The following is a 115,343-nucleotide window of genomic DNA, read 5'->3' as shown; positions in this document are numbered from 1 at the left end:
AAAGTGCTACATTATGCCTTAGCTTTAGCATGGCAGCAACAGTGCTATAAAGTGATGCTTCTAAGTGGCTCAAAAAACGAGGAGACGTTGCACTTCTATGAAAAAGCAGGATTCAAGCGTGGGCTAAAAACCGGATTTGTTGCCCTACCTCCAGAGGAGTTGTGAGCAAAATTGATACAGATTAGCCAGCTTCCAAAAATCCTAGTTTATCTTTGGGTTCGCTTTTATAAAATAGTCTTTTGTAAAAAAATAATTCCTAGCCAAAAATCTTGGCGCAATCAGGCTCGAAATTTTTGATTGCGATCGCTAATTTTCAGTCTAGTATTTGAAAATTTACCATCAAGGACAACTATCTAAAGAGTGAAAGTTTTTCCTCAAAATCCAGCCCTGAGTTAGTTGTATAATTTCGATCAAAGATTAATAATACATCATATCGCCAAGAGACATTTTATTTATTAAATCTTGCTAAAGATCATGATACATTTAGTTTGACGGCATGAACCCTCGTCGGCAATTATAAAGAGATGGCTATTAAAGGCCAATTATTTTACTGCTTGACTGGAATTTTAAAACTGATAAAATCGCCTACCTGCATTAATTATCTTTATTGTTGCAACAGAAGAGATGACCACAGTATGCCTGCTTCTCTTTAGTGCGATCTGCGGTTCTTTAAAAAACACACAAATAGGAATCCGATACTACATGTGGTAAACATTTGGATAAATGTTATGAAATATCAGAGCAGCTATTCATAATGTCCCACATTTGAACTTTCCAGAGTTAACGGGTTTCATTTTTGGTTTCCATATTAAGGCGAACCAAATAATTATCTGGATATTTGTATTCACTTAACCTTGCATCCAGTATTTTCCAATAGTCAACCCAAGAAATTGAAAAGAGGATATTTCCATGTCTAGTTTGTTTCGTTGGTCATCAACAAAGGTTACTTTGCTAGTTCTGGGAATTACAGCTGCGACAATAACCCCCATCGTAATTTCTGCCCCAGCTTCATCTCAAACTCCTGTTCCATCTGCGACACCATCACCTGCGACACCATCGCCTACTTCAACAGTTAACCTGTCTGATGTTTCCTCAGATTATTGGGCGCGTCCCTTCATTCAAGCCCTAGCTGAGAATAACGTAATTAGTGGCTTTCCTGATGGTACTTATAGACCAAATCAGCCTGTGACTCGTGCAGAATTTGCTGCTTTGATTCAAAAAGCTTTCAGTACCCAAAACCGAGTCCGGCAATTAAGCGCGGGTGGATTTAGTGATGTTCCTGCTAACTACTGGGCAGCTGCGGCAATTCAAAACGCCTACGAAACTGGATTTTTGGCAGGCTATCCTGGGAACGTGTTTAGACCAAATCAAGAAATTCCCAGAGTGCAGGGGATCGTTGCTTTAAGTAGTGGTTTAGGTTTAACTGGTGGCGATACAAGTACTCTCACTACTTACTACAACGATGCCTCAGCTATCCCAGAATATGCTGTTGGCAGTGTGGCAGCAGCGACAGTAGGTAATCTTGTTGTCAACTACCCGGATGTAAAACAACTCAATCCACAACAGTCTTTGACTCGTGCTGAAGCAGCAGCACTTTTATATCAAGCTTTAGTTAAACAAGGACGGGTGCAACCGATTGCTAGCAATCTTCCAGCTAGTCAGTACGTTGTAGCTGGAACTCCTGTAAGTACTGATATCGTTTCTCTGGCAGCATCCAGTAGTTCTTTTACAACTCTGACTTCTTTATTAAAGACAGCCGGTCTAGTAGATATTCTTCAACAGCCAGGCCCTTATACAGTCTTCGCTCCCACCAATGATGCCTTTGCTGCTTTGCCTGCCGCTACCTTAGAACAGTTACAGCAACCAGAGAACAGAGAAGCGTTAGTTAAGATTTTGAGATATCATGTGGTTCCCGGTGCAGTAACTGCTAGTCAACTCTCGGCAGGGGAATTGACAACCGATGAAGGAAGACCAGTAAATATTAAAATCGATTCCGCTAACAGTCAAGTCTCGGTGAATAATGCCAGAGTTCTCCAGGCAGACGTGAAAGCTAGCAATGGTGTTATCCATGCAATTAACCAAGTCCTGATTCCGCCTGATGTTAACATCAGTCAGTTAAATCAGCCATCAACAGGAAGTACAACGCCTGATGTTAACGTAGGCAGAAGTACTCGTGGTGGCAGAAGCTATATCGGAGGTGGTGGTAATATTGGTTTGAGCGGCAACGATTCAGCTTTGAGCGATAGTAACTTTGCAGTAATCAGCAAACTTGGTCTGACAAACAATCTATCAGTTAGACCATCGGTGATCTTTGGGGACGATACAATATTTTTGGTTCCCGTAACTTTAGATTTTTCTCCACGGACAGCAGGTAACGTGGGTGAACGAAGCTTTGCTATATCTCCTTTTATAGGTGCTGGCGTAGCAATTGAAGCTAATCTGGATACTGATATTGGATTACTGCTAACTGGTGGTGTAGACCTTCCTGTAGGTTCTCGATTTACGGTGACAGGTTCCGTAAATGCTTCTTTTCTGGATGATACTGATGTAGGGCTACTATTGGGAGTTGGCTATAACTTCTAAGTAAATAGAAGCAGAACACGCAATAAGGGCGCACAGTTAGTTGTGCGCCCTTGCTGTATTAAGGTCGCTTGATTGCTAAAGTAAGTCCATCAGCGATGGGGACAAGAGAGAGGGTAATGCGTTCGTCATGATGTAACTTCTCGTTCAGCGCCCTGATTGCTTGAGTGCTTTCATCTTGATTTTGCTCATCAGCTACTTGTCCAGACCATAAAACATTATCGATCGCAATCAATCCACCTGGACGCACTAATTGCAGCGATCGCTCATAATATCCATCATAATTTTCTTTATCAGCATCAATAAAGGCAAAATCAAAAGTCTCGGCTTGCCCAGTTGCTAATAGCCGATCTAAAGTTTCCAAAGCTGGAGCCAATCGGAGATCAATTTTATCAGCAACCCCAGCTTCTTGCCAATATCGCCGAGCGATCGCAGTAAATTCTTCACTCACATCACAAGCGATAATCTTGCCATCAGGCGGTAGCGCCAAAGCTACAGAAAGTGAGCTATAACCCGTAAACACTCCAACTTCTAGGGTTTTCTTCGCTCCAATTAACTGTACCAGAAGGCTCATAAACTGCCCTTGTTCTGGTGAAATCTGCATTCCACTCCGGGGATGATTGGCGGTTTCTTGGCGCAACTTTTCAAGAATTTCTGGTTCTCGCAGCGAAACGGATAAAAGATAATTGTAGAGTTGTTTATCAAGACCTATAGACTGTTTTGGCATGGTAGATGAGAGAATTGAGAGAATCTACAGTTATACTATCGCTGATAAGTGGAATCTCAGGAATAACATGGTGCGGTTAGTTTTGACAGCAATATTGCTGGTGCTAGTAACAGCTTGTGGCAGTATTGGACTGCTACCGACTAGCGAGTTAGTGCAAAAAGCGATCACACTTGGGCTAGAACAAACTCAACAAAAACTTAGCCAACAGTTGGATTTAGATTTTCAAGGATTTGAAATCAAGCGGCTATCAATTACCCAAGAACAACCCCTGACGATTGAAAATTTACCAGCTTTCCACGTCCGGGGAACCTACGATTTGATTGTTAAGCTACCAAAACGACGCTTAACGCAACCACAACAAGCATTTGACGTTTACTTGCAAATTCAGCAAGAAGGTAAAACTTGGCGATCGCTAATTCCAGAAAAAGGTAGCAAAGATACTCAATCAATTTGGCGTAGTTATCTCATCCAATAGCGATCGGAAAAGGTTTGAATTGTCTCATTCTTTGCCCAAACTACAGGTTAAATTTTGTGTATCCTGTACCGTCGTCTTCTGCAATAATTACAAAATCGAAGGATTCAACTAACGCGTGTATTGCACCAGTTCCGCCATAGGGATAGCTAAAGGGTTCAAATTCAAGTTTAGCTCTGTCGGCAGAAACCATCCTACAAGCAATTAATTGATATTCACCATTTTGAAAAGCATCAAACATAGAATAAAAGTCCCAAGGAGTTTCGAGGCTAGGATCTGTCCACCTCTGTTCCACAGGTGTTGCAAACCAGCGACGGTAATATTCAGTCTCTTCCTCTTCACTAGGCCACCAAAAATGTGATAATGCTTTGCGAGCAAAAAAAATTAGCCAATCTTCTTCATTACGCCAAGAATTATTGTCTTTATCTTTTTTAATTTCGTTGAAAACTTCACAAAGAGCATTGAATCTTTTGGAATCATCTACTTGAAACTCTACAAAGAAGTATTCCATTATTTCTCCCTTCTTTTATTATGTGCAACTAGAAAAACCATCACAAATATATTTGTATAATTGAGAACCACTAGCCATAATCGAGGTGATAGTTTCACCGGAGACAGGGCAAGATGTATATTAATTTTTTCATCAGTTCTATTGCAGGAATTGTGGTTGTGGTGCTGGCAGCTTTTGGCTTACTGCAATGGTTGCACATCCCTGCTGGTAACTTTCTTGACTGGGTGATTGGTGGTGCTAGTTTTTGGTGGCTGTTGGTAATTGTTACCGTACCGTGGAATGTGCATTTTCAAGCCAAAGAAGTCTTAGCAGAAGCAGCACAATCAACTGAGAAAGGAATTCCAGTCGATGAGAAACAAGTGAAGTATGTCACAGTGTTGGCAAAGCGATCGCTCTGGGTTGCCATAGCTTTACACTTATTCTCAGCCATTGGTCTTTATACTCTTGCTGTCACTGGTATTAGTACAGTTGGATATATAAGTTCTGGTGCAGCCTTGTTATTAACAATTCTGCGTCCCGCGATTCGCGCTTATGAGTATTTATATGCGCGGTTAGCGATGATTCGCCAAGAATGGAAGTATCCACGCGAAGATATTTTTGAACTGCGCGATCGCTTCTCTATATTGGAACAAAAAATCCAGTCATTGGAAGATCAACTCAATCCTGAACAACCCTATTCCTTATCGGCAACTCAACAACGTTTTGCCGAAGAAACTCGCAGAGATTTAGCTCGAATTGCGGCCAATTTAGAAGAATTACGGGCGACAAATCAAACGGAACATGAGCGTTTGGGGAGAGAAGCCAGAAATGCGATCGCGCAACTTTCCACCGACGGGCAATTTCTCGATCATGTCCGCGAAATTATTCGATTTTTTAAGACCGCTTAATAATTGCTTTAAGAGGTTGTTTGAAAAGTGTTTCGCTGTGACTTTAGGCACTTGATGAAAATTCTAGATCGCAAAGATGCGATAAATCATCACAAAGACGCGATAAATCGCCGTCTCTACAAAAAACTGATTATTGTAGAGACGGCGATTCATCGCGTCTCTAAAATTTTTGATACCGACAAGAGGACTTTTCAAACATCCTCTAATAGCTATGGCGGTTCTCATTTATATGAAGTACATTTTTCAACCTCACCCCGTGTTTGCGTCAGGAAAGATCGGGTGAGATTCTGATTGTATATGTTATAACTTTGTACGGATGATGTTTGGTGAAGCTCACATAACTTCAGGAGTACTCACGGTGAATCAGATACAACTGACTTTAACTATTGGCTACTTATTAATGACATTCTATTTTTTAACTAATTGGTTAATATTTTCCTTACGTCATACTGCTTCCAATCCCGAAGATAAATTTTTATCGGTTGTGATGTTTGTGGTGACAACTATCTTCTGGCCTCTGATGATTCCGATGTCTTGTTTAGAAATGGTTCAACAAAAGCGAATAGACTTTAGTAAAATGATTCCTGTTCTCTTAGCAATATTTGTATTTAGTATTTCATATTATTTAACCGAATAATTAATAATTCCTCCTCGTAAACTGCATAGATATAAAGAGAAGCCGGAGGTTTGACTTGTTACCCTCCGGCTTCTTTATGCACAACTACCTTTACTTGTTAGGCAGTCTATTTATTCAACTTGGAATTGATTAACGGCGTCTGCTGCCAAAACCACTTGAGCGGCGGGGTGCTGTACTACGCCCACTACCAAAACCACTGCCAGAATTGCGTCTAGGTGAGGTGGCTCTGCCAGAAGGTTGCAATGTGCTACCACCAAAACCAGAACCAGAAGGACGGTTATTACCTGTAGTGCTACGCGGGGTATTGCGTATATTTGAATTTCCAGGATATGACCTTCTAATTGTCCCTGTATTGCGGAACGCAGTGCGATTTGTTACGGCTGCTGGTGGCGCATTATAGCGAGTTTGGTAGTTTTGAACTGCTTGGCCATAGCTTCCGCCATATCCACCAAAGCCACTTAATCCTTGTCCTGATTGATAGACAGGGGGTACATAATATTGGGGTCTAAACAACATACTACCAATTGCCTGTCCCGCCAAGCTACCAGCTACAGACCCAGCAAATGGTGCCCAGAAGTTATTTTCTCGACGCACTACAGTCGTTTCTTGTTGTCCTGTTTGGGGATTGGTTTTATTCTCGGTAACGTTGTGGACGTACTCGATTTTAAAGTCTTCCGTCAGATATAAAATCGGTTGTCCTTTTTCTACCTTTAGATAGGTTTTCTTACCCTGCTTGATTTCATCATCAGTTAACCGTGCCATTTGCAAATTTTCGGTTGCAAAGGTTGGGGGATTATTGTTAAGTAAAAACAGGCTATACTCACCAGTTGCATCGTCATAAGTAGCTTGTTGTATTTGATACTGCCCATCACTCAGTTTCGTGTTAGTAGAGGTTTGGCTAACGTTCTTAGCTGGAGGGGTAGTGGTATTTTGCTCTCCTCCCCCACAGGCTACAGTTGTCAGGCACAAACTCATAGCTAAAAAAACGGCTGTAAATTTACGCACTATGGTCATGATCATTGGATTATTGTCCTATCTCCAAGCTTAACAATTTCTCGATGTGAGTAGTAAGTACGGACTACCCAACAGATTACAAAGGAATCAATTCTGGGTAATATTGCAACAGTTGATCGCTAGTGAGTTCATCGCCTAACTGTGCTGGTGAAAAATGTACTTGGATTGCCTTTAATCTATGTTTATAATGCAAATTTATCAATGCTTTCAATCCTTCCTTGAGCGCCTGAACGTTAGAAAGATCGGTTTCTAATTCTGGCACTTCTCCTTCATAAGCGACTGTAATCATCACAATAATGTTGTGGGTTACAGGTATAGATAAAGGTTCATTCAATCCAGAGTCAGAACTGTAATTTGGTTCGCTGAGATATCTTTCGGCAGAGTCAGTAAATAATTCATTCACGTAATCCCCCGCTTCGCCCTCATTAAAAAATACGTCACCTTCGTTAGCAGCAGAAAGCCAATATTCATCATATTGCAGCAGGGTTTGGCTGATTTCTACCAATCCTTCTCCTAAAACTTCTAAATCGCCATCGACATCGATCGCATCCCGTCCAGCACTATTTAATACTCCCAAAATTGGCGCTACTTCACCTCCCCCTAAGTGCAGAAATAGGCGAAACACTACATAGCGAGTTCGACCGATCATTTTATTAAAAATATTGCTCATTTTTTCCTCCAAAATTTTTGTTTTTTGTCATTTGTCATTTGTCATTTGTCATTAGTTCAATGCCCCATGCCCACTTGCCCTGAGCGTACCTTGGAAGGAAGCAAGCTACGCGTAGCGTCTCACAGAGAAGCCGTTCGCGTAGAGTCTCGCAGAGAAGGGATGCTCCATCCCCCATAACTAATGACTAATATAATGAAATCCTTTGACAAAATCTATAATTATATCTAATGAAGGTAATATATTTTTTGTTGAATCACTGGATATATCATAAGCTGAAGCATTGAGAGCAGAACGATTAATAAATCTTTTACCAAAGTTGGGATGGTCATAAACAATCAAGGTGTGGGCGCTGGAATTCGTTAAAACTATTTGGGTTGGGGCTTTACAAAAATTTAACTTTGCGGCTACTTCGATATTTTTTTTCATCTGTTTAATTGTTGTAGCCTGATTTATAGCTTGTTCTAAAAGAGTATTTAATTGTTTCACTATATGAGGCGATTTTAGCGGTTTTAAGTTTTGATTTGCAACAACTTCACTGTTAATCATTTCCACAATCCTAGAAATATTCTTTTGCGTAGATGCTGCATCTAGAAAGGGAAGAATGACGATGTAAGCAGTGAGAAATAATGCTTCGTCGCTATCTACATGAAAGGTGAAAATAGTTCGGCGACGGCCACTTTCAATGCTTGGAGGTTGTTTCAGCCCCCGATATTCTTGAGCAATTTGGTAGTAAGCGCCAGCGATCGCAAAATTGGCTTCGTGTTCTAAGGCTGCATCAACAATAATCCGAATTGTTGGCGGTGTTTCGTTAAAAAAATCTCGTGACTCTTCAGAATGGAAGTTTTGGACAATGGAGCGATCGCCATTTGGGCTAAGATCGACCCATTCACAAATCATGCCTTCAGTTTTTAAACCAAATCTGGAAGTGGCATAAAGCTTGGCTCCCGTTAAGGTTGCTCCTGTTAAGTCAGCACCGATCCATTCTGCCCTAATTAATTTTGCCTGAGTTAAATTGGCGTGGATTAAACTTGTATTTGTTAAATTGGCATTGCTTAAATCTGCGCCAATTAAATCAGCCCCGCTCAATTTTGCACCGCTCAAATCTGCCCATCGGAGATTTGCGCCGCTCAAATCTGCCCATCGAAGATTTGCACCACTCAAATCTGCCCCGCTCAAGTTAGCATGGCTGAAATTTGCTTGTCTGAGTTCGGCATCTCGCAAATTTGCACCGCTCAAGTCAGAACGACTGAGATCGCTGGCGTTTAAGTTAGCCATCTCAAAGTTTGCTCCAGTTAAAGAAGCACCTCTCAAGATAGTCTCGCTTAAGTTAGCGTGACGGAGATTCGCTTGGCGGAGTGTCGCCTCTCGCAAATCAGCACCGGTGAGGTCAGCTTCCAATAAATCAGCGCGACTGAGATCAGCGCGAATTAACTCGGCGCGGATTAATGACGCTCCTCTGAGTTGAGCGCGACTTAAATCCGCTCGAATCAAATTAGCAACGTTGAGACTGGCGTTATTGAGGATGGCGCTGCATAGATTCGCGCCACTCAGTCTAGCTACATTTAGCTTGGCATTGCTCAAGTTAGCTTCATTCAGATTCGCGCCACTCAGGTTGACTATACTCAAATTAGCATCGCTCAAATTTACACCACTAAGTTTTACTCCACTCAGATTGGCTTCTGGGAGATCAACACCACTAAAGTTTAAGACTCCTGCTGCGTATTGTTCCAGTAATTCCTCTACAGTCATCGATGCTACCCCTTGGATGCCAACTTTAATAGTTGGTAAAGTCATAAAAAACGGAATGTCAAAATCAAAAATGAATATTGGAATTTTAGGATTGGGACTAATAGGCGGATCTTTGGGTTTTGATTTGCGCTCGCAAGGACATCATATCTTAGGAGTTAGTCGCCGTGAAGCAACCTGTCAAAAGGCAGTTACCCTCGGCAGTGTTGATGAAGCATCAGTCGATCTGAGCCTATTAGCAGCCGCAGAAGTTGTATTTATTTGTACACCTCTAGCCCTTATTGTGCCCCAATTTGAACAGTTAATCGCTCATTTGTCTACTGCTACAGTTGTGACTGATGTAGGTTCGGCGAAAGCACAGATAGTCAAGGATATTACTCCCCTTTGGGATAATTTTATCGGTGGTCATCCAATGGCGGGCAGAACAGACAGTGGGATAGAAGCTGCACAGCGAGATTTATTTGTTGATAAACCTTATGTATTAACACCGATAACGACAACCCCAACTAGTGCAATTACAGTTGTGGAAGAAATTGTGCGATCGCTCAAAGCTAACATCTATTATTGTCAACCAGAGCAACACGATCGCGCTGTGAGTTGGATTTCTCATTTACCGGTGATGGTCAGTTCCTCGTTGATTGCCGCTTGTTTGAGCGAAACTGACCCCGATGTTTTGCAATTAGCCCAAAAGTTAGCTAGTTCAGGTTTTCGGGATACTAGTCGTGTGGGTGGCGGAAATCCAGAGTTGGGCGTGATGATGGCGCGGTATAATCGTCAAGCATTGCTGCGATCGCTGCAACAATATCGTCAAAACCTCGATGAGTTGACTAACTTAATTGAGCAAGAAAATTGGGTAGTTTTAGAGGAAAAGTTCAAATTAAGGCAACAGGCACGACCTGATTTTGTTTAATAGTTGTCAGGTGCGTTTAGCTATGGATAACGCACCCATTTTTTAATTTAGTGAGTTAATTAACAAACTTTGTTGGCTGCTTTTTTGTCAAAACAACTCTCCACAGCTACTCAGAAATTCCAACAATAGACCTCTTGCATAAATCAAAAATAAGAAAGAACCCCACCCCGCCAAAGCTACGCTTTTTCTCCCCTCCCCGCTTGCGGGGAGGGGTTGGGGGTGGGGTGTTAGGGACTTTTGCAAGGAAAAAGTTAACCCAGGATAGTATTTATTAGAGAGGGGTTGGGGGTGGGGTGTTAGGGACTTTTGCAAGAGGTCTAATAAAATCTTTAAAAATGCTACTCAACAGTCTGACAGTCACCAAACCGATGTACCATACAGATAAATTTACAAAAATCAACAATGGTAGAACGTCCAATTAAGAAATCGGAACGTCAGTCTCAAGGAAGCACTGACAGCAATTCCGAAAATTCGGATTCTGTAACCCCTATTGAATCCAACCCCAAAAGCTCAAAACCGAGCCGCGATCGCTCGTCTGACAAAGGGAAAAAAGGATCATCATATAGGGATGAAGGCAGACAACCGGTGAATCCTGCACTAGCGCGTGGCCCAAAACCCGTTAAACCTCCAGCCCCCAAAGTTCAAACAGAAGAACTTGAAACCGAATCAGAATCTATCTCTGAGGAGCCTCAAGACTAACATTACAAGTGTTGTTGTGTGTGATGTGGGAGGCTATAAGCATATTAAAGACTGGGATTTCTGGCTCCGAAGGCAGCGATCGCGCCCCCCATCACCATTAGATTATTTTTAGCGATCGCATCTCTCACAGAATTTCTGTATGTCAAATGCGCGAATGGGTAGGTGTACAAATTCCACAGCCACAAAAAAGTGCTTCTATCTCAATACCAGTAAGCATTTCACCCCACTCACCACCCAATTATCATCCGCGCAATCTCTGAAATGCTTACAAAAACTAGGGTGTCAGCCTTTAACTTTTATCGGCACTCTTCCCAAAGGAATTCTCTAATGCTATGATTGCTCCAGAATCGCGCAACCGCACCTTGAAAACTAAATACAGCTTGGCTTTCACGCTCCCGCTATTGCAATTCATCAAAATCCCTATTAGGGATTGAAACGCAGGAACTCCAACAGTTCATCCCAGCGCTTGCATTGCAATTCATCAAAATCCCTATTAGGGATTGAAACCGCTACTCAAGTGTCATTGCAGTATTACTCGCTAATTGCAATTCATCAAAATCCCTATTAGGGATTGAAACCGAGCAAAACAAGTGCATTATACATAATCGTGATTCCATTGCAATTCATCAAAATCCCTATTAGGGATTGAAACTACTCGAAGCACTCATTGCACAAATCCGTTGGGGGCATTGCAATTCATCAAAATCCCTATTAGGGATTGAAACTTCACAATCTCGATTCCACTGGAAAAAGCTTACAAAATATTGCAATTCATCAAAATCCCTATTAGGGATTGAAACATAACCACAACACCGGGAAGAATTCTAATCATCAAATTGCAATTCATCAAAATCCCTATTAGGGATTGAAACTGTAGGATTGTTTTTTGTGATTTAGTCATGGGTAAGATTGCAATTCATCAAAATCCCTATTAGGGATTGAAACGGATTTGAGAAGGATTAGGATTATGCAAAAACAACAGATTGCAATTCATCAAAATCCCTATTAGGGATTGAAACTTTTCTTTAGAACAAAGCCATTTTTATTGATGGTAATTGCAATTCATCAAAATCCCTATTAGGGATTGAAACAAACCTGTTCCCGATGCGGACACATTCACCCTGTCAAGATTGCAATTCATCAAAATCCCTATTAGGGATTGAAACATTACCTGCGACTGAAGTAAATTGATGTTGGTCTACGATTGCAATTCATCAAAATCCCTATTAGGGATTGAAACTCAAAAGGCTGGAGTGCAGAGCAACTATCATCATATTGCAATTCATCAAAATCCCTATTAGGGATTGAAACCGCCACGGGGCATTTTGGGATATCACACCACCATATTGCAATTCATCAAAATCCCTATTAGGGATTGAAACAAGCCATGAATCTGAAGCAATTTGCAGAACTGCAATTGCAATTCATCTTTAGTCCAATTCATATTTGGTATTTATTGTCAATACATAAAACCTAAAATATATATTGCAGAAATCAATTTGCTTAATTTACAACATCTCAGTACAGTAAATTTAAAAGCAGTTTGAAGGTCATAAAAGTTTCACAGCAAGTAAATCGATACTTGCCCTCCGAAAATCAAGCTACGTGAAAAAATCTAAAATCCAAAATTGATTGGCATAAATAATGGAGATAGAACAAAACGATCAATTTGTAACCGTGGTCATTACACAACTTGTCAAACCGGGATGTGAAACTGCCTACGAAGCTTGGTTGAAAGAGATTACCAGGGTTTCCAGAACTTACGTGGGTCACATGGGAACAAATGTGATTTGCCCCCAACTTGGGGTGCGAAATGAATATGTGATTATCTTCCGATTTGACAGTTATGAAAATTTAGAAGTGTGGATGACATCGCGCGATCGCGAACATTTGCTCAATCAAGGTAAGCATTTGGTTGAATCCGATCCTTATGTTCAAAAAATTAGTGGATTAGAAGCTTGGTTTTCTCTTCCCGGTCAACCCTTAAAAACTCCACCGCGCTATAAAACAGCCTTGCTAACTTGGGGAGCTGTATATGTGTTGATTAATTTATTGAATACGTTCTTAGTACCCCTAATTCGTGCTTTACCACCCTTGATTATTTCGTTGATTATAACGATTACTATGGTTTTGCTCTTAACCTATGTTGTCATGCCGAGAGTTAGCCGCTTGTTTAGCTTCTGGCTATATCCTAAATCACGAAAAATTTAGGAATAAAGTCGAACTAACCCTATTTCAGATCCGAAGACAACCATCACAGCGATCGCGCCATCACAATATATTACCGAAGAAAGGCAGAGGGCAGGAGGCAGAGGGCAGGAGGCAGAAAATATATGTTTTTGCCTTCTGCCACAGGGTTTAAGAGCAACTAAATTTATTTATGCAAAACAAAAAATATGTATTTTGAGACGCGCAGCGCAAAAAATACGGTTTCCTTGTTAAATCCCCTAAATTTATTTATGGGGATTTCCTCCTGCCTCCTGCCTTCGTCCTCCTGCCTCCTTAATGTTCTTCGCCTTTTTTCTGAAGGAGCGATCGCCAATCTTCAATCGCCTTCTCCGTCCACAGCCAATTTTTAGCTAATTTATCTACCTGAAAATTTTCTCGATCGGACTTGAGAACCGTTTGCCGCAACTTAATCGCTTCATTCAAATATTGCGTCTGCTTACCATTAGGTTGACTAAGTGCAGATTTATACAATCCAAGAGCTAAACCAGCATAAGAAGTTAAAGCATCTTGAGGAACTGCTGTATTTCTGGATGTTGATTTTGTGTTCTGTTCTTTGAGAGCTAAATTCAAAGCCTTAAACCAAGAATCATTGGCTCGATTCAGATTGCCTTCTGTGTAGTAAGCAAATCCCAAAGCGTTATTATATAAAAGCGATTCGGGTTTAGCTTTGGCAGCAGTTTCCCAATAACGGCGGGCATCATCGACGCTATAGTTATTGTCTCCAGTTTGGATAGACTGCCACGCCAATCGTCCCTTGTAAAAGTTTACAGATGGATCGTCAGCTTGTTTACTGGGAATTAGTTTTAAGGAAGTTTCAGCCGCAGCCAGTGCGCCCCGATTGAGTAGTTCTTCTACAGCCAATAGCCCACCTTGCAAGTCACCCTGGCTCAATTTTTCCGTAGCAGTAGCGGTGACAATTCCAGTTGCTTCTATTCCTAAATCGATATTTCCCTGCTTTTGAATCGGTCGAGAATCAGGTAGAGACTGGGTAGGAATTTCTGGTATTTTAGGCAGTGCTTGGGGGCGATTTTGCCACCACCAATTTAAACCGATGGCAGCAGCGATCGCACCGATCCCCACAACGCCGACAATCGGCCACAGCTTGCGGCGACGGGTACGATTTCTTGGCGGGGGTGGTTGCGATTGCGAAAAATTAGAATTTTGCCTATTTTCTTCAAGGTTTCCAGGAGTTGCAGGTGTCGGTGGTGGAACTTCTCCCCACAAATCTGCTGACTCTTCTGAAGAAGTCATTTCCTCTGAAATCTGGCTTTGGTGAAGACTATTTTCGCGAATTTGGTGATCCGGTTCAGTTGCAGGTTTTTGGTTATCTAACTGACGAAACAAATCCGAAACTATCGCAGAATCTTCTTCATAGCTTGGGTCATCATACTCAATTTCATCAACCAGATCCCCCCAAGTATCTTCACCCAGCCAATCCAACCCAGAAGAGTCCCGCGTCAAACCACTAGGAATCATGTCTTCCATTCCTAAAGGCATCTCGCTATCATCAGGTATACCATGGTACATCGTGGAAGTTGCCCCTAAAGGCGAACTATACTGATTCAACGACTCCCTACTTGCAGATACCTCAGTTTCCTGACTTAAAAAACCGTCAAATTCTGGCTGGAGATATAAAATCGGTAATGCCCAGTACATCTGGTGAGAACCATAAGCAGAAATTAATCCTTGGCGCACCCGACTTACACACAAATCTACTGGATATCCGTGACTTAAATTGCGGTAAAACAATTGTGTGAGCGTCAACGCCACTTCATCAGGAATCCGTTCTGACATCGCCAAAACGCTTCTAATTCCGCGCTTCACGAGACTTTCCGCTAAGTTTCGTTCGCCAGTATCTCCAGAGGGATTGGACGCTGCTGTGTATGCGCCCAAGCAGGAATTAAACACTGCCATTTGGATATTATTGTTGACGAGCAAACCTGCCAAATCGTCCCCAGTCAAGATTTCCGTTAAGCCAGTTCTGCGACTAACAAGATAAATTTCTCCGCCATTTGCGCCTAAGTTACTATGACCAGAGTAGTGGAGAACGTGGTATCTGCCTTGTTCTAAGGCTTGCGTCAGTTCTTCCCGTCCTGGTTGGTCTAGTACAGTGAGTTCAATTTCGGGGAAACGATTGCGACTTTCACCAAGTCGTGACGTTTGACGGTGAAGTTCCGCTTGCAGTTTAATTGCTTCTTGTTTCTGTAAGTCAAGACGGACTTGATCTGAGGGAGAAGCAATTATCATCAAGACTCTGACACCACCTTGTTCTTGTGGTGTGGGCATATTTTGGGTAGGCGTAGCCCCCCGCAGGGATCGCAAAGGAGAAGCCCCCGAAATTCCACTTTGGAAGCGAGAAAAAGCCACATAAGGCCCAGTAGCCAGAGGGCGATCGCCTGCGTGCATCACTTCCCAAGGCAAACGAGCTAATCTAGTGTCTTTTAGCCCCAAGCGTAACCGTAGTACTTGTTGATGGTTCTGGGCAATACCTTGGGCAGTAATCCAACTATCTCTGAGAGTGCCTTGAAATAGGGCGTTATAAAATTGTTGACCCAACGCCACCAAATTCACAGAATTTCTGGCGATATCGCTTTCATGCCCTCCAGAGGTAAATGGATCTCCTTGCAACACCGAATTCAACGGGTCATTCATCAAATGCCCAGCAGCCATCAACCAATCACCTATAGGCCAAGTCACCAATTCTTCTGCCAATGGTACCCCAGGCGCGACTTGTTCCGTCCGCACCAAGTAGTCATTTTGCCCTACTGGGGTTACGGAAATATGGAATTCCTGGGTCACAACTTCTCCTGTCCGCCTCCTAAATCTGGTTTGAAACGCGAAAGTTTCAAGTCGATTTTTCGCTCTCTCTGATAATTTAGATGCATCCTGCCCCTGAATGTTTCTGATTCCGCGCTGTTTTGGTTTTTCCTGCCTTTACAACTTTATCCGGATCGGATTACTTGGGTCTAGAACACTTAATTGGTAGATGCACCTTGATCTTCAACTCCCCTAGCTGGCTAACACCCACTGGGGGTTTTTTTTATTTTTGGCAAACAACAGCAACTTCTGACGCAGATATTCTCTACCAGAAAATAGTGCTTAATCCTAGAATACTTGATTAATAGATGGATGTCCCTCGATCTTTAACTTCCCTAATTGAGTTAATATCCACTTTTGTTTTTTCGATACACGACAACAATCAATTTTCTAATAAATTTATCCGGAGCATGGTGGTTAAACCTAGAACATTTAAATGGTAGATGCACCCTGATAACTAGCTCCCCTGGTTGGCTAACGCCCACTGGGGGTTTTTTTATGAAAATTGAGTCCTATTGATTAACCCTGACACACCCATTTTGTAAAGCAGCGCACCGATCGTTTAATTGGTAGGTCTGTCCTGATAACTAACCCCTCTGAGGTTTTTCTTCGATCGACAAACAGTAACAACTTCAACCTCTGCTAATTTATCCGGTAGCGACCCATTTATTTTAGAAAAGATTATTGATAGATGCACCCTGATAACTCACTCCCCTAGTAGGCTAACACCCACTGGGGGGTTTTTCTAGTTGCGTCACCAATAGCGATCGCGAATGCGTCTAGTTAAGAAATGTTAGCGAGTCTTTTCCTCTCAGAGACGCTATAGGTAGCTTGCTTCTCCATAAGACTACGAGCTTTACAGCCCATCGTAGACATCGCCTCTCATTTAATTCATTTTTCCCGGAAGATGCTGGCTACCCCTAGAAAAGATTATTGGTAGATGCACCCTGATAACTCACTTCCCTAGTAGGCTAACACCCACTGGGGGTTTTTTTATTTAAAAAATAACTGACCCTGATAACTCACTCCCCTGATAGGTTAACACCCACTGGGAATTTTTTCTACTAGTTGCCTTACCAATAGCGATCGCGAATGCGTCTGGTAGAGAAATCTTGGCGAGTCTTTTTCTCTCAGAGATGCTACGCGTAGCTTGCTTCTCCATAGAGGTACGAGCTTCACAGAACATCGTAGACATTACCATCAACCCTAATTTAGTTCATTTTTCCCGGAAGATACTGGCTGCCCCTAGAAAAGATTATTGGTAGATGCACCCTGATAATTCACTCTCCTAGTAGGTTAACACCCACTGGGGGTTTTTTTATTTAAAAAATAACTGACCTTTGTACAAATTTATCCGGAGTATGGTCTTCAACCTGAGAACATTTAATTGGTAGATGCACCCTGATAACTAACTCCCCTGGTTGGCTAACGCTCACTGGGGGTTTTTTTTGCCGTAGACGCGTAGCGGTGAGCTAGATAACTGGAGTACATCACTAATCTTGTTGCTACTGCTGGTAGACCTTGAGTATCCTCCTGTTGCCAGGATAGAGCATAACTTACTCACTCAATCCCTGAATCGCTTTCTTTTTATTTTGAGCTAGAGATGCCACTCCAAAATGATTGCTATGATATTTAATCACATTCTTAATTTTTTTTATATATTTTGACGAGTTCCCTTTTAACTTTCACTATTTGTCTGCCTGTCTGCTTCAGCAAACCTTACCTTCTTACTCAGCACAGACTAACAGACTAAATGTTACGCTACCGCTAACAACACTTCTCAAGCAATTGAAAACTGCTAGAAGTTCCAATTTTTTAGCTGGCTGGGATTAGAAGGTATTTGTGTGGTAAACAGGCGGTCTAAAATTTCTGATTTCTGTTCTGAACTGAAGTTGTCATAAAAATTTTCAAGCTTTTCAACTATTCCGAAATTTCTGAAAGCCTCTAAATTAGAATCTGGTTTTTCAGTTAGAGATTTTTGTCTATTCTGGGAATAAGTAAGTATGTCTACTGTATGATTATTCCTGCGATGCCCAAGCTGCATCAATAAATCCATTGCAACAGTTGGCAGAACGCGGTAGGTAGAAGTCACAAAAAAATCAAAAGTCATATTTCCTAGACGGATGCGATCGCCATCTTTGAGCTTAATCGGCCTAACACTGCGATTACCATTCACAAACGAGCCATTGGTACTGTTGAAATCAATTAAGTAAAAGCCTTGCTCGTCAATATGCTGAATAGCAGCGTGGCGACGAGACAGATGATTGTCAGCAATGCAAATACCACTGGTGCGATTACGACCTATCGTCCAGATTTGTTGTGGCTGTCGTAAACTCTGAGTCTGATTGTCGCCCAAGTTAGTCATCAAATAAACAGCAGTACTATCCACTACACCATGTACGTAACCCGTCGTCTTGACTCTCCTCAACGACGGTTGAGATAGGTTTTCTAGCTGAAGAATTTCATCTAGAAGGCTGCTGTGGTGTTCATACAACTTGAGAAATACTTGATATAAAGTTAATCGCCGTTCTATTTCCGTTTGTGCAAAGTCAGTCATTATACGTAAACCTTATACTACCTGATTTCGGTTGTAATATATATCTCCAGCCGACAATCAGGAATAATTGATTTTTTGCTGCCACCTAAAAAATTTAGTGGTTTAGGATCGTTCTATTTTACAAATTTTAGGTGTGATATTCCCTGTTACTTATAGCCATGAAAAGCATGTAAATACTTTAAAAAATTATTATGATGCTTTATTGTTTATTGTAAATAATCATTTGTTATTTGTAACAGATAAAAATCATAAAGATTTCATTAAGAATTAACAAACATCTACGTATTTTTGCTAGATATTTGGATATTTCTTAATCTTCATGAGAGTGATGGCTATGGCTCAACCTAAACATTATACATATTTCAATACAGTTCAGTTAAGCATTTATTTCTTCTCTCAGTGCCCTCTGCGCCTCTGTGGTTCGTTAAAAAAATTGACTTTGACAAAGAGTTTTAGCCTTAACTGAACCGTATTGATACATATTTGGTCAATTCTGAATGAATCTAAGTTTTTATCGAGAAGAATCAGGGCTAATTTTCCTAGATACGAGAAAAGTTTAGCTTTGTGATTCTGAGAAAATAAGTGTTTTAAAATTGTTAATAAAAATGGAGAGATTAAAAGCAGGGAGTTGAGGCTATTCTGCTAATCTCAAATAATTGACTTCAATAAAAAATATTCATCCGTCAGGATAATCTAGAATCTAATATAGGAGAATATTCGCATATAACTATGGGTACAAAAGAGGCTATTCCCGATGAATTAGGAAACTCCATCCGTCTCATCCGTCTATAGATTGCGGTAGTTCACACTTTAAAATTACAACAAGCCTCGTTTCCCATTGGGGCGCACGGTCATCCAATTTGTTTTTGCTAGTGCTAGCTGCTCATCCGAAATTTTGGCACTGGTAAGATTAGCACCACACAGATTAGCTCCTCGGAGGTTAGCATTGCTGAGATAAGCATTGCTAAGGTCTGCGCCTCGCAGGTCTGCTCCTTCTAAATCAGCATGGTTAAAGTATGCTTTGCTCAAATTAGCATCCTTAAGATTTGCTCGAGTAAGACTGGCTCTGCCAAAGTCACTATTGTGAAGATTAGCTCCCTGAAGATTGGTTTTTTGCAATTGAGCAGAATGGAAATTTGTTTGAGATAAATCAGCACCTTGCAGATTTAGCAAATTTAAATTGTGTAAGGCAAAATCTCGTCTTCCCTTCAGATAAGCTGTTAATAAACCTTGGGTATCTAACTTCCGCCCAACTTTAGAATTTTGAACTTGTGAACCATTGCTGTTGCTACTGAAAGTCGTTGATTTGCCCATCCCAGAACCCTGGTGCGATCCCGCAGCTTCCGCTGCCTTGGCTCGTCTAGCACGAATCGCTGCCGCTACCTGTGCCACTCCAGTGTTGGTAGCAGCAGGGTTGTTACATAAAACAGCAGAATTTTCCAGGTGATTATGTGTTCGCTCTTTAGATCCATGATCAGATTTAATCAGCAAACCCTTTGCTAAACTATCTAAGTATGGTTCTATTTCCAATGCTCTGAGAACTTCTGCCGCTGACTGATAGCGATTACGTACAGACACCTCTAACATTTTTCGTAACACATTGCCCAAGTGATCGCTCACTTGCACAAGCTGCTCCCACATCATCTCACCAGTGTTGGGATTGTAATCTAAATCTTTAGGAGTTTTGGTAGTCAGTAAATAAATGCATGTTACCCCCAATGCATAAATATCACTGGCGTAGACTGGACGCATAGCCATTTGCTCTGGAGGTGCAAAACCAGGAGTACCAATTGCATACGCAGTTAATGCTGTCTGTCCTGATGGGCCTGTCGCACCTTGGCTGATTTGGTTTTTGACGGCACCAAAGTCGATCAGTACCATTCTGGCATCTTGAGTGCGGCGGATTAAGTTGGCTGGCTTGATATCACGGTGAATCACCTTTTGATCGTGGATGTATTGCAACAGTGGCAAAGTCTCGCTCAAAAATTGCTTGACTCCGGTTTCGCTCAAGATGCCGTTAAGTTTGACCTCCTCTTGCAAGGTGTCACCACTAATATATTCTTGAACTAAGTAGAATTGCTCGTGATCTTCAAAATAGTCTAACAATCTTGGTACTTGGGGATGATTGCCAATCTTACCTAGAGTTTTGGCTTCTCGCTCAAAGAGTTCTCTAGCCATCTGTAAAACGTGTGGGGCGCTTCCTGATGGACGTAATTGTTTGATTACGCAACTCGGTTCTCCTGGTAAGCCTTGATCGTTGGCTAGGAAGGTCGCTCCAAAGCCGCCCTGACCTAATGGTTTGATCACCTGATAGCGATCGCGCAACAGTAGTTGCGAGCCACAAGACTCACACCTTTGGCTATACACCAAATTTTCTGGATTGGAACAGGTAGGATTTAAGCAGTAGCTCATGCACTCTCAACTCGCTGCACGAATAATCACGGGGAGTGTTATACTCCCTTTCAATTATTTAGACATTAATCAACTCTTGCAAGGTAATTTCTGCTGGAAATCCTTTGAAGAGTTCCTAAAGTTTAACTGAGATTACCTAAAGCGATCGCTAAACAAGATTATTTATTATACTTACATTGGCAAATACTGTTTATGCTGCTTTCTACCAATTCCTAATCACGCTCTCTCAAGGCTTGTGGCGTTCATCGCGCTATTATACCATTCAGAAAATCAACTTTAATCTGGTTTTTGCATGGCAGAATTGGTATTAAAAGGTATTGGAGGGCAGTGCCCAACGCCAGTTACTAATTTGGGGAAACCCCAGACGCTCGCGGACTCCCTCTAAGCATTGGCGCAGCCTCTCTAAGAGTTGCCATGCCGTTGGCGTTCGCGAGTACGTGTCGCAGACAAGCCTCTCGTACCACTTTGTGGAAGCAAGCTACGCGTAGCGTCTCCCTTTGGGAGAAGAGAAGGCTTTACGCTGCACTATCGCTTTTAGCGTCTCCCCTTCTCCCCAANGCTATGCATTAGTCACATGTTTCTTAACATTGCTGTAAGTAAGTCAGGAAAAGGATTATGGAACAATGCAACATGTAGATAGTTGACAAAAGGAGGAGAATGTGAATAAGGTTAATTTGATCGGCGATCGCTAAATACATATTTGACAATTCTGGTAGAGTAGTTTCCAGGTTGCAGCGATATCGTGTAATCGCTGTAATCCCCGCCAAATAGTCTTAACACCAGGTTCTCCATCACCCTTTCGACCTAAAAAGCCACCTAATATTGCAATCATTCGTACTGCTTCGCGTAAAGAAGGCGGCTTTTTGGGTGGGATTGGATTTTTGTTGATAGTGGCACACAAAGACTGCCATTCATCGATTTCTAGAACAGAATCACATGGCATATCAGGGTTAAATCTGGCTTCATAAGTTAGCCATAACAAACGCCACGCCACAATTGAATATGTTGCCAGTGCCATATCGATTCGCCTTGCGGTTTCAAGCTGTAATTTTTCAATTCCACAACCACTTTTTAATGTGTAGTGGTAACGTTCTATCAACCAACGATATGTGTACCAGCGAACGCAACGGGCAGCCTCTTCAAAACTGTTAGCTTTAAGGGTAGTAAGCAACAACCAGCTAATCGGTTTGATTCCATCTGGCGGGTTTTCTTCAAGTGCCAGAATTACCTGCAATTTTACAGGCTTCAACTGTAAACGTCGGATATGGTGTAAGGGTACTTGTATCTCAAAAGTGGCTTGAAAGAGTGTTAGTTTTGCTGTCCTTGCATCACGCTCTGGGTTTTGCTTGTATGTTTCCACAGGCTTGAGGTACGCTGCTGCTTGGTTGTGCTGCCAAGTCTTCTACGATCCTTACCAGACGCTTGTTTCGTCTTGCGTCTCCTAAATCTGCCTGTTTTAATTCGGATGCTGCCCATTTTTCCATGATGCACCATTACCCTCAAATATTCTCTTCTCTCAAAAACTATACCTATCAATGCTTTTGGCATATTTTAAGTAAGTTGTATTTTTGTTGAGAAAGATGCGGGTAATGGATAGCTCCCCAAGGGAGAGGCTAATATAATGTCCGCTTGATTGCTTACTAAACCCGAAGAACCCCACCCCCGCCAAAGCTACGCTTTGTCTCCCCTCCCCGCAAGCGGGGAGGGGATTAAGGGGTGGGGTGCAATGACTGTGGTTAGCATAACTAATTATGCGGACATGATATAACGCCTTTCCTTCGTAACGCTACGCGAACGCGGAGCGTCTCGTAGAGAAGAGAGAAGACCGCACTGGCTACCCTACAGAAAGTCGCTGTAGGATTTTGGCTACCCAAATTTGGAGGCAATTTAGAATCATCTCCATTATTCGTTAAGAGATTTTTAGCTAGCTTTCATGTTCACACTAGTCAGCTGTTCGATAAGTGCAAAAACATCACTGCGGCTGAGTTTCTCTTTACCATTAGCAAGGGCGTCAAGAGTGCCGTTTGCCAAGGTGAAGGGGATTTGACAAAAATCTAAGGCTGGCCCGGTAGGAAGGTCTTTGATATAAGCTTCGGCCAGCCCGATATTGCGTCGGGCATACTCTTGCATATTTTCTGCACTCCAACCTTCTGGGAAGAATTCTACTCCACGCCCCAAATCTTCAGTGTGGTTACGCAGGATATTGACTGCTTGTAAACCCCGACCAAAACCAATCGCCTGGGTACGGTTCGTTTGTGTTCCATCATACCAAGTCCATAAATCAGAAAGTAACAGTCCCACTGCACCTGCAACTCCAAAGGTATAACGATCTAAATCAGATTCTGTATAAATTTTCCAGTTTTTTTCTGCCCAATAAGCCATCCGGTCTGCCATTGCAGCAGTGGCATCCCAAATTCGAGGTGCAATAGTGTCTGGTGCTAGTAGTAACCATTCTCTAATCCTCAAAGTGACTTCTTCTAATGAATTCTCATACCCACTAAATCCTGCAAAGAAAGCATCTACCGCAAAGCCATCAACTCCTGCCTGTAATGTCAGGCTAATGGTTCTTAACAGCTTTGCTTTAGTAGCGTTATCTAGTTCGGGATGATCTTCAATTTCATCAATGGCACGCATACACAAATATGCTGATGCTACTGCTTCTTGCAATCCTGGCGGTAAAACACTAATTGGGATATAAAAAGTTCGGCTAGTTTCTTTGAGGATTTGCAATGCATCTCTACGTAAATTCATGTTTTCACTCCCCACTTGATTTTTGCACCACATGAAGTTTGCAGTTTTTTGATGATACTGGATATAGTTTTGACTAAACCTTAAAAACTATAGACTATAAGATACGCTAGTATTTCATCTAAAAATTGATAGTTTTTGGTATTGCAATTAACAAAACTCTCAAATTGATCAAAGTCTAGTCTAGTATAGAGGTTTTTGGGTGCAAAAGTGTTTGAAGTGTCGTTTGATATAGCTTTCATAAACTTTTAGTACAGATATAAAGAATTATGGTAATATTTGGTTAGATATTATGAAATTTTTCCATAAGCAAACATCCATTTTAGAGATTTGAAAGTGCTTTAAGTCTGCGTTAATCTGACTAACAAAGTGTAATTATTGTATATATAAAGACAATTCAGGAAAAGCTGACAACGGATAACAGCATTTGTACATACCTTTGGATGGGTACAGTGGCTTACCGAAGATTTAGGGTCAGTTAAATTGGACGACATATAAGGCTGCAATGCGTGAGTTGGACTATACCTAATCTATTGGAGTCAGAATCGCCTTGCTGTTCAAAGTGACATAAAGTGACCAAAACTTAGAACAAGAAGTTCCCGTATATTTACGACATTGACAATAAAAAAGTTGGCTACTTACCCACTCAACACAATATTTGTGAATATTTGACCTCTTATATCATGTCCGCTTGATTGCTTATTAAACCCCAGTAACCCCAAAGAGCTTAAGCTACACTTCGTCTCCACTCCCCGCTTGTCTACAGTCCACACAAGCCCTAAAAACCTAAGCTTGATGAGGTCTTTCTCATTCCCATGCAGAGTATGGAATGAGAGGACAATAAGAAATCGAGCTTTTTTCGACTTGTGTACACACTAGCCCCGATGCGGAGAGGGGATTAACCCGGATTTCTCACTTGTGAGAAATCCAGGATAAGGGTAAGCATCAAGAAATTAATAATTTTTTAGATTGACCCCTCCCAATCTGCTCTTACCAAGGGGAGGTGCCGCAGGCAGTGGGGTTCTTTCTATGCGTATTCGTGAAGAATTGATATTATAGTCCAGATTATGTTTACACAAAAACAAACCGAACAGTCTGTAAAAGTTAAAAAAATATCGAAGTATTCCTAATTATTAAATTTTCTGAATCCCTTGTTGATACTGTAAATATTTTTTCTGTAATTCCTCTGGAATGGGAATAAGACGATTATTTTGCAGACTGACAAAACCACCCTTCTGGCTAGCCACTGCTGCTAACTCATTGTTAGATAAAATTTCAGCTTGCACAGTCCACTTTAAGCGTCCTAAACCACTCAGCCATAAACGTCCAATCACTTGATCAATAATTTTTATTGGACGTTTATATTCAATCTCTGTTCCAGCTAGAATTGGTGTATATCCTTGTTCAATTTGTTGATTGAGTTGCCAATGTTCATCTAAAAACTTTAGACGTAAATCCTCTAGCCATCTGATATACACGATATTGCTCACAATTCCCATAAAATCAATGTCGTATGTTTTGACAGGAATTGCTAATACTACTTCTAATGGTCTGTGTAAGTTGTTATTTACTAGCATTATTTCTTTTGATATTTTTTAATACTGCTCGGTCTGTTCAATTAAAGAGAAATTTTCAAGTATTGATTCAGGTGATTAATTACCCTATGGATATGAATTGAATCTCCATAAAGCTTGCTCATCATTATGCCTCCTTCCAGCGTTGCAATGATGATGCTAGCGATTTCATCAGCACTCACTTCCGGGCTAATTTCACCCTTTTCAATTCCTTTTTCAATAATTCGACAAATTAGATGCAGCCAAGAGTTCATCGCTTGTTGAGCACGTTCTCGCAACGCCGGATGAGCATCATCACTTTCCACAGCAGTATTCAGCAGTGGACACCCTCCCTTGATGGGTGGATTTTCTGCGAAGCTACTAAATACCCCAATGATTGCTTGCAGACGTTCTACTGCGTGGTGTTTGCTTCGTAATGCAAATCTAGTATGCTGCTTAATGCGAGCGATCGCAAAATCAAAAGCCTGTAGTGCAAGATCATCTTTGCTTTGGAAGTGATTGTAAATTCCTCCTTTCTGCAATCCAGTTACACGCATAATGTCTGACATCGATGAACCTGCATACCCCTGTTGATTAAACAGTTCGGCTGCTTGCTCTAGAATTCTGGTTTTTGTTTCTTCGCCTTTGGACATTACAGCGATTTTGATAGTAAGGAGTTTATTGAATTGAAAATTGCTGTAAATAAAATATTACCGACCGAATGGTTTGATTTAAACTATCATGACAGTTGCTTGTAAGTCAATATTTTTTCCACACTGAGTAAAGAACTAGGCATTGGCTATAGCCAAAGTTTGCCAATGCAGACTTCACCTGGTTATAGACGCCGTTAGTTTTGATGCTACCCCACCATAATTAATCAGGATTTTGGCATTATCAGGAATTTCAGCAGCAATGTTGGCGATTTGACCTTTGCCAAACAGGATTTTGACTGGATTGCAAAAAACAAAGTTTTCCATGAGTCATTAAGCTAGGGAATCGGAATTGACCTTGAGTATTGTAATCACTTTCAGGATGTTGTCTAATTGCAGCATAATGCGATATATCGCGTCTCTACAAAGTTTGGTATTATCCCTATGCTTACTAACTTGTAGGTAAATTTTTGAGCAACCAGTCCGTAGGGAGTTTGACTGACTGCGGTGTATTATCCAGATAATTGAACAATATACAACGCGAATACGCTAGACGTTTAATCATACTTACGAGTAAAATACGGTAAGTGCATCGCCTTACGTGGTTTTATATGTAAAACTGTAGAAAAACCTAGTTAGAAGTTGAGTTTAGCAGAGCGACTGACTAATAAGCAGTTATCAAAGTCTATTTGAGCTAAATGCCAGTTGTCATGCTTACAAAAACTTCCAGACAGGTTTTAAGTTGTCCAGGAATCCTTGAGAAACGCAATAACTTGTCATAACTAGCCCTGTCTACCACTGGGCTATAGTTTGGCTGAGTTGCTGTTCTCTAACTGCTCGTAGTTAAGTCAGTGAACAGTTATCAAGGCTTCGTTTGGGGAATCAACCCTTACCGACGCTGCTCACTTATAGAAGTGGGAGACTCAACAGGACTTTGATAAGTGATAACTAATTGTTGAAACCCCCGAAGAGTATGCACTATCTATTACTACCGTTCCTAAGCTTTTTTGTTGGTATCATCGTTGGTTTGACGGGAATTGGTGGAGCGTCTCTCATCACCCCAATGTTGATTTTTATTTTTCAGGTTCCGCCTTCTATCGCTGTGAGTTCTGATGTTGTGGCTGCCACATTGATGAAAATTGTTGGTAGCGTCAAGCATTGGGAACAGAAAACCCTTGACACAGAAGTTGTCAAATGGCTGGCCTTTGGAAGTGTTCCAGGCTCATTGTTCGGAGTGGGGATTTTGCACTTCATTAAACATACAGGTGAGTATAGCCTGGATAATATCTTGCTCCGTTTGCTTGGCGGGATAATTTTGCTAGTCACAGTGTTAGCACTAGTGCAATTGTTGTTATTGACTTTTTTCCCCAAATTTAATTTACCCGAACTGCCAAAGTTAGACTTAGAAACTAACTTTGGTCGATTTATAACAATTACTTTGGGAGCAATTTTAGGCTGTTTTGTCGGTCTAACTAGCGTCTCTTCAGGTTCAATGTTTGCCCTACTGCTGATTGGGTTTTTCCGTCTTGATGCACGGAAGTTAGTGGGTACTGATATTTCACACGCAGCGATTTTACTGCTGTTTACAGCCCTTGGTCATCTCAGCTTGGGAACAGTTGATTGGAGTTTGGTAGTGCCTATATGGCTAGGCTCTGTGCCAGGGGTGTTACTAGGCGCTAAAATCTGTCAGGTAGCTCCGCAACGCCCACTACGTTTTATTATTTATGCCATTTTGATGATGGTAAGTTGGAAATTAGTTCATCAGGTTTAACCAATTTGAAATTTTCAATTCCAAATCCAGCATTCAAAATCCAATATTGATTAACTTCTGATCCAAGGTAGTAGAGTGAATGTACCTCGCTCATACATAATGAATAGACCCAAGCCAATTAACACAAAAGGTACAACAGCGTTACCGTAGCGACTTAAAATATTAGCAATGGTAGGTTGACGGCTTAAAAAATAAGCGATCGCACACCAAACCCCTACCATAATAAAAAATATACTTAAAATTACTCCCAAGCTGGCAAGGTCATGACCAGCGAACAAAGGGATATATATACTGATATTGTCACCACCATTTGCGATCGTTACTGCTGCCACTTTATAGGTTTGGGGATGCAAAATACTCAAAATAAAAGACAATACCGGGTTAGTAGATGTTGGCTGGTTAAAATCACTACTGACTGTCTGAACTGTTATAGTATCTTCTTCTTTATATACTAAGTGGTGAATCCCAATACCAATTGGTAGCAATCCTAGCAATCCTATCCATTCTCGCTGTATGACCAATCCACCAAAAAATCCTGGTAAGCTAGCGATGATAATGGCTGAAAAACCCAGATATTGACCAAGTAAGATATGCCGCCGCCGAAAATTAGCATCTATTTGCGAAAAAAATATTAACAAGATAATGATGTCATCTATGTTAGTGGCGATGAAGGCAATTATCCCTTCACTGAAGGCTGTTCCTAGCTGACTCATGCTGGATTTTTAGAATCTACGATTTACCACCATACCAAATTAATCTTTCAAGTAATTGAACTACACAACTCCCGTTCGGCTACGCTCACGGCAAGCCTACTCCCTATTCCCCATCTCAGTCGTAGTCTAAATACCTGAAAACTGCTGTCAAATATGAGCGAGTTAGTTACTGAAATTACTACAGGGGCAATTGCGTTCATTGCCACTAACATCGATGATATTGTCATTCTATTGTTGTTTTTTTCTCAAATAAATGCTAACTTTCGCCCCCGGCATATAGTTGCTGGTCAGTTTCTCGGTTTTACAGTTTTGTTAATCCTTAGTCTTCCGGGTTTATTTGGGGGATTAGTTTTATCAAAAAGCTGGATTGGATTACTTGGTTTACTACCAATTTCCATAGGTATCAGTAGCTTAGTGAATCGGGAAGAAGATTCATCAAAAGAAATTGTAGCTGCCACAGAAGAAGCTGAAGCATCAACAATTACTAGCTTTTTATCTCCCCAAGCTTATAGTGTGGCAGCCGTTACCATTGCCAATGGTAGCGATAATATTAGTGTCTATGTGCCTTTATTTGCTAGCAGCAACTTAGAGAGTTTTTTGGTAATTATCGGATTATTTTTTATCTTATTAGGAGTTTGGTGCTATGTTGCATACAAATTAATTAACAATAGAGTCATAGCTGATGTATTGACTCACTACATTAATTATCTTGTGCCTTTTGTTCTGATTGGATTAGGCGTTTTTATTGTATTAAAAAGTGAAGCTTTAAGTCCAATAAAGCTAGCTGCTAGTGGTGTCTGTTTGATGATTTTGGTGAAAAACAATGAAAGTAACGATAAAATTGGCGAAAATTCTAGTAAATGAATGTAACTAGTACGACGGACATGGCGGAAATTTCCGAAAGGATTGATGTTTGAAAAAATTTCTGTTTCTGTATCAGCTAACGGCTGTGCGTACACAGTAGAACAGCAGGAGAGTGTGCCGAAGCAATCGCAATATTCCAAAAGAATAGAAGATTAGGCGATCGCTATTGTTAATCAGATGCTCCAGCGTGTATTAATAAACATTGCCTTTGTTCTTGATTAACTATCAAAAATGTAAATCCCCAGAAAATAAAATCCCACAGTTCGTCATCGACATCAAAGGCTGGATTATATTGAAAAACTCTCGCATTCTGGTAATCAATACACTCATTTACATTCCGCCAAAAGCTTGTAATCAGATTGCGCTTTTTGGATTTTTCAACGTTTTTGAATCCGTCAGATGGGTTGATGCGTGCAATAAAACTATTAATTCTGGTAGTCAATACTGTGGAAGCATGATAACACTCACACATGGTAGCCAGTTCTGGCTTTGCTCCTGGATAAGCCAATTGGATTAATCTTTGCATTTCTAAATCTGGCGTTGCTTCTTGAGAATTTTTTTGAATGGCTAGTTTGTCCAATGTTTCAGGCTCTAAATCACCATCCTCAAGCTTTATTCCCTTCGCACTGAACCAGATGACATAGTTGGAACCTTGTAGGCAACAACTCATAGCTTCCATGTATCCATTTAACCTACCCAGTTCTGGTGTATTCTGTATTATCATACTGTTATTGGTTTTGAACGGCTCGAACTTCTCTGTGCCTCCAACCCAGTATAGTTGCCTTCTTGTACTAAGGAATCAGGATTAAATAACTCCCCAAACTGTAAGCAAGGGCGGCTTTGACGATCTAATTAACAGTTCACAATCATATCAAGGAAACCCGCCCCTACCTAATCCTGGAACTTAGTTTAATTCACGATTCTTAAGTTGCCTCATTAAGAGTCTTATCCTGAGAATGCTTACTATGAGAAATCAAACTTTACTCAACCACTCATTCTCTTCTGGGTCTTTGAAGAGTGAGGTGCTGAGGTAGCGTTCGCCGAAGCTAGGCTGGATCATGACGATGAGGCGACCTGCATTTTCTGGTCGTTGTGCCACTTGAATAGCCGCGTATAAAGCAGCGCCAGTCGAAATCCCCGATAGTAATCCTTCTTCTTTTGCTAGGCGACGGCTGTAAGCGATCGCTTGCTCATCTGCTACCTGAATCACTTCATCTACCAGTTCTGAACGGTAAATTGCTGGGACAAATCCCGCGCCGATACCTTGAATTTTGTGAGGCCCTGATTTACCGCCTGCTAATACCGGACTGTTGCTGGGTTCAACTGCGATCGCTTGAAAACTCGGCTTCCGTTTTTTAATAACTTCTGAAACTCCCGTAATCGTCCCACCAGTACCCACTCCCGCCACGAGAATATCTACCTCTCCATCGGTATCATTCCAAATTTCTTCGGCTGTGGTTTCGGCATGAACTTTCGGGTTTGCGGGGTTTTTGAACTGCTGCAACATATAAGCATTGGGCGTTTTAGCTACAATCTGCTCTGCATGAGCGATCGCTCCTCGCATCCCTTCTACTCCTGGCGTTAACTCTAGTTGAGCGCCATAAGCTTTGAGCATGGATCGTCTTTCGTGGCTCATTGTGTCAGGCATCGTTAGAATGAGATGGTAGCCCTTGGCGGCTGCCACCATCGCTAGCGCAATTCCTGTATTTCCAGAAGTCGGCTCTACTAAAACAGTTTTTCCGGGGTGAATCAAGCCTGCTTCTTCCGCCGCTTCCACCATACTCGCGCCAATCCGGTCTTTCACAGAAGATGCTGGATTCATGCTTTCTAGCTTCACCACAATCCGAGCAACCGCTCCTGAAGCTTGGGGAATCTTGTTTAATTGAACTAAAGGAGTTCGGCCGATTAACTCTGTGATATCTTTCGCTATCCGCATGGGGGTACTCCGTCGTGTCTAAATATAATACATTGGACTCTGCTGGGCGCGAGTTTCTCTTTCCTCGCACAAGTCTTGGAGTGTGTAACGACCCAAAACTTCTATTGAGGCAGCGTTAGCTTGCTCCCAAACTTCATAAACCAGAGTCTTTTCCAGAGTCGGAGAGTTAGAGGTATCTTTCTCTTTCCGCTCGCCTTCAACCAAAATGACAATTTCAAGTATTGTAATCTGCCAAGGTTCCCGAACTAAAACGAAACCTCCTTTAGAGCCGCGTTGACTCTGCACCACACCAGCACGCCGGAGGTTGGTCAAAATTTGTTCCAGATAGCGCTCAGGTATGGGTTGCTTGGCAACGATCTCGCTCATAGTTAAAGGAAGTTTTTGTCCGTGGTGGCTTGCCAGTTCTAATAGTGCCAGCAATGCGTATTCCACTTTGGAAGATAGATCCAAGAGAGCGTAGTTTTGGCTATTCAACACTGTACTCAACATACTACGGTGAATTGAGGGACATATCGCAGTTTATGCGAAATTAATTTTTTTCAACTGTGGAATGTGATAGCATCCCACTTATTACCCACAAAAACACTATACTCTATCGACTTACCGTAGATTGTGCTTTTACACAATTCTCATAAAGGACTCGATCTTTTTCTGGGAATTATCCTGAGTTTCTGTTTTCAGAGCCTCACCTACCAACAAAAATCTCAACAGAGTATGCTACTAACTGATTTGCGAACCATTTTTGAGCGTGACCCAGCAGCCCGTAACTGGCTAGAAGTATTGTTCTGTTACCCTGGACTGCAAGCTCTAGTGTTTCATCGATTGGCGCACTGGCTGTATAAAATTGGAATTCCCTTCATACCAAGATTCATCTCTCATACTAGTAGGTTTTTAACCGGAATTGAAATTCATCCTGGGGCATTAATTGGCCAGGGAGTGTTTATTGACCACGGGATGGGAGTAGTGATTGGCGAGACTGCGATCGTGGGAGATTATGCTCTGATTTATCAAGGTGTCACCCTTGGCGGGACTGGGAAAGAAAGCGGCAAACGCCATCCAACTTTAGGTTCTCATGTGGTTGTGGGAGCGGGTGCGAAAGTATTGGGAAATATTCAAATTGGCGATCGCGTCCGTATCGGAGCCGGTTCTGTGGTGCTACGAGATGTCCCCAGTAACACTACTGTAGTTGGGATTCCAGGGCGCGTAACTCGTCAGAACAACTCGTCTAGCAATGTTCTGGATCACGATAAAGTACGCGACGTAGAAGCTGAAGTCATCCGCGCTTTATTTGAACGCGTCAAGTCTCTAGAGAAACAGTTCGAGCAGTTGGAACAATCTAGTTTGTCTCCAACTGAACTTGGCGACGAATTAACCGACAACCCTAAGAGTAATAATTCTGATGGGATGATAGAAGATTTTCTTGATGGTGCGGGAATTTAATTTAAGGCATTGGGCATTGACGAAGAGGCAGAGGGGAAACAGGTAATTTTTTATTTTCCCCTTGCCCCCTGCTTCTTCCCCACTCCCTTTTTTAAAATACCCATAGGTTCTTATAACCTGATATAAATGTAATACTACGGTTAATTTATCGGAGAATAGTTTTATATAGTATGGTGTCTTTGTACACAAGCTTATCTACTTCAAGCAGTAACAATACTAAGCAACTTTTTGCCCGTAGGTCATTTCTGCCGGAGCATCATAACGACCTTTGGAAGATTGAAACGGGTTTCGTCAGGACTTTTAGCTATCTGGAAGATGGTACAACTGTCGCTTTAGGATTGTGGGGCCCTGGAGATGTCGTTGGTAAGAGGTTGTCAAAATTAGAACCTTATCAGATGGAATGCTTAACTAAAGTGGAGGCGACAGTCTTACCTCTAGAGGAGTGGACTGAACTAACAGAAACTCTACTTGCCCATATCCAACAGGCTCAAGAATTGATGATCATTCGTAGCCATAAAAAAGTGGATACTATGCTCATCAAGCTGTTGGCATGGTTATCCAAAAAGTTTGGTTCGGAAGTTGAGAAGGGACGTTTAATAGATATGCGTCTGACTCATGAAGATTTAGCGGAAATGCTTGGTTCAACTCGTGTTACCATCACTCGTGTTCTTGGGCAGTTTGAACAAGAGGGCTTGATCGATCGTCTCTCCTTACATCGAATTGTCCTAAAAGAAGAAGAAATTTGGTACTACGAAATTTAGATTATTTCAGTAAAACCAGCTATCGCCGTCAGCATTCGGCTTACCCACAATTCTAAGATTCAGGGATTCTAGGTAAGCTAAACCGCGAGAAATTTGTGGTACTGTTCCCCGCAGTTCAATGTCAAAGCATCCTTCTCGATCTGTATTTGGTTGTAGCATAGCCTTAGTAATATTAACTACCAAGCCGTAAGTAGAAATTAACTGCGAAATCACGGGCGCTTGCAGATAGCATTTGGGAATATGTATCCGCAGACGAATCTGAGTGACTTGGCTTTTTTCAGAAACTGAAGAAACCAGTGATAATCTGTTTTGGGAATTGGTTTTTTGGTGATTTAGTGCTGCCATTGGATAGTGGTAATTTTATTAATTAGCGTAGGCGTAGCCCGTCGTAGACATCACTACCGAGACAAATCCAGCCAAATTGTCCTTGAATTACGAATTACGTTAGCGCAGCGTTAGCGTTAGCGTTAGCGAAGCGGTAGCGAGTACTCGAGCGTCCGCAGGAGCGTCATTACGAATTACGAATTATTAACTTAGCGATCGCTATAAATGCTAGACAAATCCAGCCAAATCGGTAGTCCCAGTTTTTCTAAATAACTCAAGCTAGAGTAGAGTTGCTTTGTTCTCCCCCACAAATCCAAGTCAAACCAGCCGTCATCTTGCGTATCGGGTTGAAGTATAGCACTGGTAATATTGACCGTTAGTCCATAACGAGAGACTAATTCGGAAATCACTGGTTCTTCGTAATAGGATTTTAAGACGCACAGTTGCAAGCGCAATCGATTGGTTTGACCCAGAGAAATCCATTGCTGGAATTGTTCTTGCCATTTATTTGTCAGCCATGCAGAGTCTTTGGGACTCAGTTTGCTAGCTGGATTTGGGAAAGGTAGAGTGTGCTGGTTGGATTGAATTTGGTTAGCGATCGCTAATTCCAGCAAATTCACTCCCAATCCTTGCAAGTAAGATAGGCTATTTGTCAGTTTTTGGGGATTTCCTGAAAGTTCCAAATCAAACCAGCCATCGCTGTCATTGTCGGATGTCAGGGATGCAGCTTTGATATTGACAGTTAAACCATAACGAGACACCAGCCGAGAAATTACAGGTTGCCTGTTATACCGTTGAGGCACAAGAATTCGACTGTGGACTGAAGCAGGTTCTACAGATTTACTCTCAGACATCAGATTAATTCCCAATAGCGATGCCTACGACGGGCTGCACCTGCGCAATTTTTAGGTTCGGCAGAGAATCTTGCTAATGCTGTGCCCCTATAATTCAACTGTGTGTGGTTGAATATCAGCCTCATAGAAATTTTCATATTTCTGGCTTTTTATTTAACTACGGTAACTCTATCGATTTAATGAATTTACTTGTTATGTAAAGGAAAATATCACAAAGTACGCAAAAAAGCAATCAGCAAATTAACGTAAGTTCGGAGCAATTTATGTAGAGTAATAGACGCTAAACGAATTGAGAATTTATTCCATCTGTCCCTGCGCTGATATCGTCATTATCTTGGAATTAAAATTGAACGTATCCTTTTTACCCGACCTCACCAAATCGCGTTGCTCCCGTTCGATGTTCTTGGGAGAGAATAAGTTACACGTTGCTTTTAGGGACTTACATGAATAAACCCTAAAATATCATCACCTGACCCTTCAACTGTGGAATATCGTTTACAAGATTTAAGTTTTAATAAGCACTGTATTTCTTCACAAGTTCCTCACATTAATTTGATAATATCAAGCATCAAGATCGAGGCGCTCAAGTATTGCATTAATTATCTTGAGAATTCACCGCCTTAAACAACTTTAACAACATGAGTACAATCTATATGAACTTTAAAAAATTTGGTGTATTACTGTCTATATCTACAATTTTTGGAATGAACGTTATTACGACCAAGACTTTGGCTGAAGATTTGCCTAGTATTACTTTTGGAGCAATAACAACGGTTGGATGTAGTGTTACAAATCCGCTTCCTGGCTCTGCTCCTATAACCTTACCGATCGCCTTGGATCAAATCAGTGCAAGCGAGGGTCAGCGTCAAAGGTGTATTTTACGTGCTCAGACTTTTATTCCTAGTGGTTTCTTCGTCAAAGATATACAGATACTGTACCAAGGAAGTGCTACAGTTAGTCCAATGAGTGAAGGTGCTAGTTTAAGCAGAACCTATAGCTTTAATGGTGGTGCTCTTGGTCAAGACATATCTCCCATTAAAACTACCAACTTTACATCTAACGGTTCTAATGGATTTGCGGAGCAAGATAGTATTACTGTTCTATCTAATTCATGTGGTGGACAAGGACAATTAGGTATTAATATAATTGCACAATCATCACCAGGAAGCTCTATAGACATCTCCAAAATAGTAATATTGTCTGGTAATCTGTCACCTTGCTAAATTTAAGAAACTGCATCACTTTTATTTTTAATTTTTCGCTCCCATTTAATAAGACCACCTTCATTAAGCAATTTATTCGACTTATTTGCCAGATATTTACCGATTGATGTTGGCGAATCGCCTCATATAATACTGCCCCCTTGTTATCAACCGAATATCTCCAAATGCCTTTTATGGTATCTTCTTAGCGTGAATTAAGATGAGATTGTCCAAAGTTTTTACCTCTTGGAAATCTCTTCATTGCCAATTACCGCAGCTTTACGAACCGATACCACTACCTTCACAAAGATTAAAACATTTTAATACTTAGTTAAATTAAATACATCGGCAAGGACGAGAGCAAACCTCTCGAATGACATGAGCGATTCACACGCAACTACGTGGAACTTAGCTGGTACTTGAGCTAATTATTAATAAACTGACAGGTCAGTGCTGGCGCGATCGCGAAAACTTTAAACTTTAAGTTCATATCCTAAAATTACCTTGTTCTTTACCCTGTTAGGATATTAATCAGCATAAAATAGTCGGTTAATTTCTGATTATAAAGTTTGATGATTAATATTACTAAATTAAATAAAATTGACTTTCTCGTTTTGATTGGGATTGTGATTATTGGTCTTATACATTTACCTTTTCCATTTGACGGAGATCAAGCATTTTTTCGGCTTGGTGCTTTGGAGATGCAACAAGGAAAGTTACTCTATCGCGATTTTTGGGATGTGAAGCAACCGGGGATTTTTTGCTTTTACTTTTTAGCGGGAACTTTATTTGGTTTTAATGAGATTGGCATCCATCTCTTTGAACTTATTTATATGGTGTTTCTGTCTATAGTATTGTTGCTGAGTCTCAAAAGCTATTTTCGGCATCCGATAATCGCAAGTCTAGTACCTTTGTTAACGGTTGGCGTTTACTATACTGTTTCACAGCCTTGGCATCTTACTCAAGTGGAAGCACTGGTTAATTTGCCTTTATTTACTTGTGTTTGGTTGACTTATGAATCTTTTAAATATGAAGGTAGAAAAAGATTTTTTATACTTTTACTGTCAGGCTTTATTGGTGGGATTGTCATCACATTTAAATTAATACTTTTGCTAATATTACTTTCCTTTTGGCTAACTATTTTGATATATTCTTTGCTTATCAAACGGCAGCCAATTCCAAAAGTATTTATAGAAATTTTTATCCCCATTTTTATGGGGATTATATTTCCTATTTTATTTATTGTTAGCTATTTTGCTTGGTTTAATAGTTTACCAATTTTGTATCAGACATTTTTTTTATATCCACCTCGGATTGTTGCTAATTCCCAATTTAACCCAAGTGGGCTTTTTGCAGGAATCAAATGGTTCTTAAATAATTTTTACCCTTTACTTTTAGCCGCTACTGTTGCAGTAGATGTATCATTGCGTAAGTCTAAGAATATATTGACTTTGCTACTTGTGATTTGGTGTATTTTTGCTTTAGGTGTGATTGCTCTACAACGTGGGGCATTTTGGGAATATCATTATTTACTATTGTTTGTACCTTTAGGAATTTTAGCAACTAAAGGATTAGATGTTTTATGGGAGTCTTTAAAAAAATTGAGTTCCCCATTTACTACAATCCTGCTGATATTTTTGTTTTTCTTTCCTTTATCGCACACTCTTCTAAAAAAGAGTGTTGTTCTGGTTAATAATAACTTTGCTTTAACTGAAGATACACGATTTAAATATCAGACTGTTTTTAGAGAAAAATATCCATCTCTTCGTTCAGAGGCTGAATTTATCTCCCAACCAGGAAGTCTTCCTGGTAAGATTTATGTAGCTGGCGATCCATCTATTTATTACTTCTCCAATCGGACTCAGGCAACATCACTACGTGGTTGGGCACTTGAATATTTTCTGCCTGAGCAATGGACAAAACTTCTAGAAGAGTTAGATTCATCTAAGCCTCCTTATATCTTTATTGATTATATTCAGCAGCCTACTATCAACAAAAATTTCCCAAAAATGCTAGAATTCCTTGAGGGAAGATACCGTATTTTACGTCAAAATGATAACGGTATTTGGTATGCGCTTTTGTAGGAAAAGCACTACAGCAATTCTGAATCATTCATGATAAACAAGATCCCCGACAACTTTTACGAAGTCGGGGATCTGCGGGTTGCGATTCTCTTAAAACCAGATAAATAAACTGTTTGTGTTGCTATAACCCTTACCAATCGGTTGCTTTAGTATCATCCCAGACTTCCAATTCCAAATCGCGGAGATAAGTTAACCCGCTTTGAATTTGTGCATCTGTTCCTTGTAGTTCAAGGTCAAACCAACCATCTCCGACAGCATTGGCTCCCAAAATCGCTGCCGTAATATTCACAATCAGTCCGTAGTCAGACACCAGGCGAGAAATAACAGGTTCCTGGTGATAATCTTTAGGAATTCTGAGTCGAATCCGTTTATTGGTAAGTGTATTGTCAGTAGCCATATCTGAATTATTTCAATCCCTAATCGGGATTGGTACAGAACTACTCTTAACCCTAACGGTAATTTCCTGATAGGTACTAAGTAGCTCGTACCATGTCCCATGATTTGCTTGTATCCTATTCAAAAGATAACTATAATCGCTTGATTTTTCTATTCAACATCTTTAATGCGGGTTTTCCGTTCTAGAATCTCCTTCAGCACCAAGGTTACTACTGCTAGCAACGCTAACAGTACAGCCGCAGAGAAAGCCGCTTCAGTTTCGTATTGTTTGTAAGCGTCTTCTACAAACAGTGGTAGGCTCTGTGTTTGGTCAGCAATGTTGCCAGATACCACTGAAACCGCTCCGAATTCACCCATTGCTCTGGCATTGGTCAAAATTAAACCATAGAGTAAGCCCCAACGGATACTAGGTAGAGTGACGCGCAAAAATATTTGCCAATCTTTCGCACCTAGTGTTCTAGCAGCTTCTTCTTGATCCTTACCAAACTCTTCTAAAACCGGAATCACTTCCCGCGCCACAAAGGGCATACTCACGAAGGCTGTAGCCAATACCATGCCTGGAAAGGCAAAGATAATCTTGATATCATGGGCTTGGAGCCAAGGGCCAAACCAGCCATTGCGTCCGTAAAGTAGCACAATCATTAATCCTGCAACTACGGGCGAAATTGAAAAGGGCAGGTCAATAATGCTCAAAACTATGGCGCGTCCAGGAAATTTATGACGAGCGATCGCCCAAGCTGCACATAAACCAAATACCGTATTTAAAGGTAGAGAAATCACAGCTAACAACAGTGTCAGCCAAGCTGCATGAAGAAAAGCTGGTCGCGTCAGGTTGGATAGAAACGGCCCAATACCCTTACTAAAGGCTTGGATAAAAACGTTAATTGCCGGGATATATTCAACTAGGGCTAAATAGGCGATCGCTATCCCAATTAAAACTATTGGCACCCAACTCTTCTGCTCTTGAGGCTTGGCCGTATGTGTATCAGATGCAGATGAGTGAAAACTTGGCTTATCTACTGTCATATCGCCTTGCCCATGCTTGTAAGAAATTAATTGCCAATAGCAGTACCAACGAAATTGATAGTAAAACTATGCCAATTACTGTTGCACCAGAATAGTCATACTGCTCTAGGCGCTGGAAAATCAGCACAGGTGCGATTAAATCTTGATAGGGCGTATTGGAAGAAATAATCACAGTTGAACCATACTCTCCAACTGCACGGGAAAAACCCAAGGCAACACCAGTCAAAATCGTGGGAAATAAAGGTGGCAAAATCACTTTCCAGAAGGTCTGCCATTGAGAAGCACCCAGACACCAGGCAGCTTCTTCAATTTCATGTTCCATTTCTTGAAGTACGGGTTGCACAGTTCTCACAATAAAAGGTAGTGAGATAAATATCATTGCCACCGCTACTCCCGTGCGGGTAAAAGACACCTTTATTCCCAGTGGTGCTAGTAGCGAACCTAGCCAGCCGTTATCGCTGTAAACTGTTGCCAAGGTTAGCCCTGCTACGGAAGTTGGTAGTGCAAAGGGTAAATCTACTGTGGCGTCAATCAAGCGCTTGAAGGGAAAGTCGTATCGAACCAGAACCCAAGCAATCAGAGTTCCAAATACGCCATTGAGTAAGGCGGCAAATATTGCTGTAAAAAAAGTTACGTTGTATGTTGCTAGTGCGATATCACTGGTTGCGATCGCCCAAAACCTAGATGGAGGTTCTGTAGCTGCTTTCAGAAACATAGCAACTATAGGGATAAACAACATCACCGTCAGGTATGCAATGGTGATTCGCCAAGTCCAAGGAACTCGCCCCAATCTCTTCCAGAATGGCGTTTTGCGTTCAACTTCCACAGAAGGAGATACAGATGTCATAGTGAAAAATTCAAAATTTAAAATTCACAAGGAGCTTTTTGCCAGTGTTCGTAATTGCTAATTCGTAATTCAAGCACGACCAACTACTTTTAATTCTGGAGAAAAGAAAGTTGTGGGGTCATAATTACGAATTACGAATTACGTTAGCGAAGCGGTAGCGAGTACTCGAGCGTCCGCAGGAGCGTCATTACGAATTATTTTTTGGCTTGAATCTTGTCAAACACGCCCCCATCTGCGAAGAACTTCTTATCAATTGCTTCCCAACCGCCTAAGTCTGCAACTGTACCTAAAGTTTTCAGCTTGGGAAATTTGTCTGTGACTTCCTTGGTTTGAGCTAAAGTCTCATCCACAGGACGGAATCCCAATTTGACAAACTCTTGCTGTGCTTCTGGGCTATAGAGGTATTTCACAAAACCTTCAGCAACTTCGCGGGTTCCATGCTTATCAACGTTTTTATCTACCACAGCGATCGGATTGTCGATGGATATATTCACATCAGGAACGACATACTCAACCTTTTCGCCCTTTTGCTGTGCCAAAATAACTTCGTTTTCGTAGTTGATTAAGACATCACCCTGCCCTTGCTTGGCGAATGTATCAGTAGCTTCCCGCGCATCTTTAGGCAAGATTGGCACATTTTTGTAAACTTTAGTCACAAATTCAGTAGCTTTAGCCTCATCGCCACCTGTTTTAATCACAGAATCCCATAGTGCTAAGAAATTCCACTTAGCACCACCAGAAGTTTTGGGGTTAGCAGTAATCAATTTCACACCGTCTTTGGCTAAATCTGCCCAGTTCTTGATGCCTTTAGGATTGCCTTGACGAGTGACTATTGCTGCAACAGATTTCGAGACAATACCATTGTTGGGAACTTCTTTCTCCCATCCTGGCTGAATCAATCCAGCCTTCTCAATCTTTGAGGTGTCTCCAGCTAGTGCCAAGTGAACAACATCTGCTTCCAAACCATCAATAACAGCGCGAGTTTGGGAACCAGAACCGCCATAGCTTTGCTTGAAAACGACGGTTTGATTATGATCTTTTTTCCACTGTTCTACAAACTTAGGAATAATTGCTTCATGAGCTGCTTTAGTAACTGCAAAGGAAACTAGAGTTAATTCAACATTATCTTTACTTGCAGCCACAGGAGTAGCATTAGCAGCAGGGGTTTCAGAGGAAGAAGTACTCCCAGTTTCACCACCAGAGCAGGCGGCAAGGGCTACACTCAATACAGTACCTACCAAAAAGAGTGATACAAAGCCTTTGAGCGAATTTAGTCTGAACCGATAGGTTGTATATTCAGCGTAGATGCGTTCGCGAAGCGTCTCGCAGAGAAGCAGCTTGTCGTAAGACATCGCTTGTAATCTTTTCAGTGGGCGTTGCCATAAACTCATTCCATTTCCTCCACTAAATCTACAGATAATTGATGGGAATACAGTTATATACTGTTTATAATACTGGATGATTCCATGTATCTAGTTGCAAACACCAAAAAACCTCACATTCTTTATCAAGAATATGGTGATTTTACCAGTTCTGTGAAAAATTAAAAATGCTTTTACTTTCAACTATCAAATTGCGTAGGCGCAGCCCAACCTAGGCATCGCAATCACCTATCTAGCACATCAAGCAACTTGCTAGGGAATAGCTAATTTTTCAGGACAGTCTGTTCTAGTGACCGGCTTCGCTCAACGCAGTACAACAAAATCAAGTAATGTCTTAAGTGCAAGAGCAATTACTGTAGTGAGAAATATACGGCGCAACCAGATATTACTAAGTTTCAGGGCAACTCGCGATCCCACAACTCCACCAATAAACATAGTAATACTCAGAATAATACCTAGTTGGTAATCAACTATTCCCTGTGTAAAGAAAATAATGGTGGCAATCAGCGAAGAAAAAATATTGATAAACTTTGTGTTTGCGATCGCCTGTACAAATGTCATCCGAAATAGGCTGACATAAGCTGCTGTGAGCATAGTGACATAGCCACCACTAAAGAAACCACCATAAACACCAAGCACAAAAGTTGCCACATATCCACCAATTTCTTCTATTGGTGATGGTTTTCCTATTCTTGAAACTATTCCAGCTTTCCGATTGGTGATTGAAAACACGGCAACCACAATCATCAAAATCGAGATAATCAGAGGCATCGATTTTGAAGGTACAACTAAAACGCCACACCACTAAAAATTACTTAATATGAACACCATGAAAAATAAAACCCATCTAGAAAATATCTAAATGGGCAAAATTGAACAACTACTTATTATTAACTGAATGTATATTTCAGGGGCAAACCGTCTTGAAAAACTAGTAATTCTCCCGGTTGAATTTGTGTCCAAACTTCATTGTCTGTGAGGGGTGTGGTAGCAATGACAGCGACGCGATCGCGTTCAGTAGTCACTTCCCGAAAATCTACAGTCATATCTTGGTCAATTAAATGGGCAGCGGCAAAGGGCGCTTGGCGAACAATGTAGCTGAGTTTAGTTGAGCAATAAGCAAAAAAGTGTTCTCCATCTGATAATAAGTAATTAAATATACCCAATTTTGCAATTGCACCAGTAATTTCTTGCAGTACAGGGTATAGTTCCTTTATGTCAGGCTTACCTTTAGGAAAGCGCGATCGCAATGTTTCTAGCATCATACAGAATGCTTTTTCACTATCGGTATCACCTACGGCTTGATAAAAGCCTAAATTTTCTGGATCAAAATCTGGCAAATTACCGTTGTGAGCAAACACCCAATACTGACCCCACAATTCCCTGCGGAAAGGATGGCAGTTGTGTAGGGCAATTTCACCCTGAGTAGCTTTGCGGATGTGGGCTATGACATGGGTTGAGTGGATCGGATAACTCCGTACAAACTCCGCTACCGGAGAAGCAACAGAAGGTTGGGCATCTAAAAACATTCGACATCCCTTTCCTTCAAAGAAAGCAATGCCCCAACCATCGCTATGGTCATCCGTTTTTCCTCCCCGTGCAGAAAACCCTTCAAAAGAAAAGCAAATATCCGTTGGGACATTGCAATTCATTCCGAGCAGTTGGCACATGGATGTTGCAGCTCTCAATTTTTGACTAAGGCCTCAGGATCAAGATACTTCAGAATGCTGCATGATTCTGGAGCGATCGCTTCAATCTTAGAATTTAAGGCTGAGATATGCCAAACGATCCCCAAAAATAAAGAGTCTGCTTCTAGTTAGCAAGATGACACTATGCCAAAAGATGGTAGCGGCGGATATCTGGTGCAGCAGTTACTAAACCTTCGAGTTTAGCTGCTGCCCTGCTGCTCTGGTGTTAAAACTTATTAAAACATCTGTTGTAAATATTGCTCATAGCCTAATTGTTCGAGTTTTGCTTGCTTTGCAATTACTGATTCACATAGGGTTTGACGATATTGTTGCACTTTTTCTAGCAATTCTGGTTGATGAGTTGCGAGGATTTGTATTGCTAAAAGACCGGCATTTTTGGCATTACCGATCGCTACTGTTGCCACAGGAATGCCAGCAGGCATCTGTAAAATAGAATACAAAGAATCTACACCTTGTAAGTTCCGAGTGGGTACAGGAACACCGATTACAGGAAGTGGAGTTAAAGACGCTACCATTCCTGGTAAATGGGCAGCACCACCGGCACCTGCAATAATTACCTTAATACCGCGTTGGTGTGCAAGTTGAGCATATTGCACCATACGTTCTGGGGTACGGTGAGCCGAAACGATCGCAACTTCGCTCTCAACGCCAAATTCTTCACAAACTGCGATCGCATCTTTCATAGTGGGCAAATCGGAATCGCTGCCCATGATAATACCAACTAGGGGAGTCATAGAATTTTGGATTTTGGATTTTGGATTTTGGATTAATGGCTGATTGTTTCATCTAAAATCGGATGAGATTTAGCTCTTTTCTCGCCAGTGTGATGACCCAAGCAACACAAAATCCTGTAGATATTATCAATGCTAGAGTACCTGGTTACAAAGATTTGCAGATGCTCTTGGTTAATCAAGAGGGGATAATTGAGCAAATCTTGCCAATGGGTACAGTAGGGAAGGACATCTGTGCATCCGTGATAGATGTTGTCGGTGACTGGATTTCATTGGGTGGCGTTGATTTGCAAATTAACGGTGCGTTGGGATTGGCATTTCCTGATTTGACTGCTGAAAATGCTCATGTACTCCAGAAAATAACGAAATTTTTGTGGGATGTCGGGGTAGATGGATTTTTACCGACACTTGTGACAACTTCAGTAGAAAAGATTCAGCGATCGCTTGCAGTCTTTGCTAATTTTACTCCCCTCTCCGTTGACGGAGAGGGGTTGGGGGTGAGGTCATCTGCCAAGATTCTCGGAGTCCATTTAGAAGGGCCATTTTTGAATTACCAAAAACGCGGCGCACACCCGGCAGAGTACTTGTTACCCTTAACAATTGACGAGGTAAAACGGGTTTTGGGTGATTATGCCCACATTGTAAAAGTCATCACTTTAGCGCCGGAGTTAGATCCCACTGGCGAAGTAATTCCATATTTGCGTTCTTTGGGGATTACCGTTAGCTTAGGACATTCTCAGGCAACATCAGCCCAAGCGCAACTTGCTTTTGAACTCGGTGCAACGATGGTAACTCATGCTTTCAATGCCATGCCACCATTGCATCACCGCGAACCAGGATTATTAGGGGCAGCAATTACTCATCCTGATGTGATGTGTGGTTTTATTGCTGATGGTGAACACGTTTCGCCCACGATGCTGCAAATATTACTTCGCGCTAGCTATCAAGAGAAAGGGCTGTTCCTTGTGAGTGATGCTCTTTCACCTCTGGGGCTACCCGATGGCGTGTATCCTTGGGACAGTCGGCAAATTGAAGTTAAAAACGGTACAGCACGACTGGCTGATGGCACTTTATCGGGGACGACTTTACCCTTATTAGTGGGAGTGCAGAATTTGGTGAAGTGGGGGATTTGTGATGTAGAGACTGCCATTTTATTAGCTACAGATGCACCCAGACAAGCAATTGGTTTGCCTGGAATTACCAAGAGTCAAACTGCTAATTTATTACGCTGGTATCGGGATGAAGCGACAAAAGAACTAACTTGGCAGCGATTATTGAGCTAAATTTCGCCTCAAGGTGACGCGGGAAGAAGCGTTAATTATACTCAGTAAAAATGTACATTTGTGAGATAGACATCATCAGGACTTACGCAACTGTCACAAGCGATGGTGCGGCGCAGCCGCACGCCCGCGCCAAACAACTAGACAATAAACATGGGAACATCCGGACGTTTTAGTTGCTGAACTAAATAATTTGATAACAATCCATGCTTAATTTGATAGATTGTTTGACCAGTTTTATAAGCTAAATCTTTAAGTCTAAGCCAGACTAAAATAGCACAGGCAATATGATTTCTTTGAATACGACCCTTACGGCATTGACATGATTCAATGCCAGTCAATTGTTTTAATTCTCGGTGAAACTCCTCAACTTTCCATCGAACCTTACACACTTGTTGTACAACGTCCGTAGAATCTTGAGATAAATCGTTCGTAGCGATAAAATCCGTTCTGTCGGTGGAGACAGTTACCCGGAACAGTTTCACTTTTTTGGCGGCTGGAAACTTCTTAATCTTAACTATTTTACCTAATTTTAACTCCTCATTATCCCAAGATAATAATTCAATTCTTTTATAATCTTCTTGGTTTCCCGTATCATCAACAAGTCGATTACGTTTCAGAGGGCAATAATAATATTTCCCTAACCCATCAATATATAACATCAATTTATTTGTCGCATACCAAGTGTCCATCAAGACTGCTTGGAAGGGCAAAACCTTATGATAAACAAGGTTTTGCAGCATCTCCGTTACATGGACTATTTTTGTTTTTCCATCTGTGTCTGGGTCATAAATACGATAATCAATTACCCAAAACTTTCCGAGTTCATGATTGACATATATACAATTTATTAGCCCAATTCCTTGGATGACTCTATGCTCGTTACCGCTATATTGCCGTTTAGTCGTTTCTATTTTTATGGCATATCGTTTATCAATTACTGTGTCATCAAAAACTAGATATGCCTGATCACTCACTTGAATGATATCTTTAACGTTATCCCAAAGTAACCGTGGTGTTAATTTTTCATTCTTGAGATAGCGTTTAATTTTATCATGACTAATCTGTTCTAAATGCTCTGCCAAATTTGTGAGAGTATAATTAATCTGACTACTTAACAAGTACTGGCAATAGTTAACTTTAGTAAATTTCATAAAATACAGGATTTCTATTATGTATCCTCAACTGATTTTCTCATGATTTGAAGAATACTTAACGCAGTCGATTACTGTTACTAATTTCAGCAATCCCCTTTGGGTACGCCACTTCTATATAGTACAAAAATACTATAAATATGCGTAGGCGTAGCCCGCCGCAGGCATCGCACTATGCCAGTTCCGTAAGTCCTGATCATAAACCAGTAGTCTTTGGATATCGCTAGGGAAATTGGCGATCGCAATTCTGAAGCGATCGCATGGTTTAATTTAGGTGAAGCATTAGAAAACCTCAATCGTGAATTAGACACGCTAGGTGCTTATCGCAATGCTCGTAAACTTACTTTTTCAGGAGATGGGACTCAATGCCGAATTACTGCTTTGCAACAGTTATTGAATGAGTTATTGAATGATAATCGATTCAAAAAATAACTGGGGAGAACATGAGATGAAAACTAAAAGTATAAATAAAGCAGAATCCTTCTATATTGCTATAATTCTCTACAAATCATCTTCAGATAAACCTGATTATCAACCTTTGTACCAAGAAAGCTTTGTTTTAATTAAAGCCGCTTCTTTAGAGGAAGCAAAAACAAAGGCTTTAAATTATGGTAAAGATGAAAGTGTCAGCTATACAAATGAAAATGGAGAAACTATTACTTGGTCTTTGAAGCAAGTGGTAGATGTGAATTCAGTTTTGTATGATGAGTTTGATTCATCTGAGGATATTGTTGATTTATATGCTCGACATTTTCGGAACTATGAGGCTTACCACTCATTTGAACCGTTATTATCTAAAGAGCAATTTGGAGAATAGTTATCAAACCACGCGATCGCTCTTGTCGATTCCCATCACAGAGACAAAAGCGATCGCAATTGTTTTTACTTGCATTGACTCCAATGAAACCTAAGTTAAATTAAGTATTTTGCCTGTTATTGAGTTTTGCACGTCTGGACTGGAATTCGACACCCTGAGTTCCTCTATGTACGTAAGTATCCTTGCTTATCGGCGAACTATCATCTGGAAAAATCTGGAAGACCGCTCTTATGGGTTCCTATCAATGATAATTTTAAGCATTGGGAACCCCTAAAAATCGAAGTTTATGAACGCAGCCGACGACAAAACGATTGTTCGCGAGTATTTCAATTCCACAGGGTTTGACCGTTGGAAGCGAATCTACGGCGATGGCGAAGTCAACAAAGTCCAATTAGACATCCGCAATGGACACCAGCAAACTGTGGATACAGTTCTCGGTTGGCTGAAGGCTGATAACAATTTACCAGAGCTATCAATCTGTGATGCTGGGTGTGGTGTCGGTAGTCTCAGCATTCCCCTGGCGGTAGATGGTGCCAAAGTCTATGCCACCGATATTTCGGAAAAAATGGTAGAAGAAGGCAGAGATAGAGCAAAGCAAACTTTGGGAAATAGTGAAAATCCTACTTTTGCTGTGCAGGATTTGGAATCATTGAATGGTAGTTACCATACCGTTATTTGCCTAGATGTTCTCATCCATTACCCTCAAGAAAAAGCCGATGAGATGATATCTCACCTCTGTTCTTTGGCACAGTCGCGGATAATTCTCAGTTTTGCGCCGAAGACCTGCGCCCTGAGTATACTCAAGAAAATTGGCAGTTTCTTTCCTGGGCCAAGTAAAGCTACTCGTGCATATTTGCATCGTGAGGCTGATGTGGTGAAAATCTTGGAAAGTAATGGCTTTTCATTGCAACGACGGGCAATGACGAAGACTCGCTTCTATTTTTCTCGCCTACTGGAAGCTACACGCAATTAAGGTTAAAATCGCAGCAAAGGTATCATAAACCTCTTGCTGCGATTTGACAATCTCAAACCTGAGATATGGTAAATATTGCCGTTGGCATCAAGCTTTGTTTTTCTCTAAGATGGTCGCCCAATCCCATTGAAAAATTGAGTGCTTTGCTTTCAAATTCCCTTAAATCCCATACCAATTTCTACCTCTTTTTCTGCACACTTAAGCCAGCAAAATTATTCTCATCCGATTAAATGAAGAGTGCTGAGTATTGTAAATCCACAACGCAGCTAGCAAACGTCTACAATTTCAATTTCTCACCGCGAATCGAATAATCTAACAACTCCATCGGGTGAATAACTGAAATCTTCTTACCTTGCAACTGCAAATGTTTAGTAATTTGCAAAGTACACCCAGGATTAGCAGAAGCAATTAACTCAGCACCAGTATTCAACAAATTCTCTACTTTTTGCCGACCCAATTCTTCAGATACTTCTGGTTGCAGCATATTATAAACCCCGGCACTGCCACAACACAAAGCTGCATCTATTGGTTCTCTCAACTTCACCCCTGGAATTTGTCGCAACACCTGACGCGGTTGGACGCTAATCTTTTGCCCATGCAATAAATGACAAGCATCTTGATAAACTAAATTCAATGGTTTATCAGTCAACGGTGAAAGTTTCGCTGTTAACCCAACAGTTGCCAAAAATTCTTGAGCATCTTTAACCTTAGCCGCAAAATCCTTGGCCTTTTCCCGATATTCTAGGTCGTCTTCTAAAATATGACCGTACTCTTTCAAAGTATGACCGCAACCAGCAGCATTGATAATCACGAAATCGACATCTGTCTTGGCAAAACTATCAATCATCTGTCTTGCTAAAGCTTTCGCCTGTTCTGTTTGTCCTTGGTGTTCAGGAAGCGCCGCACAACAACCTTGAGATTTGGGAATCACAACTTCACAACCATTCGCCGTTAAAACGCGCACTGTTGCTTCATTCACGGGTGAGAAAAACAGCCGTTGGACGCAACCCAAAATTACCCCGACTCGATATCGCTTTTCACCTTTAGCAGGAATCACACTAGGCAAATTATCTTGAAAAGATTTGAGAGTAATTTCTGGCAGAATTGATTCCATTGCTGCCAAACGAGGCGATATTTTATTCAGTAAACCCGTAGCCCGAAATAACTTAGCAAATCCTAACTTTTGATAAACTAACAACGGAACTAATAAAACCCGTAAAAGATTGGGATAAGGAAACAGAGAAAATATCAATTGACGAAAAAATTGATCTGGTAAACTGCGGGGATAATTTCGTTCAATTTGATGACGAGTTGCAGAAATTAATTTGTCATACTGCACACCAGAAGGACAAGTACTTACACAAGCAAGACATCCCAAACAAGAATCAAAATGTTCTACTGTTGCCGTATTGAGGGCAATTTCACCCTCATTAATTGCATCCATTAAATAGATGCGCCCTCTAGGAGAATCCATCTCCTTACCTAGCACCCGATAACTGGGACAAGTCGAGAGACAAAATCCGCAATGGACACAACTATCAATTAACTTCGGGTCAGGCGGATGACTCTCATCAAAGCCTTTCAAATTCTTTAAACTAGCCGTATTATTAACAGAATTTTTTGAAACTTGCATATTTCTCTTTTTCCCCTCTCTATCTCAGCGTCCTCTGTGTCTCTGCGGTACGTTTTCTTAAAACTAAATTCCACCCACAAAGCGACCAGGACTTAAAATACTTTTACTATCAAACTGTTCCTTAATACGGCGCATCAACGGCAAAGCATTCCCCGTATAACCCCAAACATCTATTTGTTCTTTAACCGCAACTGGTGCTGACAAAATTGTTAAAAAACCTTTACTCGCTTGAGTGCGTAGGCGCAGCCCGCCGTAGGCATCGCTTCCAGCAGAGCATAACTCATCGCGAATTTTCAAAACTTGATTTTTACTCTCTAATTGTAACAAACCTAAACCACTACTAATGTGAATTAAACCCAACTCCACTTGAGTCAAAATCTCCACAGCAGCAGTAGGTAACACTCCTATTTTGCAGCTAATTACCGATTCTGTAGCAGTAGTATGGATTCGTTCTTGCAATCTCTGCCATAGATTAGCTTCATCACCATCGGCAAAAATTGCCCCATTTAAACCCAACTTTTGCCCTACTTCCAAAACTCGGTTTGACTGTTCCTTAACACTCTCACTAATACTTTGAAACCGAGCAATTAATCCCAGCCCTTCACCCAATCCTAAACTAGACACCAATTTAGTTGATAGCAAATCAGCCTGAACTGGTGTTAACGCCGAACCTCGAAGGATATCAGCCGCTTGAGATACAGCCTCAGCTTTACCAGTTAGTACCACCGTCCCCGATGCCTCGGCTAACGGATACAGGCGAAAAGTTAGTTGACTAATAAAGCCTAATGTGCCATAAGACCCCGTAAGTAACTTCATCAAGTCATATCCGGCGACATTTTTAACTACTCTTCCCCCAGCTTTGGCGATTTGTCCATCAGCACGGACAAAGGTAATACCTAATAACTGGTCGCGCACACTACCATAGCGTTGCCGCAGAGAACCTGTATCACCCGTGGCGACAATACCGCCAATGGTTGCCGACTCTGGTGCTGTGGGGTCAAGGGCGAGAAATTGCCGCGATTTTGCCAAAAGTGCTTGCAAATCGGAGAACTTCATCCCAGCTTCTACTGTGACAGTCAAATCGCCAACAGCGTGTTCAATCAGTTGGTTGATGCGTTCTGTACTAACTACAACATCAATGCTTTTTGCTAAACCACCCCAGCTAAGTTTACTGCCACTACCACAGGGAAGGACGCGCCAGTTATTTGCGTGAGCTGTGGTAATGACTGCGGCTAGCTGTTCTTGGCTGCGGGGATAGACAATACAACTGGGTGAATTTCCAGAAGCGTAGACGCCTTGCGGCTTCTCGTTAGAGATCGCCTGTTGGATACGTTTTTGCTGACTGAGTTCGATATTTTCCCAAAGGCAAATAGCATTTTCTTCACCGACGATAGATGCAAGTTCAGAAGCGCAGACGCCTTGCGGCTTGTCGTTAGACATCGCTTTCATTGAGTTTATTTTTTTACGCCCTACTTCTAATTTACTGGCTAACCTGACCAAAAAAGCGCATTGCCATTAATCGGGGGCTTTAGATTCCTACGGCTGGTTGCACCAACGACAGCTTGTAATTAGCGCCAAATAAAAGAAAGTTTGTTTTTCAAGCGATCGCTACTCATTTACAATAAACTTTTTACCGCAGTCTGCAACTTTAACGTTTATGACTCATAATCTAAGGATGTTAAAACTGATAAATTATTAAAATTTTATTAAATGCTTCCTTAACTGCCTTAACTGTCTTAACTGTCCTTGCATTTCTATTCAAAGAGTAAGACTATATATCTGAATCCCAAGGAATTTTCCTTAACCCTTAAGTTGATCTAAATACATAAGTATTTTCATAATCTACTGAAGGGTTAGGTGAACTTTTTTCTCATGGATGCAACAAAGCTGAACAGAAAGGTTAAGCAATGGATTCTAAAACTAGAATTTCAGGTTAAATAAAACCATGAACATATTTAAGTACATCAAAAAGGCGATCGTTTTTGCGCTGGTCGTGTTTAGTTTGAGTTTGGCGCTTCAAAGCCCTAGTTACGCAGCAGGTTTAGAAGGAAAGTGGAAACTTACCTCGTTAAACGATTCTCCTGTTCCCGAACAGTTTAATATTACAGTCGCATTTGATCCTAATGAAGGTAGAATCACAGGCAATGTAAACACAGGCTTTGCACCAATCTCATACTTTGGCTCTTATAAATCGACAGAGAATAAAATCGAACTTCCAAATGGTGTAGTAAAACCACTTATATATTTTGGACCAGAGGGGGAAGAATATTTTTCTACACTCAATTCAGCTGAGTCTTATGATGTAAAAGATCAAAAGCTAACAATTACCAACTATCGTGATAGAAAGTTGAGCTTTGTTAAAGCTGAATAACGTGAGTTCAACGAGTCATATAGTGTCCATTTAATTAGCTGTAAAAAAAGACCTCTCCCTGGTTTTACTATGCAAAACCGTCCCTCTCCGACTCGGAGAGGGATAGGTTTAAACTTTAGTTCAAGGCAGGGAGAGGTTTATCGAACTCAGGTTGAATAAAGTTATGATGCTCTTGTATTAAGAGCGATCGCACTTTGGTTGAGTAAGGTATTAGCCTTATCCAACCTATAATTTTGGGAAACTTTACAACCACGGATGACGCGGTGGGTTGATGTTGTTTAAGAAGTAATTACCCTTTCCAAGAAAGTAGTAGATGAGTTAAATTTACTCATCTACTATAGGTAGAGTTAGGAGACAATTTACATATATATAATAAAATCTTCTCTGGGAAAAATCATAAATTACAGTAGTATTAGTTAAATAGACTACATCAAGTTTGCAGAGAAGTTTGGGCGTAGTCTATTAATTTGAACATTGCTATAAAAGTACAATTTTTGAGAATAAACTTATATGATTCTGATTAACTTTTAGAGAAAGGTAGCAGATGGGTAGAAATTACCCCTCTGCTACGAGCAAACGGAGGTATAAAGTTGATTATTTAATTGGCATGAACCAATTCTTGAGGCGCTGCGGCATCATATTCTACAGCTGTAACAAATTCCTTGAGAACGTCTTTGAGTCTTTGCTCGATTTCCTCATCTAACAGGACGCTGTTATCAGCTTGTCGTTGAACTTGTTTGTCTACTGCATAAATAGTAGCTAGGATATGCCGCGCTCCTAATTCAGATAACACAGGTTTTAGAGCATATTCAATTGCCAATAAATGAGCGATGGTTCCACCCAGAGCAATTGGTAACACGGGTTTACCTGTTAATGATTTTTGTGGCAGCAAATCTAGAAATGTTTTTAGCACTCCTGTGTAAGCAGCTTTGTAAATTGGTGTGGCAATAATTACACCATCTGCCTTTGCTAATAAAGCTTTTGGCTGTTCTAAAGCAGGGCTGTCGTATCGTCCAAAAACTAAATCTTCAGCAGGTAAATCCCGAACTGAAATAATGTCTACATGCAAGCCTTCTTGTTGTAAAAGCTTGGCAGTGTATTCGACAACACCATAGGTTCTAGATGGATGGGTTGGACTACCTGCGATCGCTAAAATATTTGTCATTCAATTAAACTCCCAATTTCTAAAACGGGTTCAGTATGTTTTGTGGTTTTGGTATCCATAGCTGATGCTGTGTTGACTTTCTCACTCAGACGTTTGTAAGGATGGCGCAAACTCATACTCTCTACTTCCCAAATGTAACCATGAATAACTACATCTTGGGGAATTAAAGGAGAATTACGCAGTAATTGCACCTGCTCTGTGCAGATTTCATCTACATCGGTAAAGGTTTTGATCCATTTGGAAAAAACGCCTTTTGGTAGCTTCAACTCTGGCAAAGCAGGATCGAGATTAACGCGATCCACGTCAATACCTTGATTTCGCAATACCTCACTGAGAAAGTCTCCTGATGCTGTCATCATGCCACATTCGGTATGATTAATGACGATGATTTCTTTTGTGCCAAAAAACTGTGTAGTTAACATCGCTGATCGAATTGCATCATCTGTAACTAACCCCCCAGCATTACGGAAAATATGAGCGTCTCCTTCACCAATTCCTAATGCTTTCTCCACTGGTAAACGTTCATCCATGCAAGCTAGCACCCACAAGCGTTTATTGTTAGGTATTCCCAACTGACGACGCAATACCCACGCTTCTTTTTCTGAGATTTTTTGGTCGATTTGTTGGTGCAGCATTGCTGTTAATCTCCTAGTTCTTAATTACTAGGATATGGACGTTGCTCTTTCTTGAGGCTTTTGCTTAGGGAAATCTTCATTTGCCACAATCTCGCCGAATGGACTTAAGACGTGTTGCTTCTCTACTGCGGGTAAATTATCTAAGGGCAAATGGGGAAATAGAAGTTCTGCAACTCGATAAGCTTCCTCTAGGTGAGGATAGCCAGAGAGAATAAAGGACTCAACACCTAAATCTGCATATTCTAATATCCTGGCAGCTACGGTTTGGGGATCGCCGACTAAGGCTGTTCCCGCACCACCCCGCACTAAACCGACTCCTGCCCACAGGTTCGGGCTAATCTCTAATGCCTCACGATTACCGTGGTGTAATTGAGTCATTCGCTGTTGTCCAACTGAATCCATTCGGGCGTAAGCTTTTTGGGCTTTAGCGATCGCTTCGTCATCTACATACTTAATTAATTGATTCGCCGCATCCCAAGCTTCACTCTCGGTTTCGCGCACAATCACATGTAAGCGAATCCCAAACCGCAAAGTCCGGCCTTCTGATAAAGCAAGTCTCCGAACTGCTGCAATCTTCTCGGCTACTTGCGCCGGTGGTTCGCCCCAAGTTAGATAGACATCTACGTGCTTGGCAGCAATTTTTTGAGCAACAGGAGAGGAACCGCCAAACCACAAAGGCGGATATGGCTTTTGAACAGGTGGAAACAGCAGTTTCCCATCCTGAATGTTGAGATAGTCACCTTGGAGATTAGCCTGTTCACCACTAGCGATCGCTCGCCATACTGTCAAAAATTCATCTGTTAATTCATAGCGCTGATCGTGATCCAAATGCAAGCCATCTCCCGCTAACTCCACGGGATCGCCACCAGTCACGACATTTATTAGCAAGCGTCCCCCAGAGAGGCGATCAAAAGTCGCCGCCATCCGCGCTGCAACTCCAGGTGATACCAAGCCGGGACGAATTGCCACCAAAAAACGCATCTGTCGCGTCAGTGATACCAACGTTGACGCTACAATCCAAGCATCTTCGCAAGAGCGGCCTGTAGGCAGCAATGCCCCTGTATAACCAAGGTCATCCACCGCTTGGGCAATCTGCCGCAGATAAGGAAAGCTTACTGCCCGTCCGCCTGTAGCAGTTGCAAGGTAATGTCCGTCGCCATGAGTTGGGATGAACCATAGTAGCTGCATGAATCCTGTCCTTTTAAACTCCGGCAATTCGATAGAAATACCGTGCTTTATTTGTAGTTTTTAGAGTATCACATATTCTACTGAACCGAACAAGAAGTTTTCCAAAAAACTCCGGTATCTCTATCAAACCAATGTATATTAGGGACTTCCAGAGAATAAATTACCCAATTTATTTAGATGATATTTTTCTTTTCCCCTTGCCTCCTGCCCCCTGCCCCCTGCTCCCCTGCCTACACAGCGATTGATTATTTTTTTAATTGGAAGTCCCTTAAGCGGTGTCAATCAGTTGGGGATTGGGCATTAGCATAGTTATTCTCCCCGTACCCCATTTCTGTCTCTAGGAAGAATCCAGCAATGGTGGCTTTGTGTATACTTATTTACTTATTCATAACCTTTTGTTAAACTAACCTTAATGTACTAAAAACCTATTGATTTGCTGTGCTTAAGTTTTCAGCTACAAAAGTGGGTAGCCATCCATCTCACTGCCAATAGGTGCAAAATTGTGTTCTGTCTCTGGGAGAAATAAGGCAATGGGGCCGATGTTTATTGCTGCCAACGATTGGCCACATATAGCGTTTAGATTGTCTTTGGCGCTCCTGGTTGGTTGCTTGATTGGATTTAACCGTCAGCAAGGAGGAAGGCCAGCAGGGATGAGAACATTCATGCTCGTGAGTATGGGGGCAGCATTATTCGTGATGATTCCTTTGCAGGCTGAGGGCGAGAGTCCCTATGCTGCTACCAATGCACTGAGTCGTACAATTCAAGGTGTAGCTACCGGGGTTGGATTTCTCGGAGCCGGATTAATTTTACAAGAGTCTCCGAGAAAATCTGCAACGCCAAAAGTAAAGGGTTTAACTACAGCCGCCTGTGTCTGGACTGCTGCCGGCTTGGGGGCTGCAATTGGTTGTGGTTTGTGGCAAATGGGATTATTGGGAGGCTTACTGACTCTGATTACCCTCAGTGGGGTAAAGCGGCTCAATCGCGCATTTGTATTTATGACGAGTCATGGTAAACACGGGACTACTGAGCATTTCACCACCTCTGATGAAGATGATGATTGACCGTAGTTTATGCTCCAATTTAAAACTATACTTGCTTATTGTCCAAAAATCAGGTGAAATAGATCGGATTCCCACTTAGTATTTGGCTGAAAAATTATTTGTTGTTTCAAAGCTTATTTTAATCAGTTTATCAGGGCTAACTCAGGGCGATCGCTGATTATAGTCATTCATGTAGGGAATCCCGTACTGGAATCGATTGCCCAGTGAACCGGAAAATAGAAAATAATAGATATATGGACAAACGCTATTTTTTACAAGCTGGTGCAGTCATAGTCGGCACAGCATTGTTATCAAGGTATATCAATTGGGGGTCACAAGCAATGACAACTTCTCAGAGTGGATTTGAAGTTACCAAACCAGAGTCAGAATGGCGCACGATTTTAACGCCAGAACAGTTTAATGTATTGCGTAAACATGGGACTGAACGCCCTCACACCAGTCCATTGGATAAGGAATACGACCAAGGCACTTATTATTGTGCCGCCTGTGAACTACCACTGTTTACATCTGATACCAAATTTAATAGTGGTACTGGCTGGCCTAGCTTCTTTAATCCAATTGAAGGTGCGATCGCCGTTACTGTAGATAAGTCGTTGTTTATGACCAGAACTGAAGTGCATTGTAGTCGTTGTGGTGGTCATCTGGGTCATGTTTTTGATGATGGCCCTGCACCTACTGGCAAGCGCTACTGCATGAACGGTGTTTCGCTGAAGTTTACTCCTGCTTAATAAGTTGTGTCACCGATATCGATAGCCTAGCGTTTGTGAGGCAGGAGCGTCACAGCCCGTCGTAGACATCGCACACACAACCTAAATCATCAGATTTTGAAACTTGACCAAGGGTGAATAAATTTTTGACAATAACTTTTTTATTCAGTGCTACTGGACGAAGTATTGTCAACTTAAGGAAATCCAACTCTTGGTCTTTGCTAGAGCTATCTACCTAAATCATCCTATTTGTTTGGTTCTTTTTTCTCATTTTTGTCTTTGGGATCTTTTTTAGGTTTTTTAACTTCTTTATTACTTTTTCTTTCTTTCGACATGAGCGTTCTCCAACTAGGTTTATCGGTAAAAGCTTTCACATTCTGCCGTCAGGAAATCAGGATATTACTTACCTGATATTCTTTTAAGGCAAAAAAGAAAGTATCAGACATAAATGCTACTAACTACCATGATACGGTGTTGTTTGATTTTCTTCTGACAGCCTTTATATCTATTTGAACTACAATCGCCTGTAGGGTAGCATAGCTAGCTGTGCTACCCTAATTATTTACAGCGTTGCTACCAGATCCTTTAAGCGATCGCGTCCATCGCGAAAAACAGGCCATCCATCCCCCACCAACACTGCTTCTACCCGACTCAGTTGAGCTAACCTCTGCACAGAAGCAACAGCCTCCTCTCGATTCAGCAGTTTGTCATCCGGTAAAATTGTCAAGCTACCTGCTTTACGTGCCCGGACTAAATCCCCAGTAATTAAAGTTGTCTCTTCCAGTAACAAAGCCAACTCACCGGGAGTTTTAGAACCATTGAGTTCAATCACCTCCAGTCCTGGGACAAATTCTTCACCATCAGATAGCCAGCGATCGCAAGGTATAGGAAAAGTGTCTTTTTCTGCAATCGGGCCAGCAATCTTAGCATAGGTTTGATCGGCAATTTCCTTACTTGCCCTGATATGCTCAGAATTCGTCAGCACAATCCAAACCACACCGCCGAGAGATTTTAGATGATTCCAATCATGGTTTGATAGGGCTACTGGGTCAATCAAGATGTTGCCATCTGGGCGAATCCAGGCAATCCCATTGAAATCAATATTTCTTGCCGGATTGAAATTAGACCAGCTATAAAGATCGGGACGGTGCAAAGATTTCATGATGATTCTGGATCAGTACTTCAATAATTGACTATTAATCTCAATAATTCAGTATATAGATAATACGGGCATTGGGCATTGGTTATTATCCTGCCTCCCCTGCTTCCCCTGCTTCCCCTGCTTCCCCTGCCTCCCCTGCCCCTCTGCTCCCTTGCTTCTTCCCCTGGATCTGAAATTTGAGTATACTACGATAAATCTATCAATATTATGATTATGGGTTTCGTCTGGTTTACAGAAATTCCCGGATAACGGCAATAAAGGATTAAGGGAGGTATAGGGGTGAGTGAGATTAAGCGCCAAAAAATATCAGCGAAGGCAGAACAGTTTACAGAGTCGGTAATTCGAGAAATGACCAGGGTGGCACTGCAACACGATGCAGTAAATCTGGCGCAGGGGTTTCCTGATTTTCCTTGTCCCTTGGAGTTGAAACAGGCAGCATATCAGGCCATAGAGGCAGATGTGAACCAGTATGCCATTACTTGGGGCGATCGCCCGTTTCGTCATGCGATCGCTAACAAAGTCCGTTGGTATCTCGGCTTAGATATCAATCCCGAAACCCAAATCACTGTTACCTGCGGTTCCACAGAAGCAATGGCATCTGTGATGTTAGCAACAGTTAATCCCGGTGAAGAAGTAATTGTATTTGAGCCATATTATGAAAACTATGGCCCCGATGCGATTTTAGCTGGTGCTATACCCCGTTATGTGACACTGCATCCTCCTCATTGGACATTTGATGAAGCACAGTTGCGTCAAGCTTTCAATACTAATACCAAAGCGATTATTATCAACACACCCCACAATCCCACAGGTAAAGTCTTCAGCCGTGAAGAACTCACCCTAATTGCTGAACTTTGTCAAAAATGGGATGTGTTAGCGTTCACTGATGAAATCTATGAACATATTCTCTATGACGGCACTCAACATATTGCCCTAGCTACCCTTCCCGGTATGGAAGAACGCACCGTTACTATTAACGGTTTATCCAAAACTTATAGCGTCACTGGGTGGCGAGTCGGCTACATTCTGGCAAACCCCGAATTGACAGGGGCGATTCGCAAAGTCCATGATTTTCTCACCGTTGGCGCACCTGCACCATTGCAACGAGCCGGAGTTGCCGCTATGCAACTACCACCATCCTATTATGAAGAACTAGCCAAACTTTATCACCAGAAGCGAGACAGCATTTTACAAATTCTAGACCTAGTTGGCATTCCCTATTTCGTTCCCAAAGGAGCCTATTACGTGCTTGCAGATATTTCCAAATTTGGCTATAAAACAGATGTTGAATTCACTTACCATCTGATTAAAGATATCGGTGTCGCTGTAGTTCCCGGTTCCAGCTTTTTCAGCCAACCAGAAAAAGGACATTCATTGATCAGATTTTGCTTTAGCAAAAGACCTGAGACATTACAAACAGCGAGCGATCGCTTACTCAAATTGCAATCAAATCTATAACCGACATCATAATTTATTTTCCTCTTTTATGTAAGTTGTGAAAACTACTTTTTTGTGAGGCACTTTTGTTTGAGGTGCGGTTTAAATTCCATGATGAATTACGAATTTATCAGACTATCTATCTTCAAGTTAATATAAATTAATGAAACCTAGATTAATATAATTTTACAAGTGCTTGATTTAAGCATTCATTTGTTAAAAAAGATAACATTATTTTCGAGTTAAATTTAACTCTAACTTTTGATCCCCGATGTAAAGTTGACTTGTCAAATGAAACTCCACTTTGAAGCGAGGGTTTATAAGCCTTAATGTATAGTATTCCTCATAAAAACAACACTAAGTAACTGTAGAATTAGTTCCAATTCCCGGTAATTATATCGGGATAGTAGGCTTAAAAATTCTGGATTAAAAACCCCATTGACTCTTTAAAAGGATAGGACTAATGTGATGAGTAGTCCTTAAAAGGACACTATTTATGCATCAAAAAATCAGGAGGTATTTCCGATGATGATGATGATGACTGAAACCATGACTCCAGAAATGCAAACTTGCATGGATGTTTGTATGGATTGTCATAAAATGTGCATGGAAACCATGACTCATTGCATGAGCAAAGGTGGTCAGCACATGGATAAGAACATGATGAGCATGATGAGTATGATGCGCGATTGCTCTGAAATGTGCATGATGTGCATGAATATGATGATGAGCGGTTCTGAGTTCATGGAACGCACTTGTATGCTTTGCGCTGAGATGTGCGATCGCACTGCAATGGCGTGTGAGATGATGAGCGATGACGCGAAAATGATGGAATGTGCTGCCGCTTGCCGTAAGTGTGCAGAGTCTTGCAGAAGTATGCACATGATGCCCGCATAATTCTATAACAATCTAGCAGAAGTTTCTCTGCAACCTAATATTCAAGCGCTCAGACTCAAAGAGTCTGGGCGTTTGAAGTAAAAATTTAACTAAAATCTGAGGCGTGGAAGCAATACTCAAATGGTATGTTGGCGATCGCCTCTACATGAACAACTGTAAGTATTGGCTTGTAGACGGGCAATGTCTACGACGGGCTACGCCTACGCACCGATGAGTCTACAGCCTTAATTTACTGCTGTTTCTGTACTTTTGCCATTTGTCGATTTTATATCATGTCCGCTTGATTGCTTATTAAACCCGAAGAACCCCACCCCGCCAAAGCTACGCTTTGTCTCCCCTCCCCGCAAGCCTACGGTGTACACACAAGNAAGAACCCCACCCCGCCAAAGCTACGCTTTGTCTCCCCTCCCCGCAAGCCTACGGTGTACACACAAGTCTGAAATAGCTGATTAACCAAGGTTTTACCCCACCCTAACCCTCCCCTTATAAAATCGTATTGGAGTACCCAAATATCGTGTTGGAGTACCAAAATATCGTGTTGGAGTACCAAAATATCGTGTTGGAGTACCAAAATATCGTATTGAAGTACCCAAATATCGTGTTGGAGTACCAAAATATCGTGTTGAAGTACCTGAATATCGTGTTGGAGTACTCAAATATCGTGTTGAAGTACCTAAATATCGTGTTGGAGTACTCAAATATCGTGTTGAAGTACCTAAATATCGTGTTGGAGTACTCAAATATCGTGTTGAAGTACCTAAATATAGCGATCGCTCCAAGTGAGGCGAAGTGCAATTGCCCTTTGAAACCGTTAGCTGTCTCGTTCCCAGTCTCCGACGAGAGGATGACTACAGGAACAAGTGTTTTGCCGATGCCAACTGGCTTGTCATAAAGTTTACAGAAGAACAAGTCTTGTCTCAGCCAGAACGCTGCACTCGATTTATTGCTGGTGCGATCGCAAAGATCATCGAGTATCTCTGCGTTCACTCCATCAAAATCAACCGCAGAGGATCTAAACGCACATACCAAGGAAAAGGTTGGTCTTTCATCGTCGCCCATTTTTCTTTGAAGACTTCAGCTTGCAAATGATAATCTTGAGAGTTCTTGCCAGCCGAATGTAATTTGAGAAATAATGTCATTCGATGGGGCGTTTCACTGGTTCGTACTACCCAGCAGGGAAAGGTATTTTCCTGTGATGAGTCGTTGGTAAAAATGAACTGATGGGCACGAATGCCAACGTGAGATAATTCGCTCTTGATTGGTTCAATTACTTGAAGAGTACAACCCCAATCAGTCGCTTCTATCTGTTGCGATGACTGGAGAACAGCACGGGAGAAGTTTTTGCATCCAGTCAGTTGGGCGACACTAACGCTAGCAGGATGCTGGAAAATCTCATGTTTGCTACCATAATGAACAGATCTGCCATGCTCCAATACCAGCAGATTCGGGCAAATCCGATAAGCTTCTTCCATATTATGGGTGACAAATAGAGTCACACCTTGGTAGTCAGCTAGAGTTTCTGTCATTTGCTGCTCTAATTGACTACGCAGATGGGTATCAAGTGCGGAAAACGGCTCATCTAAAAGTAATGCTTCCGGTTGACTTGCCAATGCTCTTGCTAAGGCTACCCGTTGTTGTTGACCCCCTGAAAGTTGGTGCGGATAGCGATCGCCTAATCCCTTCAACTGCATCGCTATTAATTGCTCCTCTACCTGTACTCGAATACTCCCAGCAGATAGTTTTTTGGGCAAACCGAAAGCGATATTTTGCGCCACACTCATGTGCGGAAACAGGGCGTAATTCTGTACTAAAAAACCAATGCGGCGATCGCGGCTGGGTAAATTAATTCCTTGTTCTGAGTCAAACAAAACTCTGTCATTTAAAACTATGCGCCCGGTTGTGGGCTTTTCTATCCCCGCAAGGCAGCGCAAAATCATGCTCTTACCTGCTCCAGAACCCCCTAATAATCCCAAGGGTTGCTCATCGGTAGTGAAAGCAACTTTTAAATCAAAGCTAGGAAGTATTTTTTCAATATTGACAAACAATCCCCCAGATTCAAAGCGAGATTGCGGAGTATAAAAATTTTCTCCCCCTGCCTCCCCTGCCTCCCCNGTGTTGAGTTTGCATCGCAATCAAAGCCCTCAGACGCTATCCCTTGGTGGTTGCGGTTTTTTAGCTTGGGAATGACGTTGACAGGCCAAGCTTTCGTAGGAGTATTATATGCACTGCTGACTGATGCCCTCCTCTTTTCCCTCACTTCTTGCCAGAAGTTGACTGCAATAATTCCAGATAGAGAAATCACCATAATTGCGATCGCCCAAAACCAAGCCTCGTTCATTGCTCCCGCTTCCACAGCAAAATAAATCGCCATTGGGATTGTCTGCGTTTGTCCGGGAATGTTACCAGCTAGCATCAACGTCGCCCCAAATTCTCCCAAAGCACGGGCAAAAGCTAACATTGTGGCGGCGACAATGCCGGGTATTGCTAGGGGTAAACTGATGCGCCAAAAGATTGTAGCTTCGGTTGCGCCAAGGGTTCTAGCTACTCGCAACAGATTAGCATCTATTTGTTCAAAGGCTCCCAGTGCAGTTTTATACATTAAAGGGAAAGAAACTACTGTGGCTGCGATCGCAGCACCATACCAAGTAAAGACGATGGTGAAGTCAAAAGCCCCCATGAATTTCCCTACAGGGCCATTTTTGCCAAAAAATAGCAGCAATAAGAATCCGACAACTGTGGGCGGTAAAATCAGGGGTGCAATAAAGATACCCTCAATCAACGATTTACCTTTGCCACGATATCCCAGCATCCAGTAGGCAGCAGCGATACCCAAGAAGAAGGTGATAAATGTGGCAAGTAATGAAGTTTTAAGTGATATCCAAAGAGGCGATAAATCCAATGGCATAGTTGCGTAGGGAAAAATTAACTCAACTAATCCCTAATTTACCAACTTTAGCTTGAATATGTCGGTAAAAGTTGGTAAAATACATCACAATCAATCAGGGAAATCCCAAAAACTAGCCAAACTTTCAACAAAATTCGCGCTCAGTTGGGTATCAAGTCTTAGAGGATGTTTGTAAAGCCTCAATTCATACTAGCCCTGGCGACTAGAAGTCGCGGCTACACAGGCAAAACCTGCCTACGCAGGTTAAAAACCCTTAATTTTTCTTAGTCCACGGAGATGGACAATGCTAGTGTAGTAGCGAATTCTATGAGACTGTTGGCGAATTCATGTAAACCGCAATTTCTGGGGTGAGAAGCTACGACATCTCAAGCTTTTGAGGATAGCGATACCTACGGTGGGCTGCGCCTACGCAATTCGCCAACAGAGTCATTCTGCTCGCCCAATACTTTTAAAAAATCCTCTCAGAATAAGATACGGTTTGTTATCATTTGATACTTATCTTGAAACCAACTGGTAAAATTATTGGGAATTAGGCACTTCCAAATAAAAAATATCCAATTAACTCTTGTGGGGTGCGCGACACGAGAGCCCAGTTTATATGGTAATACAGTTCAGATCAGCCAAAAATGCTTGTAGAGACGGCGATTTATCGCGTCTAGAAAACTAGAAAACCCAAAACTGTTGCCAGTAGCCCTTAACCCAAGCATATTAGTTTATACGTCTGGCAAGATGCCCACCCCACAAGATTGGATAATTTATTTCTTGGAGTTCCCTTACCAAAGTGTAAAAATCCTCGCAAACACATCCTGTTAGCAGTATCTCATGCTACCGTCAACAGAAAGTGCATCCCCCTCCTACCAGCAATCAAAAAAAACCCCAAGACCTTTTCTTAGTATGCGGACTCAAAAGTTTAGGGCAACATTGCGTTGCAATCCTCAAGGAATACGATGTTAAAGTCAGCGCCATCGAGGATGTGCAGCCCGAACATTGGGAAGTCCCAGAAGTACCTAACTTACTAGAAAAGTTAATCGTAGGAGACTGCCGCCAGCCAAGTATTCTAGAGCAGGCAGGTATATGTCAGTGTCGTTCAATACTTTTAGTAACCAGAAATGAGCGGATAAATATAGAAGCTGCCTTTGCAGCACGGCGTCTTAATCCCCACGTCCGCTTGATTGTACGTTCTGACAAACAAAATTTCAACAAACTCTTGTGGGAAAATCTTGGTAATTTTGTTGCCTTTGAACCTACTCATCTTTCAGCCCATGCCTTCGCTCTGACAGCCCTTGGTTCTGAGGCTATTGGATATTTCACCTTAGAAGGGCAACTGTTGCAAGTGATAAAGCACCAGGTACAAGCGAAGGATAGTTGGTGTAATGGCAAGCCAGTACATAGACTCAATCTCACAACTCGCCGCATCTTGAGTCATAGACCTGTTTCATCTAACCCAATCAAAGAATTGTTTGGCTGGAACCCAGAGGCAGAAGTGCAGGTAGGAGACACGCTAGTTTACATTGATGTTGCCTACGATTTAGCTTTCTCTGAACAACGCCGACAATCTCATAGCCAAACGTGGCAGTGGCAACAGTTTATTCAAAATATCACAGCGAAAAATCTCAAGGATAAAATAGTGCAATTTTGGCAATCTTACTACCAAAGCCAAAATCAAATCCGGCGAATTGCGACAATCTATGCGATTACTGTACTCATCCTGTGGCTTGTTGGAATAATTCTTTACCGCTTATATTATCCTGATATCACCATCCAAGAAGCTTTCTATGCAACAGCAGTTTTGCTTTTGGGAGGATACGGAGATTTATTTGGTGGTGTTGAGTTTGCATCGCAATCAAAGCCCTCAGACGCTATCCCTTGGTGGTTGCGGTTTTTTAGCTTGGGAATGACGTTGACAGGCCAAGCTTTCGTAGGAGTATTATATGCACTGCTGACTGATGCTCTTGTCACTTCAAGATTTCATTTTTTCAATTCCCGCCCTCCCATACCACAACGCAACCATCTGATAATTATTGGCTTAAATCGCTTGGGACAGAAAGTAGCTGCTCTTTTGCAAGAACTCAACCAGCCGTTAGTAGGAATTCATCCTACCACTCTCGACCAAGAAACTTTACCCGATATGCCCCTTATCGTTGGTAATGCTACCGAAGCACTCACGAAGGCGAATCTCTCCCATGCCAAAAGCATCATTTTAGTTGGGGACGACAATATGGAAAATCTGGAAATTGGTTTGATGGCTCATGCAATGAACCCCGCCACTACCTTAATTATCCGCTCTCAAGACCGCCAATTTAGTGATAATGTCGCCCCTCTGTTTCCCTATGCTCAATTTATATGTGGCGCGGCTTTGGCGGCAGAAGTCTTTGCTTGTGCTGCTTTTGGAGAAAATGTTCTGAGCTTGTTTCACTTGAATGAGCAAATAGTCATGGTGACGGAATACAAGATTGAAGATGGCGATACCCTGAATGGTTTGCTTTTATCTGAAATAGCTTCTGGCTACAGTGTTGTACCGATTCTCTACCAGAAATATCAGCAAGATAATTACTCTTTAATGCCCTGGTATGATGTTAAGCTTGATGCTGGCGATCGCTTGATTGTTTTAGCCACAAGTAGTAGTTTACAGCGAATTGAATGGGGTGAAATGCTGCCTCGTCTTTGGCAAGTGCAAATAGAAAAAGCTCTAACTACAAATGCCATTATGTATGGTGCTGAAGAGATAATTTTGATTACGGGATGTAGTTCCACTGATGCTAGGCAATGGATGAATAATTTGCCTAGAGTGTTGCCAATACCACTTTATAAACATCAAGCTCAACGTCTCGTGCGTGAGTTAACAAAAGTGCAGGTTTTGGCAAATGTTATCTACATTGGGCAACCTTAATCCTCCCATAACTAGAAATCATATCAATACTGTTCGGTTAAGGCAAGAGACGCGATGAATCGCCGTCAAGACAAAAGACTGATTATTGTATAGACGGCGATTTATCGCGTCTTTGTGATGATTTATCGCATCTTTAGCGATCTAGAATTTTCATCAAAAACCTTAGCAGAACCGTATTGGAAGTCATATCATCTGCGGATAATTATTGGAGTTTAGACTAAATAATCAAACTCAAAGCAAAAAATAAAAAGCTAAAGTTCATAGGCATTTATTGTAAAAGTAAAAGCACAACAAACATTGTTGTGCTTTCGTAAATTATTAGTATTCAGTTCATTGTGACAAGCAGAGAGTTTCTTAATTAGTCCAGTTGAGTGCTGTAGGCACTAAAACCGTAAGCCAAAGTTTCTTTTAAATTATCTGATGGCTTGAGACTTCTGTTGATAGCATTAGCAAACGGCACGGGAATCCCTTTGATAGTTTCCGGCAAAATTGCATACTCTGCTGTTGGCTCAACAATGTATTCTGGACACTTAGCTTTCATCCCAGCAGTAGCTAACATTTCTTCTATTTCAGCAGATGAATATTGCTTGAGATAAACTGGATTTCTCACAAATGGGTTCAGCCTTCTGATAAAATTATGGATGATATGAGAAGGACAAGACTTATTGTGAAAGGAATGATTAAAAACAAAAATTCCACCAGGTTTTAGCACCCGACAGATATCAGCCAATAAATTTCTTAATTGGGCATCGGGGATATGCATAAAGACGCAGTTAGAAATTACCAAATCTATAGAATTATCTTCTAAAGGCAATGTTTCAGCAGAAGTGCAAATCAAGTTAAATTCAGCTTCTGGGAAAAAATTGTATTCTTGTTTAACTTTGATTAGCCGCCGCAATAAAGGTTCAGAAATATCAATGCCATAATATTTCTCACATCTCAGATTTTTCGCTTTAGAGAGATGTAAAGGTGCGCGACCATAACCAGAACCAATTTCTAGAATAGAACCGACAGATTTATTCAACGGAAATTTGTTCCAAGTACCTCCAGGTGTACCAGTTAGCAGAGTGTAATCTTGTTTAATGGGTGATGTCGCTGCAATTTTTTCAATTTTTTGGGAACCATAGTATGTTTTACCAATTGCATCCCATGTTTTTTTATGTTGAGTATTAGTTAATTGTTCATAGTCGCTAGGAAAATAAATTCCATCTCGTAATTCAAAGTCATTTAGACTGGATTTTACATTTGCTAATTGAGACATTATGATTATCCTCATCAATAGTCAAGTCTGTTTTCTGTTATACTCTTAACTCAGCATTAACCGCAAGTGATTTTTACTGAACGGCTTTCCCTAAGCCTTTTTTAAAGTTTATAACTATTTTAAATTCGATGGAATGTGCTAGCAAAGCGCCTATTGCATCCAAGTGAAAACCGCTATAATGACAACCCTTGCTCGATCAAAACACAAGTTCGTATACATTAGTTGATGGACTGCAACAATTGGAGGCTGCGATGGTAGGAGGGTTACAACAAAAACGGGTGGTAGTTGTAGGTGCTGGTTGGGCCGGTTTAGGAGCAACCTACCATTTGGCAAAACAAGGTTATGATGTGACACTTCTCGAAGCAGGCCCCTATCCCGGTGGATTGGTGGCAGGTTGGCAAACGGCAGCCGGAAAATCTGTTGAAGCTGGCATTCATGGGTTCTGGTATCCTTACAAAAATATTTTTTCCCTAATCAATGAATTAGAAATTAATCCTTTTACTACTTGGACTCGTTCTTCCCAATATTCGCCAGCAGGTTTGGAAGTTGAATCACCGATTTTTCAAGACTTACCGCGACTTCCCTCGCCACTAGGAACTTTTCTCTACACTCAGTTTAAGCGGTTGCCACTAATCGATCGTCTTAGCGCCCTGCCTTTACTTTATGCTGTCGTTGATTTTGACAATTCCGATGCAGCTTGGCGGCGCTATGATTTTGTAACTGCCCGTGAATTGTTCAAAGACTTTAACGTTTCTGCACGACTTTACCGCGAGGCTTTTGAACCGATGTTATTAGTGGGCTTATTTGCCCCTGGCGAACAGTGTTCAGCCGCCGCAACTTTAGGGATGCTTTACTTTTTTATTCTGGCTCATCAACCCGATTTTGATGTGGTTTGGTGTCGGGGAACTGTCGGGGAAAAGATATTTCGTCCTTGGGTGGAACGTCTTGAAAAAGCTGGTGCGCGAGTGTTGCCAAAGCGTCGGGTTACAGACTTAATTGTTGATAGTAATCAAGTCAAGGGTGTGGTCTGCGGTGATGAAGTAATTGAAGCAGATGCCGTAATTTTTGCGGTTGGAATCACCGGGATGAAGAAAATTGTCTCAACTAGCCCTAGTTTACAAAGCCGTGAAGAATTCCGTAATTTGAGCAATTTAGGAGCAATTGATGTTTTAGCCACGCGACTATGGTTTGACCGTAAAATTGATATTCCTCGTCCTTCTAATGCTTGTTTTGGATTCGACGCAAGTACAGGTTGGACGTTTTTTGATTTGAATGCTTTACATGATGAATATCGGGATGAACCGGGAACAGTGATTGAAGCTGATTTCTATCACGCAAATCAGTTTCTCAATTTGAGTGATGAGGAGATATTAGCAATAGTTCAGGGTTATTTAGCAATTTGTGTACCAGCGTTTCGGCAGGCAAAGATAATTGATAGTAGTGTAATTCGGCTACCTCAAGCGGTGACTCACTTTGCACCTGGCAGCTATCGTTATATGTTGCCCGCTAAGACCAGTTTTGAGAATGTGTTTATGAGTGGGGATTGGATTGTGAACCGTCATGGTTCCTGGTCGCAGGAAAAAGCTTATGTTACTGGTTTGGAGGCGGCGAATTTGGTGGTGTCTTATTTGGGAGAAGGCCAGCCATCTGAGATTTTAGCTGTAGAAGAGGATGAAGTGCATATCCAAGTGGCGCGATCGCTCAACCAAACTTTGGGTAACTTGAGCAAATCTATCCTGCCTAACTTTTGGTTGCCATAATCTGTAGGGATGCACTGCTGTGCTACCCTACTGTATGTATATTTCTCGCAAATCTAGTTAATCATCAATTGTAATTTAAATTCGATAAGCTAAAGAAAGCGATCGCGATACTATCCTTGTAATGTAAATCAAATCACATAAGCTTATGGAGCCAGACTCTTTACCAACCGAGGTGATTCTGACGCACCCGCGTGAGTCCCTCGGTAGGGTGCAACTTGATTGGACACCCCAACCCGGTAACTATCTCGATTTTCAAGGTAAAACCTACGCAGTTTTAGAGCGCCGCCATAGATACAAACTTCAAGCTGGGCGCTACCGTTTGCATAATATTGTCATTTATGTACAGTCTGCTAAACGACCATCTGAGAAAAGTTTGGTAGCGGGACGTTGGGTAATCGGTGATGCCACCTGCTGCTACAATGCTCATTCAGAACTCATTCGCTGTGCAGTCAACCCAGATGGCCCTTGCGAATCTTGCCGCTTTTATGAAAAGTCTTAGGAGAAACGCGATTAATCGCGTCTGTACAGGAGTTAGAAGCTAAAAATTATTCTCCATAATCTCCCTCATCTCTTCCATCCCCGTCAGCTTCCCGCACCAAAAACTTCTCCCACAGTTAAGCGGCTACCATTAACAAAATCCCATCCCGACTGCGGACGTTTACCGGCTAGCTGAACTTCTCGCAACAGCAATAAACCTTCCCCAGTTTGGACGATCGCGCCAAGTCCTTTGACAATGCTCACTACAATTCCCGGTTTATCTGATGTGCTTGACAAATCAGGCAATTTATGTATTAAATCTTGTAATTCTGGTGGGAGATCGCGTAGACGCGGAGCGGCTTGTCGCCAGACATCGCCTACAGAACCAAGAGGAGCAGAAGCGGTGATTTTAAACAAGTTGTCACGAAAGGTAGCCGTGCAGTTAGGGTAAAAGCCTCTAATTTGATTGTGTAATTGGATGGCACTTTTTGACCAATCCAAACCATAATCTGGTTTTTGAATCAGAGGCGCATAAGTTGCTGCTAAATTATCTTGGGGAATTGGTTGAATTTCTTTACGTTCCAACTTCAACAGAGTTTCCACCAACAAATCCCCACCGATTTCTGCTAGTCTGTCGGCTAAATTTTGGGCATTATCCAGTAATCCAATCGGTGTAGTGGCTATTTGGAGCATTGCGCCGGTATCCATCCCCACATCCATCAACATGGTGGTGATCCCCGTTTCTCTCTCTCCGTTATACAAACACCATTGAATCGGTGCTGCACCGCGATATTTGGGTAAAATCGAGCCATGCACATTAATGCAAGCTAATTTTGGCATATTCAAGATTTTTGCCGATAAAATCTGTCCATAAGCGACAACAACAAACACATCTGCATCTAATTGTTTGAGTTTGCTTAAAGTTTCAGTGTCTTTTTTCACCCGTTCGGGTTGCCATACTGGTAAATTGTGAGCAGTGGCGATCGCTTTTACTGGTGTTGGCGTAAGTTTATTTCCGCGTTCCCGACGTTTATCTGGTTGGGTAACAACCGCTAGCACCTCAAATTCTGAATGATTCAATAATTTTTCCAAGGTGGGTACAGCAAATTGAGGTGTACCAAAAAATACAATTTTCATTAATAATTAGTAGTTTCTAGTCGTGAGTCATTAGTTAATCGTAAGTGCGCCCCTCATAACTGACAACATTTAAGTTGTATGTTGAAACAGAGTTCACTAAGCCAGCATCTAGCAGGTTCCTGTATTCGGGACGCAGTTACAAAATACAGTTGTTAGCTGTAAATAATATTGGCTGTTTGGTGGTACAATATTTTCGTATTCATGAAACCAAAGGCTGCTTGATTAACTTGCCGGGTTAAGTTGACAAGGGTAACAGCTAGTATTAGCCGCATTTGCCTCTAGTGAAACTAATCACTTAGTGGTTTTTCTTTGCGAGTCGCTAGAGCATCTACCGAGTGAATTTTGTTGTGTTCCCGATCGTGTTCCCGAAATTAACTTTAAATGTAGTTAAATTTCCGAAAAACTATAGCGTCTTCTAACTACTTCTGTAGTTTAGATAGCAATTTATAACTTTGGGTTGCTGATAGCAATATATTCTGAGTATGATGTATTATGCTTCCGCTTTCCCAGGTTTTTAATTAACGCCTCACGTTTACCATCATGAGGGTTTGCGCTGTTATATTTAGTGTGTAACGTAGCTTATTTGCTGTGTACTAGCGATCGCTAGTACGATCCCCGATAGCTGAGTTATCTAACTCTTGTTCGCCAGCGTCATTCCCCAAACTATATCCTAAATATTCCTTAACCAAGACTTATTTTTGGTGTGTTTGGGTATAGGAACATTATATATCGTGTAGTAATTACTGAGTTCTCAGCATATTTACTATACTCGCATATTTTTGCAAAAAAATATTCCGTACCTAATTAAGAAAAGGTGTAGACAATGATACTTAATTTTTGTAAACCTCTGCAAACTTTGAAGATATTATTTCGTCATTAGTTTTAGTTTCTTGTTATACATATAACTACCACCTGCCCCATTGCTGTTGATGTATTGCTTCTTACATAGCAATTGCCCCTTCTAGAGAGTCTACAAATGCTTAAACCCCTTTTGCTGTCAGGATGGTTCCGCACCCAACCATTTCTCAATTATGTTGTCGTTGCGATCCTAATTGCACCTTTATTAGGAGCATCGGCTCACTCGATCCCAGTAAGATCCGAAGTACATAAAGTAACTTCGATGCCTGGAGAATCTGACTCTGTATCAAAGGAAATAGCTTTAGTTGGGGAACCTGAGATAGCTGAAACATTAAAAACAGATCAAATCGAATCGATAACAGAAGAATTTGACTCTGTGCCAACACAAAGTATTGCTGTTCAGGAACCGCAAGTATTACCAGAAAATAAAATTGAGTCTTCAACTGAAGTAGATAATTATCTCTCAAGCAGCGATTTAGATTTAAGTGATGTAACTGTTCCCGATTCTTTGGCAGCAGTTGAACTCGCACCATCAACAGATGTTCCTGTTAGTCAACTTAATTTAGTACGCAAACTTAAAGCTGCTAATGTCAAGTCTTTGAGGGGACAAGAAAATTATCTCTCTAGAGAAAAGTCTTTTACTGAATCATTGACAGCAACTCAAGTAGCACCAGCTATTAGAGAATCTCAATCAACCACAACGACGGAAATACCTGTTGTGGAAACAGCTAATGAGTCCCAAGCAGAACAAATAGATCCCATCGGTAGTCCTCATCCGATTCCTTGGAAATGGATTACAGCAACTCAAGAAGCTATTGCTTCTAATGGTGGTTCTGGAGTGCGTCACTATCGCAGCGTACCCGTGATTTCTCCAGATGGTAAATATGCTGTTTATAGCCGAGTGCAACTGGAAGTAAAACCCCAAATGTACAACAGCCGTGTCACCAGCGTCATGTTTGTCCAAGATATGCACACTAAGAAGTTGTGGGTGATGGCTTCAACGACTCCAGTTAGCGATCCTTTATTAAAGGTAAAGGCTGTAAAGGGGGAGTTTTCAGAAGAAAATGATCCGAGTGGAAAGATTGGGGTATTAGTTCCAGTTAGCTGGTCAGAAAAAGGCGATCGCTTCTTAGCACGCAAGTTTGAAGGTATATTTAACACAGGTGATTCTACAGATAGTGCAGTGATTTGGGATCGGCAAAAAAATCACACTAACACAGTCGCTCCTTTGAGTGAGGAAGAACATGAAAAAATTGCCGTATTGTTAGGCTGGAGTAAAAGCCAACCAGATCATGTGTTATTCCGTGCGGGGGAATTGGGCGAGGAAAACTGGCCATTAATGCAAGTTGCTAATGATGGCAAGACTATCACTACAACAGACAACGATCGTCCCATTACTTTTGGTAAAAAGATGACAGAAATTTGGGCAGGGCCACAAGTTGCCTACCGATAGATTATAAAAAACCCTACATACTCCCGTTGTCGTCACTACTGACAACGGGATTTTTTTATCCCTGTTTTCGGAGAGTGACAGAGGTTAGATATCTTCAAATTTTACTGTTTTGGTGAGACAAATTCATATTTTCAATCAGCAATATATAGCGGTTCTCAGTTGAGTGAGTTACAAGAACCCCACCCCCAACCCCCTCCCCGCAGGCGAGGAGGGGACTATGATCTACCTTGTATGATTAGTAAACGCTATAATATCTGCCAAACCATCTATAACAAGCAGTTTGTAGTAGGGACTTTAGTTCTCACCAGGACTAAAGTCTTGACTACGAACGAATAATTTGACTACATCATAAATAGAAATACTTAAAATTAAAGCTAGAGAGGCTTATCACCTCTTTCCCACTCAGGTATAGCACCCTTCACCCGGCGGATGGGCAAGTTGGCGATTAAAGCTGTGGTTCGTTGGTTGCTTTCTAAGGAGAACTCCAAGCCCTCTGTCTCAATTTCTACATAGCGACAGACTACATCTAGGATTTCCTTCCGCATTTTTTCCAACGTTTGAGGATCTAAGTCAGCGCGATCGTGAGCAATCACCAATTGCAGGCGACGTTTAACTTGAGTTCGACTGCTATCAGGGCCGCGAAAAAAAAGTTTTTCTAGAAGTTCAATCATTACGAATAGGTCTGGCGCGGAGACTGGAAAAGTAAGTTAAACAATCTTTGTCCACAACAACCTTCGTAGGCGGGCGAAGATGCTGTCTTGGGACGAGTCGATCTCCAGAAATTCGACACTTTCCCCTTCTAATCTACGAGCAATGTTCTCAAAGGCTGTGGCAGCTAAAGAGGGATTTTCTGCTAACACTAAGGGTTCGCCGCGATTGGTAGATACAATAACACGTTCGTCGTCAGGGATTACCCCGATCAGGGGAATGGCGAGAAGTTCCTGAACATCTTGCACTGACATCATATCATTTGCCTGCACCATTGCGGGTCTGATGCGGTTAATTATTAAATGAACACGCTTGATACCTTGTGCTTCTAGTAACCCTACTACCCGATCGGCATCGCGAACTGAGGAAATTTCTGGTGTGCTGACAACTAACGCTTCTTTGGCCGGGCCGATCGCATTTTTAAATCCATTTTCAATACCGGCAGGACTATCAATAATCACATACTGATATTTTTGTGCTAGTGCATTCACCAATAACTTCATCTGTTCGGGTGTGACTGCATCTTTAGAGCGATTTTGGGCTGCCGGCAGGAGTACGAGATTGGGTTGGCGCTTATCTTTCACCAAGGCTTGTTCTAACCGGCACTCTCTGGCTAGAACTTCTACCGCAGTATAAACGATGCGGTTTTCCAGCCCTAAGAGCAAATCCAAATTTCTCAGACCAAAATCCGCATCAACCAAAGCAACTTGACGCCCCATTTTGGCTAAAGCCATACCCAAATTTGCTGAAACTGTGGTTTTACCCACTCCTCCTTTACCGGAGGTAATCACAATAATGCGAGTCATGATAGAAATGCGGTCAATGAGGGTTCAGGAAATATAAAACAGTAAATTGCAGTATAAAGTATGAAGTATCGTATCAAGTATGAAGAAATATCTGTTCTCCCTGATGAGGGTGAGGCATGAATATTTGCTTTATTTCATCTTTACTTATTTATATACTTCATTCTTTAAGTAAATATTTATGGTTCTTGATTGCTCTTGGTGAATTGGTTTCTGGAAAAATCAGTCGCCCTAGCGATACGAATTCCTTGGGGCGTAATATGTGCCACCTCTGGAGAAAACTGCATTGGCGGTTTTTCTGGTGCTCTAGCTACAGCATCTGCAATCCGCAGTTGAGTTGGTTCCATTTGCAAGGCCATAATCAGACACTCACTATTGCCTCCAGCCCCAGCATGAGCGATTCCACGCAAACGACCCCAGATAATAATATCTCCATCTGCAATTACAATACCACCTGGATTTAAATCTCCCAAGAGAATTACTGTCCCAGGATGACGAATTTCTACTCCAGAGCGGACTGTCATTTCTAAATAGAGGGCATCTTCTTGGGGGATCGCTGTAGCTGTTGGCTCGGTACTCAGGGAAGTTACGGGCTGTAATTGTTCTACAGAATACCCGGAAGTTACAGCAGCGATCGCAGTTTGCCGCCGACTCGTCGAGACAGATATCAGTCGGAGTTGAACTTCAATCAAAGCCTCGGCGAGTTCTTGGAGTTGTCTGGTATCTACTAAACGGTCTTGTGCCATTAAATGCACAGGTGTATTAGATACCCGGAAGCGATCGCCTGCACTCAGACGTTGCCTGATTTGTTGCCAAATATCAGACCAAGTAAGTTCTGAGGCAGATACTTGAGATTCTGAGGGCAAAATTAATAACAGTCGTCCCTCCTTGCTTTTTAACTGGACTTGACTATTGTCATTTACACGATGCCCTGGTAATGCTAACTCATCGGGATTTAAGTCAGTCAGGATAAAATCAGATCCGGCATCAGTATTTGACTCTACATCTGGGTCAGCAGGATTTGACTCTGCATCCCCAAGAACAGTATTTGATTTTAAATAAAGGAGGACAGATTTTAACTCAGCATCCGGGAGGATAGAATCTGACTCTACATCAGAAACAGTAGGATTTGCCTCTACCTCAGAAAGGATAGAGTTTGATTCTGCATTAGGAAGTGCAGAATTTGACTTGAGATTGGGAATCGCAGAATCAGAAGTCATGCAGTACTAGCCAAAAGACAACAGATTTTCAATTTTGGGTCGCACCTTTGGTGCGCTGACAGCGCAACTTGGATTTTGGATTTGTGTCACTCACAAGGGGTGTTGGCCTAGCGGGATATTAGTCCGACATTAACCAAAAGACTCTTTAATCTAAAATCGTTCGACTGAGCGTAGCCGTACCCCGCAGGAGTTGCAAGCTACGCGTAGCGTTCGCAGGAAAGTCTAAAATCTCAAATTGGCACGGTCAACCTCTGATAAACTGTCCCCAAGGCATCAGCGTCGCCGACATTACCTGGAAACAGCACCACAGGCAAATCAGGAAACTGGGGATGATCGGATGACGTTAACACCATTGAACAACCAGCTAAAATTTGACCGAGTAAACGGGCTGAAGTTAAAGCTAGTCCAGTACTCAAGACATCGTTTGAAGTAATGCCACCCTTGCTGATTAAGAATCCTATATCAGATGGTAAACCGCGCACAATATCCATTAATAAACTTGAAACTTTTTCCCCAAACTCCAATCGTGTCTTGACATCTTGAAAATTTAGTTCCTGACGGCTAGTATAAACCACTGGTGTTTTGCCAGCTTCGTGTGCCGCCCGTGTGCTTTCTTGGATTTCAGTTAGTAATGCCGCAGATTGATTTGTCTCATCAAGTAATCGCGCTACATTCACTTCGATGCCCACAGTTCCTTCTAGTTGCAACAGCGCCTCTAATTGCTGGGTAGTCTTTTTCACATGGGAACCAACAATCACCGCACCTGGTTTGCCTTGGCGCACGTACTGCGCCATCTTTTCGGCGGCAATGGGTTGGGGTGGTAAAGCAGCTAAAGCTGTTAAAATACTTGCTGCACTGCGAAACAAAAAGCGTTTCCCTTGACTGGCGGCTGCTAATATATCTACTGCAAAGTGATTGAGATCGGCTTGAGTTTCACCATCGACGACAGCGCACTGATTACCATGAAGTTGTAACAATCGTGACAAACTACCAGCGCGAATATCGGCCAGGAGAAACCTTTCTACAACTTCGGCGCTAATTCGTCCTTGAGTCTTTTCTTCGACGTACTTGGGTAAGTAACTGTGATCGTAGCTGAAGACGGAATCACGGGCAAATTCGGTTTCATGGACTGGGGTGGTTACACCATCAATCATCAAGTAATGCACGCTGTCACGGGTGATGCGTCCACCCTCAAAAAATGCTGGTACGAGAAAATGAGCATCAAAGGGGCCAAGTTCTTGTGCGATCGCATCTGTTTCAATCGGATAATGTCCCCGCAAAGTAGAATCAGAACGGCTGACAATTAGAAAATCGTCAATTTCTTCAGCCTTCAAAGCGATTTTCAGGTTCTGGCAAACTTCTTTGATGACAGATGCAGCTGACTCTGGCGTTAGCGCTCTAGTATTAGTCAGTACAAAGAAAATCGGCGAATCATCCTGCAACCCACGGCGTAAAGTCTCCACATCCCAGTGCATTAGCAGCAAGCAGCTGTGGACTGTTTGAGAACCTGTAGGGTCATCATCCAGGACAATTATTTTGGGTTTGTTGCTCATTTAAGTCAACGGGGCGATTGTTTTCTGGGAAGGTATTGGGCGAGTAGAAGTCACTATTACACAAAGCTTAATTCACGGAGGTGGACTATCAAAATCAAGGGTTTTCTAACCTGTGGAGGTAGGTAAAGTCTCGTGTAGCCACTTTTACAAACATTCTCTTAGCCTTTCTGCAATTTTCTAATTTCTGCTTGCACATCGATCGCAATTTGCAATGATTGATTTAGCAGTTGAGCATATTCGCCTGCTTGACTACTAACTTCTAAAGCTCGCAGACTCGCTAAATTATTCACAAATAACTCTTGGTTATTAGCAAGCAATTTTTTATTATCTCGCAAAATTCGTTCCGTTTTCAAAGCGCGGACTAAATCTTCTCGAATCAGTTGCAAGGCGGAGGTTACTTTATCTCGGTCATGGATACTGCTTTCTACGTTTCCTGATGCTGCTAATTGGTCATTAATATCTATAGCAGCAACCAGGTCATGATATTTATCAACTTCGTCTAAAAGTATTGTCAGTCCTTCAGGACAGGTTAATTGTCGCCACAGCCATCGCCCCACTAATATCGGCATTGGCACTAAAATTAGTAAAAGAATTCCTAGTCTAATTGAAGAACCAATTGTTGGCAGAATAATAAAAGCGTAAACAAAGCCCACAATGATTGGCGTTAGCGCCAGCGTTACCAGCATTTCACTGATCAAAAACCCTAATCGCTTTTTGCCATCTCGCAAAACCGAGGGACGAAAAACGTCTTCTGGGTCGAACCCAGTCAAACGTCTCAGTTCCCCCTTACTAATTTCCAAGCCTATTAAGTCCGGCTGCACGTCTGCATACTCCTATGGAAACCCAAGTTGCGTATTCATTTTAATCGGGTTTACCGTGATGATTGTGGTTATATTCAGGAAACCAGTTTTCATCTAAGATTTGTTCTAAAGAGCCAATGGGTATAGCAGGAAATATGTCAATGGCAAGTTGAGAGCGATCGCTTGTTTCTTTCCTTGCGTCTTGATAACATTCATCAAATATTTCTAAAATATAAGGTTTTAAGCTAGGACTATCTTTCAGAGCTTTTTTTATCTCTCTACGAAAAGTTCTAATTTCCCCTTTCCAATGTCCTTGATTACGTTCTCGTTCTTCATCCCAACACTTGAGTTTTAGTAGATGTTGAAGAAGCTTAATTAATAAACTTTCAATTGTTCGCTTCTCTCTTCTACCCATAGTTTCTAATTCTTCTAACAAATTATCTACATCAACATCAGAAAACTGTCCAGTGCGAAGTTGATTGATAGTTGTCCTCAGCCACAGGTAATAATCTTGGTCGTATAAGCTTTGAGTTACTGATTGGATTATTGGTTTCACCATACACTAGCCGAATCCCTAGTATTTTTTTAATTTATCTCAATTAAGCTTCTACCCCAAATTGCTTGTAATCTTTGACTCTAGCTCAATATTTTTACCTTTATCAAAATAAAACTACCCTACTGTTACACCATCATAATAAAGAGAGTTGAGTTGTTGGTTGGTTGACTACATAAGTGACTGGTCTATTAATTTTTCTCACCGTACCTTCATTCACAGCCTTATTTAACCAATCCTGCATTTGAGATAGTCTAACATTTAAACATTCCGCCAAAGATTTTGCATCTTTTGGTTGCTGTAAATGATTCAGGATGATAGGTAAAACAGCTTGATAAATATCTTGTGGGTAAATATCCAAAACAGTCTCTTGAGGTGTTTTTTCTACAGTTTGTACTGGTTCAATCCAAGAAGCCGCTTTTACTAAAAGTTCCCTTAACGAATCATTCCAGGGTTCAGCCGGAAAAGGTTTTGCACCCTGATTGTGTAATTGCTGATTACCTTCTGATATCGCCCCATCCAATCGAACAAAAACTGGCATATCTTGGAGTCGGGAAAGCGCTTCCACTGCACCCGCCCAAGTACCACCTTTACCAAAAGATGAACTGACTACCAAAGCATAATCTGCTAAAGCATAAATATATTTGTTTCGCCCCATCGCATTACCTGTATTGAAACCAGCTTCGGGGTCATAACTAGAAACCAAAGTAAGTCTACCCTCTTTAATACTAGAGCGATACTTGCTGTTCACTGCTGTCTTAGTCAAACTATCCGCTAGTACACCGACAGATGTGCCTCCTGCATCCAACACAGCCAGCATTGCAGCTTGGTCTACGCCACGCGCCCCACCAGAAATTACCTGCATTCCTTGTACAGCGATATTTTGTGCAACTCTTCGTGTGTAGCTAAATATCTCGTCATCAACATCACGAGAACCTATTATTGCTAGCCCTCCCATAGATAGCAATTCTATATTGCCAATCCCATACAGAATTGCTGGTGCTGAATGTCTCAGTCTTTGCTTAAGACACTTGGGATAGTTTGTGTCACTTCGTCCTAGCACCCATAACCCCTGATTAGTCCATTTCTCAACGGCTAGACTCAGCATCATACCGCGTTCTAGTAAAGCTGAAAGCCTGTCAGGGTTAAGTTTATTTACAGTAATTTTTTGTAACTGTTCTTTGGCTGTAGATTCTAGTAAATCTGCTGGGCGCATCTGATTTTGCCGCAACCAGTCTGTTAAAGAATTATATTCACTCAGAGTCAAGGGTTGTGGTTCAATTTGCCGATTTTGACCAAAGCTGGCACACAACAGCAAAATTGCTTGAGTATCTGGTTGCAGGATATGAGTTAACATGATTTTCTAATCCCCTTGACCTAATGAATTGAGTGCCAATGCTACAGGAAAAACCACTCCACTGTTAGCACGTCGCAAAAGTGCCGCAATTACAGTAAAAGTCCAACGGGAATCAACTATATCATCAACCAAGAAAACAGAACCACTCATTCCTTTCCAAGAATCAATGGCAAAAGCACCATCCAAATTATGAGCTTGTTGGTAACTGTTGCTCATCTTTTTTTGTAACTCAGTTTGCTGAACTTTCTGCACAATTGGTATGAAGGGTAAGCCTAATTTTTCTGCTAGTCGTTGAGCAAAATTTGGTACAAGTTCTGGACGATTCAGCGAAGGTACACAAGTTACCCAAGTCGGAAAGGGTTGTGGTTGCCAATGTTGAATCATCTCAAAAGCACCCTGCACAAGTGCATCGTCAAAATGATTATCTTGATATTTACCCTGCTTGACTGATTCTCCCCAACCTGCATCACCCCATAGAGATAATGCTCTTCCCACTTCTGCTTGTAAATTATTTTTAATATTTCCTGAAAAGCGATAATTTACCAATGCTTCTGATGGCCATTTTTTGCGAGGTTCAATGATTTGGTTACTGCGACGTAAATATTGAATTGCTTTATTTACAAGTTCCATTGAGTAAGTTTCTGTTAACAATGGTCTATTCAAGCACACAGCACATTTACCGCAAGATTTTGGATCTGGATCATCTAATTCTGTCGCCAAAAAAGTCATTAAGCATTGCTTACTTTGCATATATTCCAACATTCGAGCTTGCTCTTGGCTACGAATTTGTGTAATTTTCTCAATTTTTTCAGTGTCAGTTTGATAAGAAAATGGGGTCAAATACCATTTTGAGCCTTGCTTAGTTATAGGTGCAGGAAATTCCATTGATAGCAGTTTTAAAACTTTCTCAATTTGTCCTCGTGAAAGATTCATTTGCTGCTCTAATTGGGTAACAGAAAAACCGTCTACAGCTTCGTTGAGTGCATTTAAAATCTGTTGAGTATGTACCTCTGGAGGGAAGGCTGTATTAATAAAGTAGTTAGTGATATCATCATCCTCATCACCGCTCAGAAGAATTCCATAAGCTTTTTCTACTGCTCTACCTGCTCGTCCTACTTGCTGATAATAGTGGACAACCGAGCCAGGACGCTGGTAATGAACTACAAAGCCTAAATCTGGTTTATCAAAACCCATTCCTAATGCTGTAGTTGCTACTAATGCTTTAATTTCATTATTCAAAAGCTCATCTTCTAATACTACACGGATTGCACTATCTAAATCACTATGATATGCTTTAGCATTAACACCTTGAGTTTTTAGCCAATCGGCAACTCGTTCAGCATCTCTAACAGTTAATGTGTAGATAATACCACTTCCAGATAAGCCAGGAATCTGTTCAGCTAACCATGCCATTCGTGCTGCTGGACTAGGGATAGAAATATTTTGCAAATGCAAACTTTGTCTGGTTAAATTTCCTCTGGAAACACGCAGATTTGAACCCAATTGAGTAATAATATCATTGACTACTCGATTATTAGCTGTAGCAGTTGTAGCCAAGACAGGAATATTTTGTGGAAGTGCTTGTAAAATTCTCACAATCCGGCGATAGTCAGGACGAAAATCATGTCCCCAATCCGAGATACAATGAGCTTCGTCAACAACAAATAAACCTATGCGTTGAGATACTGGTAAAAGAATTTTTTCTCGAAAATCTTCGTTACCTAATCTTTCGGGAGAAATAAGCAGAACGTCTACTTCTCCTGCTAGCAACTGTCTTGCTATTAGTGGCCATTCATTTGTATTACTGGAGTTAATTGTTTCGGCTTTTACACCAATGCGTTGGGCTGCTGCAATTTGGTTTCGCATCAAAGCTAGCAATGGCGAAATTAAAAGAGTAAAACCAGCACTTCGATCTCGTAGCAAGCGAGTTGCTAAAAAATAAACTAGACTTTTACCCCAACCAGTGCGTTGAACAACGAGTAACCGCGATCGCACTTTGAGTAACTCTTCAATAGCTTCCCACTGTCCAGGGCGAAAATCGGCTGTGGAGTTATCAAGCGCTTGACGCAGAAGCAATAATCCCTGTTCCTGAAGGTTAGTTGTCATAGATACTAAGTAACTAATTGTGATTTCTGTTGTAACATCAAATACAAGCAGAACTTAGTTGTGTTCAAGACCTATACTACTAAAGGTTTCAGAGCTAATTTGTAACTTAAGTAAAGTACTTGTCTTGTAAGGGTTTTAGGAATTTAATTTAGTAGTTTACTGTGTGGGAATCTTTAGCTGATGTTCCAGGTTTGGGTTATAGCCTTGGGCTACTAATGGTACATACTCAACATCCATCGTGTACTAGTCATGTTATAGCGATCGCTCAATAAAAAAAGGCAGATAGATCGCTGGCGGTTCAAGTAAAATTACTGCCGACTACGATCTATTCTGCCTGATGAACAACAAAACAAACTAAGGATAAAGACCTCTGTCAGTCAAGGCTTGAGCCACTCTACCTACCCCCAGTGTGTAAGCTGCTAACCTTAAAGAAATTTGGCGCACCTCCGACTGGTGAATCACCTTGCGATACGCTTGTACCATCAAATGTTCCATTTCGCGGTTGACGCGCTCCTCATCCCAAAATACGTAAGAAAGACCTTGCACCCACTCTAAATAACTGACTACTACACCGCCAGCATTCGCCAAAATATCGGGTAGCACTGTCACACCCCGCGCCTCTAAGGCCAAGTTAGCCTCAAGAGTAACCGGGCCGTTAGCTGCTTCTGCAACAATCTGCGCCTGTACCTGATTCACATTTTCTTCAGTAATTTGGTTCTCCAAAGCCGCTGGTATTAAGACATCGCAGGGTAGAGTTAATAAATCTGCATTGCTAATTGGTACAGATTGTGGGAAACCCGCAATACTCTTACGATTTTCAGCGGCGTAGACTTTTAACGCTGGAATATCAAGACCAACTTCAGAGAATATTCCCCCAGCACCAGTTGAAACAGCGATAATTTTCGCGCCTGCTTCATATAGTAATTCCGCTGCGGCACAGCCAACATTACCGAAACCCTGAATAGCTACTCGCACTCCTACCAAGGATTTACCTCGATCTGCTAACGCCTCACGGACAATAATCATCGTGCCACGTCCGGTTGCCATTTCTCTTCCCAGAGAACCACCAATCGAAAGGGGTTTCCCAGTTACAACTCCTGGTACAGCATGACCAACATTTACAGAGTAAGTGTCCATCATCCAAGCCATCTCACGGGCAGAAGTACCCATATCTGGCGCAGGAATATCTACGGAAGGCCCAATATCTTTAATCAACTCGCTGATATAACGGCGGCTGATTCGCTCTAATTCGCCAACACTGTAACGTTTGGGATCTATAGCAATGCCACCCTTCCCACCACCGTAAGGAATACCTAATAAGGCACATTTCCAGGTCATCAGCATTGCTAGAGCGGATACTTCGCGCAATGTCACAGCCGGATGGAAACGAATTCCACCCTTGTATGGCCCTAAGACATCAGAGTGCTGCACCCGGTGTCCAGCGAGAACTTGTATTTCCCCATCATCTAGCTTCACGGGAATGGAAACCGTAACAACCTTACGCGGGTGGCTGAGAATTTCTAGCAAACCCTGATTTAAATTTAATTCTTTAGCTGCCGCTTCTAAGTAACTACAGGCTTGATCAAAGGGGCATATATGCGCTGGAGAAGCAGGTTCTGACAGCAACGAGGATTTTGAAATCATAAATTTTCTCCTAATCACGGTATCTTTGCGAACCGGATCTCATCTGTACCTAAGCTTATCCTTTTTTTTTAGAAAAACAAGTTTTTTGTAGTTTTTGTTACAGTTTTATATTTTGTATTCTGATATGTGAAAATTATTTAAAAATCACCTTTCCTAAAGACGCGCGGCTGTGTGTGCCTTAATAAAAATTAATATATTATGTTGGTCAGATAGTTAAACCCACAAGTTTTTACCTTGCTAAAGCGATCGCAGCATTCTGCCCACCAAAGCCAAAACTTAAACATAATACCTGGCGAATTCTACTGAGACGTGCTGCCGTAACTAAATCCAAATCAAACTCTGGCTGTTTCAAACCTACACAAGGTGGTAATATTTGATGCTTTAGCGCCATGAGACAAAAAGCTACACCTAAAGCTCCAGATGCTCCTAATGTATGACCTGTGCTTCCCTTGGTGGAACTAACTGCCACGCCTTGGGGAAACATACGCTGGATTACGATGCTCTCCATCTGGTCATTTAGCTGGGTAGCTGTGCCATGAGCATGAATGTAATCGATATCGCTTGGTGATAGACAACTACGTTCTAGACATTGTTTGATGGCAGCGATCGCACTTTTCCCTTCAGGTTCTGGCGAATTACTATGATATGCGTCGTTAGTTAAGCCAAAACCGAGAATTTCACCATACACTTTTGCTTGACGCTGCTTGGCCAACTCTACTGATTCTAAGACAAACACAGCCGCGCCTTCACCCAACACTAAGCCTTCCCGATGCAAATCAAAGGGATAAGCCCCAGTTTTCGCTAAAGCACCCATCTGCTGAAACCCAGCTAAAGTTAAGGGTGTAATCGGTGCTTCCACTGCACCTGCGATCGCTTGTTGACATTGCCCAGTTTGTATAAGTAAAGCTGCTTGGGCAATCGACCAAATTCCAGTTGCACAAGCTGCCATCGGTGCCAAAACTATCCCCGATGCACCGATTTGCCTTGCGGCTGCGATCGCATTCATCTGAGGTAATGTATCTAGCCAATTTCCCAAAGAGGATACGGGGAAATTCCCCCTATAAATTTGCCTTGCCAGCATTTCCCAAGACGCTTGATAAGAGCGACTCGATCCAATGACTACAGCACAATCAGCTAAAGGTGCAACCAACCCAGCATTTTGCAAAGCAGAAGCAACAACCATCTGAGTTAACATTGTCAACTCAGATGGTTGTTGAGCAATCAAACCTAGAGGAAGTTGTGTAAGTTCTGGAAATGGTTGATGTAACCGAATTCCAGATTTACCTGCGATTAAATTTCGCCAGCTATCCTCTAAGCTTCCACCCAAAGCGGAAACTAGACCAATACCAGTGACACAAACCTTAACCAATCTGAATTTTAGGAGTAAAGAATCTTCCGCTATTCAAACATTCAATTCTTCATTTTGAATTTTGAATTTTGAATTTTGAATTGATTTCTCCTACTGTCCAGGTGCTTTCAGGTTTTCAGCACCTTGAGTGACTTTAGCGGAATCAATGCGATCGCCTTGCTGAATTTTGTTGACTACATCAAAGCCTTGAGTGACATTGCCAAACACGGCGTAATTACCATCCAAAAATGCTAGATCCGCTAAAGCAAAGTAAAACTGGGCAGAAGCTGAATCTGGTGATTGCGATCGCGCCATCGCCACTGCACCTTGTTTATGGGGCAATACGACAGCTTGAGCAGTAGCATCAAATGGTTTATTGTAAGTCGGAGTATCTGAACCTTTCGCCTTAACTTCTAAAGGTATATAGCGAGCATTTCCCGTTTTTGGGTCAATATAGCTACCAGTTCCTAGTTGATCTGCTGGAACTTTCGGGTCTTTGCTTTTGGGATCGCCCCCTTGAACTACAAACGGTTGGGGTTCGCGTACAACTCGATGGAAAGCTAAACCATCATAAACACCCTTTTGCACTAAATCTACGAAGTTGCCAGCTGTAATGGGGGCATCAGTGCCGTCTACTTCAATAGTAATCGGCGAACCTTTAACCGTGATTACCACAGTAGCCTTGCCTTCTAGTCTTGGTAAATCTGTTATTCCAGGAATACTCTCACTAATAGTTTGAGATACAGAAGTTGCTTCAGTACTTGCCTTGGTGCTTGCCTCGCTTGTGGCCGAGGTAGTAGTCGAGTTTGGAGAAGACGTATTAGAAGCGACTTGCTGTGTTGAACATCCTCCCAACATCAAGGCACTGATAATCACAAGAGAAAGCAAAAATTGTGAAATTTTTAACCGCATTGCCTGTTACCGATTTAACCAGAGTATCTTATCGTTTTGAGGGGTATTGGGGATTGGGGATGGTGGGGCCCCCTCTGGGGATAAGGGGTAATGGGGATTAGGGACTGGGGATTAGGGATGTAGGAATTGGGCAAATATCAGGCAAATAAGTTTTTACCAGTACCTAGTCCCCAGTACCCAGTACCCAGTACCCAGTCCTTTACAATCCTTCTAGCGACACTCCCAAAAAGCGGGCTAACTTTGCGCCTTCTGTTTCCAACTCTGTTAAAGATAACGGTTGTCCAACCCGTGTTAAGGGTATATCTCGCCGTCCCTGAATGCGTAGATAGAGGGCGCGACGGGGGTTAAGACCTTCTTTTACGTCTATTAGTACAGATTGGACATCTTCTATGCGGCTATCAATCTGAATTCGGCGGTTTTTACCAGGAAACCCCCAGCGGAAGATTTTGATTGCGCCAGTTTCCTGATTAAATTCGTTGTAACCGCCTCCAACATCCAATACAATCACTAGCCATAGGTATGTGGCTAATAGCAAGCCAGCAGCACCATATAAACCCATCACTAATCCTTGGGGGACGAATACCAGTTGAGTGGGATCGGAAACTATGAGTAAATTAACTTTTAAATAACTGGATATTCCAGACAATAAAAAGCCGCTTGCTCCCAAGGTAACGATAGTTGCCCACCAGTAGTTACTGAACCGACGAGAACCGAGAACATTTTGGTGCAGGAGGCGATCGCCTTTGTTAATCGTTGTTGATGTCGTCATTGAACTACCATTGCCCATGAGATACTCGCTGTCACATACAAAGCACACTGAATGCTTTTGCATAGAGTGGTGGGTTCCTGTGCCAATCCGGCTATTGCTTAGGAGGCACGGAGAGCTATGTTTGAAGTCCACGGGAACCCTGCCGCAGACTATAAATTTTTCACTTTGCACCCTACAAATTTTACTGTCCCGGATAATGCTGGCTTACTTGTACTACGGGACAAACCACTTAGGCTATTTGTATTTAGTCAAGATATGCCAACTTCTTTTCTGCTTGTCTAACGTTTCACATAGGTTTTCCAGAGGTGTATCAACGACCGTGGCGGCGAAGTGACTATCCGCATTTTACCAAACATCGTTGACAAAAACTCAACTGCGCCCTTCCATGTTCCTGCTACCGATATAATTTTTTAGGGAATGTTGTACTATTTTTTCACTCAATGGCTGATAAAAATTCTTTCTCCCTAGCCTTCTGACCCCCTTATTCCCTGCTACCCTCTGCCTGACTCTTTTTGGCCTCTTGAAATGAGTTACCTACCTACGTCTATCTACATTAAATTTTTTCAGATTTCTGAGAAAAGTTGTGTCAAATTGTAAAATTTCTGATATTCATATTATTTATAAGGTTCGTGTTTCAGGCCTAATTTGCTTCTGTGTATCAGGCAAAAACCCTGAGTAGTGTGATAAGTTAAGAATCATTAAGTTACCACAAGCTAGATTACTAGCCGATGGTACGTGTAATGTCATAACCCTGAGAAATAATGACTTAACTAGTCAGTAAGCTCTCAGAATCTCAGTTACTTAAAAGCAGTTGAGATTGTCAAAAAAAACGTTAATTCCTCATGGCAGTCGGTTACATTGGCTTTCCGTAATGCCTTAGAAACGTTGCAATTTTAGTAAAAAAAGAGGATTTTAGTCCGATGACCATCGCAGTTGGACGCGCCCCCAGTAGAGGGTGGTTTGACGTTCTCGACGACTGGCTCAAGCGCGATCGCTTCGTATTCGTAGGTTGGTCAGGGATACTATTATTCCCCTGCGCCTTCCTAGCACTAGGCGGTTGGCTGACCGGCACCACCTTCGTCACATCTTGGTACACCCACGGATTAGCCTCCTCCTACTTAGAAGGTGCTAACTTCCTAACAGTGGCTGTATCCACCCCCGCCGACAGCATGGGACATTCCCTATTGCTGTTATGGGGCCCAGAAGCTCAAGGCGACCTCACCCGTTGGTTCCAACTGGGTGGCTTGTGGCCATTCGTTGCCCTACACGGAGCCTTCGGTTTAATTGGCTTCATGTTGCGGCAATTTGAAATTGCGCGTCTAGTAGGGATACGTCCTTACAACGCCCTCGCCTTCTCTGCTCCCATTGCAGTATTCGTCAGCGTATTCCTGATGTACCCCTTGGGACAATCAAGCTGGTTCTTTGCACCCAGCTTTGGGGTGGCGGCAATTTTCCGATTCCTACTATTCCTGCAAGGGTTCCACAACTGGACACTCAACCCCTTCCACATGATGGGTGTTGCGGGTGTATTGGGTGGTGCTTTATTGTGCGCCATTCATGGTGCCACAGTCGAAAACACCTTGTTTGAAGACGGTGATGGTGCTAACACCTTCCGCGCCTTCAATCCCACCCAGTCGGAAGAAACCTACTCAATGGTGACAGCAAACCGTTTCTGGTCACAGATTTTCGGGATTGCTTTCTCTAACAAGCGCTGGTTGCACTTCTTTATGTTGTTCGTGCCAGTCACAGGTTTGTGGATGAGCGCCGTCGGCATCGTCGGTTTAGCGCTCAACCTGCGGGCTTATGATTTCGTTTCCCAAGAATTGCGGGCGGCGGAAGACCCGGAGTTTGAAACCTTCTATACCAAAAACATTTTGCTGAACGAGGGTATCCGCGCTTGGATGGCTCCTCAAGATCAACCCCACGAACAATTTGTATTCCCTGAGGAGGTATTACCACGTGGTAACGCTCTCTAATAGACCAAATATCTTAGGCGGTGCTGGACGCGACCAAGAATCCACTGGATTTGCTTGGTGGTCTGGTAACGCACGTTTAATCAACCTATCTGGCAAACTACTGGGCGCTCACGTTGCCCATTCTGGTTTGATTGTATTCTGGGCTGGAGCGATGACTTTGTTTGAAGTCGCTCACTTCATTCCTGAAAAGCCCATGTACGAGCAGGGCTTGATCCTGTTACCTCACCTCGCCGCTCAGGGTTGGGGTGTTGGTGCTGGTGGTGAGGTTATCGATACCTTCCCCTACTTTGTTGTTGGTGTACTCCACCTAATTTCCTCAGCCGTTCTTGGCTTTGGCGGTATTTATCATGCTGTCCGTGGCCCAGAAACCTTAGAAGAATACTCTGCTTTCTTTGGTTACGACTGGAAAGACAAGAACAAGATGACCAATATCATCGGGTTCCACCTGATTATTTTGGGAATCGGTGCACTTCTGTTGGTGCTAAAGGCAATGTTCTTTGGTGGTTTGTATGACACCTGGGCACCAGGTGGTGGTGATGTTCGGATTATTACCAATCCAACACTGAATCCAGCAGTCATCTTCGGCTATGTTCTCAAGTCTCCCTTCGGTGGCGAAGGCTGGATTGTCAGCGTCGATAACTTGGAAGATGTGGTTGGTGGTCACATTTGGGTTGCCTTTATCTTAATTGCTGGTGGTATTTTCCACATTCTCACTAAGCCTTTTGCTTGGTCGCGTCGTGCATCTATCTGGTCTGGTGAGGCTTACCTCTCCTACAGCTTGGGCGCTCTTTCTCTGATGGGCTTCATTGCCTCAATCTTTGTTTGGTTTAACAACACCGTTTATCCAAGCGAATTCTTTGGCCCTACCGGTCCAGAAGCATCTCAAGCTCAAGCTTTGACCTTCTTGATTCGTGACCAACGTTTGGGTGCTAACGTCGGTTCTGCCCAAGGCCCTACTGGTCTAGGTAAATACCTGATGCGCTCTCCAACTGGTGAAATCATCTTTGGTGGTGAAACCATGCGTTTCTGGGATTTCCGCGGCCCTTGGTTGGAGCCTCTACGTGGTCCTAATGGTCTTGATTTGGAAAAAATCAAGAATGATATTCAGCCTTGGCAAGCTCGTCGCGCTGCTGAATACATGACCCACGCTCCTCTGGGTTCTTTGAATTCCGTGGGTGGTGTGGCTACCGAAATTAACTCCTTTAACTACGTATCTCCTCGCGCTTGGTTGGCGACTTCTCACTTCGTATTAGGGTTCTTCTTCCTAGTTGGTCACTTGTGGCACGCTGGTCGCGCACGGGCTGCTGCTGGTGGTTTTGAGAAAGGAATTAACCGCGATACTGAGCCAGTGATGTTTATGGACGATCTAGATTAGGTTGTAAAGTTTATTTCATCACGGACTATTAATTTAAAGGCTCTTGCATAAAAGCAAGGGCTTTTTTTATAGGAAAATTAGTAATCTATTGATTAAAGTGAGCGATTTGCCAAGGTAACTAATCTATGAATGATGCCAATTTTATTGATGCTTTGCGATGGACATCCGAAGCTAAGGAAAAGTTACAAAATATTCCCTTTTTTGTCCGCTCTCAAGCTAAAGCCAGAATTGAACAGCTAGCTCGTGAAGCAGACCAAGATGTTGTGACTGCTGATTTGGTAGAAGAGGCTAGGCTTGAGTTTGGACAATAAATCAGAATTCAGAATTCAGAATTGGTAAATACTCTACCCATACAGCGCTTTGCAACTAAATGAGGTACAGAACCAAGGATTCACAAATCAAATTATTCTTCTCCCTCCTGCCTCCTGCCTTCTGCCTCCTGCCTCAAAACCAGTGACTTTGTGCCTCATGCAAAAGAAAACTGCTGTAAAGGGATAGAGTTTTCAGGCGAGAATATTGCAGTCAATTTAATTCATAATTACGAATTACGAACTTGTACTGAGTTTCGACTGCGCTCAACTACCGCGTAGCCGTTGGCGCAGCCTCTCGTAGAGAAGTATTACGAATTATTATCAACTTCCTCCTACATTCATCGCTGCTAAAACAGCCTTCTGGCTTACATCTCTGTAAAGGGTATTCAAATACTTCATTATCACATCACTCGAAGTTGAATTTACTGCATTTTCCTCTTCCTTTGCTAGAGGAATCGCTCCTAATACATCTAATATCGTCTCGCTGCTGGAGGGCACAATCACTACCAAGGATGACTCTAGTGGCTCATTGTATTGCCAGAAAGAGTCAATTTTTACAGAGTATTTGTTATTAGGAATTGACTGTTGAACATCAGGCGTTTCTGTAGTATTGGGTTTATTCTTGGTACTACGTAATTCACGCAAATCGCTGATAATTTGCTCTTTGGAACGTCCGCGCAATTGAAATAGTACAAAGGGGTCTTCACTGAAGCGATCGCCTAACTGATAGTATATCGCACCAATGTGTTTACAGGGATTTGCTTTATCAGGACAAGAGCATTTACTCTGGACATCAGCAAGGGTAAATGGAAATATCGAAAGACCATTAGCCGTGAAGACTTCTTCTATATTTTGTGGCATTTCTCCTGCTAGTAGCTTGGCAGCAAAAATTGCCCTTTGGGACATACTTTCAATTACATAACCCCACTGTTCATCGGTAAATGGTTCAAGGGAAAGAGAAACTTTATAAGGTTCTACTTCACTACCTTGCACCCTAGCTAATACTTTTGCTCCTTTAAATTCAATGCTGAGAACATTTCCCTGACGGGCATAATTTCTCGCACGTTCTAAACGCTTTTTAAAGCGATAAGAATCTAGCAAATCTAGCCACTGTTGTGACCACCATTCTCGACTTGCTTGTAATGTGTAATTAGTCATAATCAATTTAAAAACTTAGTAGTCTGTCTCATTAATTTTATGAGGTTCGTAGTGAGCGCTAAAGCGCTCAAATTAAGGACTAAAGTCCTGACTACGAACTTATTCTGCATCATCATCAATCACTGCACTGCGATCGAGTAATAGTAAGTTGCGAAGTTGGTCTGTATCCATTTCAGTCAACCACTCTTCACCAGCACCCACAACTTGTTCAGCCAATTGTTTCTTACTTTCAATCATGTCATGAATTTTTTCTTCCAAAGTGCCAGTGCAAACAAATTTATGTACTTGCACATTTCGGGTTTGACCAATCCGAAATACTCGGTCTGTGGCTTGATTTTCTACGGCTGGATTCCACCATCTATCAAAGTGGAATACATGATTTGCTCGTGTTAAATTTAGTCCTACTCCACCCGCTTTCAGAGAAAGAATCATAATCGGTGGCCCTTGAGGATCGTGTTGGAAACGGTCGATCATTTCCTCACGTTGTTTTTTACTGGTGCTGCCATATAAAAAGAATATTTCTCGCCCTAGCTGTTTTTCTAAATAGGGTTTAAGTAATTTACCCCACTCAGCAAATTGTGTGAAGATTAAAGCGCGATCGCCTTCTGCTAAAACTTCTTCTAACATTTCTTCTAGCCGCAGAAGTTTGGCTGAATTATGTTGCTCTAATGTCGCTTGTTTCAAGTATTGGGCTGGGTGATTGCAGATTTGTTTGAGTTTGATTAGTAAAGCCAAAATCATCCCTCGGCGTTGCAATCCTTCAGCAGATTCTATCTCGACTAAAGATTGTTCGACAACTTGTTGATAAAGTGCAGCTTGTTCACCAGTTAAACCGCAAAATACGGTCATTTCTTGCTTATCTGGTAAGTCTTGAATGATGTCGCGATCGCTTTTCAATCGCCGCAGTATAAATGGTTGAACTAATGAACGTAATTGAGTCAAAGAAGCCGTATCCCCATACTTTTCAATTGGCATGGCAAACCGCCTCTGGAAAAATTGCTTATTGCCTAAATACCCAGGATTGAGAAAATCTAAAATAGACCATAATTCTTGCAGTCTATTTTCTACTGGTGTCCCCGTTAACGCAATGCGAAATGTAGCTTCTAATTGCCGCACTGCTTTTGACTGCTTCGCCTCTGGATTTTTCACATTTTGGGCTTCATCTAAAACAATTATCTGCCAAGAGACACTTTGCAATGACTTAATATCTCGATGAAGCAGTGAGTAGCTAGTAACGATTAAATCGTGTTTTTTTACGGCTTCTAAAAACGCTTTTCCTTTTGGGCGTTTGTCACCGTGATATTGCAAAATTTTCAGGCTTGGTGCAAATTTATTGACTTCCCTTTCCCAGTTGCCTAAAACAGAAGTTGGACAAACTAATAGTGTTGGATTTTCTAATGCATCTTGTTCTTTCAAGTGCAGCAGAAAAGCAATGAATTGGACAGTGTTATGGCAAATAATATTGTTAGCGACAAAATTATGATGTTCGCTAACTTCAAAGTCATAAACCCATCCATCATAATCTATATCCTCTATTGATTCTATCCGGCAATAAAATACCTCTTGATCGAGAAGACATTGTAAAGACTGTCTTGTTAAGCTCAACTTTTCTACATCTAGGTTACTATATGCTGTCAGGGTTTGAGTTGTCCACTTGGAAGGTTTTAGTAGCTGATACTGTTCTTGGGCGTCTCCACTGATAATGCGGTTCATTCCAGCTATTACTCGCTGTAAGCTATCTCTAGAAAATTGCTGTGAACCATTAATGTAAACAGTGTTGTGCATCCCAAAATGCCGCAACGGTAGTCCCGTTGCTATGACTGTTTGGGCAACCATATCAGAAGCAGGAATTCCTTCAATATTTGTGTTGCTGACAAGTTGACAAATTTGTTCTAATTTGCTCTGTTTTTCTAAGTTATTAAAACCAATTTCTTGGATAAATCTGCGGGCAGAATTTCCTCCAATTACACCAATATAGTAGGTGCGTAAAGTACGAGTTCCATTAGTGGCACACTTCAGTTTGGGTGATATTCGCAACCAAATGCCGAAACGACGCAGCAGTGCAGAAAGTTGCTGAATCAGTAAAGCTGAAGCTGTAGCAATTTCAATACTCCCCATACTCAAAACAACAGCAGATTCAGCATCAAAATAATTTTGTAAAAATATCCGCACACTATCCAAATCTGCCTGCATAATGAAGGGCGGAATAGATTTTTCTGCCGATAGTTTACCCCAAACATAACCTTTAGCTTCTAAGAATCGGCGATAGGCTTGGCTGTTAACTCGAAGAGCAGAAACTCTATTAGGGAAGGTAGAGATATTAGGGCTGTTAATTTTGAGGTTATAGCGCTTTTGAATGCGTTGGCAAGTCTGGAGTAGATCCTCTAATACTCTGGTATCTTTTTGGGATATTGTGACTCTTCCCACATCTGCTAGTTCATGCCCTTCAGCAATCTGCCAAGCAATAAATTTGACTAAATCAGGGTCTTGTGGTTGTCCATTCCAGAGCGTTTTACCTGGGACACAAATGTAATCACCCACCTGTAAGTTATTTGTCCAACCTTTACTTGTTAGCAGCTTGTGACGATGAGTGATTGTGATATTGCTACCGTCTTCTAGCGTGATTTTTCGCAATTTTTCGCAGACTTGCTGCCTATACAACCGCCTGACATTAGCCTGGACAATTTTGCCAGTTTTTTCATCTATGGAATTAACTAGTAATTGCTCTGTGGGGTTAGCCCAAAATCCTTCGCCGTCAAACTCTGTTTCTTCAGCGTGAGTTGTCCAGATTGTCTCGGCTGTGTGTAACAGTCCATTTACATTTAGTAGAGTATCATTCGCTACGCATTTACCCAATCCCATATCGTCTGCGAGACACGCACCCAAGCCCCAACGTTCCAAGAAGGATAGCCAAGCAGCACCTCGTTCTTGATAGGGTCGCAACTGTCCTTTAAAGCCTGCTGGTGTCGGCAAAGGTGCGATCGCCTGATTATTATTTAACGCCCCAATCAACTCTTGCAATGCGCCAGATGCATCAAAGCTAACCACTGGTAATTTTTCAATCGCCTGAGTATCCCCTGTACTCAGACGCAAAGCATCTTCCAGGGAAAGCGCCATTTGGTCTTTGCGAGTGGTAAAAAATGTTTGGGCTGTCTTGATATCTTGGGGCCGCAATTCTACCCACTCACCGTTAATTTCCACTAGCGGACTATTTAAAGCCACAAGTTTATCAAACTCAGCTTTGGAAATAGTTTGTCCACCAATTGCTAATTGCCATTGGAAATTTAGTAGACTCTGTAACCCTAAACGTCCCTGCTTTCCTTTTGGGGTTTCGGCAGTAATTTTTAAACCCAAACGATTTGCCCATCCTTCACGGTTCGCTAAACTAGGAGGCAAAATTACTCCCAAACCACTGTCTTCCAGCCTCCAAGCTACAGCTTTGATAAACTCATAAGCTTGAATGGGGGTAAGATGAGAAGATTGGGGATATTCGGTTTCTAAGCTGGGTGCGTAGGCGCTTTGCGCCTTGTCGCCAGACATCGCTGGATATAATCGGGAAGCTACCCCCAAACCTCGCAAAAATGTTTCTTGTGGTTGCTCAATTGTGCGATTTTCATAAACCAATCGTTCAACTGGATTGTTCCAAATAGTTGCCGCATCCACCACAAACTCAGGATCGTCAGCCGCTTGTAAAAAATACGCCAATGTCCAATCTGTTTCGCCAGACTCTGGAGAACGCAGTTGAAAACAGGTACGAAATAGAGTTTTAAGAGTTAATTGGTATTGTAGCGGCATAGTCCAAGCCTTGAGTGCCGCTTCTAGTCGTTCCACTTCAAGTGCATCTGCATTAACAGTATGAGATGCACTAGTTAAGGCTTGCAACCACTGTCGCACCCCAGATGGTAAAGATGCGATTGCCTTAGCTTCAATTGGAGGTTGAGAACCCACCATTTCTCGCACTTGGGCATCTATTGTACTGTTAAGAAATCCCAAAAGTAATTCTTGAGGTTCGGCTGGGAAGTCTACATAAAATAGGGATTGGGGATTAGGGATTAGGGATTGGGAAAACTCTTCTCCAGTCCCCAGTCCCTCTTGATAAGTGCGACAAACCAACGGCATGGTTGCAGAAAATTTTTCTAGGCGGGTTCCATCTACTGCACTGTCTAAAAGCACTCGCCATTTGGCAGCAAATGCACCATCTGATTCTCGGTCAATTGTTGGTAAAAACTTACAGCGTGAGATTAAATCTAAACTCCAACGGGCAACTTGCGACCAAAAGCGTAAATCTCCACCTAAAAAGGCATCTTCCCCTTTCGCAGCATTTAAGGGAACAGCAGCGAGAAATTTTACTGCTTCAGTGGAGTTGAGACAAAAACCCTCAACTCGCCACGGTTGTAAATATTGTGGCGAGTCTGTATTTTCCCCCAAGCTGGCAGAATGTACAGGGAAAATCGCTGTTGTTCCTTCATCACTGCTTTCTGGAATATAAGTTGGTAAGGCAATGATTTGAGAGTGCGTTGGCAAACTGATTTCAGTGGCACTGGCGGCTTTGCGTGTTCGCCCAGTAGTTGCGATCGCTTTGCCTGCCGCAGGCATCGCAACTTGGGGTTTCTGGATGAAGTTGGTAATTGCCATATTCTGGGAACGCAACCACTCACTCAACTCAACTGATGTCATTGCCAATGGATGTAGTGCTATCTCTCCAGATCCACTAGACTCAAAATTTACTCGTGGCGATCGCCAAGTTTCCCCCCAAATAAATAAACTACCATTTTGATTTTCTAGTAACCAATTACAGTGTAAAATCGCCATTTGCTAACTACTCAGATTTTCCCAAAACTCTAAAATTAAAATCACAATTATTCTACTTTTTGCATCTTCTCAAGAAGATTTATTGGACAAGTTTCTCATATAATAAATATTTAAGTAAATATTCCACATAAACATTGTTAATAATGAATTTTCCCCTAATTAAAGTCTTAAAAAACGGGATGTTAGTGGAACTGGATTATATGCATTCTCAAGAACAAGAGGTTGTAAGATCGTTACTCAATGTTGTAATTGTTGAAGGTAAAACCTATCCCCAAAAGCAACCTCTCTCTCCTACAGAATTTTCAGCTTACTGGTTAAGCAAGGATGCCTTTGTTGTCAGGACATCTGTTGTAGATGCTACACACAAGCCAAAAGAAATATTAGGGGCGTTTTATTTAAAGCCAAACTTTCCCGGTCGGTGTAGCCATATTTGCAACGCTGGTTTTATTGTACAACCTGGGTTACGCGGTCAGGGTTTAGGACGGTTCATGGGAGAGGCTATGCTTTCGATAGCAGCAAACCTGGGCTACGAAGCAGTGATGTTTAATTTGGTCTTTGAGACTAATATACCTTCAATTACACTTTGGCAATCGTTAGGATTTGAGATTATTGGGCGAATTGCGGGCGCGGCGAAGCTAGAGAATGGGCAGGTAGTAGACGCGCTAATCTTGTATCACACTTTGGGTTGAATGACTTGTCTATCTTTGTATGTACTAGAAGTCAGCTATATGGCATAAATGTTAGGATTGCCACAGAAAGAGAATAGCGAAAGAGAAGGAAAAAAAACTGAATGGCAGAAGTTGATAAGTCAATATCCTTCGATGGAAGGGATATTCGACTGAAAGTAGGCCTACTAGCTCCCCAGGCAGGTGGGTCGGTTTTGATAGAATCAGGGGACACATCCGTTTTAGTAACGGCTACGCGATCGCAAGCCAGAGAAGGCATCGATTTTCTTCCCCTTACTGTAGATTATGAAGAAAGGCTATATGCCGCTGGTAGGATTCCCGGCGGGATCATGCGGCGCGAAGGTCGTCCACCAGAAAAAACAATTCTCACCAGCCGTCTAATAGACCGTCCCATGCGTCCCTTATTCCCCTCATGGCTAAGGGATGACCTGCAAATTATTGCCTTAACGCTGTCGATGGACGAGTTAGTTCCACCCGATGTGTTAGCAGTTACAGGCGCTTCCATTGCTACCCTGATTGCCCAGATTCCTTTTAATGGGCCAATGGCAGCAGTGCGGGTTGGTTTAGTGGGAGATGATTTCATTATTAACCCCACTTATGCAGAAACCGAAGCTGGAGATTTGGATCTGATAGTAGCAGGTTCACCACATGGCGTGATCATGGTGGAAGCGGGAGCCAATCAGTTGCCAGAGCGAGATATTCTGGAAGCGATTGACTTTGGTTATGAAGCAGTGCGGGACTTAATCAAAGCGCAGCAAGATTTAATTGCAGAACTGGGTCTAGTAATAGTGCAAGAAGCACCACCAGAAGTAGACCAAACGCTAGAAAATTATATCCGCGATCGCGCCAACGGTCAGATTAAGAAAATTCTGTCTCAATTTAGTTTGACCAAACCCGAACGCGATGCAGCTTTAGATGTCGTCAAGGATGAAATTGCTGCGACGATTACTGAACTGTCAGAAGAAGATCCAATTCGAGTTGCCGCGACTGCAAATAAGAAGGCACTTGGTAACACTTTTAAAGATATTACCAAATACTTCATGCGGCGGCAAATCATCGAAGATAACGTCCGCGTTGATGGTCGTAAACTTGATCAAGTGCGTCCGGTTTCTTGCTTAGTTGATGTCTTACCAAAGCGAGTCCACGGTAGCGGTTTATTTAACCGAGAACTAACTCAGGTATTATCCACTTGTACTCTGGGTACACCTGGAGATGCTCAAAACCTCAACGATGACATGCAGCTAGATCAGCACAAGCGTTATCTGCATCATTACAACTTCCCGCCGTTCTCAGTCGGAGAAACCAAGCCAATGCGGGCCCCAGGAAGGCGGGAAATTGGTCATGGAGCATTGGCAGAACGAGCGTTAATACCTGTGCTACCGTCCAAAGAACAATTTCCCTACGTGATTCGCATCGTATCGGAAGTACTTTCCTCCAACGGTTCCACCTCAATGGGTTCAGTCTGCGGTTCCACCCTCGCCCTGATGGATGCTGGTGTACCAATTATCAAACCCGTCAGTGGCGCGGCAATGGGTCTGATTAAGGATGGCGACGAAGTGCGAATACTGACCGACATCCAAGGCATTGAAGACTTTTTGGGCGACATGGACTTCAAAGTTGCCGGCACGGATACCGGGATTACCGCCTTGCAAATGGATATGAAAATCTCCGGTTTGTCTTTGGACGTTATTTCCCAAGCCGTCCACCAAGCCAAGGCAGCCCGGTTGCACATTCTGGAGAAAATGCTCGCCTGCATTGACACACCACGGACTGAAACCTCACCTTATGCCCCACGTCTGTTAACAATCAAGATTGATTCAGACATGATTGGTTTGGTCATCGGGCCTGGAGGCAAGACTATTAAGGGGATCACAGAGGAAACTGGTGCAAAAATTGACATCGAAGATGACGGCACCGTGACAATTTCCGCAGTGGATGAGAACAAGGCGAAGAGAGCCAGAAATATCATCCAAGGCATGACCCGCAAGTTGCACGAAGGGGATGTCTATGCAGGACGCATTACTCGGATTATACCGATAGGTGCATTTGTGGAATTCTTGCCAGGAAAAGAAGGCATGATCCACATTTCTCAACTAGCTGACTACCGCGTTGGCAAAGTTGAGGATGAAGTAGCGGTGGGCGATGAAGTGATTATCAAAGTGCGTGAAATTGATAACAAAGGTCGGATTAATCTCACCCGCTTGGGTATTCACCCAGATCAAGCAACAGCAGCAAGAGAAGCAGCGGCGGTGAATCGGTAACTCGATTTGGGATTTTAGATTAGATTAAATCTAAAATCCGCGATGCCTATCGTGAAGGCATCGCCGTATGCTTCTCTAAATTGACTAATTACGAATTACGAATTATTTCAACGACTTTTCTAGTGTTTTTGGCTCAGGTACAGGTTGACCGTCAGCCAAAGATGATTCAATCAGCATTTCTAAAACTTCTTGAGCATTTTTGAAAGCTTCTTCGTAAGTATCTCCGTGAGTATGACAAAATTCTCCCCATTCAGGAAGATTCACAACAAAACACTCATCTTCATCAGACCATTGAATAATTATCGTATATTTCATTATTCTGAAACATAATTACGAATTACGAATTACGAATTATCAAGTAACTCTTGGGTAGCGTCTTCACTTTCTTTATCTGCTAGATAAGCTAAGAAGTCAGCAACCAGTTCCAGGTGTTCTGAAGACAATCCATCTAGATATTGGTTGATTTGTTGACGAACTTCTGTGTTGTTCATATTTTTAAAACTCTTTTACTTCTCTAATTGTGCCAACTTCTGTTGAGCAAACTCTCGCACTTGCTCATCTGGGTCATTCTCTGCTTTGTCGCGCAACAGTGGTAAAGTCTGGGGATGTTGAGGAAATTGCTTGATAATTATCTCTAGTGCTGTTTGACGCGGGTTTGTTTCAATATATTCATTTCCATATTCATCTTCAGTACGTTTAAATGGGTCGTTGAGTGCAATATCATGGAAAAACTCAAACATACTAGGATCAAAATTCTTCGCTGATAATAGTTTTGACAAGAAATCCAACCGTTTTTTGACCTATCCAGAGAGTGAACCACTCAACTATCATACTCACGCCTGCTAAGTGCTTGACTACGAGTATATACACCTGTCAGAGAATTCTTTCCAGATTTCTGGGTTTTTAGCTTAAGAGCGATGCTGGCTGAAGATTTGTTAAAAATAACTAATATACTGTGCATGGATATTAGGAGTAATTTTATGGTTCTACAAGTTAACCCCATCCAAAAAGAACCAATTGTTACTTGGGAAGCACTTCCAGCCGACTTCATTTTACCAGACGATCCAGTGGAAAATATTCAACAACCTGCGATCGCTGCTGCGCTTACCGATGCTTTGGGAAGCACAGCACGCATCCAACCTCAAATGCTGATTGGCTCTAATTTTGGGCTTGTAGCCACAGTCAACAAAAAAATCGTTGTCAAAGCCCCAGACTGGTTTTATGTCCCTCAAGTGCAGTCTGTAGGAACAAATGTAGTTCGTCGCAGCTATACCCCGAATTTAGAAGGCGCTGCTGTGGCTGTAGTGATGGAATTTCTCTCAGACACAGAAGGGGGAGAACTATCAGTCCGCTCAACTCCACCCTACGGTAAACTCTATTATTACGAAAAGATTCTCCAAGTTCCAACCTACGTAACCTACGACCCTTACGAACCAAGCATAGAAATACGATGTTTGCAAAATGGACAATATACTTTGCAGCAAGCAGACGCCAATGGACGCTTTTGGATTCCTGAGTTAGAGTTATTTCTCGGAATTTGGCAAGGTGAAAGATTATGCCAAACCATGAATTGGCTGCGCTGGTGGGATACAGAAGGAAATTTGCTGTTGTGGAGTAGTGAACAAGCTGAACAAGAACGCCAGCGTGCTGAACAAGAACGCCAACGTGCTGAACAAGAACGCCAACGTGCTGAACAGGAACGCCAACGTGCTGATATATTAGCAGCTAAGTTACGTGAGCTAGGTGTTCACCCTGATGCGACACCGATAGCGTAGCGGTAGCGAGTCCGCGAGCGTCATAGCCCATCGTAGACATCGCATAACCTAACAAATGCTGGGAATAATAATTTTGGTACATCAGCACCAAAATTCATTCCATGAAACAACAAAAAAATCAGTTCAGTCATCTTACTGCGATCGAAAGAAATTATCTATCATTTCCGGCACAGTTTTTGTTAAATCAAAACCTTCTCCAAGGCAAAATACTAGACTTTGGTTGTGGTCTTGGTAATGATGTTAAAATATTACGCCAAAAAGGCTGTGATATTACAGGCTATGACTCTTATTATTTTCCAGAATATCCTGATACTAAATTTGATACAATAATTTGCTTTTATGTTTTAAATGTTTTGTTTACTGAAGAACAAACTAACGTTCTTATGGAAGTATCGCATTTATTAAAACCAGGAGGCAAAGCTTATTATGCTGTAAGAAGGGATATCAAAAAAGAAGGATTTAGAGAACATTATATTCACAAAAAACCTACTTATCAGTGTATTGTCAAACTGCCCTTTACTTCAGTTTGTTTAGATGAGCATCGTGAGTTATATGAGTACCTTCACTATAACCATCAGCGAAATTCATCTAATTATTGTATATTCTGTAATCCCCATAAAAATCTCAAACTATTAACTGAATCAGCAACTGCTTATGCTATTTTTGATGGCTATCCTATAAGTAAAGGACATATTTTGATTATTCCCAAACGTCATGTTGGCAGTTATTTTGAACTACCATTTAAAGAACAATCTGCTTGCTGGTTCATGGTTAACAAAGTACAAGAAATTCTCAAAGCAGAATTTGAACCTGATGGCTTTAATATAGGAATGAACATCAATCGAGCCGCAGGTCAAAATATTATGCACGCCAGTATTCATATTATCCCTCGTTACAAAGGTGATACTGTTGGCTCTAAAAGTGGAATCAGGAACGTTATTCCTAAAAAGCAATAGTTTTTTACTGATAGCTTCCAGTGGCAAATCTTGATTTATGGCAAATGCATAAATCTGAAAAACCTGATTTTCAGTCTTGTTGAAAATATTGCAAAATATTTCAGTTAATCCAGATTATCTGGATCTATTCCCAGCGCTCTTAATTGTTCCGTCAATTGTTGCACCCGAAGTTCTGCTTGTTGAGCGCGTTGTGCTTCTTGTTGAGCGCGTTGTGCTTCTTGTTGAGCGCGTTGGGCTTCTTGTTGAGCGCGTTGTGCTTCTTGTTGAGCGCGTTGTGTCTCTTGTTGGGCGCGTTGTGTCTCTTGTTTTACTTGTTCTGCGGGCGTGAGATACCGTTGTCCTTGCTCATCATACCAATACATCCATTCCCGCGTTACGCCGCAATAGTTGCCCCTTTCGCAACCAATTCCTAAGCCAATTTCTGGTAGCCAAACAGGGTTTCCCTCTTGCAATTCATATTTACCATTAACTAACTTATGTACTTCCAGATGCGGTTTGCGGCGGCGACGAGAGGAATAAATTACGTAATAAAGTACACCCAAAGCCTCGTATTCATCCAACTTAGTAGTGTATTCCTTGCGATAATTTTGGGAAACTACTTCTAGGACGAAAATCGGTACAACATTTTCATCCCACAGCACATAACTGGGACGCAGTTCCTCATCATAAAACCGCTCTACCCCTAAGCTCAAAAATCCATCTGGCACAATTGGCGGTTTATCTGGGTGATAATAAATACCCATATCTATGCCAAACAACCAGTCCATGCGTTCTGACCAAAGTATCAGCAGGATCGCCTTCAGCAAGCCTGGTATTAATTCTTGCAGTTCATTATCCACAGGCGTTTCATCAGAGTCTGGTAGTTCCTCGGCTGAGGGCAAGTACCTTGGTAAGTTGTACTCTAACATGGCTGGTTTCCCCAAAACTCAAAGGATATTTGGCTCTATTTGGCTCACCAGAATTATAGCGATTTATCTGCTAGCGATGTCTTCGCAGAAATTCAGTCGTTAGTGCATATTTTTGTTCTAGGGACTTCCAAATAAAAAAATACTCAACTACTTCTTGTGGGTGGGCAACATGAGCGCCCTTGTATATCGGCGCTCATGTTGCCCACCCCACAAGATTGGGTAATTTATTTGTTGGAAGTCCCTTACCTAACTTGCTCGCACACGATAAATAATCATCTTGACCTTTTTGATTATTTTATGGCCAAAGTCACAAGAACGATTTGGATTCAAGTTGCGATCGCTCGCCCATTACCATGATGTACTAAGGCTGCCGTTCCATGTTCTGAAGCACGTAACTCCTTGTCAGAGATTTGTGGCTCCTTGCTATAGACCGAACTTAGTAAGATATTCAGAACTCCACTTGTTTCAGCTTGACTGACGGCGCGATGTGTAATCAATTCACCTACATTCAATATCACGTTGTCTTCTGGATCGAGAATGACACGGGTAACTGGACGACCCAATGCTTGTTCAATCCGTTGATTTTTCATTGCCCGTCTGCTGCGTCCTTGTAACTTTTCTGCCTTTGCTTTCAAGGCTTGCCAGAAAGTGTTGAGATTCTCTTGAGCGATGCTTGCTCGATCGCCCAGTTGAACTTTGTTTTCTAACCATCTGTCACTCACGGTAGAACGGACTGCTGTTGCCAGATTCAGCCCGACAGCGTTCAGCAATTCTATTTCTTTAGCGTAAATCTGAGCGCGATCGAGAAGGGATTCTGTCACAATCTGCCCAGATGCCGCAATAATTAAGCCATCGTCAGTACGCACTGTTCGCAAGACTCTGCGCCCTCTTGCCTGCTGGATCGCTACATTTACATTTGCTGCCAAGGAATCAACTGAGTGACGCAGACTCGCGGCGCTGCTCTGAGTTACGCTCCCAATTCGATTGCCAACAGATTCTGTTGCTGCTTGTAAATTGCGGCTGATGTTGGCAGTCAGACTGCCACCCGTGGCTCGATAGAGTTCATCAAGGATACCCAGGCGATCGGCCGCTTCTGCATTGACTAGGGTGACTTCTTGACCCTTTAGTAGCAGTACATTCCCATCTGGAGTCAGCACATCCCGCTCGACACACTTGCCAATCACATATACCTTTTGTTCGGCAGGATCGACCAAATTGTTGGTCAGGGAGGCAGTTGCATCTCGATTGAAGTCTTGTAGTTTGCTGCCAGTAGCATCAGTTGCGGCTTGCAATTGCTCACCTGCATTCTGGCTTGCTGAGTGTAGCCCGCGGTTCACTTTCTCTACCGAGCTTTGCAGTTGCTCATTCACAGTTTGAGCTGCTGTTTGCAGTCTGCGGTTGGTAGTCTGGGCCGAGTCCTGCAATTTATCTCCAGTTGCCTGAACGGCTCCTCGGATACCACCAACCTGTTCTTCCATCAGTTGAGCAGTTTCTGGAGGTACAAAAGCAACATCATCACCAATTTTCAGTGTTTCGCTAGCAGGAACGAACGATCGCCCCGAATACGCATCGGCAAATACACCGCCAGAAACTTCATATCCTTCCACCAGTCCACTATGCTCATCAAAGAACAAATCGACCAATCCACCGAGGTCGAGTCCCTCTGTAGTGAGAATTCTCTTTTTTCTCAACACGATATTCTGGTGCAGAATCTCTTTAATTACAGGGACACGATGTGCCTTCACAACAGATTCTTTCGAGTTAACTACGATCGCATCTGACCCGATGGCTTGTACCTCTTGTAGAGGAATCACTTTTGCGTCTCGAAACAGTCCCTTCTCTGCAACTAGAAAACCCAAAAGTTGATTGCGTTCCCGATCAAAAATTAAATCTATAATTCGGACAATTTTCTTACCTGTGTCGTAGGTGACGACCACTTTATCGATAATATCACTACCTTTAAGCATTATATATATCCCTGATATTTTTATTGATTTGGTTGTTGAATCATTTGTTCGTTAGTCGCCTGAAACTTCAGCTGAAAATATCGTCCCTCTCGTCCAAAACCGGGTACTATATCAATCACACCAAAGTATTCGGAAAGTACCCCAAATATGGCGAGCAGAATGATTAAGCTGGTGATATTTGCTCCAGTATTAGAGCGTTGTCCTACAAGTCTAGGCATTTGTTATTTTATTTGTTGTTGTTTTTTATGGCTAACCTTACTGAAAAAATTATACAAGATTATTGACATATTTTTATCTGCAATATGCCTTGATTAAGTTTAATCTTTAGGAATAAAAAAGTCAGGATTACTATTTCCAAAGATAGATACGATCCTGTTTGATTTCAAGCTTTTGGAACTAAATATGTTTAGTTTTAGGTTCAATATTATTGAATGACTTAAAAGATGATTTTAGTTAATTGAGCTTTATTCATCTTCAAGAGAACATCAAACTTTCCAGAAAGCTTTCACGACTTCCTTAGACTCTTAAAAAAATATTTTATGGTAAGATGGGGGTTTTACCAGAAAGCTAACTCTGGTAATATGCGATACCAAGAAATCAAAAGCCGATCGGTTGGTAAATTTAAACGCCTGTTTGGGATAAAAGTTGCAATATTTTGCTTTGACTAAGGGATACCACTTGTGGTATTCAGAAATAGCCAAGATTTGATAGATATAATAGTTACTCGCTCGTTTTGTGGTTGTCTATAGCATTGCCCGATCTAAAGTTGCAGCCCAGTCAAGAATACAGGCATTTTTACCCCACTCAGAAAGTTGCTTAAGCTGATAAAATTTTGGTAACTCTTAACTATTAATAAATATATCGGTGCTTAGTGCTATTCATGCTTTATATTTAGCGACAGGATGATGCAAATAGCCACTCACCTTCAAATACTTAGGAGGCAGTATCCACCAGAAGCAACTCATGCTTTGATACCACCACCAGATAGTGTAAGTTAAGGTTAAGTCGATATTCAAACGAATAATTTTTGCTGAATTGCGACAGATAAAGACTAAACTAAAAAGTCTTGTGCAGCAAAACCTGTAGCTTTAAATGAAGTAATCATGTCTAAGGTTCTTGTCTCCGATTCGATTGACCAAGCTGGAATTGACATTCTTTCGCAAGTTGCAACCGTTGATGTCAAATTAGGTCTAAAACCAGCGGAACTGATCGCAATTATTGGTGAGTATGACGCGCTGATGATTCGCTCTGGTACGCGCGTCACTCAAGAAATCATTGATGCCGGCACCCAGCTAAAAATCATCGGTCGTGCGGGTGTGGGTGTGGATAATGTGGATGTTCCCGCTGCCACACGCCGGGGAATCGTAGTAGTCAATTCTCCAGAGGGAAATACCATTGCTGCGGCTGAACACGCGCTAGCAATGATTTTGGCTTTGTCTCGCCACATCCCCGATGCTAACGCTTCGGTGAAACGCGGTGCGTGGGATCGCAATAGCTTTGTTGGCGCGGAAGTCTACAAAAAAACTCTCGGCGTTGTCGGTTTGGGTAAAATTGGCTCTCATGTTGCGGCTGTAGCTAAAACAATGGGGATGAAACTCCTAGCTTATGACCCATTTATTTCTACAGAACGAGCCGAACAAATTGGCTGTCAGTTAGTGGAGCTAGATTTACTCTTCCAGCAAGCAGACTATATCACCCTCCACATCCCGAAAACCCCAGAAACTACCCACTTAATCAATGCCACAACTTTGGCAAAGATGAAACCTACAGCCCGGATTATCAACTGCGCTCGTGGTGGGATTATTGATGAAGTAGCTTTAGCAGCAGCTCTGAAAGCTGGTAAAATCGGGGGTGCAGCCTTGGATGTGTTCGAGTCAGAACCACTGGGTGAATCGGAATTGCGATCGCTAGGTAAGGAAGTTATCCTCACCCCCCACTTGGGAGCCTCAACCGCAGAAGCTCAAGTGAATGTGGCTATTGATGTTGCCGAACAAATTCGTGATGTACTTTTAGGACTACCAGCGCGTTCAGCCGTCAACATTCCCGGACTCGGCCCCGATGTGTTGGAAGAACTCAAACCTTATATGCAACTAGCAGAAACTCTCGGTAATCTGGTGGGGCAGCTAGCTGGCGGACGGGTGGAAGTACTCAATATTCGACTACAAGGGGAACTCGCAACTAACAAAAGTCAGCCTTTGATAGTCGCTGCCCTGAAAGGTTTACTTTACCAAGCTTTGCGGGAACGAGTAAATTACGTAAATGCCAGCATAGAAGCCAAAGAACGCGGAATTCGGGTGATTGAAACCCGCGATGCTTCCATTCGAGACTATGCCGGCACACTGCATCTAGAAGCCACGGGTACTTTAGGTACTCATTCTGTCACAGGTGCTTTGTTGGGTGAGCGGGAAATCCACCTCACCGACGTTGATGGTTTCCCAATTAACGTCCCACCCAGCAAATATATGTTGTTTACCCTGCACCGCGATATGCCGGGGATCATCGGCAAACTTGGTTCTCTACTCGGCAGTTTTAACGTGAATATTGCCAGTATGCAAGTCGGTCGTAAAATCGTCCGTGGTGATGCCGTCATGGCTCTGAGTATAGATGACCCTTTACCAGAGGGCATTTTGGATGAAATTATAAAAGTCCCTGGTATTCGGGACGCGTATACAGTAACACTATGAGTGCTGAGTGCTGAGTAACGAGTGCTGAGTCAAGAAAAGTTAGGAGTTAAAAGTTAAAAACTCCTAACTCCTAACTCCTAACTCCTAACTCCCTCAAACTCAGCACTCACCACTCACCACGGGCTGAACGCCCCGCTAGCGCTAACAGCACTCAAAAATGGCAAACACCTGGTGGGAACTGAATATTTTATGTGAGCCAGACCTAGAAGAATCGATCTTTTGGCGACTGGAAGATTTTGGCTGTCGTGGTACAGCTAGTGAAAACAAAGGAAATTCATCTTTAGTAAAGGCTTATCTGCCGACAATTCAAACGCAGCTGCTAGATTTGGCTGCGCTGTCACTGTGGCTGCGTCAAGATGCTCTTTGTGTAGGAGTTCCATCTCCCTCCCTGCAATGGCAGTTAATTGATGAGGAAGATTGGGCAACTAGCTGGAAACAATATTGGCATCCGCAGGAAATAGGCGATCGCTTCCTAATCAACCCCGCGTGGCTACCATTACCAGAAACAACAGAACGGTTAGTAATTCGCCTCGATCCTGGTGTAGCATTTGGTACGGGCAACCATGCCACTACTCAGCTATGTTTGGAATCGCTGGAAATGCGGCTGAGTGGAGTTTCGCAGTCGTTTGTGGGTAATAGTGGCAAACATGAACATCTAGTAATTGCGGATATTGGCTGTGGTTCAGGTATCCTTTCCATTGGGGCGCTGCTACTGGGTGCAGAGAAAGTTTATGCAGTCGATAATGACCCTTTGGCGGTGCAATCAACTATCAGTAATGGTGCGCTGAACGATATTAATCCAGAACGTTTACTACCAGCACTGGGAAGTGTAGACGTTTTGACAAAACTGCTTGAAAATCCAGTGGATGGTATTGTTTGCAATATTTTGGCTCATGTAATTATTGAATTAATTCCAGAAATGAGTGCGATCGCTAAACCTGAAACTTGGGCGATCTTCAGTGGAATTTTACTAGAACAATCTAAAGCTGTTGCTGACGCTTTAGAAGAAAATGGTTGGGTTGTCGCTACCCTGTGGAAACGCAAAGAATGGTGTTGCTTAAATGTACGGCGTTCTTAACCCAGTAGATACGAGTAGTAGGGGCGCAAGGCCTTGCGCATTGGTGTCAACTTAAGTTCAAACGATTATCCCACAGGCATTTTACCCCACCCCTCAATCCCCTCCCCGCTCTTCGGGAGGGGAGGTTTTGGCTTTAGACAAAACCGGGGTGGGGTGGCGCGGATCGTGATGGTAAGTGAGTGGACTCAATATCATTCCTTGGTAAGGGTTTCGCGTTAAGTTGACACGTATAGTCCTTGCGCCCCTACAAATCTAGAAATAATTTGGGATAATTTATTTTTTGCAAGTCCTTAAGATGGTAGCTGGATTTTTGCCAAGCTGCATTAGAAATTTGAGTCAGACGCAACTAGACAAAGTGGATGATGAAATTTAAGAGTATTCGACTTAAGTATAAATAATCAAGCAATTTTTAAGTGACATAATATATAGATTACCCACTATTGACTTTTAAAACTAGCGATGAAAGAACGGCTACAAATTCACAAAAAAGCTGACTCATCCGCTTATTCGTCAAAGCAAAGTCAGTTGCAATCGCATTTATTAAATACTCACTCTAAACTTGGCTCCAACAAGCCTATAGTACAGGCAAAGGTAGAAAATCAGAAATTTCAACAATATCAGTTTGAGGCAACGAAACTCCAAATACAAGCCAAGCATGGCACGATCACGCCAGAGGGACAAGAGCGACTCACTGTCTTGCAAACAAAGATGAATAAGTCTTTACAGCAAGGCAAGGAACACTCTTCGCAGTTTGGTCATAGCCTGAGCAAAATGGCGATAAAACGTTCTGATAGCGTGTCAATAAGAGAAATACAGCCAAAACTGACTATTGGTCAATCAGGAGATCGATATGAGCAAGAGGCGGATAGTGTCGCTACTTCTGTAGTCAACCAAATTAATAGAGCTGCTTTGGAAAACCAAGACGCAGGCGTTAAAAACGAACAAGGAAAGTCTGAAGAAATATTAGCAGTAAATAACTCAGCAGATAAAAAACAAAAATTTTTACAAGAATATTCGCTAGCCAAAACACTAGTCAATGGTATAGATGACACATTACCACAAGATAAAATACTGGAACAACTTTTCAAAAACTTTGTAAATATCCAATTTCAATACACAATGGTGAGTAAGAGTCCAGAAACGCTCTTAAAAGGCTCTCCAGAAGGAGATTGTCAGACATTAGCTCGTACTTTTAAAAAAGTTGCAGAAGAATATTTTGGGATTGAAAAAATAACAATTGAAAGTATCGCTAAACCTTTTTTGAGTGAAGCTGGAGTAACCCCATACCAAGGGAAAAAGCCTAACTGTGATGACGGGAAACGATGGTTCTTCCAAAACCATTATTGGGCTAGCTGGAATGGGAAAATTTATGATGTTTTATTCCTCAGCAATAAACGAACCGAAGCTGATATGGCAAAACAGGTGCAACCACTCACATCAATGTTGATGCCTGAACAAGAGTACTATGAAACAGAAAAAGGAAAAATTGTATATCCCATTGTCAATAAATACTCCACTGTGGAGGTTTCGATTTTTGAAAAACTGAAAAACTTTGTTAATAATCTCGGTCAGTTTTTCTCCAATAGTATGAGTGCGATAATCAATAAAATTCGGTCTTTATTTGCCCAAAGCGGAAACAATACCAGTGGTTTTGATTCTCTAATGAGAGAACTTGAACACGACAAAAATAATAGTGCGATCGCAAACAAATAAAATCAATCATTTTCAGACCTTGATGGTATCGTTAATTTAGTGCGATCGCTATTTTCGGTTTTAGACACAACGGTAGGAAATGATGAAGAATCAAGATATCCAGAATCAATCCTCCAGCGCCCCCATGACTACCATTAACGAACAGCTCCTTGCTGCGATCGAAACCGCTCCAGAATCGATTTTAGAGCAAACCCTTGACTATCTCGAATACCTCAAAATTAGAAAAAATGCCTCTGGTATTAAACTAGAAGATAGCTCTATCCAAGATGGGGAAGCAACGCTGCGCCACTCCAAAGCTAAAGATTTGCTGAAATTTGCTAGTAACTGGCAAGGCGATGACTTCGAAAAATGTCTCCAGTTTGTTTGCAACACGCGTTCCGATGCTGAATTCTGATGTATCTGCTTGGCTTTCACCACTGCCCTGAATTATCTTCTTGTTGCAACCCAATTAACTGTCGCCGCTTCCAAGCGTAGTGAAGAATATTAATCCCTAATTCTTGAGCTGTACGAATGGTCAATCTGGGTAAACTCAAATCTCTATCCAGTCCCCAAGCAGTTGCTAAATCTCCAATTGCTAAAATAATTCCTCCACCAATTAACAGTTTTATCTGTTGTTGATTAACCATTGGCAATGCAGCAAATAAGAAAGGTTTTGTTCTTAAAGGATGACTCCGTTGCAATTCTTCTAAAGGTCTTAAAGGACTCTCTAACTGTTGTGCTAAGGCTTGAGTACTTTCAATCAAAGCATTAGCATTTGTTGGTGCATCAACTAGAAGCACACCACCTAAATTTAAGTAATTTTTTAGAGATTCAAATTCGAGACTATTTAAAGATATAGCCTGTCCACCTGTCAGATAAAGTATGTCATAGTCTTGGATATTTTCTCCTAAAGAAACCTGGCCTGGTTCATCAGCCCCTCGCAAACTTGGGTACAGCGGTTCTACTGCTTGTAATAAATATGAAAGGCTGAAAAAATTACGCGCACATTCAGGATCGCTATGAGTCGCCTGCGCCATACATACAAGTGCTTGAGGACGCATTTGTGCCTGACGACGATAACGCAAATCAATATTATTATATCCAGGGAAAAAAGCATCAGCAGGTTGGGTAATGTCAGTATGTCCTGGTTGTAGGAGTATTCGACATATTTCTATTTCTGAACTAGCTGGTGTAGAGTTTATTTGGTCAATTCGATAAGTTTCTTGAACAATATCTCTTTGCTGTCCGCGCCGCAATTCATCGGGGTCTACATAGCTAACTACTAAGTAAATCATGAGCGGTTCAGAACTTACTACTTCTAAATCAATGGGAAAATCATAAGAAGTCGGTACAACAATTAGATTACCTGCTAAATCAATTGCAATCCCAGGTTGAATTTGTACCCAACGTCCATCTCGATATCTAGCTTCAACTTGGCTTGGGGCGGTCACATCTCGCACGCCTAAACCGCAGACAATTCCTGGTTGATTTAAACTTTGATATTGAGCATTTTGCCGATTACGGTGATATTCATGGGCTGTGCGCCAACGTTCCGCATTGATTAGTAAGCCGTCTGCGGCTTGCAAGCGTTCAAAGGATTTAATTGGTGGTGGTGGGAAAGGATGAGACATAGCAATTTTAGATTTTAGATTTTAGATTAACTTTTACTTTATTATTAATTATTTAATTAGAGGGATTTTCGATAGATAATTCGTATGTACAAAAAGCAGGTTTTTCTTGTTCTATGATTCTTTGAATAAGTTCTTCGTTGATGATGCCACTAGAAATATTTGAACGTAAACGCACTATAAAATGATATGGCTGTCCACCTGCTAAAACTGCATTTCCTAGTTGTGCATCTCCTATAATGAAACTTGGCCCAAAAGGTTCTGTGATACTAATATGTTTATCAGCTTCATTCGTTAAATGTTCGTCTAGCGGTAAACCAGTATAAAGATGCAAGTAAAGACGCAATCCTTTACGAGTTCCTCGCCAGCGATAGAGTTCTACGGCTCGGCTAATTAAACGCCGTTGTTGCTGGAGATCCCAAACAGAATCTACTTGCCAAGCAACCCAATGCGCCATAAAGGGTAGTAATGCTTGTGGTGCTGTCAAGGGATCGAGGTTTGCCCACATGACGTTGTAACTATTAACTATTGGTTGAAAAGCTTGCTCAAATATCTTCATGAAGCGACCAATAAAGTCTACTTCCCGATACAAAATTGGCAAGAATTCCATGTAGGCAGTGTAGGGACGGATGTATAAATCGAAATACTCGCTTCTCTCGATTTGTTCGTTGTCCGTGCCTGAGTCTATGTGTAGAGTAATTAGGCTGCGAAAATTGAGTGTTAGTTTGTCTTTTTTTCCAGGAGCGATCGCTTCTTGGTCTTCAAAAAATGTGTCGGGAATTGAGAAGTAGAGGACAGCATCCATTTGTCCACGTGGCGGTATCTCACTGCCTTCTGTGCCAATCTGACACCACTGCGACGGGAAGTTTCCTTCAACGCTTAAGCTTACCCGCAAAGGACGCTGTTCTAAGTTTTGCACTTGCACAATCATCTCACTGGGATGTCCAGGATGCAAGAGCAAACTACGTCCAGCTACATCGATGTTTTCTGCATTTGCAAATGCTAAACCTGCCACAGGTAAAGCTTCAGGAATTTGCATTGGCGTTAATTGAATGCTTACAGCTGGACTAGAGCGACTTTGAACCATAGGATTGGGGACTGGGGATTGGGAATTAGTGATGGTACACCCGGTCAAAGTTTCCAGTTACAAACAGCACCNGGGGATTGGGGATTGGGGGGAGAATTACGAATTACGAACTTGTACTGAGTTTCGACTGCGCTCAACTACCGCGTAGCCGTTGGCGCAGCCTCTTGTAGAGAAGTATTACGAATTACGAATTATTTGGATGTCGTGATTTGAACGCAGATTTGTATCAGCCCAAGAACATATCAAACCTTCCGATCCTGGATCGATCAATTGTTCTGGGGATGGTTGTCGTCGCCAATTTTCTCCTTGCTTGCGGATGGGAAACAGCAAGACGGGGCCTAAATGACGCACGCCTGGGGTTTGTTGCAGTAATGCGACAATATCTGATGTATAAACTGGTCGTCCAAATGGCCAACCTTTTCCGTCGATTCCTCCAGTTAAGGGATTTAAATATTTATATAGCGATCGCCTTAAATTACGACGAATTTCTTCGCTGGCAAAAGGATTGTTGTATGCTGGCTCTAAAGCAACTTCTGTCTGTACCGAAACACCTACGTAATTCGGTTCTTGTAACTCTACTTGTACCCCTAATAAGCGTCTTTCATCTAAGTAAGTCAAAATTTGCTCTTGCAGGGCATTACTAAGGGCAAATTCTTCTGGTGTCATGCCATTACCTTGAGCGATCGCATCTGTATTTGCGAATGGAACTACCAGCAAACTAACTATACCAGCTTGTCTTTGAGAATTTGCTGGCAAACACCGGACGCGGGCGATCGCACCTGCACCCGCTTGTTGAGTTAAAACTTCAAAATCTTCGGCAGTGACGGCGCGATCGCGCGTGCGGAGGATGCGGGGAGCCTTCATCACAGCTTGTTCCAGCGATTCGGCATCTGCTCCATTGATTGCTGGTACACGATTGACCACACTAGCAACATAAGGATATGCAGACTTCAAAAACTGAATTGCCCCAGTTTGAACATTCCCTTCTCTACCGCCGCCTGTACGATAAGTAACCATCCTAATCTCTGAGCCACGGGGAGGAATCGCCCCATATTGGTGTTCAGACTGGTTATTTTCCAGAACTTGTACAGATGTGTCATCTAGTGATGGTTGCTGAATTCGCGTTCGCACCTGTGTTTGCTGTTTAAGTTGGCTAGGTTCCCGAATCAGCGGCCCGAATTGGATTGAACCAGTGATGGAATCGATGGTGTAATGGAAGTTATGCGGCCCAGAATCAGCAAAATCTCTCACCTCAGTCCACTTTTGCGGCAAACCACCAGCAGGAGTAACTAAAATATACTCATTTTCTCGGCGTTCTAAAATTGGTGCTGTTTGTAACTGGAAACTTTGACCGGGTGTACCATCACTAATTCCCAATCGCTCGTCTTGAATCAGCGTACTATGGCTAGCCCTAACAGTACCGCCAATTGAACGCACTGCTAAACCAATAATTCGTGGCGGACGATTGTAACCAGTTTCATTCGCTTCCGTAGAAATAAAGCTACAGCGCAACCAACGACCTCGGTAAGAGGTAAAATTAGCCACAGGCCAAATTTGAGGTAAATGCAGACGTACTTCTGCACCTTGAGAGGGGTTTTCACCCTGTTGGGCGATTTCATAAAAACTGAAGCCGCGAGTTTTATCATCTGATTCTTGCAATAAAACTGATTGCCAATTTTCCCCATCCCAGGCTTCCCACTTCCGGGGTGGTTGATTGGGGTTAATCCCAGCAGGAGTAGCCGCAGCCCCTTGGAAAATAATTTCTAAAACATTAGCATCTATTGGATCGTCAGAATTAATTGCTAAATAAAAGCAATTACCAGGTTGGGGTTCCTCTTCAAATATCGGTTGTTCATTACCTGTCCAGTAACCGTTAGATTGACGAGTCCAGGAAGTTGTGACTCTTTCGCGCAGAGATTGGGGAATATCTTCGGTAGTTTGGGCAGTTAAGAAATGTTGGATGCGGGGTTTGCCGATAATTAGAGGAGAATCTGTGCTGAAGGTAATAGCTTCTGTAGTCTCAGTGCGAATAGTTGAGGCTTCTAATCCGGCGGGAATCGTGTAGGCTTCGGGTAGTGCAGCGCTTAAATAAAAAGTTAATTCTGTACGGGCTGGGGCGGGAGGCTGGAGACGAAT

At 42.1% G+C, this 115,343-nt stretch carries 99 protein-coding genes, 5 pseudogenes and 1 CRISPR repeat array (2 of these 105 cut by a window edge); of the genes and pseudogenes, 40 read left to right on the top strand and 64 right to left on the bottom strand.

Annotated features, from left to right (window positions below; all coding sequences use genetic code 11):
- Positions 1-165: the 3' portion of a GNAT family N-acetyltransferase gene (locus CDG76_RS22085; RefSeq protein ID WP_223265323.1), read on the top strand. The gene continues 345 nt to the left of window position 1, outside the view; only the last 165 of its 510 coding nucleotides appear in the window; its start codon lies off the left edge, out of view; the stop codon is at positions 163-165.
- A gap of 744 nt (positions 166-909) precedes the next feature.
- Entirely contained in the window at positions 910-2,583 is a 1,674-nt protein-coding gene (locus CDG76_RS22080) for a fasciclin domain-containing protein (RefSeq protein ID WP_094351049.1), read from the top strand.
- Between the two features lie 58 nt (positions 2,584-2,641).
- Here the strand turns inward: CDG76_RS22080 and CDG76_RS22075 are convergent, their stop codons facing one another.
- Positions 2,642-3,307 (bottom strand): class I SAM-dependent methyltransferase, encoded by a 666-nt coding sequence (locus CDG76_RS22075; RefSeq protein WP_094351048.1) that lies wholly within the window; start codon positions 3,305-3,307, stop codon positions 2,642-2,644.
- Positions 3,308-3,374: 67 nt separating this feature from the next.
- Between CDG76_RS22075 and CDG76_RS22070 the strand changes: the two genes are divergently transcribed.
- Entirely contained in the window at positions 3,375-3,782 is a 408-nt protein-coding gene (locus tag CDG76_RS22070) for a hypothetical protein (protein WP_094351095.1), read from the top strand.
- Positions 3,783-3,822: 40 nt separating this feature from the next.
- Here the strand turns inward: CDG76_RS22070 and CDG76_RS37540 are convergent, their stop codons facing one another.
- A complete protein-coding gene (locus CDG76_RS37540; protein ID WP_190240934.1) occupies positions 3,823-4,290 on the bottom strand; it encodes a hypothetical protein in 468 nt (155 codons plus the stop codon).
- Positions 4,291-4,403: 113 nt separating this feature from the next.
- On the opposite strand from CDG76_RS37540, the gene CDG76_RS22060 reads away from it, so the two are divergent.
- Complete coding sequence (locus CDG76_RS22060) at positions 4,404-5,177, top strand: hypothetical protein (protein WP_094351047.1); 774 nt, start codon at positions 4,404-4,406, stop codon at positions 5,175-5,177.
- 63 nt (positions 5,178-5,240) lie between these two features.
- On the opposite strand, the gene CDG76_RS37535 is transcribed toward CDG76_RS22060, so the two are convergent.
- Positions 5,241-5,402 carry a hypothetical protein gene (locus tag CDG76_RS37535; RefSeq protein WP_190240933.1) on the bottom strand — a complete coding sequence of 54 codons (162 nt, stop codon included), beginning with the start codon at positions 5,400-5,402 and terminating at the stop codon, positions 5,241-5,243.
- Between the two features lie 133 nt (positions 5,403-5,535).
- Here CDG76_RS37535 and CDG76_RS22055 point away from each other — a divergent pair, with 133 nt between their 5' ends.
- A complete protein-coding gene (locus CDG76_RS22055) occupies positions 5,536-5,814 on the top strand; it encodes a hypothetical protein (RefSeq protein WP_094351094.1) in 279 nt (92 codons plus the stop codon).
- A gap of 129 nt (positions 5,815-5,943) precedes the next feature.
- Here CDG76_RS22055 and CDG76_RS22050 read toward each other — a convergent pair whose 3' ends face one another.
- From CDG76_RS22050 to CDG76_RS22040, 3 genes are all read right to left on the bottom strand, one after another.
- The gene (locus tag CDG76_RS22050; RefSeq protein WP_094351046.1) at positions 5,944-6,834 is read right to left on the bottom strand and encodes a hypothetical protein; all 891 of its coding nucleotides are present in this window, start codon (positions 6,832-6,834) and stop codon (positions 5,944-5,946) included.
- Between the two features lie 70 nt (positions 6,835-6,904).
- On the bottom strand, positions 6,905-7,498 hold the full coding sequence (locus CDG76_RS22045; protein ID WP_094351045.1) for a DUF1517 domain-containing protein: 594 nt from the start codon (positions 7,496-7,498) through the stop codon (positions 6,905-6,907).
- Between the two features lie 177 nt (positions 7,499-7,675).
- Entirely contained in the window at positions 7,676-9,247 is a 1,572-nt protein-coding gene (locus tag CDG76_RS22040) for a pentapeptide repeat-containing protein (protein WP_094351093.1), read from the bottom strand.
- A gap of 70 nt (positions 9,248-9,317) precedes the next feature.
- On the opposite strand from CDG76_RS22040, the gene CDG76_RS22035 reads away from it, so the two are divergent.
- The gene (locus CDG76_RS22035; protein WP_094351044.1) at positions 9,318-10,154 is read left to right on the top strand and encodes a prephenate/arogenate dehydrogenase; all 837 of its coding nucleotides are present in this window, start codon (positions 9,318-9,320) and stop codon (positions 10,152-10,154) included.
- Between the two features lie 402 nt (positions 10,155-10,556).
- Positions 10,557-10,853: a hypothetical protein gene (locus CDG76_RS22030; RefSeq protein ID WP_094351043.1), complete on the top strand. Its 297-nt coding sequence runs from the start codon at positions 10,557-10,559 to the stop codon at positions 10,851-10,853.
- A 44-nt stretch (positions 10,854-10,897) separates the two neighbouring features.
- Here the strand turns inward: CDG76_RS22030 and CDG76_RS37530 are convergent, their stop codons facing one another.
- On the bottom strand, positions 10,898-11,038 hold the full coding sequence (locus CDG76_RS37530) for a hypothetical protein (RefSeq protein WP_190240932.1): 141 nt from the start codon (positions 11,036-11,038) through the stop codon (positions 10,898-10,900).
- Between the two features lie 215 nt (positions 11,039-11,253).
- Positions 11,254-12,235: a CRISPR direct-repeat array (repeat unit 37 nt; unit sequence ATTGCAATTCATCAAAATCCCTATTAGGGATTGAAAC).
- A gap of 262 nt (positions 12,236-12,497) precedes the next feature.
- On the opposite strand from CDG76_RS37530, the gene CDG76_RS22025 reads away from it, so the two are divergent.
- Positions 12,498-13,064 carry an antibiotic biosynthesis monooxygenase gene (locus tag CDG76_RS22025; RefSeq protein WP_094351042.1) on the top strand — a complete coding sequence of 189 codons (567 nt, stop codon included), beginning with the start codon at positions 12,498-12,500 and terminating at the stop codon, positions 13,062-13,064.
- 291 nt (positions 13,065-13,355) lie between these two features.
- Here CDG76_RS22025 and hetF read toward each other — a convergent pair whose 3' ends face one another.
- The 10 genes and pseudogenes from hetF to CDG76_RS36395 form a co-directional block, all read right to left on the bottom strand.
- Positions 13,356-15,881 (bottom strand): cell division protein HetF, encoded by a 2,526-nt coding sequence (gene hetF / locus CDG76_RS22020; RefSeq protein WP_094351041.1) that lies wholly within the window; start codon positions 15,879-15,881, stop codon positions 13,356-13,358.
- A 1,015-nt stretch (positions 15,882-16,896) separates the two neighbouring features.
- Positions 16,897-17,094 carry a hypothetical protein gene (locus tag CDG76_RS22015; protein WP_143854143.1) on the bottom strand — a complete coding sequence of 66 codons (198 nt, stop codon included), beginning with the start codon at positions 17,092-17,094 and terminating at the stop codon, positions 16,897-16,899.
- A 603-nt stretch (positions 17,095-17,697) separates the two neighbouring features.
- A complete protein-coding gene (locus CDG76_RS22010) occupies positions 17,698-18,456 on the bottom strand; it encodes an FHA domain-containing protein (protein ID WP_190240931.1) in 759 nt (252 codons plus the stop codon).
- Between the two features lie 816 nt (positions 18,457-19,272).
- Positions 19,273-20,868 carry a serine/threonine-protein kinase gene (locus CDG76_RS22005; RefSeq protein WP_094351038.1) on the bottom strand — a complete coding sequence of 532 codons (1,596 nt, stop codon included), beginning with the start codon at positions 20,866-20,868 and terminating at the stop codon, positions 19,273-19,275.
- A 688-nt stretch (positions 20,869-21,556) separates the two neighbouring features.
- Positions 21,557-22,216: pseudogene (locus tag CDG76_RS22000) on the bottom strand (IS4 family transposase); the annotation flags it as partial.
- A complete protein-coding gene (locus tag CDG76_RS21995) occupies positions 22,197-22,352 on the bottom strand; it encodes an IS4/Tn5 family transposase DNA-binding protein (protein WP_094348690.1) in 156 nt (51 codons plus the stop codon). The pseudogene CDG76_RS22000 and the gene CDG76_RS21995, both read right to left, overlap by 20 nt.
- Before the next feature lie 436 nt (positions 22,353-22,788).
- Entirely contained in the window at positions 22,789-23,619 is an 831-nt protein-coding gene (locus tag CDG76_RS21990) for a squalene/phytoene synthase family protein (RefSeq protein WP_094351092.1), read from the bottom strand.
- A gap of 1,130 nt (positions 23,620-24,749) precedes the next feature.
- Positions 24,750-25,193 (bottom strand): acyl-CoA thioesterase, encoded by a 444-nt coding sequence (locus CDG76_RS21985; protein WP_094351037.1) that lies wholly within the window; start codon positions 25,191-25,193, stop codon positions 24,750-24,752.
- 41 nt (positions 25,194-25,234) lie between these two features.
- Positions 25,235-25,822, bottom strand: coding sequence for a TetR/AcrR family transcriptional regulator (locus CDG76_RS21980; RefSeq protein WP_094351036.1), 588 nt, complete (start codon positions 25,820-25,822; stop codon positions 25,235-25,237).
- 160 nt (positions 25,823-25,982) lie between these two features.
- Positions 25,983-26,146 (bottom strand): annotated as a pseudogene (locus CDG76_RS36395) (NADH-dependent alcohol dehydrogenase); the annotation flags it as partial.
- Positions 26,147-26,792: 646 nt separating this feature from the next.
- Here CDG76_RS36395 and CDG76_RS21975 point away from each other — a divergent pair.
- Positions 26,793-27,590 carry a sulfite exporter TauE/SafE family protein gene (locus tag CDG76_RS21975; protein WP_094351035.1) on the top strand — a complete coding sequence of 266 codons (798 nt, stop codon included), beginning with the start codon at positions 26,793-26,795 and terminating at the stop codon, positions 27,588-27,590.
- Positions 27,591-27,640: 50 nt separating this feature from the next.
- Here CDG76_RS21975 and CDG76_RS21970 read toward each other — a convergent pair whose 3' ends face one another.
- Positions 27,641-28,303, bottom strand: a complete 663-nt coding sequence (locus tag CDG76_RS21970) for a cadmium resistance transporter (protein WP_094351034.1) — start codon at positions 28,301-28,303, stop codon at positions 27,641-27,643.
- Positions 28,304-28,456: 153 nt separating this feature from the next.
- Here CDG76_RS21970 and CDG76_RS21965 point away from each other — a divergent pair, with 153 nt between their 5' ends.
- On the top strand, positions 28,457-29,167 hold the full coding sequence (locus CDG76_RS21965) for a cadmium resistance transporter (RefSeq protein WP_094351033.1): 711 nt from the start codon (positions 28,457-28,459) through the stop codon (positions 29,165-29,167).
- A 169-nt stretch (positions 29,168-29,336) separates the two neighbouring features.
- Here CDG76_RS21965 and CDG76_RS21960 read toward each other — a convergent pair whose 3' ends face one another.
- The 3 genes from CDG76_RS21960 to CDG76_RS21950 form a co-directional block, all read right to left on the bottom strand.
- A complete protein-coding gene (locus CDG76_RS21960; RefSeq protein ID WP_143854142.1) occupies positions 29,337-29,891 on the bottom strand; it encodes a hypothetical protein in 555 nt (184 codons plus the stop codon).
- 249 nt (positions 29,892-30,140) lie between these two features.
- On the bottom strand, positions 30,141-31,103 hold the full coding sequence (gene cysK, locus CDG76_RS21955) for a cysteine synthase A (protein WP_094351031.1): 963 nt from the start codon (positions 31,101-31,103) through the stop codon (positions 30,141-30,143).
- Positions 31,104-31,121: 18 nt separating this feature from the next.
- Positions 31,122-31,592 carry an RrF2 family transcriptional regulator gene (locus CDG76_RS21950; protein WP_190240930.1) on the bottom strand — a complete coding sequence of 157 codons (471 nt, stop codon included), beginning with the start codon at positions 31,590-31,592 and terminating at the stop codon, positions 31,122-31,124.
- Between the two features lie 225 nt (positions 31,593-31,817).
- Between CDG76_RS21950 and cysE the strand changes: the two genes are divergently transcribed.
- Positions 31,818-32,543 (top strand): serine O-acetyltransferase, encoded by a 726-nt coding sequence (gene cysE / locus CDG76_RS21945; RefSeq protein WP_094351029.1) that lies wholly within the window; start codon positions 31,818-31,820, stop codon positions 32,541-32,543.
- Positions 32,544-32,713: 170 nt separating this feature from the next.
- Positions 32,714-33,304, top strand: a complete 591-nt coding sequence (locus CDG76_RS21940; protein ID WP_094351028.1) for a Crp/Fnr family transcriptional regulator — start codon at positions 32,714-32,716, stop codon at positions 33,302-33,304.
- A 6-nt stretch (positions 33,305-33,310) separates the two neighbouring features.
- On the opposite strand, the gene CDG76_RS21935 is transcribed toward CDG76_RS21940, so the two are convergent.
- Positions 33,311-33,649: an NIL domain-containing protein gene (locus CDG76_RS21935; RefSeq protein ID WP_094351027.1), complete on the bottom strand. Its 339-nt coding sequence runs from the start codon at positions 33,647-33,649 to the stop codon at positions 33,311-33,313.
- A 188-nt stretch (positions 33,650-33,837) separates the two neighbouring features.
- Positions 33,838-34,482, bottom strand: coding sequence for an NIL domain-containing protein (locus tag CDG76_RS21930; protein ID WP_094351026.1), 645 nt, complete (start codon positions 34,480-34,482; stop codon positions 33,838-33,840).
- A 704-nt stretch (positions 34,483-35,186) separates the two neighbouring features.
- On the opposite strand from CDG76_RS21930, the gene CDG76_RS21925 reads away from it, so the two are divergent.
- Entirely contained in the window at positions 35,187-35,705 is a 519-nt protein-coding gene (locus tag CDG76_RS21925; protein ID WP_143854141.1) for a hypothetical protein, read from the top strand.
- A 551-nt stretch (positions 35,706-36,256) separates the two neighbouring features.
- Positions 36,257-37,768 carry a hypothetical protein gene (locus CDG76_RS21920; RefSeq protein WP_094351024.1) on the top strand — a complete coding sequence of 504 codons (1,512 nt, stop codon included), beginning with the start codon at positions 36,257-36,259 and terminating at the stop codon, positions 37,766-37,768.
- A 130-nt stretch (positions 37,769-37,898) separates the two neighbouring features.
- On the opposite strand, the gene CDG76_RS21915 is transcribed toward CDG76_RS21920, so the two are convergent.
- The 7 genes and pseudogenes from CDG76_RS21915 to purE all read right to left on the bottom strand — a co-directional run bounded on the left by CDG76_RS21915 (position 37,899) and on the right by purE (position 43,862).
- Positions 37,899-38,165 (bottom strand): NIL domain-containing protein, encoded by a 267-nt coding sequence (locus tag CDG76_RS21915; protein ID WP_094351023.1) that lies wholly within the window; start codon positions 38,163-38,165, stop codon positions 37,899-37,901.
- 149 nt (positions 38,166-38,314) lie between these two features.
- Positions 38,315-39,190, bottom strand: coding sequence for a sulfate ABC transporter permease subunit CysW (gene cysW, locus CDG76_RS21910; protein ID WP_094351022.1), 876 nt, complete (start codon positions 39,188-39,190; stop codon positions 38,315-38,317).
- Positions 39,177-40,037, bottom strand: coding sequence for a sulfate ABC transporter permease subunit CysT (gene cysT / locus CDG76_RS21905; protein WP_094351021.1), 861 nt, complete (start codon positions 40,035-40,037; stop codon positions 39,177-39,179). Before cysT ends, cysW begins: the two co-directional genes overlap by 14 nt.
- A 194-nt stretch (positions 40,038-40,231) precedes the next feature.
- Positions 40,232-41,428, bottom strand: coding sequence for a sulfate ABC transporter substrate-binding protein (locus CDG76_RS21900; RefSeq protein ID WP_094351020.1), 1,197 nt, complete (start codon positions 41,426-41,428; stop codon positions 40,232-40,234).
- Positions 41,429-41,722: 294 nt separating this feature from the next.
- A pseudogene (locus tag CDG76_RS21895) lies at positions 41,723-42,199 on the bottom strand (sulfite exporter TauE/SafE family protein); the annotation flags it as partial.
- 110 nt (positions 42,200-42,309) lie between these two features.
- Positions 42,310-43,089, bottom strand: coding sequence for a class II glutamine amidotransferase (locus CDG76_RS21890; protein WP_094351019.1), 780 nt, complete (start codon positions 43,087-43,089; stop codon positions 42,310-42,312).
- Between the two features lie 254 nt (positions 43,090-43,343).
- Positions 43,344-43,862: a 5-(carboxyamino)imidazole ribonucleotide mutase gene (gene purE / locus CDG76_RS21885; protein ID WP_094351018.1), complete on the bottom strand. Its 519-nt coding sequence runs from the start codon at positions 43,860-43,862 to the stop codon at positions 43,344-43,346.
- 92 nt (positions 43,863-43,954) lie between these two features.
- Here purE and nagA point away from each other — a divergent pair, with 92 nt between their 5' ends.
- Complete coding sequence (gene nagA / locus CDG76_RS21880) at positions 43,955-45,142, top strand: N-acetylglucosamine-6-phosphate deacetylase (RefSeq protein ID WP_094351017.1); 1,188 nt, start codon at positions 43,955-43,957, stop codon at positions 45,140-45,142.
- 137 nt (positions 45,143-45,279) lie between these two features.
- On the opposite strand, the gene CDG76_RS21875 is transcribed toward nagA, so the two are convergent.
- Positions 45,280-46,293 carry an IS701 family transposase gene (locus CDG76_RS21875; RefSeq protein WP_094351016.1) on the bottom strand — a complete coding sequence of 338 codons (1,014 nt, stop codon included), beginning with the start codon at positions 46,291-46,293 and terminating at the stop codon, positions 45,280-45,282.
- A gap of 213 nt (positions 46,294-46,506) precedes the next feature.
- Here CDG76_RS21875 and CDG76_RS21870 point away from each other — a divergent pair, with 213 nt between their 5' ends.
- The 3 genes from CDG76_RS21870 (at position 46,507) to bchM (ending at position 48,083) form a co-directional block, all read left to right on the top strand.
- Entirely contained in the window at positions 46,507-46,725 is a 219-nt protein-coding gene (locus CDG76_RS21870) for a hypothetical protein (RefSeq protein WP_094351015.1), read from the top strand.
- Between the two features lie 16 nt (positions 46,726-46,741).
- Positions 46,742-47,110 carry a DUF4288 domain-containing protein gene (locus CDG76_RS21865; protein ID WP_094351091.1) on the top strand — a complete coding sequence of 123 codons (369 nt, stop codon included), beginning with the start codon at positions 46,742-46,744 and terminating at the stop codon, positions 47,108-47,110.
- A 286-nt stretch (positions 47,111-47,396) separates the two neighbouring features.
- Positions 47,397-48,083 (top strand): magnesium protoporphyrin IX methyltransferase, encoded by a 687-nt coding sequence (bchM, locus tag CDG76_RS21860; RefSeq protein WP_094351014.1) that lies wholly within the window; start codon positions 47,397-47,399, stop codon positions 48,081-48,083.
- Between the two features lie 277 nt (positions 48,084-48,360).
- Here bchM and CDG76_RS21855 read toward each other — a convergent pair whose 3' ends face one another.
- Both CDG76_RS21855 and CDG76_RS21850 read right to left on the bottom strand, forming a co-directional pair.
- Positions 48,361-49,716, bottom strand: a complete 1,356-nt coding sequence (locus CDG76_RS21855) for a (Fe-S)-binding protein (protein WP_094351013.1) — start codon at positions 49,714-49,716, stop codon at positions 48,361-48,363.
- Between the two features lie 63 nt (positions 49,717-49,779).
- Positions 49,780-51,165 (bottom strand): FAD-binding oxidoreductase, encoded by a 1,386-nt coding sequence (locus CDG76_RS21850; RefSeq protein WP_094351012.1) that lies wholly within the window; start codon positions 51,163-51,165, stop codon positions 49,780-49,782.
- A 496-nt stretch (positions 51,166-51,661) separates the two neighbouring features.
- Between CDG76_RS21850 and CDG76_RS21845 the strand changes: the two genes are divergently transcribed.
- The gene (locus CDG76_RS21845; protein ID WP_094351011.1) at positions 51,662-52,087 is read left to right on the top strand and encodes an META domain-containing protein; all 426 of its coding nucleotides are present in this window, start codon (positions 51,662-51,664) and stop codon (positions 52,085-52,087) included.
- Between the two features lie 598 nt (positions 52,088-52,685).
- Here the strand turns inward: CDG76_RS21845 and ssuE are convergent.
- From ssuE to ssuD, 3 genes are read right to left on the bottom strand one after another with little or no spacing between them, the layout of a single operon-like run.
- Positions 52,686-53,252 carry an NADPH-dependent FMN reductase gene (gene ssuE / locus CDG76_RS21840; RefSeq protein WP_094351010.1) on the bottom strand — a complete coding sequence of 189 codons (567 nt, stop codon included), beginning with the start codon at positions 53,250-53,252 and terminating at the stop codon, positions 52,686-52,688.
- On the bottom strand, positions 53,249-53,887 hold the full coding sequence (locus tag CDG76_RS21835; protein ID WP_094351009.1) for a beta-class carbonic anhydrase: 639 nt from the start codon (positions 53,885-53,887) through the stop codon (positions 53,249-53,251). The genes ssuE and CDG76_RS21835 overlap by 4 nt, the downstream gene beginning before the upstream one ends.
- Before the next feature lie 27 nt (positions 53,888-53,914).
- Positions 53,915-55,075 carry an FMNH2-dependent alkanesulfonate monooxygenase gene (gene ssuD / locus CDG76_RS21830; RefSeq protein ID WP_094351008.1) on the bottom strand — a complete coding sequence of 387 codons (1,161 nt, stop codon included), beginning with the start codon at positions 55,073-55,075 and terminating at the stop codon, positions 53,915-53,917.
- A gap of 530 nt (positions 55,076-55,605) precedes the next feature.
- Here ssuD and CDG76_RS21825 point away from each other — a divergent pair.
- Both CDG76_RS21825 and msrB read left to right on the top strand, forming a co-directional pair.
- Complete coding sequence (locus tag CDG76_RS21825) at positions 55,606-56,136, top strand: MgtC/SapB family protein (protein WP_094351007.1); 531 nt, start codon at positions 55,606-55,608, stop codon at positions 56,134-56,136.
- Between the two features lie 233 nt (positions 56,137-56,369).
- On the top strand, positions 56,370-56,864 hold the full coding sequence (gene msrB / locus CDG76_RS21820; RefSeq protein WP_094351006.1) for a peptide-methionine (R)-S-oxide reductase MsrB: 495 nt from the start codon (positions 56,370-56,372) through the stop codon (positions 56,862-56,864).
- A gap of 49 nt (positions 56,865-56,913) precedes the next feature.
- On the opposite strand, the gene CDG76_RS39180 is transcribed toward msrB, so the two are convergent.
- A complete protein-coding gene (locus CDG76_RS39180; protein WP_262984351.1) occupies positions 56,914-57,036 on the bottom strand; it encodes a hypothetical protein in 123 nt (40 codons plus the stop codon).
- A 369-nt stretch (positions 57,037-57,405) separates the two neighbouring features.
- Positions 57,406-58,005 (bottom strand): MBL fold metallo-hydrolase, encoded by a 600-nt coding sequence (locus tag CDG76_RS21815; RefSeq protein WP_094351005.1) that lies wholly within the window; start codon positions 58,003-58,005, stop codon positions 57,406-57,408.
- Positions 58,006-58,284: 279 nt separating this feature from the next.
- On the opposite strand from CDG76_RS21815, the gene CDG76_RS21810 reads away from it, so the two are divergent.
- The 4 genes and pseudogenes from CDG76_RS21810 to CDG76_RS38520 all read left to right on the top strand — a co-directional run.
- Positions 58,285-59,463, top strand: coding sequence for a pyridoxal phosphate-dependent aminotransferase (locus tag CDG76_RS21810; protein ID WP_094351004.1), 1,179 nt, complete (start codon positions 58,285-58,287; stop codon positions 59,461-59,463).
- A gap of 504 nt (positions 59,464-59,967) precedes the next feature.
- The gene (locus CDG76_RS21805; protein ID WP_094351003.1) at positions 59,968-60,339 is read left to right on the top strand and encodes a four-helix bundle copper-binding protein; all 372 of its coding nucleotides are present in this window, start codon (positions 59,968-59,970) and stop codon (positions 60,337-60,339) included.
- Positions 60,340-61,084: 745 nt separating this feature from the next.
- Positions 61,085-61,231, top strand: a complete 147-nt coding sequence (locus CDG76_RS37525; RefSeq protein ID WP_190240929.1) for a hypothetical protein — start codon at positions 61,085-61,087, stop codon at positions 61,229-61,231.
- Positions 61,180-61,428 (top strand): annotated as a pseudogene (locus CDG76_RS38520) (hypothetical protein); the annotation flags it as partial. The gene CDG76_RS37525 and the pseudogene CDG76_RS38520, both read left to right, overlap by 52 nt.
- On the opposite strand, the pseudogene modB reads toward CDG76_RS38520, so the two are convergent.
- Positions 61,323-63,244, bottom strand: a pseudogene (gene modB, locus CDG76_RS39690) (molybdate ABC transporter permease subunit). The pseudogenes CDG76_RS38520 and modB overlap by 106 nt on opposite strands.
- Positions 63,245-64,085: 841 nt before the next feature.
- Here modB and CDG76_RS21785 point away from each other — a divergent pair.
- Entirely contained in the window at positions 64,086-66,134 is a 2,049-nt protein-coding gene (locus CDG76_RS21785) for a potassium channel family protein (RefSeq protein WP_094351000.1), read from the top strand.
- Positions 66,135-66,492: 358 nt separating this feature from the next.
- On the opposite strand, the gene CDG76_RS21780 is transcribed toward CDG76_RS21785, so the two are convergent.
- Positions 66,493-67,395 (bottom strand): class I SAM-dependent methyltransferase, encoded by a 903-nt coding sequence (locus tag CDG76_RS21780; protein ID WP_094350999.1) that lies wholly within the window; start codon positions 67,393-67,395, stop codon positions 66,493-66,495.
- Between the two features lie 251 nt (positions 67,396-67,646).
- Here CDG76_RS21780 and CDG76_RS21775 point away from each other — a divergent pair, with 251 nt between their 5' ends.
- Both CDG76_RS21775 and CDG76_RS21770 read left to right on the top strand, forming a co-directional pair.
- On the top strand, positions 67,647-69,155 hold the full coding sequence (locus CDG76_RS21775) for a hydroxysqualene dehydroxylase (protein ID WP_094351090.1): 1,509 nt from the start codon (positions 67,647-67,649) through the stop codon (positions 69,153-69,155).
- A gap of 145 nt (positions 69,156-69,300) precedes the next feature.
- Entirely contained in the window at positions 69,301-69,654 is a 354-nt protein-coding gene (locus CDG76_RS21770; protein WP_094350998.1) for a DUF6464 family protein, read from the top strand.
- A gap of 83 nt (positions 69,655-69,737) precedes the next feature.
- Here the strand turns inward: CDG76_RS21770 and fmt are convergent, their stop codons facing one another.
- Positions 69,738-70,769, bottom strand: a complete 1,032-nt coding sequence (fmt, locus tag CDG76_RS21765; RefSeq protein WP_094350997.1) for a methionyl-tRNA formyltransferase — start codon at positions 70,767-70,769, stop codon at positions 69,738-69,740.
- 976 nt (positions 70,770-71,745) lie between these two features.
- On the opposite strand from fmt, the gene CDG76_RS21760 reads away from it, so the two are divergent.
- Positions 71,746-73,080, top strand: coding sequence for a hypothetical protein (locus CDG76_RS21760; RefSeq protein ID WP_190240928.1), 1,335 nt, complete (start codon positions 71,746-71,748; stop codon positions 73,078-73,080).
- A gap of 374 nt (positions 73,081-73,454) precedes the next feature.
- Here the strand turns inward: CDG76_RS21760 and minE are convergent, their stop codons facing one another.
- The 12 genes from minE to CDG76_RS21700 all read right to left on the bottom strand — a co-directional run bounded on the left by minE (position 73,455) and on the right by CDG76_RS21700 (position 86,853).
- Positions 73,455-73,751: a cell division topological specificity factor MinE gene (gene minE, locus CDG76_RS21755; RefSeq protein WP_094350996.1), complete on the bottom strand. Its 297-nt coding sequence runs from the start codon at positions 73,749-73,751 to the stop codon at positions 73,455-73,457.
- A gap of 36 nt (positions 73,752-73,787) precedes the next feature.
- Entirely contained in the window at positions 73,788-74,594 is an 807-nt protein-coding gene (minD, locus tag CDG76_RS21750) for a septum site-determining protein MinD (protein ID WP_012410009.1), read from the bottom strand.
- Between the two features lie 176 nt (positions 74,595-74,770).
- On the bottom strand, positions 74,771-75,811 hold the full coding sequence (minC, locus tag CDG76_RS21745; RefSeq protein WP_094350995.1) for a septum site-determining protein MinC: 1,041 nt from the start codon (positions 75,809-75,811) through the stop codon (positions 74,771-74,773).
- Positions 75,812-76,041: 230 nt separating this feature from the next.
- Positions 76,042-77,364: a four-carbon acid sugar kinase family protein gene (locus CDG76_RS21740; RefSeq protein WP_094350994.1), complete on the bottom strand. Its 1,323-nt coding sequence runs from the start codon at positions 77,362-77,364 to the stop codon at positions 76,042-76,044.
- Positions 77,365-77,522: 158 nt separating this feature from the next.
- Entirely contained in the window at positions 77,523-78,185 is a 663-nt protein-coding gene (locus CDG76_RS21735) for a hypothetical protein (RefSeq protein WP_094350993.1), read from the bottom strand.
- Between the two features lie 40 nt (positions 78,186-78,225).
- Positions 78,226-78,723 (bottom strand): DUF29 domain-containing protein, encoded by a 498-nt coding sequence (locus tag CDG76_RS21730; protein ID WP_094350992.1) that lies wholly within the window; start codon positions 78,721-78,723, stop codon positions 78,226-78,228.
- 130 nt (positions 78,724-78,853) lie between these two features.
- Positions 78,854-80,074 (bottom strand): DNA-processing protein DprA, encoded by a 1,221-nt coding sequence (locus CDG76_RS21725; RefSeq protein WP_094350991.1) that lies wholly within the window; start codon positions 80,072-80,074, stop codon positions 78,854-78,856.
- A gap of 6 nt (positions 80,075-80,080) precedes the next feature.
- Positions 80,081-82,180 (bottom strand): RecQ family ATP-dependent DNA helicase, encoded by a 2,100-nt coding sequence (locus tag CDG76_RS21720; protein ID WP_094350990.1) that lies wholly within the window; start codon positions 82,178-82,180, stop codon positions 80,081-80,083.
- A 354-nt stretch (positions 82,181-82,534) separates the two neighbouring features.
- Positions 82,535-83,824: a Glu/Leu/Phe/Val family dehydrogenase gene (locus tag CDG76_RS21715; protein ID WP_094350989.1), complete on the bottom strand. Its 1,290-nt coding sequence runs from the start codon at positions 83,822-83,824 to the stop codon at positions 82,535-82,537.
- Between the two features lie 229 nt (positions 83,825-84,053).
- On the bottom strand, positions 84,054-85,193 hold the full coding sequence (locus tag CDG76_RS21710) for a beta-ketoacyl-ACP synthase (RefSeq protein ID WP_094350988.1): 1,140 nt from the start codon (positions 85,191-85,193) through the stop codon (positions 84,054-84,056).
- 90 nt (positions 85,194-85,283) lie between these two features.
- Entirely contained in the window at positions 85,284-86,084 is an 801-nt protein-coding gene (locus tag CDG76_RS21705) for a peptidylprolyl isomerase (protein WP_094350987.1), read from the bottom strand.
- A gap of 199 nt (positions 86,085-86,283) precedes the next feature.
- Positions 86,284-86,853: a photosystem I assembly protein Ycf4 gene (locus CDG76_RS21700; RefSeq protein ID WP_094350986.1), complete on the bottom strand. Its 570-nt coding sequence runs from the start codon at positions 86,851-86,853 to the stop codon at positions 86,284-86,286.
- A 920-nt stretch (positions 86,854-87,773) separates the two neighbouring features.
- On the opposite strand from CDG76_RS21700, the gene psbD reads away from it, so the two are divergent.
- The 3 genes from psbD (at position 87,774) to CDG76_RS21685 (ending at position 90,515) form a co-directional block, all read left to right on the top strand.
- Positions 87,774-88,829: a photosystem II D2 protein (photosystem q(a) protein) gene (gene psbD / locus CDG76_RS21695; protein WP_012409998.1), complete on the top strand. Its 1,056-nt coding sequence runs from the start codon at positions 87,774-87,776 to the stop codon at positions 88,827-88,829.
- On the top strand, positions 88,813-90,204 hold the full coding sequence (gene psbC / locus CDG76_RS21690; RefSeq protein WP_094350985.1) for a photosystem II reaction center protein CP43: 1,392 nt from the start codon (positions 88,813-88,815) through the stop codon (positions 90,202-90,204). Before psbD ends, psbC begins: the two co-directional genes overlap by 17 nt.
- 125 nt (positions 90,205-90,329) lie before the next feature.
- Positions 90,330-90,515, top strand: a complete 186-nt coding sequence (locus CDG76_RS21685; protein WP_094350984.1) for a PCP reductase family protein — start codon at positions 90,330-90,332, stop codon at positions 90,513-90,515.
- A 321-nt stretch (positions 90,516-90,836) separates the two neighbouring features.
- Here the strand turns inward: CDG76_RS21685 and CDG76_RS21680 are convergent, their stop codons facing one another.
- Positions 90,837-91,673 carry an SWIM zinc finger family protein gene (locus CDG76_RS21680; RefSeq protein WP_094350983.1) on the bottom strand — a complete coding sequence of 279 codons (837 nt, stop codon included), beginning with the start codon at positions 91,671-91,673 and terminating at the stop codon, positions 90,837-90,839.
- Positions 91,674-91,772: 99 nt separating this feature from the next.
- A complete protein-coding gene (locus tag CDG76_RS21675; protein ID WP_094350982.1) occupies positions 91,773-96,485 on the bottom strand; it encodes an SNF2-related protein in 4,713 nt (1,570 codons plus the stop codon).
- Positions 96,486-96,628: 143 nt separating this feature from the next.
- On the opposite strand from CDG76_RS21675, the gene CDG76_RS21670 reads away from it, so the two are divergent.
- Positions 96,629-97,174, top strand: a complete 546-nt coding sequence (locus CDG76_RS21670) for a GNAT family N-acetyltransferase (protein ID WP_094350981.1) — start codon at positions 96,629-96,631, stop codon at positions 97,172-97,174.
- A gap of 101 nt (positions 97,175-97,275) precedes the next feature.
- A complete protein-coding gene (locus CDG76_RS21665; RefSeq protein WP_094350980.1) occupies positions 97,276-99,432 on the top strand; it encodes a polyribonucleotide nucleotidyltransferase in 2,157 nt (718 codons plus the stop codon).
- A gap of 102 nt (positions 99,433-99,534) precedes the next feature.
- On the opposite strand, the gene CDG76_RS21660 is transcribed toward CDG76_RS21665, so the two are convergent.
- The 3 genes from CDG76_RS21660 to CDG76_RS21655 are packed head-to-tail and all read right to left on the bottom strand — an operon-like array spanning position 99,535 to position 100,211.
- Positions 99,535-99,747: a type II toxin-antitoxin system HicB family antitoxin gene (locus CDG76_RS21660; RefSeq protein WP_094350979.1), complete on the bottom strand. Its 213-nt coding sequence runs from the start codon at positions 99,745-99,747 to the stop codon at positions 99,535-99,537.
- A 29-nt stretch (positions 99,748-99,776) separates the two neighbouring features.
- Positions 99,777-99,923, bottom strand: a complete 147-nt coding sequence (locus CDG76_RS37520; protein ID WP_190240937.1) for a hypothetical protein — start codon at positions 99,921-99,923, stop codon at positions 99,777-99,779.
- A 15-nt stretch (positions 99,924-99,938) separates the two neighbouring features.
- Positions 99,939-100,211, bottom strand: coding sequence for a hypothetical protein (locus CDG76_RS21655; RefSeq protein ID WP_190240927.1), 273 nt, complete (start codon positions 100,209-100,211; stop codon positions 99,939-99,941).
- A 201-nt stretch (positions 100,212-100,412) separates the two neighbouring features.
- Here CDG76_RS21655 and CDG76_RS21650 point away from each other — a divergent pair, with 201 nt between their 5' ends.
- Positions 100,413-101,207, top strand: a complete 795-nt coding sequence (locus tag CDG76_RS21650) for a Uma2 family endonuclease (protein ID WP_094350978.1) — start codon at positions 100,413-100,415, stop codon at positions 101,205-101,207.
- A gap of 101 nt (positions 101,208-101,308) precedes the next feature.
- Positions 101,309-102,163: a bifunctional class I SAM-dependent methyltransferase/HIT family protein gene (locus CDG76_RS21645; protein WP_094350977.1), complete on the top strand. Its 855-nt coding sequence runs from the start codon at positions 101,309-101,311 to the stop codon at positions 102,161-102,163.
- A 104-nt stretch (positions 102,164-102,267) separates the two neighbouring features.
- On the opposite strand, the gene CDG76_RS21640 is transcribed toward CDG76_RS21645, so the two are convergent.
- The 3 genes from CDG76_RS21640 to CDG76_RS21630 form a co-directional block, all read right to left on the bottom strand.
- Entirely contained in the window at positions 102,268-103,071 is an 804-nt protein-coding gene (locus CDG76_RS21640; RefSeq protein ID WP_094350976.1) for a Uma2 family endonuclease, read from the bottom strand.
- 326 nt (positions 103,072-103,397) lie between these two features.
- Positions 103,398-105,038, bottom strand: coding sequence for a PRC-barrel domain-containing protein (locus CDG76_RS21635; protein ID WP_094350975.1), 1,641 nt, complete (start codon positions 105,036-105,038; stop codon positions 103,398-103,400).
- Between the two features lie 20 nt (positions 105,039-105,058).
- A complete protein-coding gene (locus CDG76_RS21630; protein WP_094350974.1) occupies positions 105,059-105,256 on the bottom strand; it encodes a hypothetical protein in 198 nt (65 codons plus the stop codon).
- A gap of 885 nt (positions 105,257-106,141) precedes the next feature.
- Here CDG76_RS21630 and serA point away from each other — a divergent pair.
- The 4 genes from serA (at position 106,142) to CDG76_RS21610 (ending at position 110,907) form a co-directional block, all read left to right on the top strand.
- Complete coding sequence (serA, locus tag CDG76_RS21625; RefSeq protein WP_094350973.1) at positions 106,142-107,722, top strand: phosphoglycerate dehydrogenase; 1,581 nt, start codon at positions 106,142-106,144, stop codon at positions 107,720-107,722.
- Positions 107,723-107,879: 157 nt separating this feature from the next.
- On the top strand, positions 107,880-108,800 hold the full coding sequence (gene prmA, locus CDG76_RS21620) for a 50S ribosomal protein L11 methyltransferase (RefSeq protein ID WP_094350972.1): 921 nt from the start codon (positions 107,880-107,882) through the stop codon (positions 108,798-108,800).
- Positions 108,801-109,259: 459 nt separating this feature from the next.
- Entirely contained in the window at positions 109,260-110,513 is a 1,254-nt protein-coding gene (locus CDG76_RS21615; RefSeq protein WP_094350971.1) for a hypothetical protein, read from the top strand.
- Positions 110,514-110,637: 124 nt separating this feature from the next.
- On the top strand, positions 110,638-110,907 hold the full coding sequence (locus CDG76_RS21610; RefSeq protein WP_094351088.1) for a hypothetical protein: 270 nt from the start codon (positions 110,638-110,640) through the stop codon (positions 110,905-110,907).
- 16 nt (positions 110,908-110,923) lie between these two features.
- Here CDG76_RS21610 and CDG76_RS21605 read toward each other — a convergent pair whose 3' ends face one another.
- The 3 genes from CDG76_RS21605 to CDG76_RS21595 form a co-directional block, all read right to left on the bottom strand.
- Positions 110,924-112,123 (bottom strand): DUF4159 domain-containing protein, encoded by a 1,200-nt coding sequence (locus CDG76_RS21605; protein ID WP_094350970.1) that lies wholly within the window; start codon positions 112,121-112,123, stop codon positions 110,924-110,926.
- Between the two features lie 52 nt (positions 112,124-112,175).
- The gene (locus tag CDG76_RS21600) at positions 112,176-113,207 is read right to left on the bottom strand and encodes a phage tail protein (protein ID WP_094350969.1); all 1,032 of its coding nucleotides are present in this window, start codon (positions 113,205-113,207) and stop codon (positions 112,176-112,178) included.
- Positions 113,208-113,384: 177 nt separating this feature from the next.
- Positions 113,385-115,343, bottom strand: the 3' portion of a protein-coding gene (locus tag CDG76_RS21595; RefSeq protein WP_094350968.1) for a putative baseplate assembly protein. 240 nt of this gene lie beyond the right edge of the window; the window shows 1,959 of its 2,199 coding nt (coding positions 241-2,199); its start codon lies off the right edge, out of view — the gene reads right to left on this strand; it ends in the stop codon at positions 113,385-113,387.

Source organism: Nostoc sp. 'Peltigera membranacea cyanobiont' 210A (assembly GCF_002246015.1).
Lineage (GTDB): Bacteria > Cyanobacteriota > Cyanobacteriia > Cyanobacteriales > Nostocaceae > Nostoc.
This window is presented reverse-complemented; position numbering and strand designations above follow the sequence as displayed.

Excerpts from the sequence above, each read along its gene's own strand:
- CDG76_RS22045 (WP_094351045.1), bottom strand. The coding sequence starts at position 7,498 with ATGAGCAATATTTTTAATAAAATGATCGGTCGAACTCGCTATGTAGTG.
- CDG76_RS21970 (WP_094351034.1), bottom strand. The coding sequence starts at position 28,303 with ATGAGTCAGCTAGGAACAGCCTTCAGTGAAGGGATAATTGCCTTCATC.
- purE (WP_094351018.1), bottom strand. The coding sequence starts at position 43,862 with ATGACTCCCCTAGTTGGTATTATCATGGGCAGCGATTCCGATTTGCCC.
- CDG76_RS21825 (WP_094351007.1), top strand. The coding sequence starts at position 55,606 with ATGGGGCCGATGTTTATTGCTGCCAACGATTGGCCACATATAGCGTTT.
- CDG76_RS22005 (WP_094351038.1), bottom strand. The coding sequence starts at position 20,868 with ATGAGCTACTGCTTAAATCCTACCTGTTCCAATCCAGAAAATTTGGTG.
- CDG76_RS21990 (WP_094351092.1), bottom strand. The coding sequence starts at position 23,619 with ATGAATTTACGTAGAGATGCATTGCAAATCCTCAAAGAAACTAGCCGA.
- nagA (WP_094351017.1), top strand. The coding sequence starts at position 43,955 with ATGACCCAAGCAACACAAAATCCTGTAGATATTATCAATGCTAGAGTA.
- ssuE (WP_094351010.1), bottom strand. The coding sequence starts at position 53,252 with ATGACAAATATTTTAGCGATCGCAGGTAGTCCAACCCATCCATCTAGA.
- CDG76_RS37535 (WP_190240933.1), bottom strand. The coding sequence starts at position 5,402 with ATGAGAACCGCCATAGCTATTAGAGGATGTTTGAAAAGTCCTCTTGTC.
- CDG76_RS21925 (WP_143854141.1), top strand. The coding sequence starts at position 35,187 with ATGAACGTTATTACGACCAAGACTTTGGCTGAAGATTTGCCTAGTATT.
- serA (WP_094350973.1), top strand. The coding sequence starts at position 106,142 with ATGTCTAAGGTTCTTGTCTCCGATTCGATTGACCAAGCTGGAATTGAC.
- CDG76_RS21715 (WP_094350989.1), bottom strand. The coding sequence starts at position 83,824 with ATGATTTCAAAATCCTCGTTGCTGTCAGAACCTGCTTCTCCAGCGCAT.
- CDG76_RS21700 (WP_094350986.1), bottom strand. The coding sequence starts at position 86,853 with ATGACGACATCAACAACGATTAACAAAGGCGATCGCCTCCTGCACCAA.
- CDG76_RS21775 (WP_094351090.1), top strand. The coding sequence starts at position 67,647 with ATGGTAGGAGGGTTACAACAAAAACGGGTGGTAGTTGTAGGTGCTGGT.
- cysE (WP_094351029.1), top strand. The coding sequence starts at position 31,818 with ATGCTACTAACTGATTTGCGAACCATTTTTGAGCGTGACCCAGCAGCC.
- CDG76_RS21915 (WP_094351023.1), bottom strand. The coding sequence starts at position 38,165 with ATGGCTACTGACAATACACTTACCAATAAACGGATTCGACTCAGAATT.
- CDG76_RS22010 (WP_190240931.1), bottom strand. The coding sequence starts at position 18,456 with ATGACTGACTTTGCACAAACGGAAATAGAACGGCGATTAACTTTATAT.
- CDG76_RS21650 (WP_094350978.1), top strand. The coding sequence starts at position 100,413 with ATGGTTCTACAAGTTAACCCCATCCAAAAAGAACCAATTGTTACTTGG.
- CDG76_RS21935 (WP_094351027.1), bottom strand. The coding sequence starts at position 33,649 with ATGGCAGCACTAAATCACCAAAAAACCAATTCCCAAAACAGATTATCA.
- CDG76_RS21615 (WP_094350971.1), top strand. The coding sequence starts at position 109,260 with ATGAAAGAACGGCTACAAATTCACAAAAAAGCTGACTCATCCGCTTAT.
- cysW (WP_094351022.1), bottom strand. The coding sequence starts at position 39,190 with ATGACAGTAGATAAGCCAAGTTTTCACTCATCTGCATCTGATACACAT.
- msrB (WP_094351006.1), top strand. The coding sequence starts at position 56,370 with ATGGACAAACGCTATTTTTTACAAGCTGGTGCAGTCATAGTCGGCACA.
- minE (WP_094350996.1), bottom strand. The coding sequence starts at position 73,751 with ATGATTGAACTTCTAGAAAAACTTTTTTTTCGCGGCCCTGATAGCAGT.
- CDG76_RS22040 (WP_094351093.1), bottom strand. The coding sequence starts at position 9,247 with ATGACTGTAGAGGAATTACTGGAACAATACGCAGCAGGAGTCTTAAAC.
- CDG76_RS22035 (WP_094351044.1), top strand. The coding sequence starts at position 9,318 with ATGAATATTGGAATTTTAGGATTGGGACTAATAGGCGGATCTTTGGGT.
- CDG76_RS21900 (WP_094351020.1), bottom strand. The coding sequence starts at position 41,428 with ATGAGTTTATGGCAACGCCCACTGAAAAGATTACAAGCGATGTCTTAC.
- CDG76_RS21815 (WP_094351005.1), bottom strand. The coding sequence starts at position 58,005 with ATGAAATCTTTGCACCGTCCCGATCTTTATAGCTGGTCTAATTTCAAT.
- CDG76_RS21805 (WP_094351003.1), top strand. The coding sequence starts at position 59,968 with ATGATGATGATGATGACTGAAACCATGACTCCAGAAATGCAAACTTGC.
- psbD (WP_012409998.1), top strand. The coding sequence starts at position 87,774 with ATGACCATCGCAGTTGGACGCGCCCCCAGTAGAGGGTGGTTTGACGTT.
- CDG76_RS21605 (WP_094350970.1), bottom strand. The coding sequence starts at position 112,123 with ATGTCTCATCCTTTCCCACCACCACCAATTAAATCCTTTGAACGCTTG.
- CDG76_RS21740 (WP_094350994.1), bottom strand. The coding sequence starts at position 77,364 with ATGAGCAACAAACCCAAAATAATTGTCCTGGATGATGACCCTACAGGT.
- CDG76_RS21610 (WP_094351088.1), top strand. The coding sequence starts at position 110,638 with ATGACTACCATTAACGAACAGCTCCTTGCTGCGATCGAAACCGCTCCA.
- CDG76_RS22015 (WP_143854143.1), bottom strand. The coding sequence starts at position 17,094 with ATGTCTACGATGTTCTGTGAAGCTCGTACCTCTATGGAGAAGCAAGCT.
- minD (WP_012410009.1), bottom strand. The coding sequence starts at position 74,594 with ATGACTCGCATTATTGTGATTACCTCCGGTAAAGGAGGAGTGGGTAAA.
- CDG76_RS21670 (WP_094350981.1), top strand. The coding sequence starts at position 96,629 with ATGAATTTTCCCCTAATTAAAGTCTTAAAAAACGGGATGTTAGTGGAA.
- CDG76_RS21600 (WP_094350969.1), bottom strand. The coding sequence starts at position 113,207 with ATGGTTCAAAGTCGCTCTAGTCCAGCTGTAAGCATTCAATTAACGCCA.
- CDG76_RS21665 (WP_094350980.1), top strand. The coding sequence starts at position 97,276 with ATGGCAGAAGTTGATAAGTCAATATCCTTCGATGGAAGGGATATTCGA.
- CDG76_RS21975 (WP_094351035.1), top strand. The coding sequence starts at position 26,793 with ATGCACTATCTATTACTACCGTTCCTAAGCTTTTTTGTTGGTATCATC.
- CDG76_RS21630 (WP_094350974.1), bottom strand. The coding sequence starts at position 105,256 with ATGCCTAGACTTGTAGGACAACGCTCTAATACTGGAGCAAATATCACC.
- CDG76_RS21725 (WP_094350991.1), bottom strand. The coding sequence starts at position 80,074 with ATGTTAACTCATATCCTGCAACCAGATACTCAAGCAATTTTGCTGTTG.
- CDG76_RS21965 (WP_094351033.1), top strand. The coding sequence starts at position 28,457 with ATGAGCGAGTTAGTTACTGAAATTACTACAGGGGCAATTGCGTTCATT.
- CDG76_RS21960 (WP_143854142.1), bottom strand. The coding sequence starts at position 29,891 with ATGATAATACAGAATACACCAGAACTGGGTAGGTTAAATGGATACATG.
- CDG76_RS21720 (WP_094350990.1), bottom strand. The coding sequence starts at position 82,180 with ATGACAACTAACCTTCAGGAACAGGGATTATTGCTTCTGCGTCAAGCG.
- CDG76_RS21645 (WP_094350977.1), top strand. The coding sequence starts at position 101,309 with ATGAAACAACAAAAAAATCAGTTCAGTCATCTTACTGCGATCGAAAGA.
- CDG76_RS21940 (WP_094351028.1), top strand. The coding sequence starts at position 32,714 with ATGGTGTCTTTGTACACAAGCTTATCTACTTCAAGCAGTAACAATACT.
- minC (WP_094350995.1), bottom strand. The coding sequence starts at position 75,811 with ATGACTTCTGATTCTGCGATTCCCAATCTCAAGTCAAATTCTGCACTT.
- CDG76_RS21920 (WP_094351024.1), top strand. The coding sequence starts at position 36,257 with ATGATTAATATTACTAAATTAAATAAAATTGACTTTCTCGTTTTGATT.
- CDG76_RS21640 (WP_094350976.1), bottom strand. The coding sequence starts at position 103,071 with ATGTTAGAGTACAACTTACCAAGGTACTTGCCCTCAGCCGAGGAACTA.
- CDG76_RS21980 (WP_094351036.1), bottom strand. The coding sequence starts at position 25,822 with ATGTCCAAAGGCGAAGAAACAAAAACCAGAATTCTAGAGCAAGCAGCC.
- CDG76_RS21930 (WP_094351026.1), bottom strand. The coding sequence starts at position 34,482 with ATGTCTGAGAGTAAATCTGTAGAACCTGCTTCAGTCCACAGTCGAATT.
- CDG76_RS22075 (WP_094351048.1), bottom strand. The coding sequence starts at position 3,307 with ATGCCAAAACAGTCTATAGGTCTTGATAAACAACTCTACAATTATCTT.
- CDG76_RS22080 (WP_094351049.1), top strand. The coding sequence starts at position 910 with ATGTCTAGTTTGTTTCGTTGGTCATCAACAAAGGTTACTTTGCTAGTT.
- CDG76_RS21760 (WP_190240928.1), top strand. The coding sequence starts at position 71,746 with ATGCTTAAACCCCTTTTGCTGTCAGGATGGTTCCGCACCCAACCATTT.
- CDG76_RS22030 (WP_094351043.1), top strand. The coding sequence starts at position 10,557 with ATGGTAGAACGTCCAATTAAGAAATCGGAACGTCAGTCTCAAGGAAGC.
- CDG76_RS21865 (WP_094351091.1), top strand. The coding sequence starts at position 46,742 with ATGAAAACTAAAAGTATAAATAAAGCAGAATCCTTCTATATTGCTATA.
- CDG76_RS22025 (WP_094351042.1), top strand. The coding sequence starts at position 12,498 with ATGGAGATAGAACAAAACGATCAATTTGTAACCGTGGTCATTACACAA.
- CDG76_RS21985 (WP_094351037.1), bottom strand. The coding sequence starts at position 25,193 with ATGCTAGTAAATAACAACTTACACAGACCATTAGAAGTAGTATTAGCA.
- CDG76_RS21850 (WP_094351012.1), bottom strand. The coding sequence starts at position 51,165 with ATGAAAGCGATGTCTAACGACAAGCCGCAAGGCGTCTGCGCTTCTGAA.
- CDG76_RS21705 (WP_094350987.1), bottom strand. The coding sequence starts at position 86,084 with ATGCGGTTAAAAATTTCACAATTTTTGCTTTCTCTTGTGATTATCAGT.
- CDG76_RS21890 (WP_094351019.1), bottom strand. The coding sequence starts at position 43,089 with ATGTGCCAACTGCTCGGAATGAATTGCAATGTCCCAACGGATATTTGC.
- CDG76_RS21845 (WP_094351011.1), top strand. The coding sequence starts at position 51,662 with ATGAACATATTTAAGTACATCAAAAAGGCGATCGTTTTTGCGCTGGTC.
- CDG76_RS21995 (WP_094348690.1), bottom strand. The coding sequence starts at position 22,352 with ATGGAAAAATGGGCAGCATCCGAATTAAAACAGGCAGATTTAGGAGAC.
- bchM (WP_094351014.1), top strand. The coding sequence starts at position 47,397 with ATGAACGCAGCCGACGACAAAACGATTGTTCGCGAGTATTTCAATTCC.
- cysK (WP_094351031.1), bottom strand. The coding sequence starts at position 31,103 with ATGCGGATAGCGAAAGATATCACAGAGTTAATCGGCCGAACTCCTTTA.
- CDG76_RS22060 (WP_094351047.1), top strand. The coding sequence starts at position 4,404 with ATGTATATTAATTTTTTCATCAGTTCTATTGCAGGAATTGTGGTTGTG.
- CDG76_RS21685 (WP_094350984.1), top strand. The coding sequence starts at position 90,330 with ATGAATGATGCCAATTTTATTGATGCTTTGCGATGGACATCCGAAGCT.
- CDG76_RS21950 (WP_190240930.1), bottom strand. The coding sequence starts at position 31,592 with ATGTTGAGTACAGTGTTGAATAGCCAAAACTACGCTCTCTTGGATCTA.
- CDG76_RS21835 (WP_094351009.1), bottom strand. The coding sequence starts at position 53,887 with ATGCTGCACCAACAAATCGACCAAAAAATCTCAGAAAAAGAAGCGTGG.
- fmt (WP_094350997.1), bottom strand. The coding sequence starts at position 70,769 with ATGAAAATTGTATTTTTTGGTACACCTCAATTTGCTGTACCCACCTTG.
- CDG76_RS21855 (WP_094351013.1), bottom strand. The coding sequence starts at position 49,716 with ATGCAAGTTTCAAAAAATTCTGTTAATAATACGGCTAGTTTAAAGAAT.
- CDG76_RS37540 (WP_190240934.1), bottom strand. The coding sequence starts at position 4,290 with ATGGAATACTTCTTTGTAGAGTTTCAAGTAGATGATTCCAAAAGATTC.
- CDG76_RS21635 (WP_094350975.1), bottom strand. The coding sequence starts at position 105,038 with ATGCTTAAAGGTAGTGATATTATCGATAAAGTGGTCGTCACCTACGAC.
- CDG76_RS21875 (WP_094351016.1), bottom strand. The coding sequence starts at position 46,293 with ATGAAATTTACTAAAGTTAACTATTGCCAGTACTTGTTAAGTAGTCAG.
- ssuD (WP_094351008.1), bottom strand. The coding sequence starts at position 55,075 with ATGCAGCTACTATGGTTCATCCCAACTCATGGCGACGGACATTACCTT.
- CDG76_RS21680 (WP_094350983.1), bottom strand. The coding sequence starts at position 91,673 with ATGACTAATTACACATTACAAGCAAGTCGAGAATGGTGGTCACAACAG.
- CDG76_RS21675 (WP_094350982.1), bottom strand. The coding sequence starts at position 96,485 with ATGGCGATTTTACACTGTAATTGGTTACTAGAAAATCAAAATGGTAGT.
- cysT (WP_094351021.1), bottom strand. The coding sequence starts at position 40,037 with ATGACATCTGTATCTCCTTCTGTGGAAGTTGAACGCAAAACGCCATTC.
- CDG76_RS21730 (WP_094350992.1), bottom strand. The coding sequence starts at position 78,723 with ATGGTGAAACCAATAATCCAATCAGTAACTCAAAGCTTATACGACCAA.
- CDG76_RS21770 (WP_094350998.1), top strand. The coding sequence starts at position 69,301 with ATGGAGCCAGACTCTTTACCAACCGAGGTGATTCTGACGCACCCGCGT.
- prmA (WP_094350972.1), top strand. The coding sequence starts at position 107,880 with ATGGCAAACACCTGGTGGGAACTGAATATTTTATGTGAGCCAGACCTA.
- CDG76_RS21660 (WP_094350979.1), bottom strand. The coding sequence starts at position 99,747 with ATGAAATATACGATAATTATTCAATGGTCTGATGAAGATGAGTGTTTT.
- CDG76_RS22050 (WP_094351046.1), bottom strand. The coding sequence starts at position 6,834 with ATGATCATGACCATAGTGCGTAAATTTACAGCCGTTTTTTTAGCTATG.
- CDG76_RS37520 (WP_190240937.1), bottom strand. The coding sequence starts at position 99,923 with ATGAACAACACAGAAGTTCGTCAACAAATCAACCAATATCTAGATGGA.
- CDG76_RS22070 (WP_094351095.1), top strand. The coding sequence starts at position 3,375 with ATGGTGCGGTTAGTTTTGACAGCAATATTGCTGGTGCTAGTAACAGCT.
- CDG76_RS21780 (WP_094350999.1), bottom strand. The coding sequence starts at position 67,395 with ATGTCTCAATTAGCAAATGTAAAATCCAGTCTAAATGACTTTGAATTA.